General features: G+C 67.0%; 94 protein-coding genes and 1 pseudogene (2 of these 95 running past the window's edge). 51 read left to right on the forward strand and 44 right to left on the reverse strand.

Annotation, left to right across the window (positions count from 1 at the left end; all coding sequences use genetic code 11):
- A protein-coding gene (locus HWX87_RS18245; RefSeq protein ID WP_176048415.1) for an MG2 domain-containing protein crosses the window boundary here: on the reverse strand, positions 1-4,536 show its 5' portion. The gene continues 1,464 nt to the left of window position 1, outside the view; only the first 4,536 of its 6,000 coding nucleotides appear in the window; the start codon lies at positions 4,534-4,536; its stop codon lies off the left edge, out of view.
- 282 nt (positions 4,537-4,818) lie between these two features.
- Here HWX87_RS18245 and HWX87_RS18250 point away from each other — a divergent pair, with 282 nt between their 5' ends.
- On the forward strand, positions 4,819-6,099 hold the full coding sequence (locus HWX87_RS18250; RefSeq protein ID WP_176048416.1) for a lipoprotein-releasing ABC transporter permease subunit: 1,281 nt from the start codon (positions 4,819-4,821) through the stop codon (positions 6,097-6,099).
- Positions 6,100-6,107: 8 nt separating this feature from the next.
- On the opposite strand, the gene HWX87_RS18255 is transcribed toward HWX87_RS18250, so the two are convergent.
- On the reverse strand, positions 6,108-6,917 hold the full coding sequence (locus tag HWX87_RS18255; protein WP_176048417.1) for a hypothetical protein: 810 nt from the start codon (positions 6,915-6,917) through the stop codon (positions 6,108-6,110).
- A gap of 496 nt (positions 6,918-7,413) precedes the next feature.
- Here HWX87_RS18255 and HWX87_RS18260 point away from each other — a divergent pair, with 496 nt between their 5' ends.
- Together HWX87_RS18260 and HWX87_RS18265 are read left to right on the forward strand one after the other, a co-directional pair.
- Positions 7,414-9,378, forward strand: a complete 1,965-nt coding sequence (locus tag HWX87_RS18260; protein ID WP_176048418.1) for a Xaa-Pro dipeptidyl-peptidase — start codon at positions 7,414-7,416, stop codon at positions 9,376-9,378.
- A 444-nt stretch (positions 9,379-9,822) separates the two neighbouring features.
- Positions 9,823-10,191, forward strand: coding sequence for an NUDIX hydrolase (locus HWX87_RS18265; RefSeq protein WP_176048419.1), 369 nt, complete (start codon positions 9,823-9,825; stop codon positions 10,189-10,191).
- Between the two features lie 21 nt (positions 10,192-10,212).
- Here the strand turns inward: HWX87_RS18265 and HWX87_RS18270 are convergent, their stop codons facing one another.
- The gene (locus HWX87_RS18270) at positions 10,213-11,142 is read right to left on the reverse strand and encodes a 2-hydroxyacid dehydrogenase (RefSeq protein WP_176048420.1); all 930 of its coding nucleotides are present in this window, start codon (positions 11,140-11,142) and stop codon (positions 10,213-10,215) included.
- Positions 11,143-11,308: 166 nt separating this feature from the next.
- On the opposite strand from HWX87_RS18270, the gene HWX87_RS18275 reads away from it, so the two are divergent.
- The 6 genes from HWX87_RS18275 to HWX87_RS18300 all read left to right on the forward strand — a co-directional run bounded on the left by HWX87_RS18275 (position 11,309) and on the right by HWX87_RS18300 (position 16,426).
- Entirely contained in the window at positions 11,309-12,232 is a 924-nt protein-coding gene (locus HWX87_RS18275) for an ABC transporter substrate-binding protein (protein WP_176048421.1), read from the forward strand.
- The gene (locus tag HWX87_RS18280; protein ID WP_176048422.1) at positions 12,229-13,407 is read left to right on the forward strand and encodes an ABC transporter permease; all 1,179 of its coding nucleotides are present in this window, start codon (positions 12,229-12,231) and stop codon (positions 13,405-13,407) included. The genes HWX87_RS18275 and HWX87_RS18280 overlap by 4 nt, the downstream gene beginning before the upstream one ends.
- Positions 13,404-14,351 (forward strand): ABC transporter ATP-binding protein, encoded by a 948-nt coding sequence (locus HWX87_RS18285; protein ID WP_176048423.1) that lies wholly within the window; start codon positions 13,404-13,406, stop codon positions 14,349-14,351. Before HWX87_RS18280 ends, HWX87_RS18285 begins: the two co-directional genes overlap by 4 nt.
- A complete protein-coding gene (locus HWX87_RS18290; RefSeq protein ID WP_176048424.1) occupies positions 14,348-15,115 on the forward strand; it encodes an ABC transporter permease in 768 nt (255 codons plus the stop codon). The genes HWX87_RS18285 and HWX87_RS18290 overlap by 4 nt, the downstream gene beginning before the upstream one ends.
- A gap of 219 nt (positions 15,116-15,334) precedes the next feature.
- Positions 15,335-16,006, forward strand: a complete 672-nt coding sequence (locus HWX87_RS18295) for a lytic transglycosylase domain-containing protein (protein ID WP_176048425.1) — start codon at positions 15,335-15,337, stop codon at positions 16,004-16,006.
- A 39-nt stretch (positions 16,007-16,045) separates the two neighbouring features.
- Positions 16,046-16,426 (forward strand): urocanate hydratase, encoded by a 381-nt coding sequence (locus HWX87_RS18300; protein ID WP_244137701.1) that lies wholly within the window; start codon positions 16,046-16,048, stop codon positions 16,424-16,426.
- 18 nt (positions 16,427-16,444) lie between these two features.
- Here the strand turns inward: HWX87_RS18300 and HWX87_RS18305 are convergent, their stop codons facing one another.
- Positions 16,445-17,320 (reverse strand): LysR family transcriptional regulator, encoded by an 876-nt coding sequence (locus HWX87_RS18305; RefSeq protein WP_176048427.1) that lies wholly within the window; start codon positions 17,318-17,320, stop codon positions 16,445-16,447.
- A 170-nt stretch (positions 17,321-17,490) separates the two neighbouring features.
- Between HWX87_RS18305 and HWX87_RS18310 the strand changes: the two genes are divergently transcribed.
- Entirely contained in the window at positions 17,491-18,603 is a 1,113-nt protein-coding gene (locus HWX87_RS18310) for an alkene reductase (protein WP_176048428.1), read from the forward strand.
- Positions 18,604-18,675: 72 nt separating this feature from the next.
- Here HWX87_RS18310 and HWX87_RS18315 read toward each other — a convergent pair whose 3' ends face one another.
- From HWX87_RS18315 to HWX87_RS18350, 8 genes are all read right to left on the reverse strand, one after another.
- Positions 18,676-20,028 (reverse strand): HipA domain-containing protein, encoded by a 1,353-nt coding sequence (locus tag HWX87_RS18315; protein ID WP_176048429.1) that lies wholly within the window; start codon positions 20,026-20,028, stop codon positions 18,676-18,678.
- Complete coding sequence (locus HWX87_RS18320; protein WP_104766704.1) at positions 20,028-20,354, reverse strand: helix-turn-helix transcriptional regulator; 327 nt, start codon at positions 20,352-20,354, stop codon at positions 20,028-20,030. Before HWX87_RS18320 ends, HWX87_RS18315 begins: the two co-directional genes overlap by 1 nt.
- A 255-nt stretch (positions 20,355-20,609) precedes the next feature.
- Entirely contained in the window at positions 20,610-21,050 is a 441-nt protein-coding gene (locus tag HWX87_RS18325) for a dihydroneopterin aldolase (protein WP_176048430.1), read from the reverse strand.
- Positions 21,047-21,679, reverse strand: a complete 633-nt coding sequence (locus HWX87_RS18330; protein ID WP_176048431.1) for a sarcosine oxidase subunit gamma — start codon at positions 21,677-21,679, stop codon at positions 21,047-21,049. Before HWX87_RS18330 ends, HWX87_RS18325 begins: the two co-directional genes overlap by 4 nt.
- Complete coding sequence (locus HWX87_RS18335; RefSeq protein WP_176048432.1) at positions 21,669-24,680, reverse strand: sarcosine oxidase subunit alpha family protein; 3,012 nt, start codon at positions 24,678-24,680, stop codon at positions 21,669-21,671. The genes HWX87_RS18330 and HWX87_RS18335 overlap by 11 nt, the downstream gene beginning before the upstream one ends.
- Positions 24,677-24,991, reverse strand: coding sequence for a sarcosine oxidase subunit delta (locus HWX87_RS18340; protein ID WP_176048433.1), 315 nt, complete (start codon positions 24,989-24,991; stop codon positions 24,677-24,679). Before HWX87_RS18340 ends, HWX87_RS18335 begins: the two co-directional genes overlap by 4 nt.
- A 15-nt stretch (positions 24,992-25,006) precedes the next feature.
- Positions 25,007-26,251 (reverse strand): sarcosine oxidase subunit beta family protein, encoded by a 1,245-nt coding sequence (locus tag HWX87_RS18345; RefSeq protein ID WP_006480591.1) that lies wholly within the window; start codon positions 26,249-26,251, stop codon positions 25,007-25,009.
- 14 nt (positions 26,252-26,265) lie between these two features.
- Positions 26,266-27,651: an L-serine ammonia-lyase gene (locus tag HWX87_RS18350; protein ID WP_059239100.1), complete on the reverse strand. Its 1,386-nt coding sequence runs from the start codon at positions 27,649-27,651 to the stop codon at positions 26,266-26,268.
- 289 nt (positions 27,652-27,940) lie between these two features.
- Between HWX87_RS18350 and HWX87_RS18355 the strand changes: the two genes are divergently transcribed.
- From HWX87_RS18355 to denD, 8 genes are all read left to right on the forward strand, one after another.
- The gene (locus HWX87_RS18355) at positions 27,941-29,008 is read left to right on the forward strand and encodes a GlxA family transcriptional regulator (protein WP_176048434.1); all 1,068 of its coding nucleotides are present in this window, start codon (positions 27,941-27,943) and stop codon (positions 29,006-29,008) included.
- Positions 29,009-29,197: 189 nt separating this feature from the next.
- Entirely contained in the window at positions 29,198-29,902 is a 705-nt protein-coding gene (locus HWX87_RS18360) for a FadR/GntR family transcriptional regulator (protein ID WP_176048435.1), read from the forward strand.
- Between the two features lie 70 nt (positions 29,903-29,972).
- On the forward strand, positions 29,973-30,863 hold the full coding sequence (gene ltnD, locus HWX87_RS18365; protein WP_176048436.1) for an L-threonate dehydrogenase: 891 nt from the start codon (positions 29,973-29,975) through the stop codon (positions 30,861-30,863).
- Between the two features lie 19 nt (positions 30,864-30,882).
- The gene (gene otnK, locus HWX87_RS18370; protein WP_176048437.1) at positions 30,883-32,184 is read left to right on the forward strand and encodes a 3-oxo-tetronate kinase; all 1,302 of its coding nucleotides are present in this window, start codon (positions 30,883-30,885) and stop codon (positions 32,182-32,184) included.
- Positions 32,181-32,819 (forward strand): aldolase, encoded by a 639-nt coding sequence (locus HWX87_RS18375; protein ID WP_176048438.1) that lies wholly within the window; start codon positions 32,181-32,183, stop codon positions 32,817-32,819. Before otnK ends, HWX87_RS18375 begins: the two co-directional genes overlap by 4 nt.
- A 121-nt stretch (positions 32,820-32,940) precedes the next feature.
- Positions 32,941-34,266: an MFS transporter gene (locus HWX87_RS18380; RefSeq protein ID WP_176048439.1), complete on the forward strand. Its 1,326-nt coding sequence runs from the start codon at positions 32,941-32,943 to the stop codon at positions 34,264-34,266.
- A gap of 69 nt (positions 34,267-34,335) precedes the next feature.
- Positions 34,336-35,112, forward strand: coding sequence for a 2-oxo-tetronate isomerase (gene otnI / locus HWX87_RS18385; protein ID WP_176048440.1), 777 nt, complete (start codon positions 34,336-34,338; stop codon positions 35,110-35,112).
- Positions 35,113-35,140: 28 nt separating this feature from the next.
- Positions 35,141-36,112 (forward strand): D-erythronate dehydrogenase, encoded by a 972-nt coding sequence (gene denD, locus HWX87_RS18390; protein WP_176048441.1) that lies wholly within the window; start codon positions 35,141-35,143, stop codon positions 36,110-36,112.
- A gap of 28 nt (positions 36,113-36,140) precedes the next feature.
- On the opposite strand, the gene HWX87_RS18395 is transcribed toward denD, so the two are convergent.
- From HWX87_RS18395 to HWX87_RS18405, 3 genes are all read right to left on the reverse strand, one after another.
- Positions 36,141-37,229 carry a lysylphosphatidylglycerol synthase domain-containing protein gene (locus HWX87_RS18395; protein ID WP_176048442.1) on the reverse strand — a complete coding sequence of 363 codons (1,089 nt, stop codon included), beginning with the start codon at positions 37,227-37,229 and terminating at the stop codon, positions 36,141-36,143.
- A complete protein-coding gene (gene hpnI / locus HWX87_RS18400; RefSeq protein ID WP_176048443.1) occupies positions 37,226-38,395 on the reverse strand; it encodes a bacteriohopanetetrol glucosamine biosynthesis glycosyltransferase HpnI in 1,170 nt (389 codons plus the stop codon). The genes HWX87_RS18395 and hpnI overlap by 4 nt, the downstream gene beginning before the upstream one ends.
- Positions 38,396-38,457: 62 nt before the next feature.
- Entirely contained in the window at positions 38,458-38,841 is a 384-nt protein-coding gene (locus HWX87_RS18405; protein ID WP_176048444.1) for a hypothetical protein, read from the reverse strand.
- A gap of 262 nt (positions 38,842-39,103) precedes the next feature.
- Between HWX87_RS18405 and HWX87_RS18410 the strand changes: the two genes are divergently transcribed.
- The 3 genes from HWX87_RS18410 (at position 39,104) to HWX87_RS18420 (ending at position 41,775) form a co-directional block, all read left to right on the forward strand.
- A complete protein-coding gene (locus HWX87_RS18410; RefSeq protein ID WP_176048445.1) occupies positions 39,104-39,763 on the forward strand; it encodes a response regulator in 660 nt (219 codons plus the stop codon).
- Positions 39,760-41,175, forward strand: a complete 1,416-nt coding sequence (locus HWX87_RS18415) for an ATP-binding protein (protein WP_176048446.1) — start codon at positions 39,760-39,762, stop codon at positions 41,173-41,175. The genes HWX87_RS18410 and HWX87_RS18415 overlap by 4 nt, the downstream gene beginning before the upstream one ends.
- 72 nt (positions 41,176-41,247) lie before the next feature.
- A complete protein-coding gene (locus tag HWX87_RS18420; RefSeq protein WP_176048447.1) occupies positions 41,248-41,775 on the forward strand; it encodes a cytochrome b/b6 domain-containing protein in 528 nt (175 codons plus the stop codon).
- Positions 41,776-41,952: 177 nt separating this feature from the next.
- On the opposite strand, the gene HWX87_RS18425 is transcribed toward HWX87_RS18420, so the two are convergent.
- Together HWX87_RS18425 and HWX87_RS18430 are read right to left on the reverse strand one after the other, a co-directional pair.
- The gene (locus tag HWX87_RS18425; protein ID WP_176048448.1) at positions 41,953-42,228 is read right to left on the reverse strand and encodes a DUF4148 domain-containing protein; all 276 of its coding nucleotides are present in this window, start codon (positions 42,226-42,228) and stop codon (positions 41,953-41,955) included.
- A 71-nt stretch (positions 42,229-42,299) separates the two neighbouring features.
- Positions 42,300-42,644 (reverse strand): DUF4148 domain-containing protein, encoded by a 345-nt coding sequence (locus HWX87_RS18430; protein ID WP_059585791.1) that lies wholly within the window; start codon positions 42,642-42,644, stop codon positions 42,300-42,302.
- A 210-nt stretch (positions 42,645-42,854) separates the two neighbouring features.
- Between HWX87_RS18430 and HWX87_RS18435 the strand changes: the two genes are divergently transcribed.
- The 3 genes from HWX87_RS18435 (at position 42,855) to HWX87_RS18445 (ending at position 45,139) form a co-directional block, all read left to right on the forward strand.
- A complete protein-coding gene (locus HWX87_RS18435; RefSeq protein WP_176048449.1) occupies positions 42,855-43,544 on the forward strand; it encodes an aspartyl/asparaginyl beta-hydroxylase domain-containing protein in 690 nt (229 codons plus the stop codon).
- A 109-nt stretch (positions 43,545-43,653) separates the two neighbouring features.
- A complete protein-coding gene (locus HWX87_RS18440; protein WP_059859798.1) occupies positions 43,654-43,923 on the forward strand; it encodes a MoaD/ThiS family protein in 270 nt (89 codons plus the stop codon).
- 67 nt (positions 43,924-43,990) lie between these two features.
- Positions 43,991-45,139 (forward strand): exo-alpha-sialidase, encoded by a 1,149-nt coding sequence (locus tag HWX87_RS18445; RefSeq protein ID WP_176048450.1) that lies wholly within the window; start codon positions 43,991-43,993, stop codon positions 45,137-45,139.
- 46 nt (positions 45,140-45,185) lie between these two features.
- Here HWX87_RS18445 and HWX87_RS18450 read toward each other — a convergent pair whose 3' ends face one another.
- A complete protein-coding gene (locus HWX87_RS18450; RefSeq protein ID WP_176048451.1) occupies positions 45,186-46,148 on the reverse strand; it encodes a LysR substrate-binding domain-containing protein in 963 nt (320 codons plus the stop codon).
- Positions 46,149-46,294: 146 nt separating this feature from the next.
- Between HWX87_RS18450 and HWX87_RS18455 the strand changes: the two genes are divergently transcribed.
- Positions 46,295-46,720, forward strand: coding sequence for a PACE efflux transporter (locus HWX87_RS18455; protein WP_176048452.1), 426 nt, complete (start codon positions 46,295-46,297; stop codon positions 46,718-46,720).
- A 38-nt stretch (positions 46,721-46,758) separates the two neighbouring features.
- On the opposite strand, the gene HWX87_RS18460 is transcribed toward HWX87_RS18455, so the two are convergent.
- The 6 genes and pseudogenes from HWX87_RS18460 to HWX87_RS18485 all read right to left on the reverse strand — a co-directional run.
- A complete protein-coding gene (locus HWX87_RS18460; RefSeq protein ID WP_176048453.1) occupies positions 46,759-47,517 on the reverse strand; it encodes a hypothetical protein in 759 nt (252 codons plus the stop codon).
- A gap of 134 nt (positions 47,518-47,651) precedes the next feature.
- Positions 47,652-48,278 carry a trimeric intracellular cation channel family protein gene (locus tag HWX87_RS18465; protein ID WP_176048454.1) on the reverse strand — a complete coding sequence of 209 codons (627 nt, stop codon included), beginning with the start codon at positions 48,276-48,278 and terminating at the stop codon, positions 47,652-47,654.
- 306 nt (positions 48,279-48,584) lie between these two features.
- Positions 48,585-49,532, reverse strand: coding sequence for a choline ABC transporter substrate-binding protein (locus tag HWX87_RS18470; protein WP_176048455.1), 948 nt, complete (start codon positions 49,530-49,532; stop codon positions 48,585-48,587).
- 101 nt (positions 49,533-49,633) lie between these two features.
- Positions 49,634-50,632: a GlxA family transcriptional regulator gene (locus HWX87_RS18475; protein WP_176048456.1), complete on the reverse strand. Its 999-nt coding sequence runs from the start codon at positions 50,630-50,632 to the stop codon at positions 49,634-49,636.
- A gap of 106 nt (positions 50,633-50,738) precedes the next feature.
- Positions 50,739-51,635 carry a choline ABC transporter permease subunit gene (gene choW, locus HWX87_RS18480; protein ID WP_176048457.1) on the reverse strand — a complete coding sequence of 299 codons (897 nt, stop codon included), beginning with the start codon at positions 51,633-51,635 and terminating at the stop codon, positions 50,739-50,741.
- A pseudogene (locus HWX87_RS18485) lies at positions 51,628-52,919 on the reverse strand (glycine betaine/L-proline ABC transporter ATP-binding protein); the annotation flags it as partial. The gene choW and the pseudogene HWX87_RS18485, both read right to left, overlap by 8 nt.
- 495 nt (positions 52,920-53,414) lie before the next feature.
- Here HWX87_RS18485 and HWX87_RS18490 point away from each other — a divergent pair.
- Both HWX87_RS18490 and HWX87_RS18495 read left to right on the forward strand, forming a co-directional pair.
- Positions 53,415-56,789, forward strand: coding sequence for a DUF2339 domain-containing protein (locus HWX87_RS18490; RefSeq protein WP_176048458.1), 3,375 nt, complete (start codon positions 53,415-53,417; stop codon positions 56,787-56,789).
- Complete coding sequence (locus tag HWX87_RS18495) at positions 56,786-58,144, forward strand: DUF3999 domain-containing protein (RefSeq protein ID WP_176048459.1); 1,359 nt, start codon at positions 56,786-56,788, stop codon at positions 58,142-58,144. Before HWX87_RS18490 ends, HWX87_RS18495 begins: the two co-directional genes overlap by 4 nt.
- Positions 58,145-58,372: 228 nt before the next feature.
- Here HWX87_RS18495 and HWX87_RS18500 read toward each other — a convergent pair whose 3' ends face one another.
- Positions 58,373-59,161 (reverse strand): GNAT family N-acetyltransferase, encoded by a 789-nt coding sequence (locus tag HWX87_RS18500; protein ID WP_176048460.1) that lies wholly within the window; start codon positions 59,159-59,161, stop codon positions 58,373-58,375.
- Positions 59,162-59,442: 281 nt separating this feature from the next.
- On the opposite strand from HWX87_RS18500, the gene HWX87_RS18505 reads away from it, so the two are divergent.
- From HWX87_RS18505 to HWX87_RS18550, 10 genes are all read left to right on the forward strand, one after another.
- Positions 59,443-59,748, forward strand: coding sequence for an NIPSNAP family protein (locus tag HWX87_RS18505; protein ID WP_176048461.1), 306 nt, complete (start codon positions 59,443-59,445; stop codon positions 59,746-59,748).
- 310 nt (positions 59,749-60,058) lie between these two features.
- On the forward strand, positions 60,059-60,709 hold the full coding sequence (locus tag HWX87_RS18510; protein ID WP_176048462.1) for an NAD(P)H-dependent oxidoreductase: 651 nt from the start codon (positions 60,059-60,061) through the stop codon (positions 60,707-60,709).
- 238 nt (positions 60,710-60,947) lie between these two features.
- Complete coding sequence (locus HWX87_RS18515; RefSeq protein WP_124457124.1) at positions 60,948-61,166, forward strand: transcriptional regulator; 219 nt, start codon at positions 60,948-60,950, stop codon at positions 61,164-61,166.
- Between the two features lie 95 nt (positions 61,167-61,261).
- Positions 61,262-62,164: a ferritin-like domain-containing protein gene (locus tag HWX87_RS18520; RefSeq protein WP_176048463.1), complete on the forward strand. Its 903-nt coding sequence runs from the start codon at positions 61,262-61,264 to the stop codon at positions 62,162-62,164.
- 985 nt (positions 62,165-63,149) lie between these two features.
- Entirely contained in the window at positions 63,150-71,114 is a 7,965-nt protein-coding gene (locus tag HWX87_RS18525; RefSeq protein WP_176048539.1) for a YadA-like family protein, read from the forward strand.
- 124 nt (positions 71,115-71,238) lie between these two features.
- The gene (locus HWX87_RS18530; RefSeq protein ID WP_176048464.1) at positions 71,239-71,901 is read left to right on the forward strand and encodes an OmpA family protein; all 663 of its coding nucleotides are present in this window, start codon (positions 71,239-71,241) and stop codon (positions 71,899-71,901) included.
- 382 nt (positions 71,902-72,283) lie between these two features.
- Positions 72,284-73,429, forward strand: a complete 1,146-nt coding sequence (locus HWX87_RS18535) for a DUF2827 domain-containing protein (protein ID WP_176048465.1) — start codon at positions 72,284-72,286, stop codon at positions 73,427-73,429.
- A 14-nt stretch (positions 73,430-73,443) separates the two neighbouring features.
- Complete coding sequence (locus tag HWX87_RS18540; protein WP_176048466.1) at positions 73,444-74,598, forward strand: DUF2827 domain-containing protein; 1,155 nt, start codon at positions 73,444-73,446, stop codon at positions 74,596-74,598.
- A gap of 26 nt (positions 74,599-74,624) precedes the next feature.
- Positions 74,625-75,092 (forward strand): DUF4019 domain-containing protein, encoded by a 468-nt coding sequence (locus HWX87_RS18545; protein ID WP_176048467.1) that lies wholly within the window; start codon positions 74,625-74,627, stop codon positions 75,090-75,092.
- A 31-nt stretch (positions 75,093-75,123) separates the two neighbouring features.
- Positions 75,124-76,260, forward strand: coding sequence for a DUF2827 family protein (locus HWX87_RS18550; protein WP_176048468.1), 1,137 nt, complete (start codon positions 75,124-75,126; stop codon positions 76,258-76,260).
- Positions 76,261-76,286: 26 nt separating this feature from the next.
- Here HWX87_RS18550 and HWX87_RS18555 read toward each other — a convergent pair whose 3' ends face one another.
- The 3 genes from HWX87_RS18555 to HWX87_RS18565 all read right to left on the reverse strand — a co-directional run bounded on the left by HWX87_RS18555 (position 76,287) and on the right by HWX87_RS18565 (position 79,479).
- Positions 76,287-76,703, reverse strand: a complete 417-nt coding sequence (locus HWX87_RS18555; RefSeq protein ID WP_176048469.1) for a hypothetical protein — start codon at positions 76,701-76,703, stop codon at positions 76,287-76,289.
- Between the two features lie 46 nt (positions 76,704-76,749).
- Positions 76,750-77,553, reverse strand: a complete 804-nt coding sequence (locus tag HWX87_RS18560; RefSeq protein WP_176048470.1) for an EAL domain-containing protein — start codon at positions 77,551-77,553, stop codon at positions 76,750-76,752.
- A 783-nt stretch (positions 77,554-78,336) separates the two neighbouring features.
- Positions 78,337-79,479 carry a DUF2827 domain-containing protein gene (locus HWX87_RS18565; protein WP_176048471.1) on the reverse strand — a complete coding sequence of 381 codons (1,143 nt, stop codon included), beginning with the start codon at positions 79,477-79,479 and terminating at the stop codon, positions 78,337-78,339.
- A gap of 441 nt (positions 79,480-79,920) precedes the next feature.
- Here HWX87_RS18565 and HWX87_RS18570 point away from each other — a divergent pair, with 441 nt between their 5' ends.
- A complete protein-coding gene (locus HWX87_RS18570; protein ID WP_176048472.1) occupies positions 79,921-81,237 on the forward strand; it encodes a galactosyl transferase GMA12/MNN10 domain protein in 1,317 nt (438 codons plus the stop codon).
- Positions 81,238-81,319: 82 nt separating this feature from the next.
- Here HWX87_RS18570 and HWX87_RS18575 read toward each other — a convergent pair whose 3' ends face one another.
- The 6 genes from HWX87_RS18575 to HWX87_RS18600 form a co-directional block, all read right to left on the reverse strand.
- On the reverse strand, positions 81,320-83,434 hold the full coding sequence (locus tag HWX87_RS18575; protein WP_176048473.1) for a phospholipase C, phosphocholine-specific: 2,115 nt from the start codon (positions 83,432-83,434) through the stop codon (positions 81,320-81,322).
- A 42-nt stretch (positions 83,435-83,476) separates the two neighbouring features.
- On the reverse strand, positions 83,477-83,680 hold the full coding sequence (locus HWX87_RS18580; RefSeq protein ID WP_176048474.1) for a hypothetical protein: 204 nt from the start codon (positions 83,678-83,680) through the stop codon (positions 83,477-83,479).
- Positions 83,681-84,023: 343 nt separating this feature from the next.
- Entirely contained in the window at positions 84,024-86,021 is a 1,998-nt protein-coding gene (locus tag HWX87_RS18585; RefSeq protein ID WP_176048475.1) for an acetyl/propionyl/methylcrotonyl-CoA carboxylase subunit alpha, read from the reverse strand.
- A gap of 36 nt (positions 86,022-86,057) precedes the next feature.
- On the reverse strand, positions 86,058-86,843 hold the full coding sequence (locus HWX87_RS18590; RefSeq protein ID WP_034190576.1) for an enoyl-CoA hydratase/isomerase family protein: 786 nt from the start codon (positions 86,841-86,843) through the stop codon (positions 86,058-86,060).
- 19 nt (positions 86,844-86,862) lie between these two features.
- Positions 86,863-88,470, reverse strand: a complete 1,608-nt coding sequence (locus tag HWX87_RS18595) for a carboxyl transferase domain-containing protein (protein WP_176048476.1) — start codon at positions 88,468-88,470, stop codon at positions 86,863-86,865.
- 31 nt (positions 88,471-88,501) lie between these two features.
- Positions 88,502-89,683 carry an isovaleryl-CoA dehydrogenase gene (locus HWX87_RS18600; RefSeq protein ID WP_176048477.1) on the reverse strand — a complete coding sequence of 394 codons (1,182 nt, stop codon included), beginning with the start codon at positions 89,681-89,683 and terminating at the stop codon, positions 88,502-88,504.
- 170 nt (positions 89,684-89,853) lie between these two features.
- On the opposite strand from HWX87_RS18600, the gene HWX87_RS18605 reads away from it, so the two are divergent.
- Positions 89,854-90,600: a TetR/AcrR family transcriptional regulator gene (locus tag HWX87_RS18605; RefSeq protein WP_176048478.1), complete on the forward strand. Its 747-nt coding sequence runs from the start codon at positions 89,854-89,856 to the stop codon at positions 90,598-90,600.
- A 66-nt stretch (positions 90,601-90,666) separates the two neighbouring features.
- Here the strand turns inward: HWX87_RS18605 and HWX87_RS18610 are convergent, their stop codons facing one another.
- Positions 90,667-91,155, reverse strand: coding sequence for a MarR family winged helix-turn-helix transcriptional regulator (locus tag HWX87_RS18610; protein WP_176048479.1), 489 nt, complete (start codon positions 91,153-91,155; stop codon positions 90,667-90,669).
- A gap of 200 nt (positions 91,156-91,355) precedes the next feature.
- Between HWX87_RS18610 and HWX87_RS18615 the strand changes: the two genes are divergently transcribed.
- The 5 genes from HWX87_RS18615 (at position 91,356) to HWX87_RS18635 (ending at position 97,181) form a co-directional block, all read left to right on the forward strand.
- Positions 91,356-92,435 carry an aromatic ring-hydroxylating dioxygenase subunit alpha gene (locus HWX87_RS18615; RefSeq protein WP_176048540.1) on the forward strand — a complete coding sequence of 360 codons (1,080 nt, stop codon included), beginning with the start codon at positions 91,356-91,358 and terminating at the stop codon, positions 92,433-92,435.
- Positions 92,432-93,397, forward strand: coding sequence for a PDR/VanB family oxidoreductase (locus HWX87_RS18620; RefSeq protein ID WP_176048480.1), 966 nt, complete (start codon positions 92,432-92,434; stop codon positions 93,395-93,397). The genes HWX87_RS18615 and HWX87_RS18620 overlap by 4 nt, the downstream gene beginning before the upstream one ends.
- 56 nt (positions 93,398-93,453) lie before the next feature.
- The gene (locus HWX87_RS18625) at positions 93,454-94,515 is read left to right on the forward strand and encodes a Rieske 2Fe-2S domain-containing protein (RefSeq protein ID WP_176048481.1); all 1,062 of its coding nucleotides are present in this window, start codon (positions 93,454-93,456) and stop codon (positions 94,513-94,515) included.
- A gap of 132 nt (positions 94,516-94,647) precedes the next feature.
- Positions 94,648-95,985: an MFS transporter gene (locus tag HWX87_RS18630; protein ID WP_176048482.1), complete on the forward strand. Its 1,338-nt coding sequence runs from the start codon at positions 94,648-94,650 to the stop codon at positions 95,983-95,985.
- 101 nt (positions 95,986-96,086) lie between these two features.
- Positions 96,087-97,181 (forward strand): porin, encoded by a 1,095-nt coding sequence (locus tag HWX87_RS18635; RefSeq protein WP_176048483.1) that lies wholly within the window; start codon positions 96,087-96,089, stop codon positions 97,179-97,181.
- Positions 97,182-97,207: 26 nt separating this feature from the next.
- Here the strand turns inward: HWX87_RS18635 and HWX87_RS18640 are convergent, their stop codons facing one another.
- Positions 97,208-97,654, reverse strand: coding sequence for a hypothetical protein (locus HWX87_RS18640; RefSeq protein WP_176048484.1), 447 nt, complete (start codon positions 97,652-97,654; stop codon positions 97,208-97,210).
- Positions 97,655-98,052: 398 nt separating this feature from the next.
- On the opposite strand from HWX87_RS18640, the gene HWX87_RS18645 reads away from it, so the two are divergent.
- Positions 98,053-100,221: a TonB-dependent siderophore receptor gene (locus HWX87_RS18645; protein WP_176048485.1), complete on the forward strand. Its 2,169-nt coding sequence runs from the start codon at positions 98,053-98,055 to the stop codon at positions 100,219-100,221.
- Positions 100,222-100,255: 34 nt separating this feature from the next.
- Here the strand turns inward: HWX87_RS18645 and HWX87_RS18650 are convergent, their stop codons facing one another.
- The 5 genes from HWX87_RS18650 to HWX87_RS18670 form a co-directional block, all read right to left on the reverse strand.
- Positions 100,256-101,545, reverse strand: a complete 1,290-nt coding sequence (locus tag HWX87_RS18650) for an MFS transporter (RefSeq protein WP_176048486.1) — start codon at positions 101,543-101,545, stop codon at positions 100,256-100,258.
- A gap of 84 nt (positions 101,546-101,629) precedes the next feature.
- A complete protein-coding gene (gene yiaK / locus HWX87_RS18655; RefSeq protein ID WP_176048487.1) occupies positions 101,630-102,664 on the reverse strand; it encodes a 3-dehydro-L-gulonate 2-dehydrogenase in 1,035 nt (344 codons plus the stop codon).
- Positions 102,665-102,768: 104 nt separating this feature from the next.
- Complete coding sequence (locus tag HWX87_RS18660) at positions 102,769-103,800, reverse strand: Zn-dependent oxidoreductase (protein WP_176048488.1); 1,032 nt, start codon at positions 103,798-103,800, stop codon at positions 102,769-102,771.
- A gap of 29 nt (positions 103,801-103,829) precedes the next feature.
- Positions 103,830-105,038, reverse strand: coding sequence for a D-mannonate dehydratase ManD (manD, locus tag HWX87_RS18665; protein ID WP_176048489.1), 1,209 nt, complete (start codon positions 105,036-105,038; stop codon positions 103,830-103,832).
- A 21-nt stretch (positions 105,039-105,059) separates the two neighbouring features.
- Positions 105,060-105,791, reverse strand: coding sequence for a GntR family transcriptional regulator (locus HWX87_RS18670; protein WP_176048490.1), 732 nt, complete (start codon positions 105,789-105,791; stop codon positions 105,060-105,062).
- A 157-nt stretch (positions 105,792-105,948) separates the two neighbouring features.
- On the opposite strand from HWX87_RS18670, the gene HWX87_RS18675 reads away from it, so the two are divergent.
- The 6 genes from HWX87_RS18675 to HWX87_RS18700 all read left to right on the forward strand — a co-directional run bounded on the left by HWX87_RS18675 (position 105,949) and on the right by HWX87_RS18700 (position 112,582).
- Positions 105,949-107,412, forward strand: a complete 1,464-nt coding sequence (locus tag HWX87_RS18675; protein ID WP_176048491.1) for a mannitol dehydrogenase family protein — start codon at positions 105,949-105,951, stop codon at positions 107,410-107,412.
- A gap of 135 nt (positions 107,413-107,547) precedes the next feature.
- Entirely contained in the window at positions 107,548-108,828 is a 1,281-nt protein-coding gene (locus HWX87_RS18680) for an MFS transporter (protein WP_176048492.1), read from the forward strand.
- A gap of 205 nt (positions 108,829-109,033) precedes the next feature.
- A complete protein-coding gene (locus HWX87_RS18685) occupies positions 109,034-109,825 on the forward strand; it encodes a transcriptional initiation protein Tat (protein WP_176048493.1) in 792 nt (263 codons plus the stop codon).
- An 8-nt stretch (positions 109,826-109,833) separates the two neighbouring features.
- Positions 109,834-110,889 (forward strand): substrate-binding domain-containing protein, encoded by a 1,056-nt coding sequence (locus HWX87_RS18690; protein ID WP_176048494.1) that lies wholly within the window; start codon positions 109,834-109,836, stop codon positions 110,887-110,889.
- A gap of 56 nt (positions 110,890-110,945) precedes the next feature.
- Positions 110,946-111,644 carry a c-type cytochrome gene (locus tag HWX87_RS18695; RefSeq protein ID WP_176048495.1) on the forward strand — a complete coding sequence of 233 codons (699 nt, stop codon included), beginning with the start codon at positions 110,946-110,948 and terminating at the stop codon, positions 111,642-111,644.
- Positions 111,645-111,691: 47 nt separating this feature from the next.
- The gene (locus HWX87_RS18700; protein ID WP_347880179.1) at positions 111,692-112,582 is read left to right on the forward strand and encodes a c-type cytochrome; all 891 of its coding nucleotides are present in this window, start codon (positions 111,692-111,694) and stop codon (positions 112,580-112,582) included.
- A gap of 43 nt (positions 112,583-112,625) precedes the next feature.
- On the opposite strand, the gene HWX87_RS18705 is transcribed toward HWX87_RS18700, so the two are convergent.
- The 3 genes from HWX87_RS18705 to HWX87_RS18715 all read right to left on the reverse strand — a co-directional run.
- Positions 112,626-114,551, reverse strand: a complete 1,926-nt coding sequence (locus tag HWX87_RS18705; RefSeq protein ID WP_176048497.1) for an SMP-30/gluconolaconase/LRE-like region family protein — start codon at positions 114,549-114,551, stop codon at positions 112,626-112,628.
- Between the two features lie 100 nt (positions 114,552-114,651).
- Complete coding sequence (locus HWX87_RS18710; protein WP_176048498.1) at positions 114,652-114,825, reverse strand: hypothetical protein; 174 nt, start codon at positions 114,823-114,825, stop codon at positions 114,652-114,654.
- Positions 114,826-114,994: 169 nt separating this feature from the next.
- Positions 114,995-115,343, reverse strand: partial view of a GFA family protein gene (locus HWX87_RS18715; RefSeq protein WP_176048499.1) — the 3' portion only. It continues 83 nt past the right edge of the window; 349 of the gene's 432 nt are visible here — the last part of the coding sequence; its start codon lies beyond the right edge, outside the window — the gene reads right to left on this strand; the stop codon is at positions 114,995-114,997.

The following is a 115,343-nucleotide window of genomic DNA, read 5'->3' on the forward strand; positions in this document are numbered from 1 at the left end:
GACCGCGCTCACCATCTGCTCGCTGCAGTAGTGGTCGAAGTTGACGAGATACGACGACAGCCCCTCGGACAGCACGAGCGGCGCGGTCGAGATGCTCGCGTCGCGCGACGCATACGCGTCGTACATCGACCGCAGGTTCGGCACGCTCGCCTTCTTGCCCGGATCGACGCGCGCGATGTCGAGCTGCGTGCGGAACGCGGCGGCCGGCCGCACCGACACGTCGACGCGCTGCTGCGCGCCCTTCGCGCCGTAGCGCGCGCCGAACGACAGCGCGCCCGAACCGAGCGTATCGGTGGCCTTCACGCGGAACATCGCGACGCCTTCATGCTGCGGCGCGAGCGCGACGTTCTGCGTCGCCGGTCCGATCACCTGCAGCTGCGGGCCCGTCTTCAGCGTGACCGCCACCGGCACCGGCTGGTTGCCGACGCCCGTCAGATTGTTCGCGACACCGACGCTGACGTCGGCCTCGTCGCCCGGCGCGAGCGTCGTCGGCACGTTCGGCGACAGCACGAAATCGCCACGCACCGTCGTCGCGCCTTCGAACGTGCCGACCAGGTCCGGCGACACCGACACGGCCATCACGCGCAGCTTCCCGTTGAAATAGTCGGGCACCGTGTAGCTCAACCGCGACTCGCCGTTCACGTCGACGATCCCCGACCAGTAGACGACCGGCTTGTCGCGCTTGCGCTTGAACGGGTTCAGCTGGCGGCCGATCGCGTCGTCGGCGTCGCCGCCGGGCGCGGCCATCGCCATCAGCTTCTCGAAGTCCGGCAGGATCAGGTCGAGAATCTGCGACGTGCCGACCTCGAGCATCCGCTTGCGGAAGAAGAACTTCAGCGGATCGCCGAACTTGTAGCGCGCGACCTGCAGGATGCCCTCGTCGACCGCGAACACGACGACCTTCGCGGGCTTCGCCGAATGCACGGTGAAATTCACCGTATCGCCCGGCTTCACGAGCGCCGGCACATCGACGCTCACCGCGTTGCGGCGCGCGTCGAGGTTCACCGAGAACGGCACGACGCCGTAGCTCAGCGGGCTCATGAAGATTTCGTCGGACGACGGATCGCGGATGTATTGCACGTTGATGTAGCCGTTGCCTTCGAAGCCGGCCGGCACCGTGATGTGCTGGATCGAGCTCGTCGTGTCCGCATGGAACCACGCATGCGCATACACCTTGTCGCGTTCGATCGTGATCAGGCCGCTGCCCGCGTAAGGCGCGCGGATCGCGATCTCCACCTGCTCACCCGGCTTGAAGTCGTGCTTTGCGAGGCTCACCTGCAGCTCGGCGTTGCGGTCGAGCGAGCGCGTGACGTTCGCGGCGCCGGTGACCGAATACTCGATCCGGTTCACCGCGGTGCCGTCCGCGCGGCGGATCACGAGCGCATAGCTGCCCGGCTTGTCGGTGCGCAGCGCGAAGTCGAGCCCTGCGGCCGGAATCGCCAGCGGCTTCTCGTCGACCGGCACTTCCTTCAGCCGCGAATCGTATTTGTACGCGCCGGAATCCTGCTTGGTCAGCACCGACACGTAGCGCTCCTCGACGAGCTGCGCGCGCAGGTCCTTCACGTCGATCGCCTTCGCGCCCGGATCGATCGCGACGAGCCGCACCGTGCGCGGGCTGCCGCGCTTCACGTAGCCGAGATCGTCGACCGACTTGTAGCCGACCAGCCAGTCGTTGTTCGACACGAGCGTCTGCGCGTTTGCGGCGACGTTGCGCCCGCCTTCCGCTTCATAGGCCTTCGCCTGGAAGTACAGCTGGTAGGTTGCGTCCGCGTACTTGTCGAGATCGAGGTCGAACTCGGCATGGCCGTGGTCGTCGGTCGTGCCGTCCTGCAGCGTCGTCGTATAGCCCTCCTTCGCACGCCGGGCGTCGAAGAAGTGATAGCCCTGCCAGCTGCGGAACGACGGCCACACCGGGCGCAGCGTCAGCGTCGCCGCGACGCGGCGTTGCTCGGCCGGCGTGCCGAACAGGTTCTGCGCATCGACGATGCCCTTCAGCCCCTTCGGCTTCACCCATCCTTCGACGACCTGCTGCGACAGCTTCGCGTCGACCTTCATCCGGTCGGGCAGGAACTCCTTCACCTGCACGGTCGTGCTGCCGATCGGCTCGGCGCCCGGCTGGCCGTCCTTCACGATATACAGGTTGACCGTCCACGTGCCGGTCGGCGCCGTTTCGGCGGTCGTGTAGCCGAGCTCGGTGAAGCCCGTCGCGTCGACGGTCACCGGCTTGCGCTCGACGGTGATGCCGCGCGGATCGACGATTTCCGCCTGCAGCGGCACGCCGGCCGGGCTGCGCGCCCAGCTGGCCGCGCGCACGATCAGGCCGATGTGGAACGGGTCGCCGGGCCGGTACAGGCCGCGATCCGAGAACAGGTACGCGGAGAGCTGCCCCTGGCCGGTCGCGTTGCGCTCGCCGTCGACGTCGAAACGCGAGAAATCGAGCTGGCGGTCGCGGCCGGCCACCGGCAGGAACGACAGGTCGGTGTCCTTCTTCACGACATACAGCTGCGGACGTTTCTCGCGGTCGAGCCCCTTGAACGCGGGGAAATGCACCACGCCGTCGGCGCTGGTCGTCTGCGTGAACAGCGCCTGGCCGTTCACCGCGAGCACCGACACCGTTGCGCCCGCAACCGGCTTGCCCGTGCGGATCGACTGGATGAACACGTCCTGGCTGCCGTCGAGCGAACGCTTGACCAGCATCCCGAGATCGGTCACGACGATCAGGCGTGTATCGCCGAGCGCGCTGTCGCTGTCGTCGCCGTTACCGCTGCTGTCGCCCGAATCGGCGTTGTCGGACTGATCCTGGCTGCCGTCGCCCGACGATGCATCGCTATCCTTCGCATCGTCGGCTTTCTTCTTCCCGGCCGCCGGATCGTACTTCGACAGGTGCAGCAGGAACACGCCGCGCTTGCCGCCCTTCAGGTACTGGCCAAGATCGATGCCTTCGTAATGCGCCTTGCCGGGCTCGCCGGCCGGGAACGCACGCGTCTGCACGAAGCGCTCGACGATGTGGTCCTCGCTGAACGAATAGGACAGCTCGGGCCGCGCGTACGTACCGTTGTTGAAGCTCACGAGATGCTGGATCTGGTCGGGCAGCACGCGGCCGATCTCGACCTTCATCCCCGGCAGGTTGCGCGACACGACCGACAGCCGCTTGCTGCCGCTCATCGACAGCAGCGAGCCGTCGGCCATGAAGCGCAGCAGCTTCGGATAATCGGGCACCGTGAACGCGCTCGTCACGGGCTTGCCGAGCAGGTAGCCGCCGGCCGATTTCAGGTCGCCCTCGAACCGCACGACGACGCGCTCGCCCGGCGTCGCGTGGTACTTGAAGCTTTGCAGCGTCGCGAAATCGTTCTCGGTCGGCACCGCTTCGAGCGGCAGCGGCTTCGACTGCTTCAGCACCGCGTCGCTGATGTCGGCCACGTTCCATTCGTACGGCGGATCGTCGTCGGACTGATCGACGCCCGGCTTGCGCTTCGGCAGCACCCACGCCTTCGCGCGCGCGGCGAGATCCGCACTGCGCACGCCGTCGGACGTTTCGGCGACAAGCACCTGCTCGGGCTCATAGCGCTCGTTGTCGACGAGCGTCGGCGCGACGTTGTCGATCGACAGGCTGTACAGCCCCGGCACGCCGACCGATGCGTGCAGCACGTCCGGCGTGCCGTTGCCGCCGCGCACGCTCTTCACGCCCTTGTCGACGTCGAGCCGCACCGACAGCGGATCGCGCGGGATCTCGAGCGGCTGCGAGTAGACCCACGCGCTCGTCTTCATCTTGTCGTAGTTGACCGTGTAGCGCAGCGGCGATCCGGTCTTGCCGTCGCGGCCGACCAGCACGAGGCCGATGCGCTTCTCGAATTCGGCCGGATCGACCGGGTAGTTGAAGCGCAACTGCAGCAGCGCCTGCTTCTCCGCCGGATTGTCGGGGTTCTGGTAGAACTCGTTGTTGCCGAATGTTGCGGCGAACGCCGGCAGGTCGAACGAGAATCGGTCGTCATGCATCATCACCTGCGGCGCGAACACGCGGTGCACCGCGAAACGCACCTCGACGTGCGCGCCGACCGGCCAGTCGGCCGCCGGCGTGAAGCGCAGCGTCTTGTCGTCGACCCACTCCCACGCGCCCTTCAGCGCGGGCGTCATCTCGATGCCGTCGCCGGCCGGCTTGCCGACCTGCTCGATCGGCGCGGCCGATTGCGCGAACGCGACTTCGAGCGGATGCACGGTGATCTTCGGCTTGTCGGTGTCGTCGACCTCGTAGGTCGTGATCGCCGGCGCCTTCACGGTGAAGCTGACGGTTTCGGGCTCGGGCGGCTTCGGGCGGTGCTTGAACCAGTAGCCGCCGTAGCCGAGCGCGGCCGCGAGCAGCACGAGGCCGCCGGCATGCCACGGGCGGCGGCGCACGGCCGCGACGGTGATGCCCATCCACGCGGGCGCCGTCCACGACACGTCGCCGACCAGCGGCCGCAGCGCGCAGCCGAGCAGCCACCACACGAAACCTGCGACGCGAATCGGCAGGAGCAGCAGGAAGCGCAGCAAATCCATTTGTTATTTCCTTGTCAAGGACATGCTGCCGACGCGGCAACCTTCCCCGAATTGTTATGGGTCTGTGACGGCGCGGCCCGGTTGCGCCGTATTGCTTGGTATGTTCGACCGGATGCTGGCCGCCATTATCGATCAGACCCGAAACGATGGAAATATCGGTGTGCCGGCGCGCAACGCCGCCCGGCGACCGGACGGCCGGGCGGATTTCGGTCCATGGCGCGACCTCTGCACACGGCCGCGCCGCGTTCGCTAGAATGCGCGGCTCGGCAGGATCGAATCGAAATGAAAGGAAACCGCTTGAAACTCCCGTTCGAATGGCAGATCGGGCTGCGCTACGCGCGCGGCGGCCGGCGCTCGGCCGGCGACGGCTTCGTGTCGTTCATCGCCGGCGCCGCAATGGCCGGCATCGCGCTCGGCGTCGCCGCGCTGATCGTCGTGCTGTCGGTGATGAACGGTTTTCGCACCGAAGTGCGCGACCGGATGCTGTCGGTGCTCGCGCACGTGGAAATCTTCTCGCCGTCCGGCTCGATGCCCGACTGGCGGCTCACCGCGCACGAAACGCTGCAGAACCCGGCCGTGCGCGCGGTCGCGCCGTACGTCGACGCGCAGGCGCTGCTGACGAACGCGGGCAGCGTGACGGGCGTCGCGCTGCGCGGCATCGATCCCGTGCTCGAGCCGCGCGTGTCCGAGATCGCGCGCAAGCTGAAGACCGGCCGCCTCGACGCGCTCGTGCCGGACGGGATGGGCATCGTGCTCGGCTCGGCGCTGGCCGATGCGCTGCACGTGAAGATCGGCGACCGCATCACGTTCTTCGCGCCCGGCAACACCGCACGCATCGGCGAGGCGCTGCCGCAGTTCCGCCAGTTCAACGTGGTCGGCACGTTCGAGTCGGGCCACTACCAGTACGACAGCGGGCTCGCGTACATCCACATCCGCGACGCGCAGAAGCTGTCCAACGTACCCGCGCCGACCGGCGTCCGGCTGCGCCTCGACGATCTGCAGCGCGCGCCGGAGATCGCGCTCGCGCTGTCGCGCACGCTGTCGCGCACGCTGTCGGGCGACCTGTACATCCGCGACTGGACGCGGCAGAACCGCACGTGGTTCGAAGCCGAACGGCTGCAAAAGCGGATGCTGTCGCTGATCCTGATGCTGATCGTCGCGGTCGCCGCGTTCAACCTCGTGTCGTCGCTCGTGATGACCGTCACGCAGAAACAGGGCGACATCGCGATCCTGCGCACGCTCGGCGCGCCGCCCCGTTCGATCATGAAGATCTTCGCGATCCAGGGAATGACGATCGGCCTCGCCGGCACGCTCGCGGGCGTCGCCTTCGGCTGCGCGATCGCGGTCAGCATCCCGTGGGTGCTGCCGGCGATCGAACGGTTGCTCGGCATCCACTTCCTGACGCCGTCCGTGTACTTCCTCAGTTCGCTGCCGTCGAAACTCGCGGCGCTCGACGTGATCGAGATCGCCGCGGCCGCGTTCCTGATGTCGTGCGTCGCGACGCTGTACCCGAGCTGGCGCGCCGCCCGCGTGCGGCCGGCCGAGGCCTTGCGCGACGAATAGGCCGTGCGTTACGCCGTCTCGTGGAAACCGACGCTGCTGCTGCCGCCCGGCGTGTAGCCGGCAAGCACGTCGAGGCCGACGTTGACGAGTTCGGCACGCATGCCGGCTGTCTCGTGACCTGACCGGTCGACCAGGATCGCCGTGCCTGACGACAGTTGGCGTGCCGTATTCAGCAACGCGAGCGTGCCGCGCGCGGTGCCGGCCGACTGCCCGACCGTCAGCGGCGTGCCGTCTTGCGCAACGAGGCGCTCGCCGGAAGCCAGCGGCTGGTTGCGCGCGACGGACGCGTTGAGCAGGCTCATGAAGTGAAAGCGCGCATCGGCGTTCCGGCCAGCCGCCGCGCGGTCGCTGTCGGTGAACGTGTCGCCACGCACGGCCGCACCCTGCGCGGCGAGGTCGACCGCCTGCTCGTGAAACGCATTCGTCGCGAGCACGAGGCCGGCATTCGCGTTCAGCGTCGACTCGATCCAGGCGCGATCGGTTTCCGCAAGACTCGTCGATTCGACCTTGATCTGGCCGTTGTCGGTCGTGAAGTCGAACGACGCGTCGGCCAGGTCCGGGCGCTTCGCGATGATCTCCTGCATGCTCGCCGCGAGCGGATCGGTCACGCCGCGCAGCTTCATCGTCAGGTCGCCGACCATTGACAACTGTTTCGTCAGCGCCGCCTGCATCGCTTCAGGATCCAGCGCCCTGACGGTGAGCGGCTGGCCTGGCGGATTCCCCGAACCCGTCGCATCCGTGTCCTGGCGCCCGTCGAGCGCCGCCTGTGCCATCTGCGCGAGCGACAGGCCGCCCGCTGCCGTGACCGAAATCGTCATTGCCCTCTCTCTCTTCTTTAAGACCGTTTTTCATGGTTTACGGTCGGATTCCATGGAAGTTGAGAAGACATGCCGCAGCCACGCTGAAACTTTGTTTGACGGAAGCTAAAAAAGTTTGACACGGACATTTCACTGAGATAACTTTTGCGCAAGCTTCCGGAAAGCAATCCGGACAGCCATGCCGACTCGCGTCGCGCTTTCCTGCCGTTGCTGCACCGCCGTTCGCAACATTCCCGCCTCATCGCATCGTGCCGTTCCGTTTCATCTGAAACCTGAAGGAAGCTCGGGCATGCCCACATTTGATTCGCACTCCTGCATTCACTCCGTGGTGCCGCCGCGCTGACGCGTTCCGTTCGGGGCGAGCCGCCCGTGCGTCCCGCCCGCCGTTTTTGATGGTGCAGTTCCGCTTCATCCGACGCAGTACCCGGCCAGGCCGCAGGGGGTGTATCGCGAGCCGCGCCGGTTCCAGACAATCACAAGAGACGAGGTCGATTCAATGAACATTCATCGAACCGGATTCCGGCGCGCGTGGCTTCCCGCGCTCGTGGCTGCCACGACGCTCGCCGCGTGCGGCGGCGACGACGGCAGCGTGGCGGGTGTATCCGCACTCGCGCAGGGCCAACAGGAGGGGGCCGCCGCAGCAGCGGCAGCCGATGCGCAGTCGCTTGCGTCGCACGTGTCGCCGTCCGGCGTCCCGTACGCGAATCCGGCCAGCAACGGACGCTACAAGCCGGTGATCAGCAACGGCCAGGTGCAGCCGTCGCTGTCGGGCGGCACGATCGAGGAAAACGCGTGGGTCGACACGCCGGTCGATTCCGACGGCGACGGCACGCGCGACCGCATCCATGTGCGCATCGTGCGGCCGTCCGAAACCGCGAACGGCGCACGCACGCCCGTCATCGTGCTCGCGAGCCCGTACTACGCAGGGCTCGCCGACAGCCCCGACCACAACGTCGACGTCGAACTCGACGGCACGCCGCATCCGGCCGCGACCGCCGGCGCACCGGCGTCGGCGTCCACGCGCATCCTGGCCGCCGCACCGCAGTCGCGGATGCTGCAACAGGTCGAAGCGGCCGCCGCCGGCCGCTCGTGGATCGAGAGCTACTTCGTGCCGCGCGGCTTCACGATCGTCTACGCGGATTCGCTCGGCACCGCCGGCTCGGACGGCTGCCCGACGATCCTGACGCGCGACGAATCGGTCGCGATGGCGTCGGTGATCCGCTGGCTCGGCCGCGACGCGACCGCGAAGGACGCGAACGGCAAGACGGTCGTCGCGAACTGGTCGACGGGCCACGTCGGCATGTACGGCGTGTCGTACGACGGCACGCTGCCGAAGATGGTCGCAAGCCTGCGCACGCGCGGGCTCGACGCGATCGTGCCGATCGCCGGGCTGACGAACATGTACGGCTACTACCGCTCGGGCGGGCTCGTGCGCGCGCCGGAAGGTTATCAGGGCGAAGACGTCGACGTGTACATCAAGGCGCTGCTGACGAACGCGCATCCGGAGCGCTGCACGCACCTGATCGACGAAGCGTTGCAGCAGGAAGACCGCAAGACCGGCGACTACTCGCCGTTCTGGGCCGCGCGCGACATCCCGACCGCGTTCGCGGTGGCACCGGCACTCGTCGCGCAGGGGCTGACCGACGACAACGTGCGCGTCGACCAGTCGACATCGTGGTATCTCGCGATGCGGCGCCAGGGCGTGCCGACGCAGCTGTGGCTGCACCGCCTGAAGCACACCGACCCGACGCGCGTGCCGGCGATGGGCGAAGCGTGGACCGCGGAGGTGAACCGCTGGTTCACGCGCTACCTGATCGGCTACAACAACGGCGTCGAAAGCGATCCGCGCGCGGTGATCGAGCAGGCCGACGGCACGCTGCTGAAGGAAGCGGACTGGGCCGCACGCCGTGCGACGCCGGTCACGTACTTCGCGGGCGGCGACGGCGCAGGCACCGGCACGCTGCTGCGGCTGCCGTCCGGCGGCCCGCTCACGCGCTTCACCGACGATGCGCGCATTCCGGCGCTCACGCTGGCGAACACGCCGACGGGTGAAAACCGCAGCCGCTTCGAAACCGCGCCGCTGACGGCCGCGACACGACTCTCCGGCGCCGCGACCGCCCGCGTCAGGCTGACCTTCACGGGCGTCGCCAACGTGACGGCACTGCTGGTCGATCGCGCGCCGGACGGCACGGCCACGATCGTCACGCGTGCCTGGACCGACCCGCGCAACCGGCTGTCCGAGTGGCTGTCGGAACCCGTGCTGCCCGGCTTGCCGTACGACCTGAAGCTGACGTTCATGCCGCGCGACTACAAGCTGGAAGCCGGCCACCGGCTCGGGCTCGTCGTCCTCTCCAGCGACTACGAAGCAACGCTGCGGCCGACGCCGGGCACCGGCCTGACGCTCGATCCGGCCGGCACGTCGGTGACGGTGCCGCTGGCTTCGTCGTCGGCCGGCGTGTAGCCGCACGCCGGCTGCCGGCGTAACGACGCCGCTTTCCCCGTCTGCGCGCTCGTTGGCGCAGGCGGGGGATCGCTGCAAGAAGGGAGCACCCAGGGCCTGTTCCCGCTAATAACGGGCTTGCGAACGTGCCTTGCCGGCGGCAGTGCAAGACGCAAGGAGCGCCGTTTGGCCTTGCCAAACGCCCCGAAGGAAGTCCCCTTGGGGGACAAGCGACGCGCGACGCCGCAATGTGGCCGGCAAGGCACGTTCCCCTATCTGGAAAAATTCATTCGTGGGGCTGGCCCCCAGAAGGGCCGATCGCCGCGTCATGCTCCTCGCGAATACGTCGAGTATTCGCTTCGTCGCAATCCTTGCGCTCGGCCCTTCTGGGGGCCAGCGCAAGCCCGTTATTAGCGGGAACAGGCCCTATAGGCTGCGACAGTCGAACGCCAACGGTGAACCCACATGATCCCCCTCAGCGCGAAAGCCATCGTCCGTGACGGACGCTCGGTCCTGTTCCTGCGCAATCCACGCGACGAATGGGAGTTGCCGGGCGGCTGGCCCGAAGCGGGCGAATCGCTCGAAGAAACCGTCACGCGCGAAGTGCGGGAAGAATGCGGGATCGTCGCCTCGGCGATCCGCTACGTGGCGAGCCGCTCGTGCGAGGTCGTGCCGGGCAAGCGCGTGCTGATCGTGTGCTTCGAGTGCCGGGTCGATCGTCATGAAATCGTGCTGAGCGACGAGCACGACCAGTTCGGCTGGATCGACCTCGATGCCGACAAGCCGGCGAACCTGCCGGATTTCTATTGGGAATTCTGCAGGCAGGCGGGCTGATTCGCGCCCGCCCCGCGGCCATCACACCGGCGTCAACACCGGCTGCCCCGCGAAATGCCGCGCCGCGTTGTCGAGAAACTGCTGCACCGACCGATCGAGCGCCTCGGGCGACCAGCCGCCCATGTGCGGCGTCAGCACGACATTGTCGAGATCCGTCAGCGCGCGTGGCCGCTCGGGTTCGCCTTCGTACACGTCGAGCCCCGCGCCCGCGATGCGCCGTTCGCGCAGCGCATCTGCCAAAGCAGCGGTATCGACAACGCTGCCGCGCGACACGTTGACGAGAAAACCGCCGGGGCCGAGCGCGTCGAGCACGGTGCGGTCGATCAGGTGTCGTGTGCCCGCGCCGCCCGGCGTCGCGACGATCAGGAAATCGGCCCACCGCGCGAGCGTATCGACTCGATCGAAATAGCGGTAAGGAACGGGCTTCTCCGACCGGTTGTGATACCCGATCTCGATGTCGAAGCCGGCCGCGCGACGCGCGCACTTCTCGCCGATCTTGCCGAGCCCGACGATACCGAGCTTCCTGCCCGACACGTTCGGCGGCATCGGCAGCCCTTCGCGCCACACGCCGGCACGGGTTTTCGCATCGAGCTGCACGACGTTGCGCACCGCCGCGAGCAGCAGCGCGAACGCGTGATCGGCCACGCAATCGTCATTGGTGCCCGCGCCCGTGACCACCGTGACGCCGCGCGCCTTCGCATGCGCGACGTCGATGTGCTCGTAGCCCGCGCCGAGCGCGCTGACGAACGTGAGTTGCGGCAGCCGGTCGATCTCGGCGGCGGTGAGCCCCGTGCTGCCGTTGGTCAACACCGCGCGTATCGTGCCACCGTGTTCGGCGATCGCGCGTTCGCGTTCTTCGGCAGTCGGGGCGTAGCGCACGTCGAACGACGCGGCGATCTCGCGGTGCGCGTCGCCACGCAATGCGATGAGGACCAGCAGCTCGGGCTTCATGTCAGCAAGTGTCCGCAGGCAGGAACGAATTTCAGTGTAACAAGCGCACGTGACGGATGCGGGTTATCCCCACACGGGCTGTGGACACGCCGCCGCACGCGGTTTGCCAAAGCCCGCTCAGTCAAGTAACTTTCGGCGTACGCCCCCGTCCTGGAGATTGGCCCTGATGAAGCTCGCCCTGCCCGCCCGGATCCTGGGCCTCGCGTTCGCCGCCGCCCTCGTCGCGCCCGGCGCGCACGCCGACACGCCCGTCGTGGTGTCGTCGAAGATCGACACCGAAGGCAACCTGCTCGGCAACCTCATCGCGCAGGTGCTGAAGGCCCACGGCATCCCCGTCACCGAAAAGATCGCACTCGGCACCACGCCGATCGTGCGCAAGGCGCTCACGAGCGGCGAGATCGACGTCTACCCCGAATACACGGGCAACGCCGCGTTCTTCTTCAACAAGGCCGACGATCCTCTGTGGAAGAACGCGAGCCAGGGCTACGACGCCGCGAAGAAACTCGACTACGCGGCGAACCATCTCGTGTGGCTCGCGCCGGCGCCCGCGAACAACACATGGGGCGTCGCGCTGCTCGCGCCCGTCGCGCAATCGCAGCACCTGAAGACCTTCTCCGATTTCGGCAAGTGGGTCGCCGGCGGCGGCAAGGTGAAACTCGCGGCATCGGCCGAATTCGTGAACAGCGCGTCCGCGCTGCCGTCGTTCGAGAAGGCGTACGGCTTCAAGCTGAAGCCCGAGCAGCTCGTCGTGCTGTCCGGCGGCGACACGGCCGCGACGATCAAGGCCGCCGCCAACCAGACCGACGGCGTGAATGCCGCGATGGTCTACGGCACCGACGGCGGCATCGCATCGAGCGGCCTCGCGGTGCTCGACGACGACAAGCACGTGCAGCCCGTCTACGCGCCGGCGCCCGTGATCCGCGAAGCCGTGCTGAAAGCGCACCCGCAGATCGCCGACTACCTGAAGCCGGTATTCGCGAGCCTCGACCTGAAGACGCTGCAGTCGTTGAACGCGCGCATCCAGATCAACGGCGAGCCGGCCGCCGGCGTCGCGAAAAGCTACCTGAAAGCGAAGGGCTTCGTGAAATGACGGGTCGCGCGGCGGCGTCCGCGCGGCGCGTCACGCTCGACAAGGTCGGTATCCTGATCGGGGTACTGACGATCGTCGCCGTGTTCGGCCTCTCGTTCGCCGTGCTGCGGCCGAACCGGATCGCGGCCGGCACCGGGCTGTCGGTGTTCGCCGCGCTGCCGCCGATGCAGGGTGCCGCGCTCGCCACACTGTGGACCGCCGGCGCGCTGTGGGTGATGACGGCGAGCCGTCCCGCCTGGCGGCTCGCGGCCGGCTGCGCGGGGCTCGCGACGCTCGCGTATGCGATCGGCGCGGCCGCGACGCACGTCGTCGCGCCCGACGACATGCTCGCGCGCGTCTCGCCCGACGCAGGCGTCTGGCTGCTGCTGTTCGCATGGGCCGTGCTGATCGCCGACGCGCTCGCACGCCTCGCGTTCGGCCCGTGGCGGCGGCTCGTCGCACTCGTCGTCGCGATAGCGGCGATTTCGGCGCCGCTCGCAAGCGGCTGGTGGGACAGCCTCTCGGTGATGCGCGAATACGCGGTGCGCAGCGACGATTTCTGGCGCGAGGCGATCCGTCACGTGTCGCTTGCAGGCGGCTCGGTGGCCGCCGCGCTCGTCGCGGGCTTGCCGCTCGGCATCGCGTGCGCGCGCGTCGCGGCCGTGCGCACCGTCGCGATGCCCGTGCTCAATGTCGTGCAAACGATCCCCAGCATCGCGATGTACGGGCTGATGATGGCGCCGCTCGGCCTGCTCGCCGCGCACGTGCCGCTCGCGGCCGCGCTCGGCATCCGCGGGATCGGCGTGGCGCCGGCCGTGCTCGCGCTGTTCCTGTATTCGCTGCTGCCGATCGCATCGAGTGTCGTGGTCGGGCTCGGGCAGGTGCCGCCGCACGTGACCGAAGCGGCGCGCGCGATGGGCATGACGCGTGCGCAGCGGCTGCTGCGTGTCGATCTCGTGCTCGCACTGCCGGTGATCCTGAGCGGCGTGCGCATCGTGCTCGTGCAGAACATCGGCCTGACCGCGGTCGCCGCGCTGATCGGCGGCGGCGGGTTCGGCACCTTCATCTTCCAGGGGATCGGGCAATCGGCCGCCGATCTCGTGCTGCTCGGCGCGATCCCGACGATCGCGCTCGCACTGGCGGCCGCCGTCGTGTTCGAAGCCGCGACGTCGCTCGCGAAGGGACGTGCAGGATGATCGAGATCGAACACGCCGGCAAACGCTTCGGCGATGTCATCGCCGTCGACGACGTGTCGCTGACGATGCAGCGCGGCACGATCACCGCGCTCGTCGGCGCATCGGGCAGCGGCAAGTCGACGCTCCTGCGCATGATCAACCGGCTGATCGCGCCGACCAGCGGCACGATCCGCATCGACGGCGTCGATACGGCGACCGTCGCACCCGAGCAGCTGCGGCGCGGCATCGGCTATGCGATCCAGGGGCACGGGCTGTTCCCGCACTGGAGCGTCGCGCGCAACATCGCGACCGTGCCGCGCCTGCTCGGCTGGCCGTCCGATCGCATCGACGCGCGCGTGAACGAACTGCTCGACCTGTTCCATCTCGCGCCGGCCGAGTTCGCGGACAAGCTGCCGCACGAACTGTCGGGCGGCCAGCAGCAGCGTGTCGGCGTCGCGCGTGCACTCGCGGCCGAGCCCGCGATGCTGCTGATGGACGAACCGTTCGGCGCGCTCGACCCGATCATTCGCGGCAAGGCGCAGGACGACCTGTTCGCACTGCAGCGCCGCCTCGGCATCACGGTCGTGATCGTCACGCACGACATCGAGGAAGCGCTGAAGCTCGGCGACACGATCGCGGTGATGGACAACGGCAAGCTGCTGCAGGTCGCGCCGCCGGCCGAGATTCTCGGCAAGCCGGCCGCCGGCGTCGTCGAACAACTCGTCGCGGGCGTCGACCGGCCGCTGCGCCTGCTTGCGCTCACGCCGATCGATACGGTGGCCGAACCCGGCCATGCCGACGGCGAACCGATCGCCGCGACGCGCACGCTGCGCGATGCGGTGTCCGAATTACTGTGGCGCGGTGTCGATGCATTGCCCGTCGACGACGGCGACGCGCGCAACAAGCACGGCGCGCGCCGCATCACGCTCGACGCGATCCGCGCGCACGCGAGGCAGCCCGCATGACGGCGCCGGGCAGCATGCGGCCGACGCGTTCGGCGCTTCCCGCGTACGTCGCCCGCGCGGCCGCGCTCGCGCTGCTGCTCGTGCTGCTGTTGCGCCCCGCGTGGTTGCAGGGTGTGTTCGCGCCGTTCGCGGACAACGGTGCACCCGTGATCTACGATCGCGCGAGCCTGCTCGATCTCACGCTCGCGCACCTCGGCACGGTGGCGCTGTCGAGCCTGATCGGCACGATCGTCGCGGTCGCGGCCGGGATCTTCGTCACGCGGCCGGCCGGCGCGGATTTCCTGCCGGTCGCGCGCAGCGTCGTCGATATCGGCCAGACCTTCCCGCCGGTCGCGGTGCTCGCGCTGGCCGTGCCGGCCGTCGGCTTCGGCTTGAAGCCGGTGCTGATCGCGCTCGTGCTGTACGGGCTCCTGCCGATTTTCGAGAGCACGATCGCAGGGCTCGAAGACGTGCCGCGCGACGTCGTCGATGCCGCGCGCGGGATGGGGATGAGCGGCTGGCAGCAACTGGTGTCGGTCGAGCTGCCGCTCGCGTTTCCGGTGATCGTCAACGGCATCCGGCTCGCGGTCGTGATCAATCTCGGCACCGCGACGATCGGCTCGACAGTCGCCGCGCGCGGGCTCGGCGACGTGATCATCGCGGGCCTGCAGACGTCGAACACCGCGTTCGTGCTGCAGGGCGGCGTGATCGTCGGGCTGCTCGCGGTGCTCGTCAGCGATGCGATCGGCGCGATTGCGCGGATGGCGACCGCGCGGCGCGCGTAAGGTTTGCGGCGCAGCACACCTTGCGCGCGTGTTAAATAACGTCAGCGCGAGATTGAGCGGCGTTTATCCGGACTACGATGCGTGTCCGCGCAACGATCGCCCCACCGCATCGCTGCGCGCCGAAACAAGCCTACATGCTGCTTTCATTCGAGCCGACGTTCGACAACCCGCTTTGATTGGCCGATATACTATGTGCCTCCCATTTCCCCGCACTTCACCATGCGACGGTTTCTCTCGCTGATCGTGCTTTCGCTCGGCATCGCGCATCAGGCATCGGCGCAGCAAGCGCCCGCGCTGCCTGCATCCGCGCCCGACGCACCGGCATCGGCGCCGTCCGTCGCCTCCGCGCCGCTCGCGAACGCCAACGATCAGCCGAACGAAGAAAACCGCCGCATCACGACCTACCTGACGAAGAAATTCGGCGTCGCGAAGGAACGGGCCGCGAAGCTCGCTGACATCGTGAGCGTCACTGCGACGAAATATTCGCTTCCTCCCGCACTCGTTTACGCCATCATCTCGATCGAATCGCGCTTCCAGGAAAAGGCGCGCGGCCAGCATGGCGCGACCGGGCTGATGCAGGTCGTGCCGGCCGCACACCGCGGCCTGCTGCGCAACGTGAAGGATCTGACCGAGCCAAACGCGAACGTCGAAGCCGGTTCCGCGATCCTGTCGGGCTACGTGAAGGCGGCCGGCGGCAACGTGCAGGCCGGGCTGAAGAGCTATGGCGGTTCGAACGCGTATGCGGCAAAAGTGTTGCAGCGGGTCGATTCGTTCCGGTTCGTGCTCGAACCCGACGACGACGCGAAAGCCGCCAAAGCGCCGGGCGACACGAAGGGCCGCCTGATACCGGTCAGCGATACGTCGAGCCCGGCGTCGGCCCGCGGCAACTAAGTCTCCCTTCGTCCGACACGCATGCGCCACGCCCCACGCTTGCTTGCCGTCGCCGCGCTGGCTATCGGTCATACCCCAGCGTTCGCCGCCGTCGATTGCGAAAAGCACGCCCTGACGATGAACGACGTGCGAACCTGCGTACTCGGCCAGAACAATCAGGCCGTCGAGCGCGCTTACCGTTCGCTCGAGCGCAAGCTCAAACTGCGCAACCCCGACACGGCCAGCGCGCTCGCGAAGTCGCAGACCAGCTGGGCCCGCTTCGCCGGCGACACCTGCGACTACGTAAAAGCCGCCAATCCCGAGCAGATGATCCCGGACGACGCGTGGATGAACTGCTGGGTCGACTTCAGCCAGGCGCGCGTGCGCATCCTGAAGAAATGGGAAGCGCAAGCGGACGCGCCGCCACCGGCGCAACCGTGACCGTCGGACGAAAACCCCTCACGCCTGCGCGAAATGCGCGCGCAGATACTCGATGAAAACCTGCGTTTTCGCGGGCAGCAAACGCGTTTCGGTCATCGCGAAGATGGGCACGAGCGCGCCCTCCCATTCAGGCAGCACGCGCCGCAGCCGGCCGGCGGCGACATCGTCGGCCACCACGGCCTCCGGCAGCTGGATGATCCCCGCATCATGCACGGCCAGTTGCCGGTTCATGCCCACGCTGTTCACGACGAACCGCCCGCCCACCGCCACGTCGACCGCCTGCTCGCCGCGACGCAGCGTCCAAGCGGTGAGGCGCTGCACGCTCATGCACTGGTGCTGCGCCAGGTCGCCCGGTTCGAGCGGCTCGCCCGCGCGTTCGAGATAACGCGGCGACGCATACAGGTAGTTGCGGAACGTCGCGAGCCGCCGCGCGACGAGCTGCGAATCCGCCGATTCGCCGATCCGGATCGCGACGTCGAACGGCTCGCTCACGAGGTCGACGCGCCGTGACGTCAGCTCGAAATCAAAGGTCAGCTTCGGGTAGCAGTTCGCGAATTCGACGATCAGCGGCGTCAGGTAGATCACCGCGAAATCGACCGGAAACGACGCGCGCAGCACGCCCGCCGGTTCGGCCAGCAGCCCGCCGAGCTGCTCGTGCGCGAGCCGCGCCTCGTCGACGATGCGCTTGCATCGCTCGAAATACAGCTGCCCGGCTTCCGTCAGCTCGATACGGCGCGTCGTGCGGTGCAGCAGCCGCAAGCCGATCGCCTTTTCCAGCGCGCCGATCCGCCGCGACAGCGTCGAGTTCGGCATCCCCAGCGTGTCGGCCGCGCTGCGAAAACCCTTCGCCTTCACGACCTCCACGAACAGCGCCATGTCGTTCAACAGTTCCATATCGATTGCTCCGCCAACGGATCAATGTTCTCCATGACACCCACTTTATCTCGAAAAAGGAGCAATGGATGATGCGGGTATGGCGTCACGGCCGGCGCGACCCGCGCGACCCTCGCCCGATACGGCACCGCCCCGGTGCCGTCACCTGAACTTCGATGAGGAAATACGCGATGAAACAGCTTTTCGTTCCCGCTCAAGCCGGCCAGGAAGCGCCGCGACTGTTCGCCCCGGTGCGCGTCGGCCGCTACGACCTGCAGAACCGCCTGGTCATGGCGCCGATGACGCGCAGCCGCGCCGCACTCGACGGCACGCCCGGCGCATTGGCCGCCGAGTACTACGCGCAGCGCGCGGACCTCGGCCTGATCGTCAGCGAAGGCACGCAGCCGTCGGACGACGGCCAGGGCTACCTGATGACGCCCGGCATCTACACCGATGCGCACGTCGCCGGCTGGAAGGCGGTCAGCGAGCGCGTGCACGCACGCGGCAGCCGCCTGTTCATCCAGTTGATGCACGTGGGGCGCATGTCGCACCCCGACAATACGCCGCATCATCGCCAGGGCGTCGCGCCTTCCGCGATCGCGCCGGGCGTGCCGATGTTCACGATGAAAGGGATGCAGGAGATTCCGGCGCCGCGCGCGCTGACGACGGACGAAGTGCGCGACACCGTGAACGACTTCCGCATCGCCGCGCGCCGCGCGATCGAGGCCGGCGCCGACGGCGTCGAGATCCACGGTGCGAACGGGTATCTGGTCCAGCAGTTCTTCGCGCCGAACGCCAACACGCGCACCGACGCGTACGGCGGCTCGATCGAGAACCGCGCGCGCTTCGCGATCGAGGTGGCCGAGGCGATCGCCGACGAGATCGGCGCGGATCGCACGGCGATCCGGCTGTCGCCCGGCACCACGCTGTGGGGCATCGACGAAGGTCCGGAAAGCGCCGACCTGTATCGCTACCTGGCCGCGCAGCTCGACCGCCTTGGCCTCGCCTACCTGCACGTGATGCACGTGGGCGACGAGCCGCTCATCGCGGACCTGCGCACACGCTGGAACGGCACGCTGATCGTGAACCGGCCGGGCCGCACGCGCGATGCGATCGGCACGGATGTCGCGACGGGCCTCGCCGATCTCGAGGCGTACGGCCAGATGGTGCTCGCTAATCCGGATTTCGTGACGCGCCTGAAGACGGGCGCGCCGATGAACGACGCGCAGCGCGATACGTTCTTCGGCGGCGATGCGCGCGGGTATGTGGATTATCCGGCGCTGGATGGGGCGGCTGCGGCCTGACGCATCCGCATAGGGTAGTCGCTGCGACGCGCTGAATCGGCCATCGCAGCGTCGCCCGTTAATCGCCCGATATCAAAGAAGATCGACGTCTACCTTGGAAATCATGGGCGCAATACGCAACGTACGGTCGGCCTGGGCACACACGTACTCCGAAATATTGCGCACCCATGCACGCTCCTCGCCTGCATACACCGCTGACTCCGCCAACTCGGGAGCCAGCTTCCTCGCCAGCGTCGCCATCTTTGTCAATTCACGTGCGACGAACGACGGCCGGATTTGCGCGCGATGCGCAAAATCCGCCATGGCAAAAGCGGTCAGTTCCTCCGTTCGGAAAACATCCCCGAAGGCCATCGCCATGTCCTGGACATACGCGTCACCGTACACGTTGACGCAAACCAGATCGTAGAGCGGCGCTGGATCCAGACCGCCGCTGCTGACGAAAAACGAAATATTCTTGCCGTGCGCATCGCTGTTGCCGATCAGCAATTGCAGCAGCGCCCAGCGAAGCATTGCCGAGCGGGCAACCAACGGATTCTCGAAACTCGGTGTCAACGAAAACAACTTCTCGAAGCTCACGCCTTCGCGAACGTTACGCACGTCCGCATTGTTGCCGAGATTGCGTTCGTACTTGAGCGTCGCCGGCAAATCCAGCGCCTGACATCCGTCGATGATATGGAGACGCCGCACCGCGCGGACGCGTTGCGGATCGTCCGGTTCGGTCGTCACGATCCGGTCGAATCGTTCGAAGAGCAGAATGGGTTCCGGGATGCGCCGAATCTCGACATGTGCCACCGGCAATCCCATTTGGGCGGCCAGTGTCATACAGAAATGCTCGTTGGCGACCATGAACGGAGCATGCGGGTTTTGGGACTCGGGCTTCAGGATATGCGTGCTGCTGAGCGCTCCCTCGACGAACGCGAATTGCTCGCCCTCGACCAGTATCTGCAGCTTGTCCTGGTGGCCTGCAATCGACAGCCGGACCTGATCGTCCCAGACGGGAAACGGAATCGCATCACGCTTGCGAATGCGATCGGTCAACTCTTCCGCGGATATCACGCGCCGCACGGATTCGAGGGCCTCCGGCGCCTGTGCATCGGCATCGTCGTCCGGGAAGAAACTCAACGCACCGACAGGCTCCTTCCCGAGCATTCGGATCAAACCGAACACATTGTCCTTCGATATCCGATACATCGCCGCGGCCACTTCGAGCGCGCGGCCCTCGGGCAGCAGGTTGCCGATGAAGCGCTGGACCGCGCCGGCAGGTAGCGGGCCGCCGTCGAGCGGAATGCACGGCGACAACGCAAACGCGTCGGCGCGCGCCTGCCACGCCGGATCGTACGAAAAGCCGTAATCGTCCCGGCGGGCATCGTAAGTCAACTGACCGACAGGCGAGGCGTTGGTCGAAATGCCCAGGCGATGAACCATCAGACGCCCTCCCCCGGCTCCGCCGACACGGCCTGCGCCGCCATGTGCTCGTGCAACGCCTTACGGGCCACCGGCACTTCGCGTTTCGGTACGACGAGCAGATTGAGACCGAAGCCGTCGAGCACCTTGAACAATTTGTCGAGGCTCACCGCCCGGCCGTTTTCCAGCCGCGACAGCACGTCTTTGGAGACACCGAGCATATCGGCCGCGTCGTCGATGCGCATTCGGCTCTGCGCCCGCCGATTGCGGACGAGCGCTCCCAGCGTTGCCAGATCCAGTGCAAGCGGGTCAGGAGTCGCGATCGGATGCGGTAAGGTGCGGGCCATAATTCCGTGATTTCAGGAACAAAGTGCTGTCAGCCAGGCTCGACAACATAGTTACGGGAATATCGGAATTATACTCACGCGAACACAAAGCAGCGAATTATTCTGATATTTCAGGAATAATCGAATGCATGATCGCTATCAGCACATTGTTCTCATATTTCAGGAATTAATTCGGGCGGCAAGCTGCACCGCCCGATTGCGACCGACCGGAATCCCTCCGCCGTTTCCGTCAATCGATTCTCCGAGCCGCCCCCTTCAAAACTGCCCCGCCGCCCCCGTCCACCGCAAATAATCCCCACGCGTCCAGTCGAGCGACACGCCGACGCGCTTCGTCCCGGGCCGGATCTTCGGCTTGTACACCGACAGCGTCAACGATTCCAGCGCCGGCCATTCTCGGAACGACAGCACCGCGATATCGGCGACGAGCGTCTCCAGCAGCCGCGTATGCGGCTTGTGCGACAGGAACGACGCGACGCGCGCGCAATAGCCGTCGTAATCGATCCACTCGCCCTGCTCGCTCGGCTCGCAGCGATACCCGAGCCGCGCATCGATCACGATCGGCTGCGGCGCTTCATGCTCGTGCGCATGAATGCCGATCCGCGCGGGCACCTTCAGTTCGTCGACGAACACGCTCCAGCCGCACCCGCGCAGGCGCGGCGCGTCGATCGCCACGAACGGTTCGTCGAACGGCTTCATGATGCGAGCGGCGCCGCGGCGTCGAGCATGATGCGCACGAAATAATCCGCGAAACTGCGACGCAGGACGATCTCGAACGTGTCGTCGCCGGTCGGGATCAGCGTGATCGGCGACTTGAAGTAGTGCGACTGCGCGCACTGGCCCGGCTTGAACACGCGCGGATGCAGATCGAGCGGGCAGCCGCGCGCGATCACGTCGCGCACGCGTTCGCCGCTGATCTCGACGACCGTATAGCCGCTGCCGACATCGACGGCCGCCGCATACGAACCCTGCACGGCTTCCGCGAGCTTCGCTTCGAGCACGCCGGCCTGAACGGGCCCGTTCGAGCGCACGAGCCACTCGTCGGGGCCGAGCCACAGCACGTCGTACTCGGCGCCGCGCGCAACCGTGTTCGGCGCCGCGGGCGGACGGCAGCCGACCACGCGCTCGAACGCGGCGACGAATGCCGGATCGCTCAACTCGCCGCGCACGTTGACGAGATCGAGGAACGGCCGCTCGCGCAGCGTGAACTTCTTCGATGCGCGCGCCTGGTGCGGCTTCAGCACGTCGGCCGCGCCGACGAACGGCGATTCAAGCGTCACGCCGCCCGCGCCCGCCACCTGCGTCTGGTTTCTGGTTTCATTCCACATGCTGGCGCACCCCTTCGGTATCGTAGAAAACCGGGCTCGAGATCTTCGCGGTGATGCGCTTGCCGTTGGCCAGCGGAATCACGACGCTCTCGCCCATCTTGTTCAGGCCGCCCTTCACCACCGCGAGCGCGATCGAGCGCTTCAGGATCGGGCTGTAGTAGCTCGACGTCACGTGGCCGATCATCGGCGTGGGATCGACCGCCGACACCTGCGTGTCCTTCGCGATGATCTGCGCGCCTTCCGGCAGCACGAACTGTTCGTCTTCGGTCAGCAGGCCGACGAACTGCTTGCGGCCTTCCTTCGCGGTGTCCGACCGCGCGAGCGAGCGCTTGCCGAGGAAGTCCTTCGACTTCGCGACGACCCCGCCCATCCCGAGGTCGTACGGCGTGATCGAGCCGTCGGTATCCTGGCCGACGATGATGTAGCCCTTCTCCGCACGCAGCACGTGCATCGTCTCGGTGCCGTACGGCGTGATGTCGAACTCGGCGCCGGCGGCCATCAGCGCTTCCCACACCGCGCGGCCCGCGTTCGCCGGCACGTTCACTTCATAGGCCAGCTCGCCCGAGAAGCTGATCCGCATCACGCGCGCCTTCGCGCCGGCAACGGTGCCGTTCCGGTAGCTCATGAACGGGAACGCCTCGTTGCCGAAGTCGATGTCCTGGCACACCTTCTGCACGACCTTGCGGCTCTTCGGGCCAACCACCGCGAACGTCGCCCAGTGATCGGTGACCGACGACAGCCGCACCTTCATGTCGGGCCATTCGGTCTGCAGCCAGCGTTCGAGCCACGTGAGCACGCGCGCCGCGCCGCCCGTCGTGGTCGTCATCATGAAATGCTGGTCGGCGAGGCGCACGGTCACGCCGTCGTCGAACACCATCCCGTTTTCGTCGAGCATCAGCCCGTAGCGGCACTTGCCCACTTCGAGCTTGTTCCACGGGTTCGTGTACATCCAGTTCAGCAGCTTCACCGCATCGGGGCCCTGGATGTCGATCTTGCCGAGCGTCGATGCATCGAGGATGCCGACGCTGTTGCGCACCGCCAGGCATTCGCGCTTCACGGCCGCATGCAGGTCCTCGCCGTTCTTCGGGAAATACCACGGCCGCTTCCAGTTGCCGACGTCCTCGAACAGCGCGCCGTGCTCGACGTGCCATTCGTGCACGCAGGTCTTGCGGATCGGGTCGAGGAAATCGCCCGTCTCGCGACCCGCGAACGTACCGAACGACACCGGCGTGTAGTTCGGGCGGAACGTCGTCGTGCCCGTTTCGGGAATCGTCTTGCCGAGCGCGCCCGCGAGGATCGCCATCCCGTTGATGTTGCCGAGCTTGCCCTGGTCGGTGCCGAAGCCCATCGCCGTGTAGCGCTTCACGTGCTCGACCGATTCGAAGCCTTCGCGCGCGGCGAGCAGGATGTCGGCGGCCGCCACGTCGTTCTGGAAATCGACGAACTGCTTCGGTCCGCGTGCCGCGGCCTCGCGACTGCCGACGAGCCACAACGGCTGCAGTGCGCCTTCGACGGCTTCGGCCACCTGCGGAGCGACCGGGCGCTGCGCGGCCGTGAAGCCCGCGGCCTTCGCGGCTTCCGCGCCGGCATCGACCGCGAGCCGCAGCGCACGCGCCAGGCCGAATTCGCCGGCCGCCGCGCCGATGCTCGCTTCCGCCTGCACGGGCTTGCCCGGCAGGAAACATGCCTTCTCGTCGTTCCAGCACGCCTTGCCGCCCGACTGCGCGAACAGGTGCAGCACGGGGCTGAAGCCGCCCGACATCGCGACGAGGTCGCACGGCAGCGTCTGCAGCTTGCCGCCCACCTGGCCGTTCGTGAGGGACGCGACGTCGACCGACGATACGCGCCACTTGCCCGATGCAGCCGTCACGACCGCGCCGCTCATCACCGTCACACCCTGCCGCTTCGCAGCGGCCGGCAGCGCACCGTTCGACGACGCACGCGAATCGACGACCGTCACCTTCGCGCCGCACGCCTTCAGGTCGATCGCGGTCTGGTACGCGCGGTCGTTGTTCGTGAACACGACCGCGTTGCGGCCCGGCAGCACGCCGAAGCGATGCACGTAAGTGGATACCGCGCCTGCCAGCATCACGCCCGGCAGGTCGTTGTTGCCGAACACGATCGGACGCTCGTGCGCGCCGGTCGCGAGGATCACGCGCTTCGCACGGACCTTCCACAGCAGCTCGCGCGTGCCCTTGCGCATCGATACCGGCAGGTGATCGGTCAGGCGCTGCGTGACCGTCACGAGGTTGTGGTCCTGATAACCGAACGCGGTGCTGCGCGACAGGATCGTCACGTCGGGCAGCTTGCGCAGTTCGGCCTCGATCTTCTCGACCCACTGCAGCGCGGGCTTCGCGTCGATCTCCGCGCGGCACGACAGCAGGCTGCCGCCGAGTTCGCGCTGGTCGTCGACGAGGATCACGCGCGCGCCGGCCGTCGCGGCCGCATGCGCGGCGGCGAGGCCCGACGGGCCACCGCCGACCACGAGCACGTCGCAATGCGCATAGCACTTGTCGTAGCGATCGGCGTCGAGTACTTCGGGCGCCTTGCCGAGGCCGGCCGCTTCGCGGATCTTCTCTTCGTACTTCGGCCACATGTTGCGCGGCCACATGAACGTCTTGTAGTAGAACCCGGCCGGCATGAAGCGCGAGAACTTCTGGTTGATCGCGTACTTGTCGTTCTCGAGCGTCGGCTCGGCGTTCACGCTCGTCGCGACGAGCCCCTGGTACAGCTCGATCTCGGTCGCGCGTGCGTTCGGCACCGTGTACGGGCCCGATTCGAGCTGCACGACGGCATTCGGTTCGGCCACGTCCGCCGTCACGATCCCGCGCGGACGGTGGTACTTGAAGCTGCGCGCGACGAAGTGCACGCCGTTCGCGAGCAGCGCGGACGCGAGCGTGTCGCCCTGGAAGCCCTGATACGTGCGGCCGTTGAACGTGAACGTCAACGGAATCGCGCGATTGATGCGGCCACCGGTGCCGAGGCGGTCTTTCTGGCTCATTTGCTCGTGCCCTCTTCGTGTGCGTTGCCGGCAGCCGCGCCACTGATGGCGGCCCCGCCGAACTTTTCGTAGCCCTTGATATCGTAGGTCACCGTGTCGCGCGTGACCTTGAACCAGCGGCGGCAACCCTGCGCGTGGAGCCATTGCTCCTTGTGCAGCCCGCGCTTGTTCTCGCGCATGAACACGTACTCGCCCCATTCACGGTCGGTCATGTTCTCGTTGTTGGTGGGGCGCACGATGTCGGCTTCACCGCCGCACGAGAACTCGGATTCGGCGCGCGGCCCGCACCACGGACATTCGATCAGCAACATGTTGTTTCTCCTCGTTCAGTGCGCGACGGCGGCAGCGCCGTGCTCGTCGATCAGGTGGCCCGTGTAGAAGCGGTCGAGCGCGAACGGCGCGTTCAGCGGATGCGGCTCGTCGCGCGCGATCGTGTGCGCGAACACCCAGCCCGAGCCGGGCGTCGCCTTGAAGCCGCCGGTACCCCAGCCGCAGTTGAAATAGAGGCCCTTCACGTCGGTCTTGGTGATGATCGGGCACGCGTCAGGCGACACGTCGACGATGCCGCCCCACTGGCGGTTCATCCGCACGCGCGAGAACACCGGGAACATCTCGACGATCGCCTGCAGCGTGCTCTCGATGATGTGGAAGCTGCCGCGCTGGCCGAAGCCCGTGTACTGGTCGATGCCCGCGCCGATCACGAGGTCGCCCTTGTCGGACTGGCTGATGTAGGCGTGCACCGCGTTCGACATGATCACCGAGTTGACGACCGGCTTGATCGGCTCGGACACCAGCGCCTGCAGCGGGTGGCTTTCGATCGGCAAGCGCACGCCGGCCATGTCGGCGAGCGTCGTCGTGTTGCCGGCCGCGACTACCGCGACCTTCTTCGCCTTGATGAAACCCTTCACCGTATCGACGCCGACCACCGCGCCGCCTTCACGGCGAATGCCCGTCACCTGGCAGTTCTGGATGATGTCGACGCCGGCGCGATCCGCGCCGCGCGCGAAGCCCCAGGCCACCGCGTCGTGACGCGCGACGCCGGCGCGGCGCTGGATCGATGCGCCGAGCACCGGGTAGCGGCTGTTCAGGTTGATCGTCGGCTCGATTTCCTTGATCTGCGCGGGCGTCAGGAATTCCGCGTCGACGCCGTTCAGCCGGTTCGCGTTCACGCGGCGCTCGGTGTCGCGCACGTCCTGCAGCGTGTGGGCCAGGTTCATCACGCCGCGCTGGCTGAACATCACGTTGTAGTTCAGGTCCTGCGACAGCCCTTCCCACAGCTTCATCGCCTTCTCGTACAGCGCGGCCGATTCGTCCCACAGATAGTTCGAACGCACGATCGTCGTGTTGCGCGCGGTATTGCCGCCGCCGATCCAGCCCTTCTCGAGGATCGCGACGTTCGTGATGCCGTGCTCCTTCGCGAGGTAGTACGCGGTCGCAAGGCCGTGGCCGCCGCCGCCGACGATCACGACGTCGTATTCCTTCTTCGGCTCCGGGCTCTTCCACTGCTTTTCCCAGTTCTCGTGATACGAGAGACCGTTGCGGAACAGGCTGAATATCGAGTAGCGGCTCATGTTGTGGTCCTTCGTTAGCATTCGATGACGTTCACGGCGAGACCGCCGCGCGACGTTTCCTTGTATTTCGTCTTCATGTCGGCGCCGGTTTCGCGCATCGTCTTGATCACGGAATCGAGCGATACGTAGTGCTGGCCGTTGCCCTTGAGCGCCATGCGCGACGCGTTCAACGCCTTGATCGCGCCCATCGCGTTGCGCTCGATGCACGGGATCTGCACGAGCCCGCCGACGGGATCGCAGGTCATCCCGAGGTTGTGCTCCATGCCGATCTCGGCCGCGTTCTCGACCTGGTCGGGCGTACCGCCCATCACGGCGGCGAGCGCGGCGGCGGCCATCGAGCATGCAACGCCCACTTCGCCCTGGCACCCGACTTCCGCGCCGGAGATCGATGCCGTTTCCTTGTAGATGATCCCGATCGCCGCGGCCGTCAGCAGGAATTCGACGATGCCGGCTTCGTTCGAGCCCGGCACGAATTTCACGTAGTAGTGCAGCACCGCGGGAATCACGCCGGCCGCGCCGTTGGTCGGCGCGGTGACCACGCGACCGCCGGCCGCGTTCTCTTCGTTCACGGCCATCGCATACAGGTTGACCCAGTCGAGCATCGACAGCGGGTCGCGCAGCGATTCTTCCGAACGGGCGCGCAGGTGGCCATTCATCTCGGCCGCGCGGCGCTTCACGCGCATCGGGCCCGGCAGGTCGCCCTCGACCTTGCAGCCGCGCTCGACGCAGGCGGCCATGGTGCGCCAGATCGCGAGCAGCCCGGCGCGCACTTCGTCGGCGGAGCGCAGCGCGCATTCGTTGCGCATCATCAGTTCGGCGATCGACAGCCCGTGTTCGCGGCACTGGCGCATCAGGTCGTCGCCGGTGCGGAACGGGTACGGCACCTCGACCGCCGCGCGCACGCCGTTCACGCGATCGCCGTCGCGGTTCACGACGAAGCCGCCGCCGACCGAGTAATACTCTTTCTCGACGAGCAGCTGGCCGTGCTCGTCGAAGGCCTGGAAGCGCATCCCGTTCGGGTGCACGATGCTCGTGCCGCTCATCAGCTTGCGATAGAAGCCGATGTGTTCCTTTTCCTCGAAGCGCACCGTCTGCTTGCCGAGCAGCGACAGCGACTTCTCCGCGCGGATCGCGGCGAGGCGCGGCTCGATCAGGTCGGGATCGATCGTGTCGGGCAGGTGCCCCTCGAGGCCGAGCAGCACGGCCTTGTCGGTGCCGTGGCCCTTGCCGGTGGCGCCGAGCGAGCCGTACAGCTCGACCCGCACGCGGCGCACGAAGCCGAGCAGGTTCGCGTCCTCGACGTGCGACGCGAAGCGGCACGCGGCGATCATCGGGCCGACCGTATGCGAGCTGGACGGGCCGATACCGATCTTGAACAGGTCGAACGCGCTGACGTTCATCTGGCTGCCTTTGCGCTTTCACGCGTTGAGTGACGTTGATTGGACGCCAGTACACCAAAGCGTAAAATCGGCAGATAGAACAAAAACGGCATCGGCGTGGGATACCGCCGCCAAGCACCGCGCCGGCCGGCCCGAAAGTGCGTTTTGGCGATGGTTCGCGACGGAAAACCACAAGTCCGGCCGGGGCCGATCGGCGACGCTGGCTTCATCCGCGCCGCCCCGGCAGCCGTACCCGCAACCAGAGTGAAACGAGTGAGACCGCCTGCCCGGCGTGACGAGATTGGCCGCGATGACACCCGACGTACCCGCTTCCCCCCTCGCAGAACCCGCGCCGCGGCGCATCCGCTTCGGCATCGTGCTGCTGCCGAACTTCACGCTGACGGCCTTCTCCGGCTTCGTCGACATGCTGCGGCTGTCGGCCGACGACGGCGACTACAGCAAGCCCGTGCGCTGCGCATGGAGCGTGATCGGCGAAACGCTCGCGCCGGTGCGCGCGAGCTGCGGGATCCAGATCACGCCCTGGGAGACGTTCGACGCGGCCGAGCCGTTCGACTATGTGGTGGTGGTCGGCGGGCTGCTGCATTCGGGGCCGCAGGCCGGCCCTCAAACGCTCGACTTCATCCGCCGCGCGGCGGCGGGCGGCGCGACGGTCGTCGGCATCTGCACCGGCGTGTTCACGCTGATGCGCGCCGGCGTGCTCGACGGCTACCGCACCTGCGTGAGCTGGTTCCATTACTGGGATTTCATCGAGCGCTTTCCGTCTGCCGATCCCGACCTGCTGATCGCCGACCGGCTGTTCGTGATCGACCGGCGCCGGATCACCTGTTCGGGCGGCCGCGCGTCGATCGACGTCGCGGCGGCCATCCTGCTGCGCCATTTCGATCACGCGACGGTACAGAAGGCGCTGCGCATCCTGCTCGTCGGCGAGATGCAGAAAGGCAACGCGCCGCAGCCGCATCCGCCGGGCCTCGAACCGGCGACGCACCCGAAGGTCAAGCGCGCGATTCTCCTGATGGAACAGCATGTCGGGCGCGCGCTGTCGCTCGACGAGCTCGCGAACAAGCTCGACCTGTCGACGCGGCAGCTCGAGCGGCTGTTCAAGGCCGAGACGGGCAGGAGCCCGCAGGCGTTCGCGAAGCAGGTGCGGCTGCGCACGGCCGCGTGGCTGCTGACGAGTTCGGATCGCACGGTGGCCGATATCGCGTCGAGCTGCGGATTCGCCGACGCATCGCACCTCGGACGCGAGTTCCGCAAGCAGTTCGGCGTGCCGCCGGCGACGTATCGCGAGCGTGGGGGCGAAGTGGCCGAAGCCGGCGAACTGGCGGCGGCCGATCCCGTCGAGGACATCGCCGACTGACGGCCACGGGGCCCCGCCCCCTCCCTGACCGATCGCAGAACCACACACGTACGCATCTGTTTCGTTACTTTTGGAACCGGTTCCAGTCAATTTGACCGACGTTGGCGGTCGTAGATCGAGGGTTATCCCGGATGCTTCACTGCGCTCAAATTTGTATGATGACCACATCACCTTACAAACCAGAGCATCATGTTCGAGAAAATTCCCGCCCGTGCGATGAGCGACCATGTCGCGCAGCAACTGCTCAAGCAGATCGAAGCCGGCAGTTTCTCGGCCAGCGGCAAGCTGCCGACGGAAGCCGTGCTCGCGCAGGAATTCGGCGTGAGCCGCACCGTGATCCGCGAGGCGATCTCGCGGCTGAAGAACGAAGGCGTGGTCGAGCCGCGCCAGGGCAGCGGCGTGTTCGTGAACCAGCACGGCGCGATCCGGCCGCTGCGGATCGACTATGCGGAAGCGGTCGAGGCCACTTCGCTGCCGCACCTGCTCGCGGTGCGCCGCGCGATCGAGGCCGAGGTCGCGGCCGAAGCGGCCCTGCATCACACCGATGAAGACATGGCCGACATCGACGATGCGCTGCGCAAGATCGACGATGCCGTGGCCGAAGGGCGCGACGGCGTCGCGGAAGACGTCGCGTTCCACCGCACGATCGCGGCCGTCACGGGCAACCCGTATTTCCTGAAGACGCTGCAGTTCCTGAACCAGTACCTCGAAGCCGGCGTGAAGGTCACGCGTCGCAACGAAGCGACGCGCGAGGACTTCTCGCGCCAGGTGCGCGAGGAACATGCGGCGATCGCCGACGCGATCCGCTCACGCGACCCGATGGCCGCGCGCAACGCGGCGCGCACGCACATGTACAACGCCGCCCGCCGTCTCGCGGAAGCCGGCATCTGCTGAAGCCGGCGGCCACTGCCCGATCGGGCGCCGCCGCCATCACGAACCTCTCCCGAATCGATCAAGGTTGACCATGTCACGAAATGTTGGAGTCATCGGCCTCGGCGCGATGGGCCTCGGCGTCGCACGCTCGCTGCTGCGCGCCGGCCTGCGCGTCCACGCATGCGACGTGCGCGACACCGTGCTGCAGGCGTTCGCCGCCGAAGGCGGCGTGGCCTGCGCGACGCCGGCCGAACTCGGCGCGCAGTGCGACGTCGTCGTCACGCTCGTCGTCAATGCCGCGCAAACGGAAACGGTGCTGTTCGGCGAACATGGCGCGGTCGCGGCGATGAAGCCGGGCGGCGTCGTGATCGCGAGCGCGACCGTCGCGCCCGAATTCGCGGTCGCGCTCGGCGCGCGCATCGAGGCCGCCGGCCTGCAGATGCTCGATGCGCCCGTGTCGGGCGGCGCCGCGCGTGCGGCCGCCGGCGAGATGACGATGATGACGTCGGGCCCGGCCGCCGCGTACGCGGGTTGCGAAGACGTGCTCGCCGCGATCGCCGGCAAGGTCTATCGCCTCGGCGACGCGCACGGCATCGGCTCGAAAGTGAAGATCATCAACCAGCTGCTGGCCGGCGTGCACATCGCCGCGGCGGCCGAAGCAATGGCGCTGGGTTTGCGCGAAGGCGTGGACGCCGACGCGCTGTACGACGTGATCACGCACAGCGCCGGCAATTCGTGGATGTTCGAGAACCGCGTGCCGCACATCCTGAACGGCGACTACACGCCGCTGTCGGCCGTCGACATCTTCGTGAAGGATCTCGGCCTCGTACTCGATACCGCGCGCCGCAGCAAGTTTCCGCTGCCGCTGTCGGCCACCGCGCACCAGATGTTCATGAGCGCGTCGAGCGCCGGCCACGGCGGCGAGGACGATTCCGCCGTGATCAAGACCTTCCCCGGCATCACGCTGCCGCCCGCCCGCTGATTCGAACGACGTTCCTGCCATGACCGCTTCCGCTTCCCGTCCCCTGCTCGGCTGCATCGCCGACGATTTCACCGGCGCGACCGATCTCGCGAACATGCTCGTCAAGAGCGGCATGCGCACCGTGCAGACGATCGGCGTGCCCGCCGACGGCGCCGCAGCCGACACGCCAATCGATGCCGACGCGATCGTCGTCGCGCTGAAGTCGCGCACGATCCCCGCGGCCGACGCCGTCGCGCAATCGCTCGCCGCGTACGAATGGCTGCGCGCGCAAGGCTGTCGCCAGTTTTTCTTCAAGTACTGCTCGACGTTCGACTCGACCGACGCGGGCAACATCGGGCCGGTGGCCGACGCGCTGCTCGACGCGGCCGGCGGCGGCTTCACGATCGCGTGCCCGGCGTTCCCGGAGAACGGCCGCACGATCTATCGCGGCCACCTGTTCGTCGGCGACGTGCTGCTGAACGAATCGGGAATGGAGAACCACCCGCTCACGCCGATGAAGGACGCGAACCTCGTGCGCGTGCTGCAGCAGCAGACGAAGTCGGCGGTCGGCCTGATTCGCTACGACACGATCGCGCTGGGCGCGGCCGCCGTGCGCACGCGGATCGAGCAGCTGCGCGCGGAAGGCGCGCGCTTCGCGATCGCCGACGCGCTGTCGGACCGCGACCTCTACGTGCTCGGCGAAGCGTGCGCGGGCCTGCCGCTCGTCACCGGCGGCTCGGGCATCGCGCTCGGCCTGCCCGCGAATTTCCGCCGCGCGGAGCAACTGCCCGAGCGTGACAACGCGGCATCGCTGCCGCGCCTCGACGGGCTGTCTGCCGTGCTCGCCGGCAGCGCGTCGAAAGCCACCAACGCGCAGGTCGCCGCGTGGCGCGCGACGCGGCCGAGCTTCCGCATCGATCCGCTCGCGGCGTCGCGTGGCGAACCCGTCGTCGACCAGGCGCTCGCCTTCGCGCGCTCGCACCTGCCGCAACCCGTGCTGATCTACGCGACCGCGACGCCCGACGAAGTCAAGGCCGTGCAGCAAACGCTCGGCGTCGCAGCGGCCGGCCATCTCGTCGAAAGCACGCTCGCGGCGATCGCACGCGGCCTGCGCGAACTCGGCGTGCGCAAGTTCGTCGTCGCCGGCGGCGAGACGTCCGGTGCGGTCGTACAGGCGCTCGACGTGAAGTCGCTGCAGATCGGCGCGCAGATCGATCCGGGCGTGCCGGCCACGGCCACCATCGACGCGCGGCCGCTCGGCCTTGCGCTGAAATCCGGCAACTTCGGCACGACCGACTTTTTCGACAAGGCGCTGCGCGCGCTGGACGGAGCCGCACGATGAGCGACGAAGCGAAACTGCGCGAAGAGATTTGCGTGGTCGGCGCGAGCCTGTATGCGCGCGGCCATGCGGTCGGCAGCGCCGGCAACATCAGTGCGCGCCTGGCTGACGGCTGGCTCATCACGCCGACCGACGCGTGCCTCGGCCGGCTCGACCCGAACGACATCGCGAAAGTCGGCACGGACGGCCAGCCGGTATCCGGCGGCAAGCCGTCGAAGACACTCGCGCTGCATCGCGGCATCTATGCGCGCAACGCGGAAGCGAACGGCGTCGTCCACACGCATTCGACGCACCTCGTCGCGCTGACGCTGGCGGGCGTGTGGCGCGACACCGACGTGCTGCCGCCGATCACGCCGTACTACGTGATGAAGGTCGGCCACATTCCGCTGATCCGCTACCGCCGCCCCGGCGATCCGGCCGTCGCGGCCGAAGTCGCGGCGCTGGCCGACCAGGTGCGCGGCGTGCTGCTCGATCGCCTCGGCCCCGTGATGTGGGGGCCGTCGGTATCACACGCGTCGTATGCGCTCGAGGAACTCGAGGAAACCGCGCGGCTGTGGCTGATGACGCAGCCGAAGCCCGAGCCGCTGTCCGAAGCCGCGCTCGACGAACTGCGCGAGACCTTCGGCGCGCGCTGGTAACCCGACGCGCGCGTCACGCACCGATTCCCATGCCCGCCGTGTGCGCGGGCCCTTCCGTCAGCACACACACACGATCCGGCGGCGTACGCGCCGCCGGCACACGATATTCATGGAGACGACGATGACTGCTCTCGACGCGGCCGCAGGCCGCTCGCCCGCCGCGCCCGCCCATGCGGCCGAACTCGACCGCACCTACAAGAAAGTGTTCTGGCGCATCGTGCCGTTCCTGATGCTCTGCTACGTGGTCGCGTATCTCGACCGCGTCAACGTCGGCTTCGCCAAGCTGCAGATGTCGCAGGATCTCGCGTTCAGCGAAACCGTGTTCGGGCTCGGCGCGGGCATTTTCTTCCTCGGCTATTTCCTGTTCGAGCTGCCGAGCAACATGCTGATGCACCGCCTCGGCGCACGCATCTGGATCGCGCGGATCATGATCACGTGGGGCCTGCTGTCCGCGCTGTTCGCGTTCGTGAAGACGCCGACGCAGTTCTACGTGCTGCGCTTCCTGCTCGGCCTCGCGGAAGCCGGCTTCTATCCGGGCGTGATCCTGTACCTCACGTACTGGTTCCCGTCGCATCGCCGCGCGAAGATCATCGCGGTGTTCATGTCCGCGATTCCCGTGTCGGGCATCTTCGGCAACCCGCTGTCGGGCTGGATCATGGAGCGCTTCCACGGCGGCTCGGGCTTCCACGGCTGGCAATGGATGTTCATGATCGAAGCCGTGCCGGCCGTGCTCGTCGGCATCGCGACGATCCTGTATCTCGACAACAGCATCCGCAGCGCGAAGTGGCTCGACGAGCGCGAGAAGCAGCTCCTCGAGGACGAGATCGCCGCGCAACCGCAGGAACAGCAGAAGCACGGCCATTCGCTGAAGGCCGTGTTCTCGGACCCGCGCATGTGGTGGATGTCGCTGATCTACTTCGCATTCGTCACGGGCCAGTACGGCCTCACGTTCTGGATGCCGACGCTCGTGAAATCGACCGGCATCACCGATACGCTCCAGATCGGCCTGCTGTCGGCGATTCCGTTCGTCGTCGCGATCGTCGTGATGAACCTGTTCGGCCACAGCGCGGACAAGCGCCGCGAACGCCGCTGGCACCTGATCGTGCCGGCGCTGATGGGCGCGGTCGGGTTTGCGGTCGCCGCGTCGTACTCGCACAATACGGCGGTGTCGATCGTGTTCCTGTCGCTCGCGGCAGGCGGCGTGCTGACCTGCGCGCCGCTGTTCTGGTCGCTGCCGACCGCGTTCCTCGCGGGTTCCGCGGCCGCCGCCGGGATCGCGATCATCAACTCGGTCGGCAACCTCGCCGGGTTCGCGAGCCCGTACGTGATCGGCTACCTGAAGGACGTCACGCACAGCACGTCGTCCGGCATGTACGTGCTGGCCGCGATGCTCGTGATCGGCGCGATCGCCGTGTGGCTCACGCCCGCGAAACTCGTGAACCGCTGATCCGGCGAACTGCAGGATTCGACGCGGGGCGCCGTGCGCCCCGCCCCACTCATTCACAGGACCGCTGCCATGCCACGCTTCGCTGCCAACCTCTCGATGATGTACACCGAGCATGCGTTCCTCGAACGCTTCGCCGCTGCCTCGTACGACGGCTTCAAGGCCGTCGAGTACCTGTTCCCGTACGACTTCGCCGCCGAGGACATCCGCGCGCGCCTCGACGCGCACAACCTCGAACAGGCGCTGTTCAACGCGCCGCCGGGCGACTGGGCCGCGGGCGAACGCGGCATCGCGTCGCTGCCGGGCCGCGAGGACGAGTTCCGCCGCGGCATCGACCAGGCGCTCGACTATGCACGCGTGCTCGGCAACAAGAAGCTGCACGTGATGGCCGGCATGGTGCCGCCGGGCGCCGACCGCGCGCGCCATCGCGACACCTACCTCGCGAACCTGCGCCATGCGACGCAGGCCGCCGCCGCGCACGGCATCACGATCCTGATCGAGCCGATCAACCAGCGCGACATGCCCGGTTACTTCCTGAGCCGCCAGGACGACGCGCAGGCGATCTGCGCGGAAGTCGGCGCGCCGAACCTGAAGGTGCAGTTCGACTGCTACCACTGCCAGATCGTCGAAGGCGATCTCGCAATGAAGCTCAAGCGCGATTTCGCGGGCATCGGCCACATCCAGATCGCCGGCGTGCCCGAACGCCACGAGCCGGATCTCGGCGAACTCAACTACCCGTACCTGTTCGCGTTGATCGACACGCTCGGCTACGACGGCTGGATCGGCTGCGAATACCGCCCGAAGGCCGGCACGTCGGAAGGGCTCGGCTGGGTCAAACCCTACCTGTAATTCAAGCATTCCCAAGAGGGCAACGAACATGAAAGTACTGATCACCGGCGGCGCCGGCTTTCTCGGCCAGCGTCTCGCGCGCAAGCTGCTCGAGCGCGGCGAACTGACCGGCCCCGACGGCCGGACCGGCAAGATCGACGAGCTGGTGCTGCTCGACGTCGTCAAGGGCAGCGACTTCGGCGATGCGCGCGTGACGTCGATCGTCGGCGACATCGCCGATCGCGCGGTACTCGAAAGCGCGATCGACACGCAGACGGGCGCGATCTTCCACCTCGCGGCGATCGTCAGCGGGCAGGCCGAAGCCGATTTCGATCTCGGCATGCGGATCAACCTCGACGCATCGCGCACGCTGCTCGAAGTGTGCCGTGCACGCGGCCACCAGCCGCGCGTCGTGTTCACGAGCTCCGTCGCGGTTTATGGCGGCGCGCTGCCCGACGTCGTGCAGGACGACACCGCGCTGAATCCGCAATCGTCGTACGGCGCCGAGAAGGCGATCGCCGAGCTGCTGCTGTGCGACTACGCGCGGCGCGGCTTCGTCGACGGCCGCGTGTTGCGGCTGCCGACGATCAGCGTGCGGCCGGGCCGGCCGAACGCCGCGGCATCGTCGTTCGCGAGCGGCATCATCCGCGAGCCGCTGAACGGCGAGGAAAGCGTATGCCCGGTGCCCGGTTCGACGCGGCTGTGGCTGCTGTCGCCGCGCGGCGCGATCGAAGCGCTCGTCGCCGGTTGCGAGATCGACGGCGCGAAGCTCGGCAACAAGCGCGTCATCAACCTGCCGGGCCTGTCGGTCTCGGTCGACGAGATGATCGAAGCGCTGCGCGAAGTCGCGGGCGACGACGTCGTGAAGCGGATCCGTCATGCGCCCGACGAGCGTGTCGAGAAGATCGTCGGCAGCTGGCCGGGCCGCTGGGACACGTCGCGTGCGGAAGCACTCGGGCTGAAGGGCGATACGTCGTTCGCCGACGTGATCCGCAGCCATATCGCCGACGCACAGCGCTGAATCGCGCGCCGCGTCGCACCCGGCTGCGTCAGCGCGGCCGGGGGGATTCCCCGATCGGTAACGACGCGGGTTTCGTGCCGCCCGGCCGGTTCGACGAACCGGCCGCCCACTGCCACGCGAGCAGGCCCGGCAGATAGAACAGCAGGTCGCGCACGCGGCGGGCGCCCGCCAGTGCCAGGCAGGTCGGCGGGTCGAACCCGAGCAGCCCGCCGATCAGCACGAACCCGCCCTCCTGCACGCCCAGGCCGCCCGGCATCAGGAACGCGATGCTGCTCACGAGCTGGATCAGCGCCTCGATCGCCAGCGCCTGCGCAAAGGTCGGATCGGCGCCGAGAAAATACAGCGCCAGCCAGATTTCCAGCGCGTAGCCCGCGAACTGCAGCGTCTGCCAGATCCCCAGGTAGCGCACGACGACACCCGTCTTTCTCCAGATCAACCGGATCGACTGATCGGTACGCGCCGATTCGCCGACCAGCGCCACCACCTTGCCGCTCGTGACGCGGTTGAGCACGCGCATCGCGCGCTCGAATGGCCGCGCATGCTGCACCAGCGCGAACAGCAGCAGCACCGGCACCAGCGCGGCCATGCCGATCGCGAGGTTCCCGGCCACCCGCGCGGCATCGGACGATACGCGCTCGAGCACATAGCCGATCGCGACCAGCGCGAAGATCAACTGGCTGATCAGCGTCAGCTGCATGTCGGCGACGAGGCTCGCCACGGCGGTCGCCGGGCGCACGCCGGCCTGCCGCAGCAAGCCGAACGACACGATCTCGCCGCCGATGCGCGCGACCGGCAGCAACCCGTTGATCGATTCACGGATCCACACGAGCTTCAGCATCGTCATGAACGACGGCCGGCGCGGGCCGCGAATCAGCATCCGCCAGTCCCACGCATTCGCGAGCATCGGCAGGATGTGCGCGAGCGCGGCGACCAGCAGCCCCGCGCCGGCGATCTGCAAGCGATGGAGGATATCCAGCGGATGCTCGCGCCAGATCAGCCACACCGCGAGCGCCAGCCCGCCGAGCGCCGCGGCGCGCCCTACATGCCGAAGCCGTGCGTCGCCGCGCGAGGCGCGCGGGTCCGCATGGGCGGCGTCGGGGTTCGTCCCGGTGGTCATGATTCACCTGCCGGCGACAGCAGGCCTTCCCGGTCGACGCGAAAACGCGTGCCGCGCCACACGACGTGCGACGAGAAGAAGCTCGATACGAACACCAGGAACTGCAGGAGATCGACGAACGGCAGCCAGAATGCGCCGCGCAGGCCGGCGCCGGTCGCGCGGCTCGTTTTCACCATCAGCAGCGCCCGCGCGAAAAGCGCCGCGACCGCCAGCGCGCACGCGGCGGGCGCGCCGCCGGAGAACAGCAGCGCCAGCAACGCGAGCGGCAGCGGGTGCATCAGCACCGACCCCGCATGACCGAGCCGGTCCGCCGCGCGAATCGTGCAGCTCCAGCGCAATTCGTGTGCGTACAACCGGGCGAACGTCTCTTCGACACACGCATGTCCGACGACGAACGGCGGAATGACGACCTGTGCGCCCGCCTGCCGCACCGCTTCGCCGAGCGCGTGATCTTCCGCCAGGTGATGCGCGAAACGCGCCAGCCCGCCGATGCGTTCGAGCGTCTCGCGCGTGATCGCAATCGTCTGCCCGAAGCACGGCCGCGCGCGCCCGATGAAGAGCCCGGTGATCACGCCCGGCAGGAAATGGTAGTTCGTCATCGCGACGGCGACTCCGGGCCAGAAACCCGGCGATGCGACGCCGCGATACACGCTCGTCACGATGCCGACATCCGGCTGCTGTAACGCGCCGACGACGGCGCGCAGATAATCGCGCTCGACCACCACGTCGCTGTCGGCGAGGCAGAGCACCGAATGCTCCGCGTGTTCGAGCATGTTCACGAGATTGGCGATCTTGCGGTTCGGCCCGTACAGCCGCGCATCGGCCACGACCTTGATGTTTGCGTCCGGGTAGCGTGCGCGCAGCGTCTCGACGGCCGCCAGTGCGGCGTCGCACGCATCGTGCACGCCGAACAGGTGCTGGACCGGCCCGGGATAATCTTGCACGAAGTAGCTTTCGAGATGCTGTACGAGATCCCATTCGTCGCCGTGCAGCGGCTTCGCGACGGTGACGCCCGGAAACGCGCGCGGCTCCGCCGCCGCCCGCGAAAAGAACCGGCCGACCAGCACGCTGGCCGTGATCGTGTAAGCAATGCCCAGCAACACGCCCAGCCCGCAGACGATCGACATAGCGCCGGCCAGCGCGTGCAGCACATGCAGCAAAACCATGCTTCTCCCCAGTGGTGACCCGTACGACCGCGACGCCCGGGAACGGCCGCGCGCACGCGGGCTCACCCGTGCGCGCCGCCGTACCGGTTCCCGTTGAGCCGGATATGAAGGACGACCAAGCGACGATACGCGCAATCAGATGACACAACTACCGTGCGGCGATCGATTCCGGTCACGCGCACGTAGCCGCATGCCACCGCGGCCTTGAACGCCGCGCCGGCAAGCTTACGGGCTGACAGGATCGCGGTGGCGACCGCCACGACGATCCAGATGCGAAACGTCATCGTGGTGAAAAATGCTTCGGGTACGCGCCATGCAAGCAGCGAAACCAGCACGAAACACTGGATGAACATGCCGGCCAGTGCGGCGATCAGCAGGTGGGCGCGCCATCGCTCGATCGTCGAGGGTGCCATCAGGAATGAACCTCCCGTACGGGCGACACGCATCGACCGTAGGTCGATCGAAAGGGTCGCGGATTGGCGGGCGGGCCCATCCGGCTCGTGCCGGAGGCGCCCGACCCGGTTCGGGATCAGGGAATGCGGAGAATCACCCGAGAAATGTTGTGGCCGATGGTAGCGGGATTGCCGGCGCCAAACCTTAAGCGTTCTTCAGAATCGCGCGGCATTCGAACGGGGCCCGATTACATTCCGTTGCACGGCGCGCGCGGTCGGGCTCGTACAATCGCGGATGCCTGCACACGAATCGACCATGCGACTCCTCCTTGTTGAAGACGACGACCTGATCGGCAGCGGCCTCGAGATCAGCCTCGGCCAGGCCGGCTATCACGTCGACTGGTTGCGCGACGGTCACGCGGCCGCCGCCGCGCTCGCGACGACGCGCTTCGCGCTCGTCGTGCTCGATCTCGGCCTGCCCGGGAAATCGGGAACGGAACTGCTGCGCGCGCTGCGCGATGCGGGCGATACGGTCCCCGTGCTGGTGCTGACCGCGCGTGGCACCGTGGCCGACCGCGTCCGCGGCCTCGACGACGGCGCGGACGACTATCTCGCGAAACCGTTCGAGCTGTCCGAGGTGCTCGCCCGCTGTCGCGCGCTCGTGCGACGCTCGCAGGGCCGGGCCGGCGATGAAATCGTGTGGCGTGACATCACGATCGACCTGACCGCGCATACGGTGACGCGCGATGCGTCGCGCATCGCACTCACGTCGCGCGAGTGGGCGATCCTCGTTCAGCTCGTCGGCCACCCGGGCGTGCCGCAGTCGCGCGCACGCCTCGAGGACAGCCTGTACGGCTGGCAGGAAGGTATCGAAAGCAACGCGATCGAGGTCCATGTTTCGAACCTGCGCAAGAAGCTCGGCGCGGAACTGATCCGCACCGTCCGCGGCATCGGCTACGTCGTCGATCTCCAATGATCGCCCGCTCGATACGACGCCGCGTGTCGCTGATGGCGATCGGCTGCGTGAGCCTCGTCTGGCTCGTCGCCGTGTTCGGCAGCATCCACTACGCGACACGCGAGATCGGCGAATGGGAAGATGCCCGCCTCGCCGAATACGCGTCGCTGCTGGTCAATCTCTCACCGGCCGATCTCGACCGCCTTGCCCGCGTGCCGCCCGACGCGCGGGTCGAACTGTCGTTCGGCGCATCGGGATCCGGGCCTGACAGCGACGGCGACCGCTTGCCGCGCGACGTGCTGTTCGACGTGCGCGACGCACAAGGCAACGTCGTTGCGTCGAGCCTTCCCGCCGCCGCGGCAGGGTTGCCCGATGCGCGTGACGCGCGCGGCGCCCCGCAGACGATCGTGATCGGCGATGCGCAGTGGCGCACGTATACGCTGCGCGAGAACACGTCGGGGCGCCGCGTGCGCGTGATGGAGACCGTCAATACGCGCAGCGATCTGGCGACCGGCATCGCACGCGGCATCGTCCTGCCGCTGATCGTCGCGCTGCCGGTGCTCGCGCTGCTGCTGTGGGTCACGATCGGACGCAGTCTCGCGCCGTTGAAGACGCTGTCCACGCTGATCGGCGCGCGCGATGCACGATCGCTCGAACCGCTCGCCATCGCGACCGTCCCGGACGAGGTGCGCACGCTGGTCGACGCGATCGACCGGCTGCTCGCGCGGCTGCGGCAATCGATCGTGCGCGAGCGCGCGTTCACGTCCGATGCCGCGCACGAACTCAAGACACCGCTCGCCGCGATCAAGGTGCAGGCGCAGGTGGCGATCGCGACCGACGATCCGGCACGCAAGCAGCTGGCGATGCAGCGCGTCGTGCAAGGCGTCGACCGCAGTGCGCGGCTCGCCGAACAGTTGCTGCTGCTCGCGCGGCTCGACGAATACGAACGCATTCCGACGCGCGCGGTCGTCGTGCGCGAACTCGTCGACGCGGCCATCGACCGCCATCTGGCGAAGGCTGCCGACAAGGCCATCGCCATCGTGGCCGGTCACCTCTCCATGCGCGCGATCGACGCCGATCCGATCCTGATCGGCATCCTGCTCGACAATCTCGTCGACAACGCCGTCAAGTACGGCCGCCAGGGCGGGCGCATCGAGCTCGGCGTGCACGACGACGGCGCACTGCAACGCATCGTCGTGCGCGACGACGGGCCCGGTGTCGCGCCCGGCGAGCACGAACGGCTCGGCGACCGCTTCTATCGCGGCAGCGGTACGCAGTCGCCCGGCAGCGGGCTCGGGCTGTCGATCGTCACACGCATCGCGCAATATTTCGGCGGCACCGTGCAGTTCGAGTCAGGTATCGGCGGCCAGGGCCTCGGCGTGGCGATCACGCTGCCGTCGGCGGATGCAGGTGGATCGATGCCGCGCGCTTAACGTTTCGTTAAGGATTCAACCGTAGAATCCGCCCGAACCCTGCCCCCCCCCTGTCACCCGTCAGGAGTCTCCATGTCCGCACCCGCTCGTTATGACGCCGTTGCCCGCTTTCTTCACTGGCTGATCGTAGCGCTGGTCGTCGCGCAATACGCGATCGGCTGGACGATGCCCGACGTGCATCGCGACACGCAACCGGTCGGCCTGATCGCCGCGCACCTGATCGTCGGCACGGCGCTGCTCGCGGCGATGGCGTGCCGCGTGCTGTGGCGCGCGACGCATCGCCCGCCTGCCAGCGACCTGTCGCCCGCGATGCGCGCGCTGTCGGGCGTCACGCACGGCGCGCTCTACCTGCTGCTGATCGCGGTGCCGCTGCTCGGCTGGATCAACGCGTCGTCGCGCGCATGGGCCGTGACGCTCGTCGGTGTCGTTCCGCTGCCGGCGCTGTCGGCGGCGGGCTCCGGATTCGGACACGCGATGGGCGACGTGCACGGCATCCTCGCGTGGGTCCTGTTCGCCGGCATCTGCCTGCATGTGGCGGCCGCCCTGTTGCACCGCTTCGTGCTGCGCGACCAGATCGTGCAGCGCATGATGCCGTGGTGATCGACCTGCCGGCTCATCGCGACCGGTTGACGAGCTGATCGCGGCGCCGCGCGAAGCGGCGTGCAATGAGCGGCATCGCAGCCGGCGCCCTTCGGCCACGTCGCGTGGCGCGAAGGGCATGCGGTTTGCCGTCCCGCGCACACGACGGCCAGACTTCACACACGATCATGGCGGCACCTAGTTGCTGGTTTGCGCCGGCGTGCCGGGAGCCGGCGCATGCGCGGGCGACGCCGCCATCCGCGCACGGTCCTGCTCGGCGAGCCGCGCTTCCGCGGCCTGGATGTCCGCCGGATACTCGCCGTCATCGCCCTTCGCCGGGTCATACCCGGCCGCTTCCAGACGCATCAGTTCGTCGCGAACCTGTGCGCGCGTCAGCGGTGCAGCCGATTGCGCGAATGCAGACTGACCGGCGATCGCGCCGATCATCATCAGTAGTGCGATATATGTTTTCATCATGAACTCCGTCAATGTTGGATCTCGATCAAGCTTGGGAAATGCGTGACCTGCGGATGCAGGCGGGTACGTCAGCTGCCGAAATAGATCGTGCAGAAACTCGCGGGGCCGACGCATGCGGCAGCGCGCGGACGGGGCGACATCGTCGCCGGCTTGCCGGCTTCGGATGAAACGGCCGGATCGCTGCCGACCGCCGTGCTCGCCTGGCGCTGCGGCATCTGTTCGGCCTGTTGCCGGAACAGCGGGCTCACGTCCGGATACGACGTATCGGTCACGAAGCGCAACCCGTTGTTTTCCGCGTCGATCAGTTGTTGCGTGACCTGCGCGCGCGTCAGCGCCTGTGCCGACGCTTGCGTCGCGACACCCGCGACGGACATCGCCACCACCGTGGCGGCCACCAGCCAATGCGTGTTCATGTTTCACTCCTTCAGAAGTCAACGAGACGACGTGCTACACCCGTATGACGACGGAGGGGCTGCGTTTATTCCCGGCCTTTCGATCCGCGAGCGCCGGGTGTTCATCAAGCTGTCATTCATTCGTCAGCGGGCGTAACCTGACGTAACGCAGCGCCCGTTGCGGTTCGGGCAGACTGACGTCACCTCATACGGATCGCGTTCCGATCGACCATGTCCGTCGCTTACGACTATGCAGCCGGCCTGCTTCGCAAGCTGTACGACCGCCATATCGATGGCGGCGCGGTGCTCGACACGGCCGCGTTCCCGGACGCCGAGCGTTTCGTGCGCGCCTGGCCCGCGATCCAGGCCGAAGCGCTCGCCGTCGCGCGCGACATGCCGCGCATCCCGCGCTTCCACGAAATCATGCGCGAGCAGTACGACATCTCGGCCAACGATGCGCGCGACTGGCGGATGTTCATCATGCAGGCGTACGGCCAGCGATTCCCGCGCAACCTGTCGCGCTGCCCGACCGTCGCATCGATCGTCGCGGCATCGCCGGACGTGCTGTCCGCGTCGCTGTCGTTCCTCGCGCCCGGCAAGCACATCCCGCCGCATCGCGGGCCGTTTCGCGGCATCCTGCGCGGCTATCTCGTGCTGTCGATGCCAACCCGCGCCGACGGCACGCCAGCCGCCGTGCTGAAGGTCGACGGCCGCGAATACCGGCTCGACGAAGGCCGCTTCCTGCTGTGGGACGACACGTTCATGCACGAGGTGTGGAACGACAGCGACGCAGTGCGGATCGTGCTGCTGCTCGATATCCGCCGGCGCGGCATGCCGCGTTTGCTCACGTGGCTGTCGAATGCGGTGATCGGCGTCGTGCGGCTCGGGATCCGGATCCGCGGGCGATCGATTCCGGTTTAGCGCGCGACGCATCGCGCATGCCGGCGCAGCGCCATCCTGGCTTTCGGCTTCCGGCGGATCGCCTACACTACAGACCGTCCCTTCCGCGCGGCTCCTGCCAGCCACCGCCATGGCGCACCTCTTCTTCGCCGCCTCGATCCAGCGGCATATCGAAACGCCCGAGCGCGATATCGACGCGCACACGGTCGGCGAAGCATTCGACACCGTTTTCGGCGAGCAGCCACGGCTGCGCGGCTACATCCTTGACGACCAGGGCGCGCTGCGAAAGCATCTGTCGGTGTTCATCGACGGCCAGCCGATACGCGACCGGCAACGCCTGTCCGATGCGCTCGGCGACGCCAGCCGCGTGTATGTCGTCCAGGCGCTGACAGGCGGATAAAGGGACGGATGTATCGGGCCGGACCCGGCGCGAGAACGCCCGGACGGCCGCTCAGGAGACATCGCATATGAACGATCGACTGCTCGTCGGCACCCGCAAGGGCCTGTTCATCCTGCAGCCCGACGGCCAGGGCGGCTGGACGCCCGGCGAACCGCATTTCATCGGCGAGCCCGTCAGCATGGTGCTCGCCGACCCACGCGACGGCACGCTGTATGCGGCGCTCAACCTCGGCCATTTCGGCGTGAAACTGCATCGCCAGCGAGCCGGCGCCACCGGCTGGGAAGAATGCGCGGTCCCCGTCTACCCGCCGCAACCGGCCGACGCGGCGCCCGCCGGCACCCGTGCGCATGCCGGCACCGGCGACGCGGACGACGAGCCGCCCGGCACGCCGCAGCCGCCGTGGACGCTTCAGCAAATCTGGTCGCTCGAAGCCGGCGGCGCCGACGAGCCGGGCGTGCTGTGGGCCGGCACGATCCCCGGCGGGCTGTTTCGCTCCGACGATCACGGCGATTCGTGGGTGCTCAACCGCGCGCTGTGGGATCGCCCCGAACGCGCCGAATGGGGCGGCGGCGGGTACGACGCGCCGGGCATCCATTCGGTGATGGTCGATCCGCGCGACAGCCGGCACGTGACGGTCGGCATCTCGTGCGGCGGCGTCTGGCAGACCGCCGACGGCGGCACGACCTGGCGTGTGACCGCGGAAGGCATGGAAGCCGACTACATGCCGCCCGAGCGGCGCGGCGAACCCAACGCGCAAGACCCGCACCGCGTCGTGCAGTGCGCGGCCGATCCGGACGTGCTGTGGACGCAGCATCACTGCGCGATCTTCCGCTCGACCGACGGCGCCGAGCACTGGCGGCGGATCGAGGCACAGCCTTCGAGCTTCGGCTTCGCGGTTGTCGTGCATCCGCACGAACCGGACACCGCGTGGTTCGTGCCGGCCGTGAAGGATGCGTGCCGGATTCCGGTGAACGGCCGTTTCGTCGTCACGCGCACACGCGACGGCGGGCGCAGCTTCGAGAGTTTGTCGAACGGGTTGCCGTCCGCGCCCGCGTACGACCTCGTGTATCGGCACGGGCTCGCGGTGGACGATTCCGGCACGCGCCTCGCGATGGCATCGACGACCGGCGGGTTGTGGACGTCCGGCGACGGCGGTGACAACTGGCAGATGGTGTCGGCGCATTTGCCACCGGTCTATTGCGTCAGTTTCGGGTGACGGTGCGGCGGTGGACAACCGGAACCCGATACGTTCGGGTTCCCGCTCACTCGGCGCTTCTCACCTCAATGTGCTCGTCCGCTCGTCGGTCGCCTGGCGTCATCCGCGCCACCGCCGCACGCGTCTGCGCGATTTCCGCTTCGAGCCAGTCGAGAAACCGCCTGACCTGCGGCTCGCGCTCGCGCCCGGGCCGGCACAGCGCGACGAAACGCGCGCCCTCGATTCGCACCGAAGGCTCGATCGGCATCAGCGCACCGCGCTCGACGTGCTCGGCGGCCAGCACCGAACTCAACAACGCGACGCCCTGCCCGTGCAGCACGGCCTGCAGCGCGTAATGCTCGTCGTCGTAATGGCGAAACACCGCGCGTTCGAGCCACGCTTCGCGGCCGGCCGCACGACACCACGACGCCCAGTCGACCGACACGGGCAGCGGCGTATCCCACACGGTCTCGATCAGGTCGAGCGGCTCGTCCCTGCGATGCGCGTCGAAGCCGGTTGCCGCATACGCGCCGAAATACTCGTCGATCAGCGCGATCTCGTGTAGCGCGGGAAACGTGCGCGACGTCGCGCGAATCGCGAGATCGATCCGCGCATCGCGTTCGAGATCGACGAGCGTGTTGCCGGTTTCGACCTTGATGTGCAGGTGCGGATCGACGCGGCGAAACGCGCCGAGACGCGGGATCAGCCACATCGCGGCGAAGGCGGGCGTGGTGGTCAGCACGAGCGGGCGCTCGCCGGAGGCTTCCGGCCGCACCGCATCCAGCCCGCGACTGAGCGCGAGCAACGCATCGTGGCTCGTGCGAAACAGTTGCTCCCCCTCCTCCGTCAGCCGCACGCCGCTCGCGCCGCGCTCGAACAGCAGCACGCCGAGCCGGCTTTCGAGCGACTTGATCTGGTGCGATACGGCGGCCGGCGTCACGGACAGTTCGTCCGCGGCGGCCTTGAACGTGCCGAGCCGCGCCGACGACTCGAATACACGCAATGCGGTCAGGGGGATTTTCGAGAACACGGGGCCTCGCGGGCCGGATCCGGCCGGGTTGAATTCGATTCAATCGGGGTGAGATTAGGTGAATTGAAGCAGGCGTGCAACGCGGGTAGCCTTGCGGGACGTCGCGGCACGCGCCTCGACGATTGCCGTCGAACCGGAGGAACAACGTGCAAGGCCTACCGCGCAGGATCACGCAGGCGGTGCTCTACGAAGCGATCGCCATATCCTGCATCTCGCCGGCGATCGCGGCGATCTTCAAGCAGGATCTCGTCTATTCGGGTGCGTTGTCGGCGACGATGTCGGCGATCGCGCTGCTGTGGAACATGATCTTCAACGCGCTGTTCGAGCGCTGGGAAGCGTCGCGCCGGCAGCCGGCGCGTACGCTCGGGCGGCGGATCCTGCATGCGACCGGATTCGAAGGCGGGCTGATCTTCATGCTCGTGCCGGTCGTGTCGTGGTGGCTCGACATCTCGTGGTTCGACGCGTTCGTCGTCGATATCGGGTTGTTCGCGTTTTTCTTCTGCTACGCGTTCGTGTTCCAGTGGGCGTTCGATCGCGTGTTCGACGTGCCGGCGGCGACGAAGGGGTCGTGAAGCGGGTGCCCGGCGCTCGCCGGGCGCAGCGGGCATGGTCAGATCCGGTCGAAATTGAACGGCGTCACATCAGGCAAACCGTCGACCCGCTGGACTTCGACGCCGCACCAGGCGCCGATCATGCCGGCCATGCGGCGCGCGCCGTCGCCGTCGTTGATGCGGCCCATCAAGTCGATCGGCCGGCGATCACGAAAAACGAGCACGAGCTGCACCAGATCGCTCTGGATCTTCACCAGCGAACCACCCACGACCGCGCCGTCGATACTTCTCCGACCACCGACCAGCACGCGCTCCAGATCGCGGCACGCGCAGGTATTCAGCATCGGCTTGCGCAGCAGGCGCGTGGTGCGGATATCGATCCAGCGTTCTTCGTCGCGCCAGCAGAACCGCGTTTCACGCAGCGGACCGGCGAACCAGCGCGCGCGCATCAGCTTGCGGCCGATCCAGATCAACAGCCCACCCGCGCCGATGACCAACACGCCGGTGGCACCAAGTCCGAGCCATTCGTACCACGTGTGCAACTCGTCTCCGGTCATGGCCCCGGCGAACGCGGGTATGCCGGTCATGCAGGCCAGTCCGAAGGCAGTCAGACCAAAACCCAACGACCACCACACGAAGTGGCCGAAGCGCAGACGCCGCGGCGACAGGATCAGGTCCCGGCCGTCGGGCGCACACGCATAGCCGGCGTCGAACACCCACCGGTCCGGCGTCAACGGCCAGATCATCATGCAAAGCAGGCCGAGTGCGCCAAGCGCGGCTGTGGCCCAGCCAAGGATTGCTTCGACGAGAGGAGGCATAGGCGCACCCGATTGCGATCCACTGCGCTGTGCGAAACGGACGGTCGCCCGGTTCAGTCGTCGCGATTCTGTCTCATCCTCTGCCGGGCAGCAAGCCGGTGCAGCCGCGCAAGACATCCTTCCGAAACCGACGCTTACGCCCCGGCGGCAATTTTCGGCAGTTGCCAGCCGAAGCGCACGGCCGCCATCCGCAGCGCAAAGCAGGCGATGCCGCCGAGCACGGCCGCGACGACGGGCGGACAACCGAGCCGCCGGCACGACACAACGACGACCGCACCGAGCAGCGCCGCGCTCGCATAGATATCGGTGACCAGTACGACCGGTATCCGCGCGAGCAGCACGTCGCGCACGACGCCGCCACCGCACCCGGTCACGGCGCCCATCAGCGTCGCGATGAACGGATGAACGCGGAATTCGAGCGCCTTCACCGCGCCCGCGACCGCGAACAACGCGAGGCCGGCCGCATCGAGCGTCGTGAGCAGCGACGGCGAGAACTCGGCCACCCGCGCATGAAAGACGAACGCGAACAGCCCGGACACGAATGCGAGCGCCGGATAGCGCCAGTCGCTGACGGCGCTGGGCGGCCGGGCGCCGAGCAGCAGATCGCGGATCACGCCGCCGCCGAGCGCGACGACGAGCGACAGCACCATCACGCCGAACAGGTCGAGTCCGGCGCCGATCGCCGCATTCGCGCCCTCGACCGCGAACACCGCCGTGCCCGCGAGATCGGCGGCAAGCACGACTTGCTCGATACGCTTCATGCGAGCGAATGGCCGCGATGCGGCATCGTCCGGCCGCAGCCTGCGTCGATACCCGCTGACGTCACATGCAGCCGCTTGCCGGCTTCCTGCCGCCATCCGGATACCTCACGTACCTCAAGCGCACTGCGGATCATTGCCGTCTCCTCGATCGGGATCGAGCAGTCTAGCGCATCGTCCGTTCACCGACGGGCCCGACATGAAGCGGACAGCAAAAAGCCGGCGAAAGCAGGATGTGCGTCCTGCTTTCGCCGGCCCGGAAAACACGTCGGGCTTCCGGCCGAAGCCGCGAAACCGGACGCTTCAGACTCAATGCACGCCGAGATACGCCTTCACCGCCGGCAGGCCCGGCTTGCCGTCGATCGTCGTCACGCCGGCGAGCCACTTGTCGAGCGCTTGCGGGTTTGCCTTCAGGTATTCGGCCGCCGCCTTGTTCGGGTCTTCCTTGTTCATGATCGGCACCATCACGTGGTTTTCGATCGTCGTCGTGAACTGCAGGTTCGACACGAACTTCGCGACGTTCGGGCAACGCTGCGCGTAGTCGGGCGGCGTCGCCGTCAACACCTTCGCTTCGCCGTAGTTCGGGCCGAACACGTCGTCGCCGCCGCTCAGGTAATCGATCTTCATCTGCACGTTCATCGGATGCGGTTCCCAGCCGAGGAACACGATCCACTGCTTGTCGCGGATCGCGCGATTCACCTCGATCAGCATCCCGGCCTCGCTCGACTCGACCATCTTGAACTTGCCGAGGCCGAACTGGTTGCCGTCGATCATCTTCTTGATCAGCAGGTTGCCGTCGTTGCCCGGCTCGATCCCGTAGATCTTGCCGTTGAGCTTGTCCGCGTATTTCTGGATGTCCGCGAACGACTTCAGGCCGCCCTGATAGACGTAGTCGGGCACCGCGAGCGTGTATTTCGCGCCGGTCAGGTTCGGCGTCGAGAGCACCTTGATCGTGCCGGCCTTCGTGAACGGCTGGATGATCGGATCCATCGTCGGCGACCAGTAGCCGAGGAACACGTCGATCTGCTTGCTCTTGATCCCCGCGAACGTGATCGGCACCGATGCGATCGTCTTCGTCGGGCTGTAGCCGAGGCCCTGCAGCATCGTCGACGCGAGGCCCGTGGTCGCCGCGATGTCGGACCAGCCGACATCCGCGAAGCGCACGTTCTTGCATACGGGCGGATCGGCCGCATAAACGGCCGACATCGGCGCGGTTATCCCGATCCCGCATACCGCTGCGATCAATAGGCGCTTCATCTTGCTTCTCCTCAAAGTGATGTCGTTTGCATGAATGCGGGATCGTTTATTGAAGCCGCGCGCCGCGATCCCGGCGACGTCGCGACTGGATGATTCTCGAGTCAGCGCCCCGGCAACCGGCGCTCGTAGCTCGGTGCATGACCGAACTGCGCGCGGTATGCCTTGCTGAAATGACATGGCGAATGAAAACCGCAGACCGTCGTCACGCGTGCGATCGACGCATCGGTCGTGCGCAGCAGGTCGCGCGCGCGTTTCAGGCGCATCGTCAGGTAATAGTGGGTCGGCGACACGTTCAGGTACACCTTGAACATTCGCTGCAGGTGCCGCTGCGACAGCCGCACGAGCCGCGCAAGTTCCTCGAGCGACAGCGGCTCCTCGATGTTCGCCTCCATCAGCCGCACGACCTCGATCAGCTCGGCGCGTGAGAAGCCGACGCGCGCATCGACCGGAATCGGCTGCGTGTCGGTCGAGCTGCGGATCCGCTCCAGGATGAACTGCTCGGACACCTGCGCGGCCAGCTGCTGGCCGAAGCGCATGCCGACGAGATTCAGCATCAGGTCGAGCGGCGCGGTGCCGCCCGTGCAGGTCAGCCGGTCGCGGTCGACGACGAACAGCTCGTCGGCGAAGCCGACCTGCGGAAACTCGGAATGCAGCGCGGACAGGTTTTCCCAGTGCACGGTGCAGCGATAGCCGTCGAGCAGCCCGCTCGACATCAGCGCGTACGCGCCCGTGCAGATGCCGCCGAGCGGCAGTCCGCGTTCGGCGAGCGCCGCGAGCGTATCGCGCGCGCCCTCGTCGACCACGTCGCGGATGCGGATGCCGCCGCACACGATTATCACATCCGGCAGGTTCGTGTAGTCGAGCGCCTGCGTGGGCCGCACCGCGATGCCGTTGCTGGCATGTGCGGGCGCGCCGTCGAGCGAGTAGATCGACCACTTGTAGTGATCGGCACGCCCGACGTAGTTCGCCATCCGAAGGACCTCGACCGCGCTCGAGAACGCAATCATCGAGAAATTCGGCAGCGTCAGGAAGCCGAAATGGGCGAGGGACGAAACCGGTGAAACGCAGGCGGCGGGCGCGACAGCGACGGCGGACGTCACATCGGTCTCCTGGCGAGGAGGTTGCAGGGAGCTAACCCCGCGGCACTGGCCGCGGAGGCAGTCATTCAGTCAGGGTGAGCGGCCGGGGGTTCCGGCCGCCAGTCGTTCAGGCCTGTGCGGGTGCGGCCTTCACGCGAAACAGCTGCTTGAGGCCCGAGAACAGCGGCGCCTTCACGGTGCCCGGCGCACGGCCGAAGCTTTCGGTGATGCGGTCGAGAATGATCGCGAGCAGCACGACCGACAGGCCGCTTTCGAAACCGAGGCCGATGTCGAGGCGCTGGATACTCGCGAGCACGTCGTTGCCGAGGCCGCCCGCGCCGACCATCGACGCGATGATCACCATCGACAGCGCCATCATGATCGTCTGGTTCACGCCCTGCATGATCGACGGCAGCGCGTTCGGGAACTGCACCTTGTACAGCAGCTGCCAAGGCGTGCAACCGAAGGCCTGGCCGGCTTCGACGATCTCGCGGTTCACGTGGCGGATACCGAGGCTCGTCAGGCGCACCGCCGGCGGCATCGCGAAGATCACCGTCGACAGGATCCCCGGCACGCGGCCGAGACCGAACAGCATCGCGGCCGGAATCAGGTAGACGAAGGCCGGCATCGTCTGCATCAGGTCGAGGATCGGGCGCACGATCGCGGCGACCCACTTGCTCTTCGCGGCCCAGATGCCGAGCGGAATGCCGAGCACGAGGCTGATGATCGTCGACGACAGCGTGAGGCCGAGCGTGATGACGGTCTGATCCCAGAAGCCCGTCGCGAAGATCAGCAGCAACGACGCGGTGGTGAACAGCGCGAAGCGCCAGCCCACCCGCCACAGTCCGACGCCGATGAAGATCGCCATCATCAGCCACATCGGAATCGCCTGCAGGCCGTGCTCGACGAATGCCGCGAGCCCCTCGATCGCCTGACCGATCGCGTCGAACGTCTTCGCGTCATGGTCGAGCAGGTAGTGAACGCCCTGGTCGACCCAGGTACCGAGCGGAATCATTTCAGACATGGGAGCCTCGCGAACGCGTGATGGCCTTCAGGATGAGCGCACGATCGACCGAGCCGCAGTAGCAGCCGTCGTCGTCGACGACGGGCAATGCATTCGGGCTCGCAACCACACGCGCGACGACATGTTCGAGCGACGCATCGTGCCGGATGCTTTCGATCGGCCGCACCGACGGCGTGTCCTGACCGATCGCGTCGCGCGTGACGAAGCCGCGGATCTTGCGTTGGGCGTCGAGCACGAACGCGTATTCGGCGCTGCCGTTCAGCGTCGCCGCGACGTTCGCGGCATCGCACTTCGACACGATCGGCACGGCGCCCGTCTGCATCAGGTCACCGGCAGTGAGGTAGCGGCTGGTGTCGATACCGTCGAAGAACGCACGCACGTAATCGTCGGCCGGGTTCGCGATGATGTCCTGCGGCGTACCGACCTGCACGAGGCGGCCGCCTTCCATGATCGCGATGCGGTTGCCGATGCGCAGCGCTTCCTCCAGATCGTGCGACACGAACATGATCGTGCGGCGCTGTTCCTTCTGCAGTTGCAGCAGCACGTCCTGCATTTCGCGGCGCTTGAGCGGATCGAGCGCGGAGAACGCCTCGTCCATGATCATCAGCGACGGGTTCACGGCCAGCGCGCGGGCAAGGCCGACGCGCTGCTGCATGCCGCCCGACAGCTCCGACGGCAGCTTGTGCGAGAACGGCGCGAGGCCGACCTGCTCGAGCACTTCCATCGCGCGGCGCTCGCGTTCCTTCTTGCCCATGCCCGCGACTTCGAGGCCGAACGCGGCATTCGACACGACGCTGCGATGCGGCATCAGCGCGAACGACTGGAACACCATGCTCATGTCCTTGCGGCGCAGCGCGGTCAACGCCGAGCGGCGCGCCGACGCGACGTCGAGCCCGTCGATCATCACCTTGCCGGCGCTCGGATCGACCAGCCGGTTCACGAGGCGAATCAGTGTGGACTTGCCGGAGCCGGACAGGCCCATCAGCACGAAAATTTCGCCTTCCTGCACTTCGAAGGAGACGTTGTGCACGCCGACGACCTGACCGGTGCGCTTGAGCACATCGTCTTTCGTCGCGCCGGCGGCGAGCATGTCGAGCGCCTGCTGCGGGTTACTTCCAAACACCTTGCACAGACCTTCGACCACGACCTTGGGGGCATCCATCGAAACCTTCTCCTCGTGTAGCGGGGACTCGCGCTTGTCATAGCGTGCCTACATAGTTGCCAGAAAAAACCCCGACCTGCCGACGAATTACGACAAACGCTTGCGCAAATACGACACGCCCTCCAGCCCCGCCTGGCGGGCCGCGCCGCGCGGCGGCACCCGATTGCGGCAGCGCAATACGCGCACACCCAACACCGGCGGGCATCGCCCGTCTGACTTGTGCGCAGCAGCGCGGCGCGCATCGCATGAGGTTTTGCGCCGATGCGCATCGGCGGTGCGTCGCTTTGCGACAAATTCACGTCCGATCCGGCGGACGTCTGTTCAGACGAAAACACCCAGCGCATTCACCGGTAAAAAGCATGACCGTGCAAAAAGCCGTTCGACGACACCGGACGGCGCACGCCGCGATACCGCGCCAACCCCGGAAATCCGCGACGGGCCGCTGTGATACATTCCCCGCAAACACGCTGATCGCGACGTTGCCGCAGGCCTTTCGCACGAGGGTCCACCCACGCGGCACGCGCATGCCGGTTCGCCTGCCGGCCGTGCTGAAACCGCCTCGATCCGGTGCAATCCGCGATCGATGGACGATAACGATAGTGAGAGGGAGCAAGGCGTTGAACTGGGCATTCGCCGTAATCGGTTTCGTCGTGGGCGGCATCGCCGCCCTGATCGGGGATTTCTCGGCCGCGAACGGCTCGCTGCTCGGGGCCGCCGTCGGGTTCTGTATCGGTCACGCGCTGCAGCAACACAGGCTCAAGAGCAAGCGCGCCGCGCCCGATGCGTTCGCGATGTCCGCGACAACACCTTCCACGCCGTTGCCGCTCGCCGATCGCGTCGCGCGCCTCGAAGCGACCGTCGACACGCTCACGCGCGAACTCGACTCGCTGCGCGCCCAGCTGGCCGGCGCGAAGACCGGTGCAGCGACAGCCGGCAGCGTCGCGCAAACGGCGTCGGCCGGTGCGGCATCCGCGCTGTCGTCGACACCCGTCCCGATACCGCCTGTACAACCCGCACAACCTGCCGCCGCACGAACCGGCACGCCGGCCTCCACCTCGATACCGGCACCGACGCCCGCGCCCGCAACCGCAGCGCGCCCGGCCGCACCCACGCCGGCTCCCGTCGGCACCACGGCAAGCCCCGCCGCCGCACCGGCCCGCCCTGCCCCGCCCGCGCCGCGCGAACCCGGCATCGTCGACCGTGCATTCGGCGCCGCGCGCGACTGGCTGCTCGGCGGCAACACGGTCGTGCGCGTCGGGGTCATCGTGCTGTTCTTCGGCGTTGCGTTCCTGCTCAAGTACGCAGCCGACAACAACATGCTGCCGATCGAATTCCGCCTCGCGGGCACGGCGCTCGCCGCGGCCGCGCTGCTCGCGATCGGCTGGCGCGTGCGGGCGCGCCGCGCGGCGTACGGCCTCGTCCTGCAAGGCGGCGGCATCGGCATCCTGTACCTGACGATCTTCGCCGCCACCAAGCTTTACGCGCTGCTGCCCGTCGGCGCGGCGTTCCCGCTGATGGTCGCGGTCTGCGCGTTGAGCGCGTTCCTCGCGGTGCGGCAGAACGCGCTGCCGCTCGCGTTCATGGGCAGCGCGGGCGGCTTCCTCGCGCCGGTGCTGCTGTCGACCGGCCAGGGCAACCACGTCGCGCTGTTCAGCTACTACGCGCTGCTGAACGCGGGCATCTTCGCGATCGCGTGGTTCAAGGCGTGGCGCCCGCTGAACCTGCTCGGCTTCGTATTCACGTTCACGATCGGCTCGGCGTGGGGCGTGACGGCCTATCGTCCCGCGCTGTTCGCGAGCACCGAGCCGTTCCTGATCCTGTTCTTCCTGATGTACGTCGGTATCGCACTGCTGTATGCGGTGAAACGCGAACTCGCGCTGCGGCACTACGTGGACGGCACGCTCGTGTTCGGCACGCCGATCGTCGCGACCGCGCTGCAGGCATCGCTCGTGAAGGGCATGCCATTCGGGCTCGCGTGGAGCGCCGTCGCGCTGTCCGCGTTCTATGTCGCCATCGCTGCGTGGCTCGCGCGGCGCCGCGATCGCCTCGGGCTGCTGTTCGAATCGATGCTCGCGCTCGCGGTCATCTTCGCGACGCTGGCCGTGCCGCTCGCCTTCTCGGGCCCGACGACCAGCGCCGCGTGGGCGATCGAAGGCGCGGCCATCGTGTGGCTCGGCGTGCGCCAGAAGCGCCTGCTGCCGTTCGGCTTCGGGCTGCTGATGCAGGTCGCCGCGGCCGGCGCGTTCTTCACGAGCCTGCTCGGGCCGGCCGACGCCACCGCGCTGCCCGTGCTCAACAGCCCGTACATCGCGATGCTGCTGATCGCGCTTGCCGGCCTGTTCACCGGCTGGTGGCTGCACGGGCGCGACGAAGCGCGCGCGTGGCATGCATGGATGCCCGAGAACGGCGCCGCGGCCGCTGCGTGGGGGCTGCTGTGGTGGGTCAGCGGCGGGCTGCACGAGATCCTCGTCTATGCGAGCCGTCACGTCGACCTGCATGTCGATCGCTTCGTCGTCGATACGACCGCGCTGTTTGCGGCCGGCACCGCGTGGCTCGCGCATGTCGCACGCCGCCGGCTCACGTGGCCGCTCGCCGAATGGCCCGCGCTTGCGCTGACGCCGGTGCTGGCCCTGCTCGCGCTGCGCGCGTTCGACGCACACGAAGCGCCGCTGTCGGGGATGGGCGCGTTCGCGTGGCCCGTCGCCGTCGGCGCGGGCCTTGCCCTGCTGTGGCGCCAGTCGCGCGGCACGGCCGGCACCGATGCCGCGAACGGCACGGTGCCATCGATCGCCGCCGGCATCGTCGCGCCGCTGCATACGCTGACGTTCTGGACCCTGTGCGGGCTGCTGTCGCTCGAAGGCTTCTGGCGCCTGCGCGCGTTCGTCCCCGAAGGCGCATGGAGCTGGAGCGCGTGGGCATACGGTTTCGGCGCGCTGCTCCTGCTCGTGTCGGGCCCCGGCTCGCGCCTGCGCTGGCCCGTCGCGGCGTTCCCGCGCGCGTACCAGGTATGGGGCGCCGCGCCGCTCGCCGCGCTGCTGTGGCTGTGGAGCCTCGCCAGCACGATCAGCGACGGCGATGCCGCACCGCTCTTCTGGCTGCCGCTGCTCAATCCGCTCGACATCGCGCAGTTCCTGATCTTCGTCGCGTTCGCCGTTTGGCTGCGCCGCCTGAAGACGCTCGGCATCGCATGGCATCCGCGCACCGTCGATTACGTTGCGGTCGCAACCGTATTCCTGTGGTTCAACGCGCTGATGCTGCGCACCTTGCATCACCGTTTCCACTTGGGTTACGACATCGACACCGTGCTGTCGTCGTTCGACATTCAGCAGGTATTCATGGTCGGCTGGAGCCTGTTCGCGTTCGCCGGGATGTGGCTGACGCGCCGCGACGGCATCGCGCGCGTATGCGCGTTCGCGTCGTTGCCGCTGATCGTCGTGATGTGGGTGTGGACCTTCTACGCGAACTTCACGCAGGACGGCGGAAACTGGGCGCGCGTGCCGCTCTTCAACCCGCTCGATCTCGTGCTCGCGGTCGTCTATGCGCTCGCTGCGTCGTGGTTCATCCGCGCGCGCAAGCTCGGCTGGTCGTTCGGCAAGTATCGCGTCGAGCTGCTGAGCGCGGCCGGCGCCACCGCGTTCCTGTGGCTGAACGCGATCCTGCTGCGCACGCTGCATCACTGGGCCGGCGTGCCGTACGAATTCGGCGCGATGGCCGAATCGACGCTCGTGCAGGCATCGGTGTCCGTGTACTGGACGCTCTGCGCGCTCGCGATCACGATCTGGGCCACGCGCCGCGGGCTGCGTCCGCTGTGGTTCGTCGGCGCAGCGCTGCTCGCGCTGACGGTCGTCAAGCTGTTCCTGTTCGACCTGTCGCATGTGACCGGTATCGAGCGCATCGTGTCGTTCATCGGCATCGGCGTGCTGCTGCTGTTGATCGGGTATTTCTCGCCGCTGCCGCCGAAGGCCGCCGCGCAACAGGACGACCAGCCATGAAGCGACTCGCCGCCCTGCTCGGACTGAGCCTGCTCGCGTCGTTCGCGGCGGCCGACGGCGCACCTGGCGCCGGACGCGTCACGCAACGCTTCGCGCTCGACCTCGACGGCAGCGCCGCGTATTACCAGCTCACCGTGCCGCAGCCCGTGTATGCGGCGAGCCGGCGCGACGATCTCGGCGACGTGCGCATCTTCAACGGCGCGGGCGAACCGGTGCCGTATTCGCTCGACGCACCCGTCGCGGCCACGCCCGCGGTACCGCCGACGCGCACGCCGGTGCACTGGTTTCCGCTGCCGCCGGCCCGCACCGACAACGGCAGCGCGCCGCTCGGCGTGACGGTCGGCCCGGACGGCGCGCTGCGCGCGGCGACCGCCGCACCGGCGCGCACGAAGCACGGCGCCGATCTCGTCGACCTGTCGCATACGGACGGCACCATCGACGCGCTGCTCGTGCATGTGGGCGACGACAGCTACCAGGGGCGTGTCGCGATCGAAGCGAGCGACGACCTGCGCAACTGGCGGTCGCTCGGCAGCACGCAGTTGCTGAAGGTCGGCCACGGCGACGACATGCTGGTGCAGGAACGCATCGCGCTCGAAGGCGCGGCACCTCGCTATCTGCGGCTGGACTGGCTCGACGGCGCGCCCGCGATCGCGTCGATCGACGTCGACACGCATCCGCGCGACGCGCGCGGGACTGACACCGCGTCCGTGCCGCGCCAGTGGCGCGACGCGGTGCGCGTGCGCGCCGGCAGTACGCCGGGCGAGTATCTGTTCGACACCGACGGCGCGTATCCGGTCGATCGCGTGCGCGTCGACCTGCCGCAGCCGAACACCGTCGCGCGCGCGACGCTGCAGAGCCGCACCGACGCGCAAGCGCCGTGGCGCGACGTCGCGGGCGCCGTGCTGTTCCGGCTGCAGGGCAAGGCCGGCGAGCAGCGCAATCCGCCGCTCGAGTTCGCGGCGGATACGGATCGCGCATGGCGGATCGTCGTCGACATGCGCAACGGCGGGTTCGGCGGCGGCCAGCCGGCCGTCGCGATCGGCTGGCATCCGGCCGCGCTGACCTTCGTCGCGCGCGGCACACCGCCGTTTACGCTCGGCGTCGGCGACGCTTCGCTGGTGTCGTCGGCGGTGAGCCGCGATGCGCTGCTGGTCGGCATGGCGCCCGAAGTGCGGCCCGCACGGGTCGGCGCGGCGCTGCCGGTATCGGCGGTCGCGCCGGTGCCGGCCGCAGATACCGACGCGACACGCCGCTACGTGCTGTGGGGCGCGCTGGTCGTCGCGGTCGGCGTGCTCGGCACGATCGCATGGCGACTCGCGAAAGGCGGCGACGACACGCGCGGCCGCGACGAGTGACGCGAAGCGCGTCGTCGCGCATGGGGCTTCCGTTTCCACGCAACCATCTTATGAAGGTTCGCGTGACGATCGCGGCAAAGAATCGCGTCAGGGCATAAAAAGCGCGTAAACGTCCGTTCGCCGCGACGCGGCGGGGGTGTCTCGAGGGCCGTAGACGAGCGGGAGCGCCACACTCCGCTCACGTGACGCTTACGCGGCAAAAGCAGGAAAGCGACCGGGGCGCGGCGCTCAGCCGAACGTGTAGCGCCCGTGCTGGCGCTGCCGCCACGGCGACGAGCGGCAGCTCGCGGCGCCGGCCGCACGACGCGCGGCCCAGCCGGCGCCGCGGCGCACGTGCGGGTCGCGCCGGGCCACCGCGGCCACGCGCGACGGCAACGCATGCGCAAGACGCCGCACGGCCGCGACACGTGCCGCCAGCCGCGACGCCGGCGATACGCGGCGCGCAACGTGTGCGACGGGCCGCTTGCAGAGGATTGCGCTGTCGTAGCGCTTACCGGTGAAACGCATCACGTCGACGACCTCGAAGCCCTGCATGCCGTAGAACGCCAGCAGGTGCGCTGCGGGATGCGGCGTATCGAGCGCGAGCAGCGTATAGCCGCGCAACGCGGCCCACTGCTCGGCGAACGCCAGCAGCAACGCGCCGATCCCGCGGCTCTGGCAATCGGGGTCCACGGCCACCTGGCGCACGCTCGCGACGCCTTCGCGCCGGTATAGCGAGCAGGCGGAAGACGGATCGGTCGCATACAGCGTGGCCGTGCCGACGACACGCCCGCCACGAACGGCGACGTAGCACTCGCCGGCTTCCGCACGGCGACGCGTGACGTCTTCGTCCTGATCGACGCACGTGCAGTTGAGCCCCATCGCGCCGAGCCGCGCGAAGGCGCGATGCAGCATCGGCGTGAGTTGTGCGTAGCTGTCGAATGCCGGATCGAAACGCCGTACGACCACCCGGTCGGCGCTCACGGAAGGCAGCGCGGCGGAGGGACGTTCGGCGATCGCGTTCCAGGGTATCGACATTGCAATGCTCCGTGGTTGGGATGCCCGAAGTCTATGAGCACGCCAGCCGCTGTCGCAAGAAAAAATGTCGTAAAAGTTCGGGGAAACGGGCGTGATAGACGCGTTGAAGGCAGTGCGCACCGGTGTGCCGCCCGCGTCGTTGCGAGCGCATGAAAGCGCACCGATCGTTGTTCGCGCAAGCAACTCGTCACGCGTCGGGATCGACGCCCGGCACGCACGCCGTTGACACCTGCGGCAACGCAATCCAGACTCGCTGCTCCCTCACCGCAACGCGAGCGTTCATGGTCACCTGCTTCCTTCGCTACGTCATCGATCCGTACAAGCTCGCCGAGTTTGAAACCTACGGCAAGATGTGGATTCCGCTCGTCGAGAAATTCGGCGGCACGCATCACGGCTACTTCCTGCCGTCCGAAGGCGCGAGCAACATCGCGCTCGCGATGTTCTCGTTCCCGAGCCTCGCCGAATACGAGCGCTACCGCGAACGCTCGAAGGAAGATCCGGCCTGCCAGGCCGCGTTCGGCTACGCCGAGGAAACGCGCTGCATCGTCAGCTACGAACGCAGCTTCTTCCGGCCGGTGTTCGAGTAACGGGAAACGTCAGCGACGCATCGCACCCCGTTTCCTGACCGGGCAAAAAAAAGCCCCGCCTGCATCCGCGCGGCGGGGCCAACCCATGTCAGTAGAGACATCATGGAGGAGACGGGCCCATCTTATCGACCGTGGCGCCCCCTCCCAACCAAGCATTTCTGCTATCGATCTGCGCGGCCGCGCACGCGACTGCCCCCGCCGCGCGGCATATCGATAGAACGAAAAGTCGTTTTCAGAGTGGCGACGGGGTCGTTACCATCTGGTTTTAAGCCTGTGCTTAGCCGGGCAAGCCATCCCCGAGGAGCGCCCCTTGACTGCATTCGATCAACACCGCCGCCCGTTCGTCGTCGGCATCGGCGGTACCACCCGAGCCGCGTCGTCGACCGAACGCGCGCTGTCGTTCGCGCTGCGCGGCGCGCAAGCCGCCGGCGCCCGGACGCGCCTGTTCGACGGCCCGTTCCTGCATACGCTGCCGCATTACGCTCCCGAACACAAAACGCTGACCGACGCGCAGCGCGAGCTGATCGACGCCGTGCGCCAGGCCGACGCGATCATCATCGCGACGCCCGGTTATCACGGCGGCGTCTCCGGTCTCGTCAAGAACGCGCTCGATACCCTCGAGGAACTGCGCGCCGACGAGCGCCCCTATCTCGACGGCCGCGCGGTCGGCCTGATCGTCACAGCGTACGGCTGGCAGGCGGCCGGCACCGTGCTGACGTCGGTGCGTTCGATCGTCCATGCACTGCGCGGCTGGCCGACACCGTTCGGCGCGACCGTCAACACGCTCGAAACGCGCTTCGACAGCGCCGACAGCTGCTCGGATCCGAAGGTCGCCGCGCAGCTCGAGACGGTCGGCGCGCAAGCGGCCGAATTCGCGCTCGCCTTCGCATCGCATCGTGCGGCGTCGCATGCCGCATCGGTCGACGCGCTCGCACCCGTGCTGAAGATCGCCAACCAGTAATCTCTGCTGCATTGCGCCGCGCGCCCCTCGGTCGATGAAACCCGACCGGCGCGCGCCGCGCGTCTTCGGATGCGTGGCGACACGCCATGCACGCTGTCGCCTCCCCCGCGCTGCACCTCCCCTGCGTACCCCCCGATAACGATTCGGCCTGCCGCGTGATTAGCATTGGCCGAAAGATTGGTTCACGGCGCCGACAGGTTTTCGTACGCTGAAAGTCCGAACTTTTTCCGCGCACGCCATGAACCGTACGATCCGCTACAAGGGCTATGAAGTCGCCCCCGCTGCCGCCCGGTTGCCGAACGGGCTGTTCGCCGCCAACCTGACGATCGAGAAGGCGAGCAGCGGCCCGTCGCCGCGCTCCGTGTCGTTCGACGCGATCGATTTCTTCTTCGAGGAAGAGCACGCGCTCGCCTACGCGTCGCGCTGGGGCCGCCTCTGGGTCGACACGAACGCGTGACGCGCGCCTGGCCGGCGCACGCATGGCCGCTCGAAAATACGCGATTACGAAAGCTATGCAAGAATCTTTCGACCCGTAATCGAATAACAACAGCCATGAGTGACACGCTGCAGGAAGAGCATGCAGCCGCAGATCACGCAATGCGCAACTGGACCTTCGAGAGGCAAGGTCCGGTCCGGATCGGTTCCGATGCGCACATGCAGATGTTCTGCCGCATGCTGCTCGACACACACAACCCGTACAAGCCGGCCGTGATCGACTGGCCGGCGCTCAAACCGGATGAACTCAGGCGGCTCACGTCGCTGCCGATCTGGGACATCGCGGTACAGACCGAAGGCCGCGCGTCGATCCGCGTGGCGACCTACGCGGCGACGGTCGACGATCCGCTGCTGCGCCGCGCGCTCGAGATGGACGGCGGCGAAGAAGCGCGCCACAAGGTCGTGCTGTCGAAGCTCGTCGAGGCATACGGCATCCGGCTCGCGCCCGAGCCGGCCTACCCGGCGCCGAAGGATCCCGAATGGTCGTGGATGATGACGGGCTTCAGCGAATGCATCGACAGCTTCTTCGCATTCGGCCTGTTCCGCTCCGCGCAGCGCTCCGGTTATTTCCCGCCCGAACTCGTCGACACCTTCGAGCCCGTGATCCAGGAAGAAGGCCGCCACATCCTGTTCTTCGCGAACTGGTACGCGTGGTACTGGCGCACGATGCCGTGGTGGCGCCGGCCCTGGTTCTTCGCGCGTGTTGCCGCCGTGTGGGTGCAACTGATCCGCGACCGGATCGGTATCGCGCGCGGCATCGATGCCGATGGCGCCGCGCGTGACGCGAACTTTCCGGCCACCGGCACGGCCGACATCGGCGACGCGTTGAACCCGCGCGAGCTGATCGAACTGTGTCTGGCCGAGAACGACCGGCGCATGGCCGGTTACGACAGGCGCCTGCTGCGCCCGATGTTCGTGCCGCGCATGGCGCGCTTCGCGCTGCGGTTTCTCAAGAAGTAACGTCGAAACGGTTGCCGAAGGTCATGGAGGCCGCCGCGCCTTCGTGGCCGGCGGCGAGCGACCGGTTCGGCCCGCGTTCGCCGATCGGGTGTTGCGCGCCCGATACACTCACTCCATCCCCGTTTTTCCTGTGACGCTTCAGTCCTTCCAGCGGGCCGGACACATTGCCGCACCCGGAACCTGACATTCGGGGCGTCGTCCCGGCGCTCATCGGCGGTCTTTTACGACCTGTCGACGCCGCGGGGGAAGCCGCCGTGGGGCCGCCTCCTTTGGCTGCCCCGCATGCTCCCCCAATTCCGCTCAAGCACCGATATGACCGATATCGTCAATAGGACAAATCCGATAGTTGAATGCTGACGACACAATCCACCGCTTTGTAGCAATTTTTTACAAATTCGACGAGCCCGCCTGCCGGGAACGCCCGCCACACGGGCAACTGCGCCGGACGGGATGCGCAAATCAGCATAGCCGGATATTCACGATTTCCAGTTAAATTGATTTTCAGACAACAACTTAAAATAAAAACAAATTCTCAATAAATCTCGAATTAACAGGTTAACAAGATTTCCCCCACATTATCCGCCGGCTCCGGAATTAACATTACATGATTGAAAGAATTTGTCGGCGCGCAAACGTTTGCTATTTCATTTGTCTTACTTTTCGAGCTCAGCCTTGTGTAACCCACCCCACATAACAGCCGTAACCATCTGATTTTTATACAGAAACATGACGTCACCCAGAAAAATTCAAACCCTACACGTCACATTCTTACATCTTTCAAAATCATTCTCCCCCAATACATCAAAACGCGATGCATTAACCATCCTTTAACTTTCAAAACCTCTCATTTATCACTGTTTGTCAATCTACAAAAATCACCTCCAATAAACTCCGCCCATCAATTTTGAGATTCGCGCGAGCGCACGGAATATTCCTCTAACGAAAGAGACCGGTGTGTGGCGTGCATATTTGGAGGTAGCAGGACATGAACCGCACATACCGCTCGATCTGGAACGAAGCCCTTGGCGCCTGGGTCGCGGCATCGGAACACGATTCGGCACGGGGCAAGCCGAACAAGTCGGCCGTCGTGAAGGCCGTTGCAGCAGCCGTTCTCGTCGTGGGGGCGACGGCGGGCAATGTCGCGCACGCGCAGTACTCGGCAGGCGGTGGCACCGTCACGGGAAGCGCCACCCAGGGGATCGCAATCGGCGGCAACGGCGGGAGCACGACGACGGCCAGCGGTTCGACGTCGATCGCGATCGGTGCGAACGCGACAGCGTCGGGCAACTATTCGCAGGCGTTCGGCCAAGCCACGACGGCGACCGGCGCAAGCGGGATCGCGATCGGCTCCGGTGCGAAGGCGCTGAACACGGGCGCAACAGCAGTCGGCAACGACTCCACGGCATCGGGCTCCAGCTCGATCGCGATCGGCGGCGGCAACAGTTCGGGCGCGGGCGGCGCCGTTGCGGCCGGTAGCAACGCAATCGCGTTGGGCCGCTTCTCCAACGTCAACGCGGCAACGACGTCGGGTATCGCGATCGGCGCGAACGCAACCGTGACGTCGGCGGGCACCAACGGCACGGCACTCGGTTCGGCAGCCACCGCGGCCGGCTCCGGCGCATCCGCCATCGGCAACGCCGCGACGGCAACCGGCACCAACGCCCTGGCACTCGGCGGCACGGCCAATTACGCATCCAGCGTCGCGATCGGCGCGGGCAGCGTGACCGGCACTGCGGCACCGAGCGGGACGGGTTACCTGACTGGCAGCAGCGCACCGACGTCGGAAGTGTCGGTCGGCAGTTCGACTGCACTGCGCCGCATCACCAACGTCGCCGACGGCTCGGCACCGCAGGACGCCGTCACCGTCGCCCAGCTCAGCACCGGCATGAGCACGACCACGAGCGCGATCGGCAGCCTGTCGACCTCGGCGTCGACCGGCCTCTCGTCGGCTAACAGCTCGATCGGGTCGCTGTCGACCTCGACCTCGACTGGCATCAACTCGCTGTCCACCGGCCTCAGCTCGGCCAATAGCTCGGTTGCGTCGCTGTCGACCTCCACGTCGACCGGCCTCTCGTCGGCCAACAGCTCGATTGGCTCGCTGTCGACGTCGACTTCGACCGGCATCAACTCGCTGTCCACCGGCTTGAGCTCGGCCAATAGCTCGGTTGCGTCGCTGTCATCGTCCACGTCGACGGGCCTGTCGTCGGCCACCAGCTCGATCGGTTCGCTGTCGACTTCGACTTCGACCAGCATCAACTCGCTGTCCACCGGCTTGAGCTCGGCTAATAGCTCGGTTGCGTCGCTGTCGACCTCCACGTCGACGGGCCTGTCGTCGGCTAATAGCTCGATCGGTTCGCTCTCGACGTCGACTTCGACCGGCATCAACTCGCTGTCCACGGGCCTCAGCTCGGCTAATAGCTCGGTTGCGTCGCTGTCGACCTCCACGTCGACGGGTCTGTCGTCGGCCAACAGCTCGATCACTTCGCTGTCGACCTCGACATCGACAGGTCTGTCGTCCGCCACCAGCTCGATCGGCTCGCTCTCGACTGGCCTCTCGTCGACCAATAGCTCGGTCACTTCGCTGTCGACCTCCACGTCGACGGGTCTGTCGTCCGCCACCAGCTCGATCGGCTCGCTGTCGACTGGCCTCTCGTCGACCAATAGCTCGGTCACTTCGCTGTCGACTTCCACGTCGACGGGTCTGTCGTCCGCCACCAGCTCGATCGGCTCGCTGTCGACCGGCCTCTCGTCGACCAATAGTTCGGTCACTTCGCTGTCGACCTCCACGTCGACGGGCCTGTCGTCGGCCACCAGCTCGATCACCTCGCTGTCGACCGGCCTCTCGTCGACCAATAGCTCTGTCACCTCGCTGTCGACTTCCACATCGACGGGCCTGTCGTCGGCCACCAGCTCGATCGGCTCGCTGTCGACCTCGACCTCGACGGGCATCAATTCGCTGTCCACCGGCCTGAGCTCGGCTAATAGCTCGGTTACCTCGCTGTCGACCTCCACGTCGACGGGCCTCTCGTCGGCCAACAGCTCGATCGGTTCGCTGTCGACGTCGACTTCGACCGGCATCAACTCGCTGTCCACCGGCCTCAGCACGGCTAATAGTTCGGTTGCCTCGCTGTCGACCTCCACGTCGACCGGCCTCTCGTCGGCCAACAGCTCGATCGGTTCGCTGTCGACGTCGACTTCGACCGGTATCAACTCGCTGTCCACCGGCCTGAGCACGGTCTCGACGAAGACAGACAACCTCGGTAGCAGCACGGCCTCGGCACTTGGCGGTGGCTCGACGTATGACCCGACGACCGGCAAGGTCTCGGCCCCGTCGTACACCACGTACAACGCGAACGGCACGACGTCGACAGCCAACAGCGTCGGCTCGGCAATCGACAGCATCAACAGCCAGGGCATCAAGTACTTCCACGCGAACTCGACCGGCGCCGACAGTCAGGCGCTCGGCACCGATTCGGTCGCGATCGGCCCGAGCGCGGTCGCCAACAATGCCGGCGACGTCGCGCTTGGCAGCGGCTCTGTTACGGCGGCGCCGGTCAAGACGCCGACCGGCACCATCGGTGGCGTAACCGCGACGTTCGCGGGCGGCAATCCGACCAGCGTGGTCAGCGTCGGCAAGTCTGGCGCCGAGCGTCAGATCACCAACGTTGCAGCCGGTCAGATCACCGCGACCAGCACCGATGCGATCAATGGCTCGCAGCTGTTCGCAACCAATTCGATCGTCGACTCACTGTCGACCACGGTGTCGACGTCCGGCAGCGCCATCGCGTCGCTGTCGACCGGCATCACGTCGCTGTCAACGGGCCTCAGCTCGACCAACAGCTCGGTGACATCGCTGTCGACTTCCACGTCGACCGGCCTGTCGTCGGCAAATAGCTCGATCACGTCCCTGTCGACTTCGACCTCGACGGGTCTGTCGTCGGCGAATAGCTCGATCACCTCGCTGTCCACGTCGACCTCGACGGGTCTGTCGTCCGCTAACAGCTCGATCACTTCGCTGTCGACTTCGACCTCGACGGGTCTGTCGTCGGCCAACAGCTCGATCACCTCGCTGTCGACTTCGACGTCGACGGGTCTGTCGTCGGCGAATAGCTCCATCACCTCGCTGTCCACGTCGACCTCGACGGGTCTGTCGTCGGCCAACAGCTCGATCACGTCCCTGTCGACCTCGACCTCGACCGGCTTGTCGTCGGCCAACAGCTCGATCACTTCGCTGTCGACCTCGACCTCCACGGGTCTGTCGTCGGCTGACAGCTCCATCACCTCGCTGTCGACCTCGACGTCGACGGGTCTGTCGTCGGCGAATAGCTCGATCACGTCCCTGTCGACTTCGACCTCGACGGGTCTGTCGTCCGCTAACAGCTCGATCACTTCGCTGTCGACTTCGACCTCGACGGGTCTGTCGTCGGCAAATAGCTCGATCACTTCGCTGTCGACCTCGACGTCGACCGGCCTCTCGTCGGCTGACAGCTCGATCACTTCGCTGTCCACGTCGACCTCGACCGGCCTGTCGTCGGCTAACAGCTCGATCACGTCGCTGTCCACTTCCACGTCGACGGGTCTGTCGTCGGCTGACAGCTCGATCACGTCCCTGTCGACTTCCACGTCGACCGGCCTGTCGTCGGCTAACAGCTCGATCACTTCGCTGTCGACCTCGACCTCGACGGGTCTGTCGTCGGCCAATAGCTCGATCGACTCGCTCTCGACTTCGACGTCGACCGGCCTGTCGTCGGCTAACAGCTCGATCACTTCGCTGTCGACCTCCACCTCGACGGGTCTGTCGTCGGCCAATAGCTCGATCGACTCGCTCTCGACTTCGACGTCGACCGGCCTGTCGTCGGCTAACAGCTCGATCACTTCGCTGTCGACTTCCACGTCGACGGGTCTGTCGTCGGCGAATAGCTCGATCACCTCGCTGTCCACTTCCACGTCGACGGGCCTGTCGTCGGCCAACAGCTCGATCACTTCGCTGTCGACTTCGACCTCGACGGGTCTGTCGTCGGCCAATAGCTCGATCACGTCGCTGTCTACCTCGACCTCCACGGGTCTGTCGTCCGCGAACAGCTCGATCGATTCGCTGTCGACCTCGACCTCGACCGGTCTGTCGTCGGCGAACAGCTCGATCACCTCCCTGTCCACGTCGACCTCGACGGGTCTGTCGTCGGCCAATAGCTCGATCGACTCGCTGTCCACGTCGACCTCGACGGGCCTGTCGTCGGCGAATAGCTCGATTACCTCGCTGTCGACTTCCACGTCGACGGGCCTCTCGTCGGCAAACAGCTCGATCACTTCGCTGTCCACGTCGACCTCGACGGGCTTGTCGTCGGCGAATAGCTCGATCGACTCGCTGTCGACCTCGACCTCGACGGGCCTGTCGTCGGCCAACAGCTCGATCACCTCGCTGTCGACCTCGACCTCCACGGGCCTGTCGTCGGCTAACAGCTCGATCACTTCGCTGTCGACCTCGACGTCGACCGGCCTCTCGTCGGCCAACAGCTCGATCACGTCGCTGTCGACTTCCACGTCGACGGGCCTGTCGTCGGCCAATAGCTCGATCGACTCGCTCTCGACTTCGACGTCGACCGGCCTCTCGTCGGCTAACAGCTCGATCACCTCGCTGTCGACTTCCACGTCGACGGGCCTCTCGTCGGCAAACAGCTCGATCACTTCGCTGTCGACCTCGACCTCGACCGGCTTGTCGTCGGCTAACAGCTCGATCACTTCGCTGTCGACCTCGACCTCGACGGGCTTGTCGTCCGCGAACAGCTCGATCGATTCGCTGTCCACGTCGACGTCGACCGGCCTGTCGTCGGCCAACAGCTCGATCACCTCGCTGTCGACCTCCACCTCGACCGGCCTGTCGTCGGCGAATAGCTCGATCACGTCGCTGTCGACCTCGACCTCGACCGGTCTGTCGTCCGCGAACAGCTCGATCACTTCGCTGTCCACGTCGACTTCGACGGGTCTGTCGTCGGCTAACAGCTCGATCGATTCGCTGTCGACCTCGACCTCGACCGGCCTCTCGTCGGCTAACAGCTCGATCACTTCGCTGTCGACCTCCACGTCGACCGGTCTGTCGTCGGCAAACAGCTCGATCGATTCGCTGTCGACTTCGACGTCGACGGGCCTCTCGTCGGCCAATAGCTCGATCACGTCGCTGTCGACCTCCACCTCGACCGGCCTGTCGTCCGCGAACAGCTCGATCACTTCGCTGTCGACCTCGACGTCGACCGGCCTGTCGTCGGCCAACAGCTCGATCACCTCGCTGTCGACCTCGACCTCCACGGGTCTGTCGTCCGCGAACAGCTCGATCGATTCGCTGTCGACCTCGACCTCCACCGGTCTGTCGTCGGCCAACAGCTCGATCACCTCGCTGTCCACGTCGACCTCGACGGGTCTGTCGTCGGCTAACAGCTCGATCACGTCCCTGTCGACCTCGACCTCCACGGGGCTGTCGTCGGCTAACAGCTCGATCGATTCGCTGTCGACTTCGACGTCGACGGGTTTGTCGTCCGCCAATAGCTCGATCACTTCGCTGTCGACTTCCACGTCGACCGGCCTGTCTTCGGCTAACAGCTCGATCACGTCGCTGTCGACCTCGACCTCGACGGGCCTCTCGTCCGCCAACAGCTCGATCACGTCCCTGTCGACCTCGACCTCGACGGGCCTGTCGTCGGCAAATAGCTCGATCACTTCGCTGTCGACCTCGACGTCGACGGGTCTGTCGTCCGCCAATAGCTCGATCACCTCGCTGTCGACTTCGACCTCGACGGGCCTGTCGTCCGCGAACAGCTCGATCACGTCCCTGTCGACCTCGACCTCGACTGGCATCAACTCGTTGTCGACCGGTCTGAGCACGACCAACAGCACGGTCACCTCGCTGTCGACCTCCACGTCGACCGGCCTGTCGTCCGCGAACAGCTCGATCACGTCCCTGTCGACCTCGACCTCGACCGGCATCAACTCGCTGTCGACCGGTCTGAGCACGACCAACAGCACGGTCACGTCGCTGTCGACCTCCACGTCGACCGGCCTGTCCTCGGCCACCAGCTCGATCTCGTCCCTGTCGACCTCGACCTCGACGGGCCTGTCGTCGGCCGCCAGCTCGATCACGTCCTTGTCGACCTCGACTTCGACCGGCATCAGCTCGCTGTCCACCGGCCTGAGCAGCACCGACAGCACGATCCTGTCGCTGTCGACCTCGACGTCGACCGGCATCGGCTCGCTGTCCACCGGCCTGAGCAGCACGAACAGCTCGGTGACGTCGCTGTCGACCTCGACCTCGACCGCGATCAACGCCGCGAAGACGCACTACTACAGCGTCAACGACAACGGCACGCAGCAAGCCAACTACGACAACACGGGCGCAACGGGCACCAACGCCATCGCCGCCGGCGTGAACTCCAGCGCGGCAGGCGCCAGCAGCGTGGCAGTCGGCGACGGCTCGAACGCACAGTCGGCAGGTGCGGTCGCCATCGGCCAGAACGCATCGGCAACGGGCGGCAAGGCCGTGTCGATCGGCTCCGGCAACACGGCATCCGGCGACGGCGCGGTCGCGATCGGCGACCCGAGCATCGCGACGGGCACCGGCGCGGTGGCGATGGGCGCGAACGACACGGCGACCGGCAACGGCGCAGTGGCGCTCGGCAACGCGAACACGGCAACCGGCGCCAGCGCGCTCGCCCTCGGCAGCTCGAACCAGGCCACCGCGGACAACACGATCGCGCTGGGCAGCCAGGCCACGGCCAGCGCCACCGGCGCACAGGCCTACGGCTCGGCCGCCAAGGCCACGGCCGCCGACGCACTCGCCTTCGGCACGAACGCGCAAGCGAACGTCGCCAACTCGGTCGCACTCGGCGCGAACTCGGTCACGGCTGCGGCCGTCGGCACCTCGAGCGCCACGATCGGCGGCGTCACGTACTTCTTCGCGGGCAGTTCGCCGGTTGGCGTGGTCAGCGTCGGTGCGCCGGGCCAGGAACGCCAGATCACGAACGTCGCCGCGGGCCAGATCTCGGCCACGAGCACGGACGCGATCAACGGCAGCCAGCTGAACGCGACGAACAACGCGGTCAATGCACTGTCGACGTCCACCGCGTCGAATGTCGCGTCGCTGTCGACCGGCATCAACTCGCTGTCCACGGGCCTGAGTGCGACCAACAGCAACGTGGCTTCGCTGTCCACGTCGACCTCGACCGCGATCAACTCGCTGTCGACCGGCCTGAGCTCGACGAACAGCAACGTCAACTCGCTGTCGACGTCGACTTCGACGGGCATCGGTTCGCTGTCCACCGGCCTGAGCACGACGAACAGCAACGTGGCCTCGCTGTCGACTGGCGTGACGAACATCAACAACACGCTGAACTCGCTGTCGACGTCGATCAACAACAACACGACGCGTGCGGCGAACAACAACGGCGTCGCGGCCGACATGAACGGCAAGGGCACGGACGTCCCGACCGTCACCGCCGGCTCGAACTCGGTGGCGATCGGTGCGAATTCGACGGACGGCGGCCGCTCGAACGTGGTGTCGGTCGGTAGCGACACGCAGCAGCGCCAGATCACGAACGTCGCGCCGGGTACGCAAGGCACCGACGCGGTGAACGTGAACCAGCTGACGCAGGTGCAGACGACGCTGTCGACGGCGCTGTCGAGCCAGCAGACGCAGATCAACTCGCTGGGTTCGCAACTGCAGCAGACCGACCAGATGGCGAAGCAGGGTATCGCGGCCGTCGGCGCGATGGCGTCGATCCCGCAGCTCGATCGCGACGCCAACTTCGGGATGGGCGTGGGCACGTCGACCTTCCTCGGCCAGAAGGCGATGGCGGTCAACATGCAGGCGCGCATCACGGAGAACCTGAAGGCGTCGATCAACGGCGGTTTCAGCGGCGGTCAGAAGGTGATCGGCGCCGGCATGCTGTACCAGTGGAAGTAACGCGTCGCGCCGCCAGGCCGCCCGGCTCGCCAGCCGGACGGCCCGCGGCGGCCCCGACGGCCAGACGAGCCCGCCGCGCAACCCGCGGCGGGCTTCAGTCAACCCAAGCATTGAGGATGTAACCGTGAACAAACTCGCTCTTGCGCTCGCGCTTTCCGCAACGGCCCTCGCCGCGTGCTCGACCGCATCCGGCCCGACCTACAGCGCTTCCGAACTGCAGCCGCGCGACGGCGTGCGCACGTTCCAGGTGGATTGCCACGGCCTGCTGTCGGGCCCGCAGACGTGCATGAAGGCCGCCCGAAAGATCTGCGGCGACCAGCCCGTGCGCGCCGTCGACTCGGCCCGCGCGCTGCGCGACAAATCCGATCCGGCCACGCTGGTCTTCCAGTGCGGCGCCGCGCCGGCCGAAGCGGCCTCGGCCGCCGAACCGGCGACCGCCGTCGTCGAACAGGTGAACCTGTCGGGCGACGCGCTGTTCGCGACCGACCACGCGACGCTCGCGCCGACCGCGCGCGAATCGCTCGACCGCCTGCTGAGCGAGCGCAAGGACCACACGTACTCGCAGGTGAGCGTCACCGGCTTTACCGATTCGGTAGGCAGCGACGACTACAACCTCGCGCTGTCGAAGCGCCGCGCCGAATCGGTCGCCGCCTATCTGAAAGCACACGGCCTGAAGACCGACGCGCTGACGGTGTCGGGCCGCGGCAAGGCCGATCCGGTCGCATCGAACGCGACGCCCGAAGGCCGCGCGAGCAACCGCCGCGTCGAAATCCGGCTGCAGCACTGAGCAGCCGGCCGCCGCCGGTGCGGCGGCCGATCCGGCAGGCCGCCAGCGCCGCGCCGGACAACGCGGGCGCCGCTTCGCCGGCGCCCCGCTCCCGTCGGCCGGCGGGTATGTCAAAGTTCGTCACGTCCTGCCAAAAACGGCGGTTTCCATGCCACAATCGCCGCAGACAGTCGCCGGGGCAGCCTGCCCGAATCGCGCGCCGTGCCAGGCGCGCCCGACGACACGCCGGAATCCGGCTGCCGCCCTCGCGAACCACGTCGCCCGATTCGCCTGCCGCGACGCACCGGCGCGAATCCAACCATGACAACCCACGGCACGCCGCTTCCGGGTCAGACGCTCGACGCGATGCCCGGACGCACGACGCCGCAGAGGAAACCAACCGGTGACGGACATCAATGAAGCCGCCGCGGGCGGCACCCGCAAGCAACGGCCGGCGGTCGGCATCTCGCTGTTTGCGCGCGACGGCCAGGCGATCTGGGAAAACGGCATTCACCAGAACATCGCGTTCCTCGCGATGATGCTCAAGCGCTCGGATCGCGTCGGCCCCGTCTATTTCCTGAACGGCGGCGATGCGAACGCACTGCCGGCCGGCCTCGAACTCGACGGCCTCGACATCCCGCTGGTAAAACCCTCCGACGTCACGCACGAACTCGACGTCGTGATCGAAATGGGCGCGCAGCTGCCCGTCGAATGGCTCCGGCACATGAAGGCGCTCGGCAAGAAGATCGCCGCGTTCTTCTGCGGACACGTCTATGCGGGCCTGTGCGAAACGCCGATCTTCGGGAAACCGTCCGGGCACGTGTTCAACGGCGCGCCGTTCGACGAAGTGTGGCTGCTGCCGCAATACGACAAGACCGCGGCGCCGATGCTGCAGACCATCCTGCGCGCGCCCGTCCACCTGATGCCGCACATCTGGTCGCCGTACTTCCTCGAGCGCCGCGTGGCTGCGCTCGCAGGCGAAGGCGCGACGTTCGGCTATCGGCCAGGCCAGCGTCCGTGGCGCCTCGCGATGCTCGAACCGAACATCTCGGTCGCCAAGTCCTGCCACTACCCGATGCTGGCATGCGACGAGTTCTACCGCGCGCGGCCGGACGCGGTGCAGCACATGTTCGTCGTCAACGCGATGCACATGAAGGAGCATTCGACCTTCGTGCACTTCGCGAACAGCCTCGATCTCGTCCGCCAGCACAAGGCGACGTTCGAACCGCGACTCGACCTGCCCGGCTTCATGGCGCGCCACGCGGATGCAGTCGTGTCGCACCACTGGGAAAACGGCCAGAACTATCTGTATTACGACGTGCTGTACGGCGGCTATCCGCTGATCCACAACTCGACGCTGATCGGCGACGCCGGCTATTACTACCCGGACTTCGACTCCGCCGCGGGCGGCCGCGCACTGCTCGACGCGTGGCTGCATCACGACGAACGCCTCGACGATTACCGCGCGAAAGCCGGCCGGCTGCTGCAGTCGGTCTCGATCGACAACCCCGCGAACCTCGACGCGTTCGTCTCGCGTCTGGTCGCCTGAACCGGAGCATACGCATGTCGGACTCCAATGCCCGTCAAGCGCCCGGCGAGGGCAAGCGTCTCGTCGTCGGCGTGTCGCTGTTCGTGCGCGGCGCCGGCCAGTCGCTGTGGGAAAACGGCATTTTCCAGAACTGCCTGCTGCTGATCCTGCTGCTGCGCCAGTCGCCGCTCGTCGCGGAAGCCGTGATGGTGAACGGCGGCGAACAGGTCGCCGATCCGCAGATGATGCTCGGCGAGTGGAACGTGCCGCTGCTGTCGATGGACGAAGCGCTGGAACGCTGCGACGTGCTGATCGAAATGAGTGCGCAGTTCGGCGCGGACTACCTGCGCGCGTTCCGCGACCGCGGCGGCAAGGTCGTCACGATGCGGGTCGGCAACGACTACGTGATCGACATCGAACGCGCGATGTTCAACAAGCCGTCGGGCTTCCTGTTCTCGGGCGCGCCGTATGACGCCGTGTGGACGATTCCCGAGTTCGAGCGCTCGTGCCTGCACTATTACCAGACCGGCCTGCGCGCACCCGTCACGATCGTTCCGCACATCTGGCACCCGATGCTGTTCGACAAGGCGCGCGCGACGCTCGGCGCGGGCCTGACGTTCGGCTATCAGCCCGGCAAGCCGCGCTGGCGTGTGACGATGTTCGAGCCGAACATCTGCATGGTGAAGACGAGCATCATCCCGATGCTGGTCACGGAAGAGGCGTACCGCGCCGATCCGAAATTCCTCGAATTCGTGCGCGTGTGCAACACGATCCACCTGAAGGAACATGCGACGTTCGTCCAGTTCGCGAAGAGCCTCGACATCGTGAACCACGGCATCACGACGTTCGAAAGCCGTTATGCGGTGTACGAGTTCATGGCTGCGTACGGTGATGCGGTGGTGTCGCACACGTGGGAAAACGCGCAGAACTACCTGTACTACGAGTTGCTGTACGGCGACTATCCGCTGATCCACAACTCGCCGTTCCTCGGCAAGGCCGGGTATTTCTATCCGGACTTCGACTGCCAGGCCGGCGGCCGCGCGCTGCTGCAGGCGTTCACCGAGCACGACGCGAACCTGGAGGCGTACCGCGAGCAGTCGAAGCACGTGCTCAGCTCCGTCAGCATCTACAACCCAGCGAACGTCGCCGCCTATACGGACGCGATCGCCACCCTCTATCGCGACGCGTGACGCGCCGCCTTCTTCCGGACTCCGACATGACCGCACGCACGACCCTCACCCGCGCCAAATGGCTGATCGGCTGCGCCGTCGCTTCGATCGCGATCGGCGCGCATGCGCAAGCCGACGGCGAATCGGCCGACGCGCTGCTCCGCGACTCGGACGCCGTGTTCAAGCAGCTCGACGCCGGCCAGTACGGCGCGGTGTGGACCGACGCTGCCGCATTCGTGAAGGCGCGCATCAAGCAGGACCAGTTCGCATCGGACATGCAGCGTGCGCGCCAGTCGGTCGGCACGGTCCGCCATCGCGGCTGGGCGCAGATCACGCGGATCCGCTATACCAACGCGTCGACGACACCCGATGGGCTCTACGCGAACGTCGACTACGTCACCACGCTGACGAGCGGCGCAACGGCCTACGAGAAGCTGAGCTTCCGCCTCGAGGACGATGGCCGCTGGCACGTGACCGGCTATGTGCCGCGCCAGTCGCAAAACTACACGCCGTAACCCGCGCAACGCCCCGCACCACGGAGTCGTCATGAAACTCAATGTCGCGATAACGATGAACGTGCAGCGCGACGCGACGCAGTCGATCTGGTACAACGGCGCGAACCAGCACTGCGTGTACCTGTATATGCTGCTGAAGCAGTCGCCGCTGATCGGCGAAGTCTGGCTCGCGCACGACAACGGCATCACCGAGTATCCGCAGGCGCTGATGATGGACGCGTTCGGCGACGCGCTGCGGCCGCTGTCGGACGTCGTCCACCAGACCGACCTGCTGATCGAGATGAATGCGTTCATCGATCCGTCGCACACGGACGTCGTGCGCCAGCGCGGCGGCAAGTGCGTGTCGTATCGCTTCGGCAACGACTACGTGATCGCGGTCGAGACGATCAACTTCGAGAAGAACGACTGGCGGCCGAACCCGCACCGCGTGCAGTTCGACGAGATCTGGACCAACCCGCAGCACATGCACACGTGCGCGGCGTATTTCCAGGCCGTGTATCGCGCGCCGGTGATCGAACTGCCGCACATCTGGTCGCCGTATTTCATCGAGCGCAGCCTCGACGCCGATCCCGAACTGAAGGCGCGCTTCGGCTACCGCAACCACGGCCCGGCCAAGCGCATCGCGTTCTTCGAGCCGAACCTGAACGTCGTGAAAAGCTCGATCGTGCCGATGCTCGCCGCGAACGCGTGCTACGTCGAGCACCCGGAGCTCGTCGAGCACGTGTATATGACCAACACGTTCGACAAGAAGGAAAACGTCGCCTTCAAGCATCTCGCGCTCGGGCTCGAGATGGTGCGCGACGGCAAGGCGACCGCCGACGTGCGCGCGCCGTTCGTCGCGTGGGCCGCGCATCACACCGACATCGTCGTGTCGCACCACTGGGAAAACGGCCTCAACTACCTGCTGTACGACGCGCTGTACGGCAACTATCCGCTCGTACACAATTCGCCGTTCCTGCGCGACGTCGGCTACTACTACCCCGACTTCGAGATCTTCGAAGCGGCACGTGCGATCGCGACCGCCGCGCAAACGCACGACGCGCGGCTCGACGACTACGCGGCCGCGGCCCGCCGCTGCCTGCACCAGGTCGACACGCTCGCCGAACACAACGTTCGCGCTTACTCCGAGCAGATCCAGCAGTTGTTCGCCGGCCGCGCGCTCGGCTGATCTGCTTCGTTCGCGCGTCGACCGCGCTACACCAGCACGCGATCGCCGCTTTGCGCGGCGAACACGCGGCCATGCCGCCGTCCCATGCGAGCAAGCACGGCAAAACAACGCGCCGCTTGCCCGCTTGCCCGGCCGGCTGGCTTGACGAGACTATCGGACACGCCGCGTGCGATCGCCGAATCGTTGCCGCACGCGCCGGCAATGACGCCCGCGTAGTAGTGCCGCGCCGCCAGTTCGCGGCCGTTGGCATCGAGCGGTTTCATCCGCTGAATGCGACGCGCGACGGCCTTCAGGCCGTCGAGGTACGGCGCGACGTCGATCGGCACATCGGTCGACTCGGCGCCCAGTTGCCACAGCATGTCGGCCAGCTCGGCGATCGCGACCAGGTCGCGCGCATCGGTTGCCTGCGTGCCCGTTCCGACTCCGGCCTTCGTCCCCGCCATGCGACACCCCTTTGCGATTCGTCCCGCTCCACCTGCTCTCGCGCCGTCACGCGGCGGCCGGCGACCGCCATGAAAACCGGATGCCCTGTGCCCATGCGACACCGGCATCCAGGATGATCTGCCGGTCGATCTCGCTCTCCACGCCTTCGACGACGACGTGCCGCGCCCCTTCATGCGCGAACGCGATCAACCTGCGGAACTGGTAGCGCCCGATCGCGTTGCGCTTGATCATCGACAGGATCGACCGGTCGAGCTTCACGATGTCGGGATTGCCGACCACCAGATTGTTCAATGCGCTGAAACCGACGCCGAAATCGTCGATCGCGATCCGGCAACCGGCCTGCCGGAAGCGGTTGACGAACGACCGGCCCGCGACAGGGTTCAGCGGCCCCGTCTCCGTGATCTCGACCACCAGCCGCGCCGCCACCGACGGCTCGCGCTCGAGCCGCCTGAAGATCGCCAGCCACGCGTCGTCGACGACCGCGCTCACCGCCGCGACGTTGCACCCATAAACCGCGGCCGGATCGGCGCGCAGCGCGTCGATCGTCCGGCCGACCACGAGCCGGTCGAACCAGCGCATCAGCCCGAGCGCCTCGAGGCGCGGCAGGAACGCGAGCGGCGGCAGCGCATCGCGCTCGCCCCACCGCAACCGCGCCAGGCGCTCCTGGTACAGCACACCGCCCGACAGGTCGGCCCGGCACACCGGCTCATGTGCGAACCCGAGCCGGCTTTCCACGAAACTGCGTACCGACGCGAGGTCGGCATGATGGTCGGGGGCGCCGAACACGAGATCGATTTCGTCTCGATTCGCTTCCCGATTCGCCTCCAGGCGAGCTTCGACCGCATTCATCCGGCGCTCCGGCAAATGGCGAGCCGCCGATCGCGGCTCGACCTCAACGAACATGCGGAGCAAACCGACCCTGACGCGCTCCGCCGCCTACCCGGCCCATCCTGTTATGTCGATTTTTTCCGGGAGCGTACTTTTCGCTTCGGCGCGCCGTCAAATTCGATATTTTCAACGATATTCAGTGACTGCCAATACACCATGTACGAACCATGCCGACAGTGCGACAGGTTACACAACACAAAGTACGAAACCCCGAATCCAGATCGTTTATTTTCGCTGCCAGACAACTTTATCCGAATCCATTTCTTTCACGATATTGCAGCACCGCAAATCGGAAAATCATTAATTGATCAGACAAATACAGACCCGAGAAATGCCGCGGGCCCTTGATGAACGGGCCTGCGACAACGGCTTCCAGCTCGGGCCGCGATCCAGCGAAAACCGGCCGCCGCACATCATTCGATCATCGCAGCATTCAATTTTCACGTTTCAAACGATATTACTAAACCTCAAAACAGAATCGACTGCGTTGAATCAATAATATCAAGTTTTATTTATATGATGATTATGGATTGAAACATGTTTAACAATCTTAAAGACTTGTTAACCTATAAAATTATTTCTGACGGACTTCCCTCGGAGCCGTCAATTTCGTGCCTTCAAAACCGTCGAACCGATCGGGTTCGGCGGTTTCTTTTTTTAACGGCATTATTTCGTCAGACATTAGGGTGGGACAACCCCGATGGCGGCCGGCAGCGCAATGAATGCGCGCCATGAAAACCGGCGTTATACGGCCGGCGCGCCGATCAGGTTCGCAAGCAGCCCGTCGTATTCGGCGACGAGCGCCGGATTCGCCGACGTATAGCGGCCGAGGATCTCGCGCTGGCGCCGCGTGTACGCTTCCCAGTCGTCGTCGTGCGTATGCAGCGCACGCAGCAGCGCGTCGGCGCCCTGCTGCACGTCGTTGTCCGGATAGTAGTAGCCGAGATCGGGCGCGAGGCTCGCGTTGTGCACAAGCGGATAGCCCTGCCAGCACACGTCGAAATAGAAGTAGTTCAGCGGGTTCGACCATTGGTGCGACACGACGATGTCGGTCAGGTCGGCCAGGAACAGCGGCGTGTCGAAGCGGCCGACGAAGCTCGCCTTGCCCGCGCGCACGATGTCCAGGTAATTCATCAGCATCACGAAGTCGGGGCTGTCGTGCGCGAGGCGGTCGGCGTTCGTCACGTGCGCGAAGCAGATCGCGTCGGGGTCGCGCCGATACGCTTCGTCGATGATCAGCATCGGATACACGCAGAACTTCACGACGTTGTGGTTCGGCTCCATCACCGTCAGCCGCTTGCCGGGCTCGCTGCGCGGCCGGTATTCGCCGTGCTCGGGCAACGACTGCGCGCGTGCGCTCAGGAACATCGGATCCCACACGAACGGCACGACGCGCCCCGGGCAGCGGCGCAGCGACTGCAGGAACGGCAGCGACGACGGCGCGATCTGCGGAATCGCCCACACCTCGTCGTAGCCGCGGTTGATGAACAGCGACTCCCACAGCCGGCGGCCGAACAGCATCGCCTCCATCGCGTTGACGTACTCGACGCCGCAGCAGTAACTGACGAGCTTCGCGCCGCGCGCTTTCAGGTAGGCCGTCTGCTCGGCGTTGATCTGCCCGCCGAGCTCGATCACCACGTCGAGCGCATCCTTCATGTCGGCGAACGCGCGCGTGTCGTATACGTTGCGATCCCACGGCAGCGCATCGGTGAGCGGCACGTCGGTGGTGTTGACCAGCGTCACGCGGTAGCCGTGGGGCGACGCCATCAGCAGCTTCGCGAGAAACAGCGCGTTCTGCTTGATGCCGTTGATCCACATGCTTTCGTCGGGGGCACGCAGTCCGATCGTGATACCGATGCGCAGGCCGTTCAGGACAGGAGACGTCATCGTCGGCAGGATGGAAGGTTGGATGGGAGTGGAATGGTGCAGTGTAGCGCGCGAAGCGCCGCCCGCGTCAAGCGGCGGCGGCCAACCCGGCATTCTAGCGGAGCGCCGGCCGCACACTGTCAGGGATGGTCAGCGCCCGCCCCGGCCGTGCCAATCCGCCGGATCGTTATGCGATACTCGGGCCACCCGCCGCGCCGCCAGCCGGCCGGCTTTTCCGGGGTATTCGAGCGGGCGACACACACGACGCCGACGCACCACGATTACAAGAAAGGCTGACAGAATGGACCACGATGCCGCGCAAGTCTCCCGGAAGATCCACGACGAACAGGGGTGGCACTCGCAGGAAAGCGGGGCCGGGTGGGGTTCGGAGTTGAACAATACCGCGCGGGTCACTCGCGAGCTGCCGAAATTGCTGCGCCGCTTCGGCCTGCGGAGCACCCGATGATCGTCCTCAGCCATTTCAGCCAGCCCGCACCCGCCAGCCTCGAGAATCACCGCTGGTACGCGCAGGTGCACGGCTATCGTCACGAGATCGTCGACGCGTCCGCGATGCCGCAGACACTGCCGTTGCGGCCGCTGTATCGCTACGAATCGCTGCTCCATGTGCTGCGCAACGCGCAGCCCGACGAACTCGTGCTGCTGCTCGGCGAAGATGCGGCGATCATCGAGCCCGTCGCGCTCGAGCGCCTGATGGCCGGGCGCGACATGCTGCTGGTCGACTCGTTCGCGCCGCCGCTGCCGCAGGTCGACGTGCAGATCTGGCGCAACACGGCGGACGTGCGCGCGATCGTGATGCGGCTCGTGCAGCGCTGCAAGCTTGGCAGCGAGCCAAGGCTGACATCGGAGGCCGCGCTGTTCGCCGGGCTCGGCACACATCGCTACGTGGCATTGATCGACGGGTTGCATGCCGTCATGCCGTGCGGCCCCCACCTCGATCCGATGTGGAGCCGCGAACCGACATTCGCGATCAGCATCGACGACACGCCTCACGATCCCGCACGCAAAGGCGCGACGCCGCGTTTCCGCGACATGCTCGTCGCGTACGTCAATCGGTGCCGCGCCGCCGGCCAGCCGATGTTCTCGTTCGATCACGCCGCCGCACCGGACGAAGCCGCCGAGCGCTGCACATACAACCCCGGCCGGCCGATCGGGCTGATGATGCTGTACACGCCGAACATCGGCAGCTACGCACGCGTCGCCGAGCGCAATTTCCGGCGCTACTGCGATGCGCACGGCTACACGCTCTACGTGCATCGCGACATTCCCGCCGAGATCGGACTGAACGCGACGGGCAACTGGTTCAAGCCGTGGCTGCTGCATGCATACCTTCAGCATCATGACTGGGTCGTGTGGCTCGATGCCGACGTGCTGATCGCGGACCAGCACCAACCGCTCGAGCCGCTGCTCGAAGGGCGCGACTGGCTGCTCGCGCAGGATATCGGCCAGTGGGCGTTCAACTCCGGCGTGATGGCATTCCGCCGCACCGAACGCAACGACGCGATGCTGCGCGACCTGATGACGACGATCGCCGCGCTGCACGACCGCTCGAGCGTCTATGCGAGCGACGGCGACCAGCTGCATTTCATACGCGCGATGGAGCACGACGGGCAGCTGCACGGCGAAAGCGTGGCCGACCTCGTCAGCTTCAACACGCCCTGGCTGTTCCGTCGTGCGGACAGCTACATCGTGCATTACTACGGGATGTGGTCCGCGATGCGCGCGCTGATGATGGCGCATGACGACGGGCTGCTGCGCTGACGCCACTCCGTCGGCATCGATAGCTCAAAAACGACGCGCCGGCCGGATTCACCCGGCCGGCGCGTCGTCGTACCGGTTGCCGTCAGATCGCCGTGATCGTCGGCGCCACGGCCGCCGGATCGGTAATGCTGGCCTTGCCGGTTTCGACGTGCCCCGCGATGCGGCGCGTCCAGCCGGCATTGCCCGCCACCGCGAACTGCAGGTCGTACCACTGGCTGCTGCACGACAGGTCCCAGTGCGCTTCGATGCGCTGCCCGGCCGGGATCGTCAGCGTGCGCGCCGCGCCGCCGTACGCGACATCGGTCGCCGTGACCGTGAGCGTGCCGCTGCCCGCATTGGCGATCGTCACGTAGACATCGCCGTTCACCACGTCGTAGCACGGCGTGATTTCAGGCTTCGCGGCGGCATCCGCGGCGGCCGAACCCGCAAAGCGCCGGAAATAGCCGTTCGGCCCCCACACGCTCACCACGTAGTTGCCGTTCGCATCGAGCGCCCACGTGTCGGTCAACTGCTTGCCGGCCTCGACCGTGTAACGGCGCGGCATCGCGGTCGGATCGCCCGTATAGACCCAGAAGTGCGCGCCCTGCGTGCCCGAATTGGCAAACGTCACCGCATAGCCTTGCGCCTGGAGCTGGCCCGTCACGTGCAGTTCGTACGGCAGCGCACGAGCCGGCCGCGTGCCGGATTCCTGCGCCGTCACGACCTGCTGCGCGGTGCTGGCCGGCGCGGTCTGCGACGACGCGCGCGAGCATTGCAGGTCCGCCTGCGCGACGTATGCCTGCGTACTCGGCAGCGACGGCAGCGTGACATCCGATTTCGAGAAGTCGAGCGCCGACGTCAGGTCGCCGCAGATCGCCCGGCGCCACGGCGAGATGTTGGTTTCCATCACGCCGAAGCGCTTCTCGATGAATTGCAGCACCGACGTGTGATCGAACACCTGCGAGCAGACGAAACCGCCCTTCGACCACGGCGACACGACGAACATCGGCACGCGCGGGCCGAGGCCGTACGGCAGGTTGTCGGCCGTATACGTGCCGGTCTGCGTCGACGTCACGACGTTGTGCCGCTCGAGCGACACGTCCACGGTGCTCATGCCCGAGCCCGGCAGCGTCGGGGCCGACGGCGGCACGACGTGGTCGAAGAAGCCGTCGTTCTCGTCGTACATGATCAGCAGGACGGTCTTGCTCCAAACCTCCGGGTTCGACGTCAGCGCATCGAGGATCGTCGACAGGTAGTACGCGCCGTACAGCGGCGTGAACTTCGGATGCTCCGAATACGCGGCGGGCGGCAGCAGCCACGAGACCTGCGGCAGCGCATTGGCCTGCACGTCGGCCTTCAACTGCGTGATCGGGCGCGTGCTCATCCCGCGCGTCTGCAGCGACGAACCGGCCGGCGCATTCACGAAGTTGTTGAAGCACGCCAGCATGTTCGTGCCGTAGTTGCCGGTGAAGTTGTCGAACCCGGTGCCCTGCTGGTAGACCTGCCACGAGACGCCGGCCTTTTCGAGCCGTTCCGGGTAGGTCGTCCAGCTGAAGGGCGGCAACTGGATCTTGTCGAACTGGTTGTCGATGTAGTCGGTATTGTCGAGCAGCGGGCCGCCGCCCGTGCCGAGCGGATCGACCATGCCCGTCATCAGGTACATGCGGTTCGGGTGCGTGTTGCCCGGAATCGAGCAGAAGTAGTTGTCGCACACCGTGAACGCATCCGCGAGCGCGTAATGGAACGGGATGTCGTCGCGAACGTGATAGCCCATCGTCATGTTCGACTTCTGCACGGCCCACTGGTCCGCGCGGCCGTTGTCGATCGCGCCGTGCGTCGTCGCCCACGTATGCGGCAGGCCGCCGATGCATTGCGCGTTGACGCCCGGGTTGGTCGTGTCGTAGCGGAACGGCGCGATCACGCTCGTCTTGTCCTCCTGCCGCGGCTGGAACCACACCGGCTTGCCGTTCGGCAGCGTGACCGGGAAGCGGTCGTTATAGCCGCGCACACCGCTCAGGTGACCGAGGTAGTGGTCGAACGAGCGGTTCTCCTGCATGAACACGACGATGTGCTGCACATCCTGGATCGTGCCCGTCACGGAATTCGGCTCGATCGCCAGCGCCTTGCGGATCGACTCGGGAAGCAGTGCGGTGGCGGCGGTCGCGCCGGCGAGGCCGGCGGAGAACTTCAGAAAATCGCGTCGCGAATGGATGGCCATGCTGGTTGCTCTTGATTGGATTTCTGGTGGAAACGGCCGGGATCAGGAAGCGGGCGAGGATGCCGGTGCAGTGAAACCCGGCGGGCAGTGCATCTGCGCGGTGGCGACGACGGCGCCGCCGCACGCGGCCTTCTGCTGCGCGACGGGCGCGGCGGGTGCAGTCAGGTCGTCGTTGCAGGCGCCGAGGAGTGCTGTCAGCGCGATCAGGCAAGCGACCGCGAAAGGCCGCAGGGCCGACTTTCGCATAACGGTTCTCCGTGGGGGTGATGACGTGACACGGGCACGGGTGCGCACCGGTCATATCGACGGCGAGATGCTAAGTTCGACTTGTTACACGACGGTGTCGCGTGAAAGCGCAGCGTGATGTGCGCGCGAGCGGTGACGCGCGTGGAGGTGGCTGGAGCGTAATGCGATCGAAAGATTCGCACTGCTTCGGCATGTCGACGTTGACGCCGACGCCGATGTCGATGTCGATGTCGATGCGATCGAAGCCGGTCCGATTCGGCAGCGGTCGCGCGGGGAAGCGCGACGCGGTTTTTTCGGGCCGGCAGCCAAGGCAGCCGGCCCGTTCACAGCGAGAAGGCGCGGTTCAGCCTTCCGCCATCATCAGCAACTGCGCGCCATCCGCGACCTGGTCGCCGACGCCGTACAGCACTTCCGCGACGACGCCCGCGCTCGGCGCGCCGATCGTGTGCTCCATCTTCATCGCTTCCATCACGATCAGCGGCGTGCCCGCTTCGACCTTCTGGCCCGGCTCGACCAGCACCGCGATCACCTTGCCGGGCATCGGCGCGGTCAGGCGGCCGCCGCCCTGCTCCGCATCGCCCGCATGCGCGAGCAGGTTGCGCCATTCGAACGTCTCGGACGTGCCCTGCGTGAACACATGGAACGTGTCGCCGTCCGCATACACGCGGCCGCTGCTGCGCACACCGCCGAGCGTCACGTCGAAATCGAGCGGCGTGGCGCCGCGCGTCCATGCGAACGGCTGCGCGGCTTCGTCGCCGGTCGCGATACGTGCGCCGGCGCCATCGTCTTCGTACGTGACCGTCAGGTCCGCTTCGCGATCGGCCGCATGCCATTCGAGCGTGCGGCGATAGCCGCCGTTCAGCCGCCAGTCCGGCAATGCGCCCCACGGCGATGCCCCCTGAGCGGCCGCGCCGCGTTCACGCGCGAGCAGCGCAGCGCATGCGAGCGCGAGCGTCGCCCGCGGCGGTTGTTGCGGCGCGAACAGCGCATCGTGGTTGCGCTCGATCAGCCCGGTGTCGAGATCGGCCGACGCGAACGGTTCGCACGCGACGATCCGCTGCAGGAACGCGGCGTTCGTATGCAGGCCGACCACCTCGCACGCACGCAGCGCCCGCAGCATCAGGCCCAGCGCTTCCGCGCGGTCCGCGCCGTGAACGATCAGCTTCGCGATCATCGGATCGTAAAACGGCGTGATCGCATCGCCCTCGCGCACGCCGCTGTCGACGCGCACCGCTGCGCCGATCGAGAACTCGACGCCAGCCGGCAGCCGCAAGTGTTTCAGCGTGCCCGTCGACGGCAAGAAGCCGCGCGCCGGGTTCTCCGCATAGAGACGCGCCTCGAGCGCATGGCCCTGCACGCGCAGCTCGTCCTGCTTCAGCGGCAGCGGCTCGCCGGACGCGACGCGCAGTTGCCATTCGACGAGATCGAGCCCGGTGACCATTTCGGTGACCGGATGCTCGACCTGCAGGCGCGTGTTCATTTCCATGAAGTAGAACGCGTCGCCCGTCATGATGAATTCGACGGTGCCCGCGCCGACATAGCCGACCGCACGCGCCGCCGCGACGGCCGCCTCGCCCATCGCACGGCGCAGGTCGTCGGGCAGGCCCGGCGCCGGCGCTTCCTCGAGCACCTTCTGGTGACGGCGCTGCACCGAGCAGTCGCGGTCGAACAGGTACACGGCATTGCCGAGCATGTCGCCGAATACCTGCACTTCGACGTGGCGCGGGCGCGTCAGGTATTTCTCGATCAGCACGCGGTCGTTGCCGAAGCTGCTCGCGGCTTCGCGCTGGCACGACGCGAGCGCCGCCGGGAATTCGTCGGAGCGCTCGACCACGCGCATCCCCTTGCCGCCACCGCCCGCGCTCGCCTTCAGCAGAACCGGATAGCCGATTTCGTCGGCTTCGCGATGCAGGTTGCCGGCATCCTGGTCGTCGCCGTGATAACCCGGCACGAGCGGCACGGCAGCCGCATGCATCAGCGCCTTCGCGGCGGCCTTCGAGCCCATCGCCGCGATCGCGTCGACCGGCGGCCCGATGAACACGATGCCCGCCGCCTCGCACGCATGCGCGAAATCCTCGTTCTCCGACAGAAAGCCGTAGCCGGGGTGGATCGCCTGCGCGCCGGTCGCGCGTGCGGCTTCGATGATGCGCTCGATGCGCAGGTAGCTGTCCGCGGCGGCCGAACCGCCGATGTGCACGGCTTCGTCGCATGCGGCCACGTGTTTCGCGTTCGCGTCCGCGTCGGAATAGACGGCGACGCTCGCGATCCCGAGACGTTTGCACGTCGCGGCGACTCGGCACGCGATTTCGCCGCGGTTGGCGATCAGAATCTTGTCGAACATGGCTTCGATGTCGTCCGGAGAGTGGGGGTCACGCGATCATTCACGCCACGACGGCGTGCGCTTTTCTAGGAAGGACGCGATCCCTTCGCGCGCTTCCGCGCCGGCGCGCGTCCGCGCGATCCAGTCGGCGGTCTGCTCGATCAGCGTCGCATCGAGCGGGCGGCCGGCCACGTCGGCGACGAGCCGCTTGCACGCCTTCACCGCGTCGGGGCCGTTCGCGACGAGCGTCGCGGCCAGCTTCGCGACCGTTTCGTCGAGCGCATCGGCCGGCACCGCATCGTGAATGAAGCCAAGCGACGCCGCACGCGCGCTGTCGAACACCTCGGCCGTCGTGAAGTAACGGCGCGCCGCGCGTTCGCCCATCGCGCGCACGACGTACGGCGCGATCGTCGCGGGGATCAGCCCGAGCCGCGCTTCCGACAGGCAGAACTTCACGCCGTCGGCGGCAATCGCGATATCGGCCGCGGCCACCAGGCCCACCCCGCCCGCGTAGGCGTCGCCATGCACGCGGGCGATCACCGGCTTGCCGCAGCGATGAATCGCCTCGAGCATCCGTGCGAGCTTGCGCGCATCGGCACGGTTCTCGTCGTCCGAGTAACCGGCCATCTTCTTCATCCAGTTCAGGTCCGCGCCCGCGCAGAACGCGGCGCCTTCCGCCGCGAGCACGATCGCGCGCACGCCTTCGTGCGCATCGAGCCATTCGAACGCCGTGGTCAGCTCGGCGATCGTCGTCTCGTTGAACGCGTTGCGCACGTCGGGACGCGCGAGCGTGACGGTCGCCACACGGCCGGCTTCGCTTACCTTGATCGTTTCGTATCGCATCGGTCAGTCCTCCCGGGCGTTACATGCGGAACACGCCGAAGCGCGTGTCGTCGATCGGCGCGTTCATCGATGCGGCAAGGCCGAGGCCGAGCACGTCGCGCGTCTGCGCGGGATCGATCACGCCGTCGTCCCACAGCCGCGCGCTCGCGTAATACGGATGGCCCTGGCGCTCGTACTGGTCGCGAATCGGCTGCTTGAACGCTTCTTCTTCGTCGGTCGACCACGCACCGCCCTTCGCTTCGATGCCGTCGCGACGCACCGTCGCGAGCACCGACGCGGCCTGCTCGCCGCCCATCACCGAGATGCGCGCGTTCGGCCACATCCACAGGAAACGCGGGCCGAACGCGCGACCGCACATCCCGTAGTTGCCGGCGCCGAACGAGCCGCCGATGATCACCGTGAACTTCGGCACCTTCGCGTTCGACACGGCCGTCACCATCTTCGCGCCATGCCGCGCGATGCCTTCGTTCTCGTACTTGCGCCCGACCATGAATCCCGTGATGTTCTGCAGGAACACGAGCGGAATCTTGCGCTGGCAGCACAGCTCGATGAAATGCGCGCCCTTCACGGCCGACTCGGAGAACAGGATGCCGTTGTTCGCGACGATCCCGACCGGATGGCCCCAGATGTGCGCGAAGCCCGTGACGAGCGTCGTGCCGTAGCGCGCCTTGAATTCGTCGAACTCCGAATCGTCGACGATGCGTGCGATCACCTCGCGCACGTCGAACGGCTTGCGCGTATCGACCGGAATCACGCCGTACAGGCTTTTCGCGTCGTAGCGCGGCAGTTTCGGCTCGCGCAGCGCGACCGGCGACGCGATCTTCGGCGCGAGATGATCGACGATGTTGCGCGCGATCGACAGCGCATGCGCGTCGTTCTGCGCGAGATGGTCGGCCACGCCCGACAGGCGCGTGTGCACGTCGCCGCCGCCGAGATCCTCGGCGCTCACTTCCTCGCCGGTCGCGGCCTTCACGAGCGGCGGCCCGCCGAGGAAAATCGTGCCCTGCTCCTTCACGATGATCGACTCGTCGCTCATCGCCGGCACGTACGCGCCGCCGGCCGTGCACGAGCCCATCACGACGGCGATCTGCGCGATCCCCGCCGCCGACATCGTCGCCTGGTTGAAGAAGATGCGGCCGAAGTGGTCGCGATCGGGAAACACGTCGTCCTGGTTCGGCAGGTTCGCGCCGCCCGAATCGACGAGGTACACGCACGGCAGCCGGTTTTCCGCGGCGATTTCCTGCGCGCGCACGTGCTTCTTCACTGTGACCGGGTAGTACGTGCCGCCCTTGACGGTCGCGTCGTTGCACACGATCACGCACTCGCGGCCGGCGATCCGGCCGATCCCGGTGATGACGCCCGCGCCCGGCGCGTCGTCGTTGTACATGCCGTTCGCGGCGAGCTGCGAGAACTCGAGGAACGGCGCGCCCGGATCGAGCAGTTGCGCGATGCGGTCGCGCGGCAGCAGCTTGCCGCGCGACAGGTGCTTGTCGCGCGCGGCCTGGCCGCCACCCTGCGCAAGCTGTTCGATCTTCGCGCGCAGATCGGCGACGACCGCCTCGAGCGCGGCGGCATTCGTGCGGAAGTCTTCCGAACGCGGGTTCAGTTTCGATTCGATGATCGGCATCGACGGGGCTCCGTTCGCGTGACGTGGGGCGTTACATCGTTTCCGCGAACAGCTCGCGGCCGATCAGCATCCGGCGGATTTCACTCGTGCCGGCGCCGATCTCGTACAGCTTCGCATCGCGCCACAGGCGCCCGACCGGGTATTCGTTGATGTAGCCGTTGCCGCCGAGGATCTGGATCGCCTCGCCGGCCATCCACGTCGCCTTCTCGGCCGTGTAGAGGATCACGCCCGCGCAATCCTTGCGCACCTGGCGGATGTGGTCGCTGCCGGCGGAATCGAGATGGCGGCCGACCGCGTACAGGTAGGCGCGGCATGCCTGGAACGTGGTGTACATGTCGGCGACCTTGCCCTGGATCAGCTGGAATTCGCCGATCGACTGGCCGAACTGCTTGCGGTCGTGGATATACGGCACCACGGCGTCGAGGCACGCGGCCATGATGCCCGTCGGGCCGCCCGACAGCACCGCGCGCTCGTAGTCGAGGCCGCTCATCAGCACCTTCACGCCGCCGTTCAACTGGCCGAGGATGTTCTCTTCCGGCACTTCGACGTCCTGGAACACCAGCTCGCCCGTGTGCGAGCCGCGCATGCCGAGCTTGTCGAGCTTCTGCGCGACCGAGAAGCCCTTCATCCCCTTCTCGACGATGAACGCGGTGATGCCGCGCGAGTTGGCTTCGATGTCGGTCTTCGCGTAGACGACGAGCGTGTCGCAATCGGGGCCGTTGGTGATCCACATCTTCGTGCCGTTCAGCACGTAGCGGTCGCCACGCTTGTCGGCGCGCAGCTTCATGCTGACGACGTCGGAGCCTGCGTTCGGCTCGCTCATCGCGAGCGCGCCGATGTGTTCGCCCGACACGAGCTTCGGCAGGTATTTCTGTTTCTGCGCTTCGGTGCCGTTGCGGTGGATCTGGTTCACGCACAGGTTCGAGTGCGCGCCGTACGACAGGCCGATCGACGCCGATGCACGCGAGATCTCTTCCATCGCGACCATGTGCGCGGTGTAGCCCATGTTCGCGCCGCCGTACTCCTCGGCCACCGTCATGCCGAGCACGCCGAGATCGCCGAACTTCTTCCACAGATCCATCGGAAACTGGTCGGTGCGGTCGACCTCCGCCGCGCGCGGCGTGATTTCCTTCGCCGTAAACGTCGCGACGGCGTCGCGCAGCATCTCGATGTCTTCACCGAGCATGAATTGCACGCCGGGCAGGTTGATCATGTCTCCTCCGTCTCCAGAAAGTGTGTCGCACTCACCGATTTCTGAGTTTCGCTCAAATCGAATGAATGCACCTATTCATTAACCAATGCAGCGGAAATTTTGCACAGTTTCGCGCCTCGTCGGGTGCGGCGTCAATAGTTTTTTGAGTGACACTCAGATATCATGCGCTCATGACAGCCGCTACCGCCGACACCATGACCGACACCGTCAAAGCCGACCGCGCCGACGCGCCGCGCGCGCCCGCCGGGCGCAAATCCCAGCAGCGCGTGCAGGACATTCTGCGCGCCGGTCGTGAAGTGTTCGCCGAAAAAGGTTACGAGCATGCGACGGCCGCCGAGATCGCGCAGCGTGTGGGCGTGTCGGAGGCGACGGTGTTCAGCTACTTCCGCGGCAAGCGCGAGCTGTGCGCCCGCGTGATCGCCGACTGGTACGACGAAATCATCGCCGCGTTCGAGCATGGGATGCCGCAGGATGCGTCGGTGCAGCAGCAGTTCGCGTTCATCGTGCGCACCCACCTGCGGCTGATGCTGGTGAACGGCACGGGGCTGTGCGCGCTGGTGCTGTCGGAAGGCCGCGCGAAGCAGCACGCGCTGAGCGACGAGCTCACCGCGCTGCAGCGCCGCTACACGGCGCCGCTGATGGACGTGCTCGCGCGCGGCCAGGCGGCCGGGCAGGTGCGCGCGGACCTGCCGCTGAGCCTGCTGCGCTCGATGGTGTTCGGGCCGATCGAGCACGTGCTGTGGGATGCGATCCTCGGGCACCGCAAGCTCGATACGGAAACGACGGCCGCGCAGCTGGTCGACATGCTGTGGGCCGCCGTGCAGCCGCCGGCGCCGGAACAGGCGGCGCTCGTGCGCTTCAGGAACGAAGTCGCGGAAGCCGTGCGGCGGCTGGAAGGCGAAAGCACGCGCGCGTGACGCGCGGCAGGCAGCGCGCCCGCCGCCCGGTCACCGCCTCCCGCTGTCGCGCGGGGCTCGGGGCCGCTACGACTCCTCGCTGACGCGCAGCGGCGCGCGGCTTTGCTCGTTGTTCAAATGGACGAACTTGCGCAACAGGCGCACCAGTTCCTGCGAATCGTCCTCTCCCATCCCGTCGAACAGGCCGGCGCGCAGCTCCTTCACCGACGGAATCAGGTGCGTGAGCAGTTCGACGCCAGCCGGCGTCAGCAACAAGCGGCGCTGACGTCGCGGCAGCACTTCGCGCACGATCAATCCTTTCGCTTCGAGCCGCACCGCGAGATCCGCGGTCGTCGACGTGTCGAGCGCCACCCGCTGCGCGAGCGTCACCTGATCGAGCCCCGGGCACTCGTAGAGCATCCGCAGGACCGCGTACTGCACCGGTGTCACGTCCCGGCCCAGCTTCTCGTAGAACATCGCAACCGCGATCTGGTGTGCGCGCCGGATCAGGTGCCCGGGTTCGTCGTACAGATCGAGCGGGAAAGCCGGCGCGTCGGCGGGATTCGTTTTTTCCATGAATGAGTCGATGACATAGGCGACGCGCGCCGGTTGCGCGCGCCGACGGCATGGCGCTGCCTCGCACCATTTCCCGGGGAAAACCAGTATACCGCTCGCCTTGCTCCAGCCAATCTCAATGAGTACACTGAATCTCATTCAGTACACGGAATGAAGAGATGCCGCGTACCGGCGGCATCGACCTGAAGGAGACGACGAACGTGTTTCTCAAGAATGCTTGGTACGTGGCGTGCACACCCGATGAAATCGACGGCAAGCCGCTGGGCCGCAAGATCTGCAACGAGTCGATGGTGTTTTACCGCGCGGCGGACGGCCAGGTCGCCGCGCTCGAGGACTTCTGCCCGCACCGTGGCGCGCCGCTGTCGCTGGGATTCGTGCGCGACGGCGTACTGGTGTGCGGCTATCACGGGCTGGAAATGGGTTGCAACGGCAAGGCGGCCGGCATGCCGGGCCAGCGGGTCGGCGGCTTCCCGTCGATTCGCAGCTTTCCGGTGGTCGAGCGGTACGGATTCATCTGGGTCTGGCCGGGCGATGCGTCGGAAGCCGATCCGGCCAGGCTGCCCGCGCTGGCGTGGGCCGAGGATCCGGCCTGGGCGCACGGCGGCGGCCTGTATCACATCCGTTGCGACTACCGGCTGATGATCGACAACCTGATGGACCTCACGCACGAAACCTACGTGCATGCGACGAGCATCGGCCAGAAGGAAATCGACGAAGCGCCGCCGAAGACGACCAGCCACGGCGACGAAGTCGTCACGAGCCGCTTCATGGAGAACGTGATGCCGCCGCCGTTCTGGCAGATGGGGTTGCGCGGCAACGGCCTGGCCGACGACGTGCCGGTCGATCGCTGGCAGATCTGCCGCTTCACGCCGCCGAGCCACGTGATGATCGAGGTCGGCGTCGCGCATGCGGGCCACGGCGGCTACGACGCGCCGGCCGACCTGAAGGCATCGTCGATCGTGGTCGATTTCATCACGCCCGAGACGGATACCTCGATCTGGTACTTCTGGGGCATGGCGCGCAACTTCCGGCCCGACGATCACGCGTTGACCGCCGAGATCCGCGAAGGCCAGGGCAAGATCTTCGCCGAGGATCTCGAGATGCTCGAGCGCCAGCAGCTCAACCTGGAAAAGTGGCCCGACCGCAAGCTGCTCAAGCTCAACATCGACGCCGGCGGCGTGCTGTCGCGCAAGGTGATCGAGCGGCTGCTCGCCGACGAGAACGCATCGAGTCCGCAGCGGCCCGTGATCCCGGTTGCGCCTGTCAGGGAGGCGTCATGAGCGCCGCCACCCTGACGGTGCGGGTGGCCCGCAAATGGCAGGAAGCGCGCGACATCTGCGGCTTCGAATTCGTCAGCGATGACGGTTCGCCGTTGCCGCGCTTCGACGCCGGCGCCCATATCGACGTGCATCTGCCCGGCGGCTTCGTGCGCCAGTATTCGCTGTGCAACCACCCGGAGCGAGGGAATCGCTATCAGATCGCCGTGCTGCGCGATGCCGACGGCCGCGGCGGGTCGCGCGCCATTCACGACGAAGTCCGGCAAGGCGATACCGTGCGGATCGGCGTGCCGCGCAATCAATTTCCGCTCGCCCCCGATGCCCCGCACCACCTGTTGCTCGCGGGCGGAATCGGCGTCACGCCGATCCTCAGCATGGCGGAACGGTTGTTCTCGTCGGGCATGCCGTTCGACCTGCACTACTGCGCGCGCTCGACCGATCGCATGGCATTCGTCGAGCGCATCAACACAGCCGGGTTTCGCGATCGCACCCGCTTCCACGTCGACGACGGCGCCCCCGAGCAACGCTTCGACCTGGCCGCCGTGCTCGCCGCCGCGCCGGAAGGCACGCACCTGTACGTATGCGGCCCGCGCGGCTTCATGGACGCAGTGCTGAACGCCGCGCGCACGCGCAGCTGGGCCGAAGCGCGGCTGCACTACGAATTCTTCGGCGGCGCCGTGGCGTCGTCCGGCGCGGACCGTGCGTTCCAGGTCCGGATCGCGAGCAGCGGCAAGGTCATCGACGTGCCGGCCGAATGCACGGTCATCGCGGCGCTGGCGGCGAACGGCGTCGACGTGCTGACGTCGTGCGAGCAAGGCGTATGCGGCACCTGCGTGACGCGCGTGCTCGAAGGCGAGCCCGATCATCGCGATTCGTACCTCACCGAAGCGGAACAGGCGGCCGGCGACCAGTTCATGCCGTGCTGTTCGCGATCGCGAAGCGACCTGCTGGTACTCGATCTGTAGATCTGCAGACGGACCGCCCGACCCGCGGCGGCCAACCACAATACTGGAGACGATCAATGGAGCAACATGCCCGACCACCGATCAATACGACTCATTTCCCGATGGACCGCTGGTGGGTTGCCGCGCTGTCGTCCGAACTGACGGACAAACCCGTCGCCCGCACGCTGCTCGGCCGCCCGGTCGTCCTGTTCCGGTTGCCGTCCGGGGAAGTCGGCGCGCTGGAGGATCGCTGCTGCCACAAGTCGCTGCCGCTGTCGTGCGGCTCGCTCGAGGCGCGCGGCCTGCGCTGCGGCTATCACGGCCTGCTGTTCGACCGCGGCGGCGCATGCGTGGAGATTCCCGGCCAGGAGCGGATTCCGGCGAAAGCGTGCGTGTCGTCGTATCCGGTGCAGGAACAGGACGAGATCGTGTGGATCTGGATCGGCGCCGATGCGCACGCTCAACCGACAAGCGCGCCGCCGCGCTACGCGTTCCACACTGATCCGCAGTACCGGTTCGGCGGCGGCAACTACCATTACGACGCGCCGTATCAACTGATCCACGACAACCTGATGGACCTCAGCCACCTCGGCTACGTCCATCTGAAAACGATCGGCGGCAACGCGCAGCTGCACATGGGCGCGGAAACCCGCGTCGGCAGCGACGGCGACACGGTGACGCTGGTTCGCCTGATGCCGGATTCCGACCCGCCGCCGACCTACACCGCCGCATGGCCGTTCGCGGGCCGCGTCGATCGCTGGCAGGAAATCGAGTTTCACGTGTCGCACATCCGGATCTGGACCGGCGCGATGGACGCCGGCACCGGCGACCTGCACGATCCGGCGCGCGGCGGCTTTCACATGCGCGGCTTCCACGGCATCACGCCCGAGACGGAAACGACGACGCATTACTTCTGGACCGTCGCGACCAATCCGCAACACGACGTGGAACGCGTCGCGCAAACGGTCATCGAGCAATCCGCGGCGACGTTCGACGAGGACAAGACCGTGATCGAAGCGCAATACCGGAATCAGCTGCGCTTTCCGGCCGGCCGCCAGATCGACATTCACGTCGACGCGGGCCCCAATCGCGCGCGGCGCGTGATCGAGCGGCTGCTGCTGCAACCCGAACCCGCGTAAGCATCGCGCGGGCTGGCGGGCCCTGGGGTGGCGGCCGGCCCGCGCATTCGCATTCGCTTTCGTCCCCTTCTTTACCGTGGCTTCGATTCCATCCAATTTGATTAGTCATACTATTTTTCAAGGATCTTTGACGTGAGCGCAAGTATCCGCAATACGATCGACGAATCCCCGATGAGCGTGTTCCAGACGATGGCGGTCACGGCCTGCGTCGTGCTGAACATGCTCGACGGCTTCGACGTGCTGGCCATCGCGTTTGCCGCGCCGCATCTGGCGGCCGAATGGAAACTGAGCGGCAAGGAAATCGGCCTGCTGCTGAGTGCCGGGCTGGCCGGCATGGGTATCGGCTCGGTGCTGATCGCGCCGCTGGCCGACCGCGTCGGCCGCCGCCGCATCATCCTGCTCTGCCTCGCCGTGATCTCGACCGGGATGCTCGCCTGCGCGGCCACGCACAGCACGCTGCAACTCGCCATCGCGCGTGCGTACACGGGGCTCGGCATCGGCGGCATGCTGGCGAGCCTGACCGTCATCAGCGGCGAGTACGCGTCGAACAAATGGCGCAGCGCCGCGATCGGCATGCAGTCGACCGGCTATGCGATCGGCGCCACCGCCGGCGGCGTCATCGCCGGCTACCTGCTGTCGACGTGGGGATGGCGCAGCGTGTTCGCGTTCGGCGGCATCCTGACCTTGCTGTCGATCCCGATGGTGCTCGCGCTGTTGCCGGAATCGCTCGACTTCCTGCTGGCGCGGCGTCCGGACAACGCGCTGCAGAAAATCAACCGCATCCTCGCGAGAATGAAGCGCGCGCCGATCGACACGCTGCCGTCCTCCTTCATCGACTCGGCGAACCCCGCGTCGAGCTGGACAGCCGTGCTGCGCGCACCGCTTGCGCGCCGCACGATCGCATTGTGGATCGCGTTCTTCCTCGTGATGGGCAGCTTCTACTTCGTCGTGAGCTGGACGCCGAAGCTGCTGGTCCAGGCCGGGCTGTCGGCATCGCAGGGCGTAACCGGCGGCGTACTGCTCAACCTCGGCGGCATTGCGGGCGCGTCGCTCTTCAGCCTGCTGTCGACGTGGTTCGGCCTGCGCAACCTGCTCGGCGCGACGCTGCTGCTCGGCGGCGTACTGATGGTCGTGTTCGGCGCGAACACGGGCTCGCTCGGCATCGGAATGACCGTCGGCGTGTTCCTCGGCGCCGTGATCAATGCGTGCGTGGCCGGCATGTATGCGCTGTCGCCGACGCCGTACCCCGCCGAAATCCGCACGACCGGCATCGGCCTCGCGGTCGGCATCGGCCGCCTCGGCGCCATCCTGTCGCCGATGACGGTCGGTGCGCTGCTGGACGACGGCTGGTCCGTTTCCCACCTCTACCTCGCGTTCCTCGTGCCGATGGCCGGCGCGGCGATCGCCGTCGCCGTGGCGGGCACGCGTGCCGCGGCGCCGCGCAGGCAACGCGACCCGGCGATGTCGTAACACGCGACGCCCGCAGTCTTGCCGATACCCGTCGGCATCCCGGATACGTCCGGGCATTACAAAAATCAATAAGCATATCTACATACTGTTTGGAGACAGCCATGAAAACGAAACTGGGCGTCGCATTCGCGACGGCGATGGCGCTGGCCGGACCGGCTTGCGCACAAAGCAGCGTCACGCTGTACGGGATCATCGATACCGGCGTGTCCTACTACAACAACGCAGCGCACGGTGGATCGTTCACGGGCGTGCCGACGCTGACCGGCGAGGTGCCGTCACGGTGGGGGTTGAGAGGCACCGAGGATCTCGGCGGCGGCTACCAGGCCTTCTTCGTGCTCGAGAACGGCTTCCAGCCCGGCACCGGCGCGCTGAACTACGGCGGGCGCCTGTTCGGGCGACAGGCGAACGTCGGCGTGAACAGTCCGTTCGGCGCGCTGACCCTCGGCCGCCAGATGAACATGTCGATGATCGTGCTGACCAATGCCGACGTGATCGGCCCGTCGATTCACTCCATGGCGGATTTCGACTCCTATCTGCCGAACGCGCGCAGCGACAACGCGATCGGCTACAAGGGTACGTTCCACGGCGTGACGCTCGGCGCCACCTACAGCTTCGGCCGCGACGCAGCCGGGCCGGCGGGGCCATCAGCGACCGGCTGCGCCGGACAGGTGCCCGGCGACATCGTCGCTTGCCGCCAGTACACGGCGATGCTCGCGTACGACGCGAGCAATTTCGGGCTTGCCGCGTCGCACGACGTGATGCGCGGCGGCGGCGGTGCACTCGCGCCGCTGAACAATCCGGCGTACACCGACACGCGCGACATCGTCGCCGCCTACGTGAAGATCGGCCCCGCGAAACTGGGCGCCGGGTGGATCCGCCGCAACCTCGCGGCGGCCGAACACCTGCAGGCCGATATCGTGTTCGCCGGCGGCACGTACTATGCGACGCCCTACCTCGCGCTCGATCTCCAGGGCGTCCGCTACCTGCAACGCCGCGAGAACGGCGAAGGCGGCACGAATGCCACGCTGCTCGTCGGACGCGCGAACTATTTCCTGTCGAAGCGGACGACCGTCTATACGTCGGCGGGCTACATGTTCAACAGCAGGCTGGCCGCGAACGCGGTCGCCGCCGGCGGAACGGTCGGTACCGGGATGAACCAGCTCGGCGTGATGGCCGGCATCCAGCAGAAGTTCTGAACGCCGGACACCGCAGCAACGCATCCTCAATCGGCGAGCCGGCAATGCGAGAGCTTCAACCCCGGCAGCACCGGCGCGTCGATATAACCCTCGTTCACGCAACTGAAGCGGAAAGCAGCCGACGTGACGAACGGCTTGATCTCGCCGCCGGGGAATTTCGGCTTCAGCGCATCCTGGTCGGCCACGTCGAAATGCGTATCGAACTGCTCGCCGTCGGCCGTCAGCGCGCCGAAGTAGGTGCCGCCCGGGTCGCCGCCCATCCGGATCACGGCGCCGACGAACGCGAGGCGCTTGCCGTCGTACTTCGCCTTCGCGGCGGCCATGTCCTGCGTATAAGCCTCGATCACGGCGCCGTAATGCGCGGCGATCGCGGGTTCGGCGTCCGAAGCCGCGCAAGCGGCCTGGTGAACGCCCGCCAGCAGCGTGCATGCCGCAAGCGCGGCCGCCGCGAACGGCGCGGATATCTTTTTCAAGGTTGGTCTCCCGTCCAGCGTGGTGGTTGAAGTGATTGAAGCCCGGCGCAACGCCGGATGAATTCGCTTCCGTTGCTTTAATCGTTCGAATGGCGGAATACGGCTGCGATCACTTCGTCACCCGCATGGTCGTGCGCGATGCGTAGCGCCGCGCGGAACGCGACGTGACAGGAAGATGACATGGTGCGGCCCCCGGTTCTCTCATTGAATTTCACTGCGTCTGATTTTGGCCGCTACGGTAGCAGACGGCCGGCGGCCCGGCAACCGAAGCCCGTGCGCCGCTGGATATCGCTTTACAATTGCAAATGATTCTCATTACATATATCATGCGCAACCTGGCCGCAACAAAACGCCGCGGCCCGCGACACGATCCTTAGTACTCCATCCTGCCTCGATTCATGCCATCCCGTCGAACGCCCCGCCGCGCCCGGACCCTGCGTCCGTGGCACGCAAGCCTGCCTGCCCTGATCACCCTGTGCGCCGCGAGCGGCGCGCATGCGGCCAGCGCCGAACCCGTCACGCCCGCATCGACTCCCACGACGTCCGCCGGGCAAGAACTCCCGGCGATCAGCGTCAACGCATCGTCGGCCGTCGACCCGACGGTCGGTTACCAGCCGCGCACCACCAGCATCGCGGGCGGCGACGACCGTTCGCTGAAGGAGATTCCGCAATCGGTCGCGGTGGTCAGCAGCAGCGTGATGCAGGATCAGCAGGCGCGCTCGCTCGACGACGTGCTCGGCAACATCAGCGGCGTCACGCAGACGAACACGCTCGGCGGCACGCGCGACGCGTTCATCAAGCGCGGCTTCGGATCGAACAACGACGGCTCGGTGCTCGTCGACGGCGTGCGCACGCCGGTGCTGCACAGCTATCTCGCGACGATCGACCGCGTCGAGGTGCTGAAGGGCCCGGCCTCGCTGCTGTACGGGATGCAGGATCCCGGCGGCGTGATCAACCTCGTCACGCGCAAGCCGGAAGACACGTTCGGCGGCTCGATCTCCGCGTCGCGCACGAGCCACGGCGGCAGCAGCGCGCAGTTCGATCTCACGGGCCCGCTCGGCAAGCCGGGCCAGGTCGCGGGCGGCACGCTCGCGTTCCGGCTGACCGGCGAATACGACACGAGCCGCTACTGGCGCAGCTTCGGCCGCGAACGCAACGCGCTGATCGCGCCCGCGCTGTCCTGGCACGACGCGAACACGTCGATCGACGTCAGCTACCAGTACGTCGACTACACGATGCCGTTCGATCGCGGCACCGTGCTCGTGAACGGCCAGCTCGACGACGCGTTGCGCTATCGCCGCTACGAGGAAGCGTGGTCGCAGAGCAGCGGCATCCAGGAAACGCTGCGTACGCGCATCGAGCACCGCTTCTCCGATGCGTGGCGCGTGCGTGCGACCTACGGCTGGGGCCGCGATCGCTACGACCAGTACATCACCCGCGCGACCGCGTTCAACAGCAGGACCGGCGCGATGACGCGCTCGTCCGATGCGAACCTCGGACGCAACGATTCCGACCAGATCGCGACGCTCGGCCTGCTCGGCAACGTGACGCTCGCGGGGATGAACCACGCGATCTACATCGGCGGCGAATACGAGCGGCAGCGCAGCTTTCGCGGCGACACGATCCGCGGCAAGGCGACGACCGGCTTCAATCTCTACGATCCCGTATACGGCCTGCTCGCGGCGGGCGGCATACCCAACGCGAAGCAAAGCGATTCGCGCTCGGTCGTGCATGCGTACTCGACGATCGTGCAGGACTCGGTGAAGATCACCGAGCGCCTCACCGCGGTGGGCGGGCTGCGCTGGGAAAACTGGCAGCAGGAATCGGGAATGGGGCGGCCGTTCGTGTTCGCCGACCGCTCGCGCGGCAGCGTCTGGCTGCCGCAGTTCGGGCTTGCGTATGCGCTCACGCCGGCGCTGACCGCCTACGCGAACGTGAGCCGCTCGTTCAAGCCGAACGTCGCATCGAACGTCACCGCGCCGCTCGCGCCGGAATACGGCCGCGTGCTCGAAGCCGGCCTGAAGTTCAACCTGAAGCCCGGCATCACCGGCACGCTCGCGGCCTACCAGATCGACAAGCGCAACGTCGCGGTCACGGTCGGCGACATCACGTCGACCATCGGCACCGCGCGCTCGCGCGGGATCGAGCTAGACGTCGCCGGGCAGATCACGCGCCACCTGAGCGTGATCGGCAGCTATGCCTATACGAACGCGACCGATCGCGACAGCAACACGCCGCTCGTCAACGTCGCGCGCCACACGGGCAGCCTGTTCGCCGTGTACGACACGGCCATCGCAAACCTGCCCGGCCGCTGGCGCTTCGGCGGCGGTGCGCGCCTCGTCGGCGCACGCCCCGGCGACACGGGAAACAGCTTCACGCTGCCCGGCTACGTGACCGTCGACGCGTTCGCGGCGTACGAAACGACGATCGGCAAGTTCCCGACGCGCTTTCAGCTCAACGTGAAGAACCTGCTCGACAAGACCTACTACCCGTCGAGCAACAACAACCTGATCGTCGCGGTCGGTGAGCCGCGGCTCGTTACGCTGACGACGACGGTGTCGTTCTGATGGCCGCGACGCGCGACGACGTTCCGGTTCGGCACTATTCCGCCGTCGGCGGGCAGACCCGGTAAAACACGACGCTGCACAGCAAGAGGAAGCCCGCCAGGATGGTCATGCCGACCCGGAGGCCCGCGTAGCCGATGATCGTCGCGCCCAGGATGCCGGACAGGCTCCCGCACGCGTTGATCAGCGCGAAGCCGGCCGCCGCGGCCGGGCCGGACAGCACGCGCCCCGGCAGCGTCCAGTAGATCGGCATCAGCGACAGGATGCCGGACGTCGCGACCGTCAGCATCACCAGCGCGAGCCAGAAGCTGTCGTGCGCAACCGTCGCGACGAACAGGCCGATTGCGGCCAGCGCGACGGGCACCACACCGTGCCGGCGCAGCCGCCCGGATTGCTCTGCACGCTTCGCGTTCGCATACATGCAGATCGCGGCGACGCCGAACGGGATGGCCGTCAGCAGCCCGACGTTCAGGCTGTTCGCGACGCCGGCATCGTGAAACAGCGTCGGCATCCAGAACGTCAGGCCGTAGAACGCGGTGTTGAACAGGATCATCACGACGATCAGCGCGTAGATCTTCGGCGACCGGAACGCATCGGCCACGCGATGCGACTTGAAAGCCGCCTCCGTCGCGACGTTCGCCTCGATGATCTGCTTCTCGCGTGATGTGAGCCAGTCCACGTCGGCCGGCCGATTTCGCAGCAGCATCAGGATGACGACACCCAGCACCACCGACGGCAGCCCTTCCAGCAGGAACAGCCACTGCCATCCGCGGATGCCCGCCACACCGTTCATCGTCTCCATGATCGCGCCGGACAGCGGCGCACCGAACACGACGGCGATCGGCAACGCCATCAGGAACAGCGAGTACATGCCGCTTTGGCGCCGGGCCGGCAGCCACGTGTTCGTGTAGTACATCACGCCCGGCACGAAACCGGCCTCGCATACGCCCAGCAGGAATCGCAGCGAGTAGAACGCAGCCTCGTTCCGCGAGAAGACCATCAGGATCGACACGATCCCCCAGGTAACCATGATCCGGGCAATCCATGCCCGCGCGCCGACGCGCCGCAGGATCAGGTTGCTCGGAATCTCGAACAGCATGTAGCCCCAGAAGAACACGCTCGCCCCGAGTGCGAACGACGCATTCGTCAGCCCGAAGTCGGCCGCCATCTGCAATTTCGCGAAACCGATGTTGACGCGGTCGAGGTAGGACATGATGAAGCCGAGGAAGAACAGCGGAACGATCCTCAGTATCACCTTCCGGTACAGCGCATCTTCGTTGTGTGCCTCGATGCCTGCGTCCGGCGCAAGCGCGATATCCGCCCTCATGATCAGTTCTCCCGATGAAAACCAGCGTCCTTGCAGCGATGCGTTCGGTCCGTCAGTCCGTTCCGGTGTGCCGCCGTCGTCGCGTCAGGGGCGCGACGACGCCCGCCGCTCCGCGAGCGCGAGCACGTCGGCCCAGATCCCGTCGTCGACGGCGATGCCGTGCTGCCGCTGCGCGATCCGCGTGCGCAGTGCGCTCTGCCCCGGATAGAGCACTTCGTCGCTGTCTTCCGCGAGCGTGGACGTGTTCACGTAGTCCGCCACGCCGTCGGCCACGTGGTTCGTGAAGGCTTCGCCGCCGAGCTTGCGCGGGTCGATCACGATGAAGACCTGCGAGCACCCCGTACAGCTGCCCTGCTGAACTTCATCGATCCGGTTCGTCGCGAGCCCTTCGGACAGCACCGCCGCCAGCACGTCGAGCATGATCGCGAATCCCGATCCCTTCCAGTAGCCCATCGGCAGGATCCGCATCGACGCCTCGATCGGGCCGGGCTCGGCCGTCAATTTCCCGTCGCTGTCGAAGCCGGCGGGAAACGGCATGTGCTTCCCCTTGAGGCGGGTCGCCTGCAGCTTTCCGTACGAGTACTGCGACATCGCCATGTCGAGCACGATATGACCGCGCTCGCGCGGCACCGCCATCACGAACGGGTTGTTGCCGACGCGTGTGTTCTTGCCGCCCCAGCCGGGCATGCAGGATTCGGTGTTGGTCCAGCAGATCGCGATGTAGCCGCGCTCGGCCGCATGCCAGCCATAGGTGCCGCCCCGCATCCAGTGGGTCGCGTTGCGCATCGCCACGATGCCGACCCCTTGCGCGTCGGCGATCTCGATGGCCCGGTCGGTCGCGGAAAGCGCGTTGAGAATACCCGGGCCGCGGTTGCCGTCGCAGACTTCGATCGCACCGAATTGCTTGACGCGCGTGCGGGCTCCGTCAGGATTCACCCACCCCTTGCCGAGGTAGTCGACGAATCGCGCGACGCGATTGATACCGTGCGAATTGACGCCGTCGCAAGTCGATTCGGTATGTATCCGCGCGCAAATGTCGGCGTCGCGTTCGCGCATGCCGGCGTTCACGAGCGCCGCATGAATCGCACGCTGCATTTCCTCGAAGGCAATCCGGGTCACGATGCATGTCTCCTGATGTTGGATATCGATGTGTCCGATCCCGATCCTGCACTCGAAGCGGCCCGCGGGATTCGCGCCGCCCCGGCCATCGGCATGAACCGGTGTCAGCCGCCCGCGAAGTCGAGCAGGATCTTGCAGCTCTCCGCCGGATTGTGCTCGGCCATCTCGAACGCGTGCGCGACGTCGCGGAACCCTACCTTGTGCGTGACGATGTGCTCGGGCTGGATCAAGCCGCGGCCGATCCAGTCGATCACCTGCGGGAACATCGCGCAGTTGAGCCGCGACGCGGCCAGCGTCAGTTCCTTCTTCGTCAGCTCCGCCTGCACGATCGCGGACGGCTCCGACGAAAAACCGAGCACGCCGATCCGGCCGGCCGGCGCGGCGATCCTCACGGCCTCTTCCAGAATCGACGGATGGCAGACCGCATCGAAGATCAGCGTCGGGCCGCCGTCGACGCCGCGCTGTTCCAGCGCTTCAGGCAGCGACTCGACACTCGTGTTGATGATCTCGTCCTCCGCCGCACCGCATTTGCGCGCGAGCTGCAGCCGCGCATCGAGCCGGTCGGTGATGAATGCACGAATGCCGTACACGCGCTTGAGTACCTGCAGGATCGTCAGGCCGACCGTGCCCGCGCCGTAGATCAGCGCGACATCGCCCGGCAGCACGCCGGTCCGCGACGTCGCGTTCGCCGCCACCGCGAACGGCTCGACGATCGCCGCGCAGGTATCGGCGATCTCCGCCGGAATCCGGTAGGCATTGCCGGCCGGCACGCAGGTGTACTGACTGAACCCGCCGTCGCGATGCACGCCGAGCACGGTCAGGTGCCGGCACACGTTGCGCCGGCCGATCGTGCACGCATGACAGTGGCCGCAACTGATCACCGGATCGACCGCGACGGTCTCGCCGAGCCGCGCGGCGTCGACGCCCGCGCCGACCGACTCGATCGTCCCGACGAATTCGTGGCCGATGATGCGCGGGTACGACACGAACGGATTCTTGCCGTGAAAGATGTGCAGGTCCGAGCCGCAGATGCCCGCATAGCGGACCTTCACGCGCACTTCGCCGGCGGCGGGCACGGGCAGCGGCACCTCGCACACGCCCATGCTGTTCGGACGATCGACAACGACGCTCAACATTTCGGTTCTCTCCTTCGGATCTTCGTCGCTCACCAGTTCCACATCGAGCCGTCGCGCAACCGCGCGACCGGCAGGTATGCGCGTTCGTACGGATATTTCGCGGCCAGCGTCTCGTCGATGTCGACGCCGAGGCCCGGCACGTCGTCCATCACGAGATAGCCGTCGTCGAAGCGGTAGCTGTGCGGAAACACTTCATCGGTCAGCGCGCTGTGCGGCATCAGTTCCTGGATGCCGAAATTCGGCGCCCACAACCCGAAGTTCACGGCCGCCGCCATGCAGACCGGCGACAGGTCGGTCGCGCCATGAAAGCCGGTGCGCACCTGGTACATCGCCGCGTAGTCGGCAATGCGCCGCACGTGCGTGATCCCGCCCGCATGCACGATCGTCGCGCGGATGTAGTCGATCAGCTGGTCGCGGATCAGGTCCTTGCAGTCCCAGATCGAATTGAACACCTCGCCGACCGCGAGCGGCGTCGTCGTGTGCTGGCGGATCAGACGGAAGGCGTCCTGGTTCTCGGCGGGCGTCGCGTCTTCCAGCCAGAACAGGCGATGCGGCTCGAGATCGCGGCCGAGCCGCGCGGCCTCGATCGGCGTGAGCCGGTGATGCGCATCGTGCAGCAGGTGCGGCGCATCGCCGACCGCGTCGCGCACCTTGCGGAACAGTTCCGGCGTGTGGCGCAGATAGAGCGCGGTATCCCACGGCTCTTCAGGCGGCAGGCCCTTTTCGGCAGGTTCGTAGGCGCCCGCGGTCTTGCCGACGCCGTACACCTTGTCGAGCCCCGGCACGCCCGACTGCACGCGGATCGCGCGAAAGCCTTCCTCGATATGCGCGCGCACCGCGTCGACCGCTTCCTCGTGATCGCGCCCGTTCGCATGGCCGTACACCATCAGGCCGTCGCGGCTCTTGCCGCCGAGCAGCTGGTACACGGGCATGCCCGCGAGCTTGCCCTTGATGTCCCACAACGCCATGTCGATCGCGGCGATCGCCGTCATCGTCACGGGCCCGCGCCGCCAGTACGCGCCGCGATACAGGTACTGCCAGATGTCCTCGATGTTGCGCGGATCGCGGCCGACGAGGCACGGAAACACGTGGTCTTCCAGGTACGCGCGCACCGCGAGCTCGCGGCCGTTCAGCGTCGCGTCGCCGAGGCCATGGACGCCTTCGTCGGTCACGATCTTCACCGTCACGAAGTTCCGGCCCGGACACGTGACGATGGTCTGCAAGCGTTCGATTTTCACTGCGCTCCTCCAGCGGGCGTTTCAGTCGACAAAGTAATGGGGCGCGCGGCTGCGCACTTCCGGCAGATGCGAGCCGATCCGGTCGACGTGCGACGCGACCGATGCACCGAGCAGCGCCATGTTGCGCGACGCGATGTGCGCGAGGATCTGCTCGTGTTCCTGCAGCGCGCGGCGCGCGTGATCCTCGACACGATCGAGCAGCAGCCAGCGCACACGGTCGAACTGGCGCTTCATCGGCTGCAGCATTTCCCACACGTGCGGCCGGCCCGCGAACGCGAACATCCGACCGTGCATCGCCTCGTCGAGATCGAAGAACGCTTCGACGTCGCCCGCGGCCACCGCGTCGCGCTGCGCGTCGATGATCCGCGACAGCTCCGCGAGCTGCGCCGGCGTGATCTTTTGCGCGAGCTCGACGTGATTCGCGCATTCAAGCGTGCTGCGCGCGAAACGCCCTTCCTCGAGGATCGACACCGGAATCGGCGCGACCAGCGTGCCGACCTTCCGGATGATCTGCACGAGCCGCTCGTCGGCGAGCTGCGCGAACGCTTCGCGCACCGGCGTGCGGCTGACCTTGATCGTCGTGGAGATCACCGCCTCCGACAGCGCAGTGCGCGGCGGCAGCGCGCCGCGCACGATCGCGTGGCGCAGCAGCGCATGCACCTGCTCCGTATAGGACCGGCTCTCGTCCAGCGAGAACCCCTGTAACGCCGTGACCACGACGTCCGCTTCTTCCAGTGCTGCCGTTTCGCTCATGGTTGCGATTGATCCGACTCGATATCGATAACTACCATGGTACAGAAGCGATCGAATTCCAGCGATCTAGCGTTTACACCGATAACTTCGCCGATTAACTCGAAATAACCTGCATGCACTCCGCCATCTACCATGGTACAAACCGCAACCTATCGTCATGTCATCCGCCCCCGATTTCCTGCGCACCGCGCCGCCCGGCACGCGCCGCCCCGGTTATGACCGGCAGGCGGTCCGCACCGGCATCGTCCATCTCGGCCTCGGTGCATTCCATCGCGCCCACCAGGCGCTGCATACGGAAACGGTGCTCGAACAGGGCGACCTGCGCTGGGGGATCGTCGGCGTCGAGCTGCGGCGGCGTCATACCGTCGACCTGCTGGCCGCCCAGGATCACCTGTACACGGTGACGGAACGCGACGGCGACGGCGCGCGCACGCGAATCGTCGGCGCGGTGCACGGCGCGCTGTTCGCGCCCGACTCCCTGCCTGCGCTGCTTGCGCTGATCGCCGATCCGGCCGTGTCGATCGTCAGCCTGACCGTGACCGAGAAAGGTTATTGCCGCCGTCCCGGCGGCGGTCTCGATGCCGACGACCCCGCGATTCGCGAGGATCTCGCGACGCCCGCCGCCCCGCGCACCGCGCTCGGCGTGATCGCCGCCGGCCTGCGTCTGCGGCCGGCGAACGCGCCGCTCACCGTCGTCTGCTGCGACAACATGACGTCGAACGGCGACACGCTGCGCGCGCTGCTGATCGACTACGCGGAACGCATCGACGGCACGCTCGCACGCCGCATCCGCGACGACGTCGCATTTCCGAACAGCATGGTCGACCGGATCGTGCCGGCCGCAACACCCGAATCGCTCGATTGGGCGCACGCGCATCTCGGTGCGCACGACGCGGCCGCGATCGTCTGCGAGCCGTTCTCGCAATGGGTGATCGAGGATCGCTTCGCCGGCCCGCGCCCGCGCTGGGAAGATGCCGGCGCGCACCTCGTCGGCGACGTGAAGCCATACGAAACGATGAAGCTGCGGCTACTGAACGGGTCGCATTCGGCCATCGCGTACGCGGGGCAGTTGCGCGGACGCGCGACCGTGTCCGACGCGATGGCCGATCCTGCGATCGCGGCGCTCGTCGACGGCGTGATGACGCGCGACCTGCTCGCGACCGTCGACGTGCCGTCCGGTTACGACGCGCACGGTTATTGCGCGACGCTCGTGCGGCGCTTCCGCAATCCGACGCTCGCGCATCGCACCGAACAGATCGCGATGGACGGCACGCAGAAAGTGCCGCTGCGCTGGCTGCCGGCGCTTCGCGAAAGCGCGGCGGCCGGCGTCGAACGTCCGTATCTGGAACGCGCGCTGGCGCTCTGGTTGCACTCCCTCGCCAGCGCGCGCGACGAATCGGGCCGGCCGCTGACGATCAGCGATCCTGGCGCGGCCGCGCTCGGCGCTGCGCTGTCGGCGGCCGGCACTGCGGCCGGCGCGGTTCGGGCCGCGCTCGGCAGCCCCGCGCTCGCCGGTTCGGCCGCGTGGCCCGACGCATTGATCGTGCGCGTCGGTACGCATCTGTCGACGCTGCGCGAGCACGGCACCGATGCGTTGCTCGCACCGTTGTACGCGCGCTGAACGACCGCGCGCCCCGGTTCGCAGCCGCCCGACGCGAACCGCGCAACACCCCTGCCCGCCGGCGCGGATACCGCCGCGGCGAACGATCGGCAAGACAACCATGACGGCCGGCCCACCGGCACGAAGGAGACAGACATGAAGCAGAAGTCGCAGGCATGGTTCACGGTATTCCTGCTGTTCCTGGTGTATGGCATCAACTACCTCGACCGCGTCGCGCTGTCGATCGTCGCACCGATCGTGCAGACCGATCTCGGTATCGACGCCGCCCAGATGGGGCTCGTGTTCAGCACGTTCTTCATCGGCTACGCGCTGTTCAATTTCATCGGCGGACTCGCGTCCGACCGGCTCGGGCCGAAGCTCGTGTACGTGCTGTCGGTCGGGTTGTGGTCGGTGTTCTGCGGGATGACCGCGCTCACCGTCGGCTTCGTGAGCCTGCTGATCGTGCGACTGCTGTTCGGCATGGCCGAAGGGCCGCTGTGCTCGGCCGCGAACAAGATGGTCAACAACTGGCTGCCGCGTGATGCCGCCGCAACCGCGATGGGCCTGCTCAGCGCCGGCTCGCCGCTCGGCGGCGCGATCGCCGGGCCGATCGTCGGCCTGCTGGCCGCGCAGTTCGGCTGGCGGCCGGCCTTCTGGATCGTGTGCGCGATCGGGCTCGCCTGGGTCGTCGTGTGGATGATGTCGACGTCGGATCGTCCGGCCACGCCGGTGAGCGACGCGTCGCGCGCGCCCACCGCAACGCTCGCCACATCGATCGCGGCAGACGCGGCAACGCCCGCGCACACGCTGTCGCACTACGTGCGCCAGCCGCGCATCCTCGCGACCGCGGCCGCGTTCTTCAGCTACAACTACGTGCTGTTCTTCTTCCTGAGCTGGTTCCCGAGTTACCTCGTGCGTGCGCATCACCTGAACATCAAGGAGATGAGCGTGGCCACCGTCGTACCCTGGCTCGTCGGTACGGTCGGCCTCGCGTGCGGCGGCGCGATCTCGGATGCGCTCTACCGGCTCACCGGCAACCTGCTGCTGTCGCGCCGGATCGTGCTCGTCACCTGCCTGCTCGGCGCCGGCACGTGCGTGGCCGTCGCGGGCGCCGTGCAGTCGACGCAAGGCGCGGTCGCGCTGATGTCCGTGTCGCTGTTCTTCCTGTACGTGACGGGCGCGATCTACTGGGCCATCGTGCAGGACGTCGTGCATCCGGGCCGCGTCGGCGGCGTCAGCGGTTTTCTGCATTGCATGGGCAGCCTGTCGGGCGTGATCGGCCCGGCCGTGACGGGTTTCATCGTCGAACGCAGCGGTTCGTTCACATCGGCGTTCGTGCTGGCCGGTGCGATCGCACTCGCGGGCGCGGTGCTGGCCGGCGTGTTCGTGCGCGATGCCCGGCCGTCGGAAGTCCTGCGCGAACGCCCCGCGCATTGACGTCGTACCGGGGCGGTCAGCATCGCGACGCCGCGCCGCCCGGCGTCGCGCCCGCCCCGTCAATCATCAGACCTTCGAATATCTCCCATCCGATATCGCGATTTCCGGGATCGATCGCGCGCCTCTAGACTGGCTACGCGATAGTGAAGCCGCGCCGCCGCAGGCAACGCGCGCCCCCCACAAAAACGATTCCGGGAGATAAGCCATGTCCGACCGGCAGGCGCGCCGAGGCGCGCTCAAGACACTCGGCCTCGCGGCCGGCACCGCGCTGCTCGCCGCCACGCGCCGGGCTCACGCCGCGGTGCCCGACACCGCCACGCTGCTGCCCGGCGGCGCCGAGCACCTCGCCGACCTCACGCGCCGCCTCGCGGCCGCACCGAGACGACGCGATTTCAAGACGGTGCCGATGATCCTCGAGCACCCCGACCAGTGGGATCACGCGGCACTCGCCGAAGTGATCGGCTATCGCGGCGGCCCGAAGCAGGTGTGGGACAACACCGAACTCGGCGGCCCGTGGCTGAACCTGATGCGCAACTCACTGAACGCGCAGATCTGGTCGTACCGCCATCCGGATTTCCTCGTCGTGTCGGCCACGCACGGCAGCGCGCATCTCGCGCTGTTCGACCAGGCCGCGTGGGACAAATACGGTCTCGCGAAATTCGCCGGCGCCGCGTTCCCGGCCAACACGCTGCTCGACGCAAAGCCCGCGCAATCGAAAGGCGTGCAAGACCATGAAGCGCCCGACGGCGCATTCTCGTCGCATGACAACAGCCTCGCCGCGCTGCAGCAGCGCGGCGTCGTGTTCCTGTCGTGCCACAACGCGATCTGGGAACTCGCGGAACGGCTCGACGGCGCGAACGCGAACCCCGACAAGCTGCCGCTCGACGCGCTCGCGGCCGACCTGACCAACCACGTGATCCCGTCGGCAATCGTCACGCCGGGCGCGGTCGGCACGCTGCCCGAGTTGCAGCAGGCCGGTTTCACGTACGCGAAATGAGCGCCGCGATGACACCGATCCACACCAAACCGAAATTGCAATCGCCTTTGCGCCGCCGCCGGCGCGCGCTGCGGGCCGCGCTGGCGGCCTGGCTGTGCGGCGTGTCGGCGCTCGCGCTCGCCGCCACCGACGCGACCGTCTTTCCGCCCTGGCAGGACGGCCGCAACAACGATGCGATCCATCGCGGCCTCGAATTCACGGTGCCGCAGGTCGACGTGCTCGCCGATTTCCACGGCGACCTCACCGCACCGAAGCTCGTGCTGTACGTCGGCGGCAACTACTTCTTCGCGATGGCGCCGCTCGTCGCGAAGTTCGAGGAAGACCATCCCGAGTACCGCGGCCGCATCTACTGGGAAACGATCCCGCCCGGGCTGCTCGTGAAGCAGATCCAGGCGGGCGGCACGATCACCGTCGGCAACATGACGTGGACGGTCAAGCCCGACGCGTATTTCGCGGGGCTCGGCAAGATCAACGGCCTGATCGCGGACGGCACGCTCGCGGGCCCGGCCGTGCCGTACGTGACGAACCAGCTGACGATCATGGTGCGCGCCGGCAACCCGAAGCGCATCGCGTCGCTGAACGATCTCGCGCGGGCCGACGTGAAGCTCGCGATGCCGAACCCGGCATTCGAAGGCGTCGCGCGACAGATCCGCGCGTCGCTCGTGAAGGCCGGCGGCGACCCGCTCGCACGCGCCGTCTACGACGACAAGGTGCATGCCGGCACGACCGAACTCACGCACATCCATCATCGGGAAACCGCGCTGTTCCTGATGCAGGGGCGCGCGGACGCGGGCGTGCTGTGGCAATCCGAAGCGGCGTTCCAGGAACAGGTCGGGCATCCGCTGATGCACATCGACATTCCGGCCGCGCAGAATACGACGGCGATCTATGCCGGCGCGATGGTGAAGGACGCGCCGCATCCGGAAGCCGCGCGCGCGTGGCTGGCGTTCATCCGGTCGCCGGAAGCGTTCCGGATCTTCGAGCGCTACGGGTTCGGCCGATACGATGCGACGCGGCCGACGCAGCACCTCGCGCCGCAGCAGGACGGGCCCGCCGCCGGCTGACGGCCGGTCGCGCCACCGCACGGGGCGTACACCACATACAACAAGGAGGGGGACACGTGAACGATACGGTCGAGACACCGCGAGAACCATCGCGACGCCGGTTCGCGCCGCTGCTGCTCGCCGCGGCCGCGCTGTTCGCCGGCCACGCGCACGCGGAGGACGCAACGTCCGGCAAGACGATCGCGACTCAGGGCACGGCGACGGGCGTCGCCGCCTGCATCGGCTGCCACGGCAGTCAGGGCGAAGGCAACGCGGCGGCCGGCTTCCCGCGCCTCGCGGGCACGAATGCAGCGTACCTGTCCGCGCAGCTTGCCGCGTTCGCGGACGGCAGCCGCCAGAACCCGGTCATGCAGCCGCTCTCGAAACTGCTGTCGCCGCACGAGCGCGACGCCGTCTCCGCGTACTTCGCGAGCCTGCCCGCGCCGGCCGGCGTCTTCACGCCCGACGATGCGTCGATCGATCCGACGAACACCGGCGCGTGGCTCGCCACGCGCGGGCGCTGGTCGCAGGGCCTGCCCGCGTGCGCCCAATGTCACGGCCCCGGCGGCCTCGGCGTCGGCACCGCGTTTCCGCCGCTCGCGGGCCAGCCGGCCGCGTATGTCGCCGGCCAGTTGAACGGCTGGAAACACGGCACGCGTCCGCCCGGGCCAATGGGATTGATGCCGATGATCGCCGGCAAGCTGTCCGACGCCGACATCGACGCGGTGGCCGCCTACTATGCGCGCGGCGGCACCGCACAAGGAGACAAGCGATGATCGACCGCACGACGCTGATCCGCCACGCCCGCGCGACGCTGCTCGGCATGGCCTGGTTGCCCGCGCTCGCGTTCGCGGCGACCCCGCAGGACGCACCGGCCGCCGCATCCTCACCCGCGACCGCCCCCGCCGCCGCCGCGCCGGCACCCAGGCCGTTCACGCCGCCGCCCGAATCGGCGATCCCTGCCGACGACTTCGGCAAGACCGTGAAACTCGGCGAGCAGATCTTCCTGCACACGCCCGAGTTCGCGGGCAAGTACGTCGGCAACAAGCTGACCTGTGCGAGCTGTCACCTCGACGCGGGCCGCCGGCCCGATTCGAGCCCGATGTGGGCCGCGTACCTGCTGTATCCGGCGTACCGCAGCAAGAACGGCCACGTGAACACGTTCGCCGAACGCCTGCAGGGATGCTTCCGCTACAGCATGAACGGCAAGGCGCCGCCGGCCGGCGACCCGGTCCTCGTCGCGCTCGAGACGTATTCGTACTGGCTTGCAAAGGGCGCGCCGGTCGGCACGAAGCTGCCGGGCCAGGGATTCCCGAAACTGCCGCCGCCCGCGCAGACAGCCGACTACGCACGCGGTGCAGCCGTCTACACGCAGCACTGCGCGCTGTGTCACGGCGCGGACGGTCAGGGTCAGTCGAGCGGCGGCAAGCCGGCGTTCCCGGCACTGTGGGGCGCACGCTCGTTCAACTGGGGCGCGGGGATGGGCGACATCCGCAATGCAGCCGGCTTCATCAAGGCCAACATGCCGCTCGGGCTCGGCGGAACGTTGACCGATCAGGAAGCGTGGGACGTCGCGACTTTCATGGACAGCCACGAACGCCCGCAGGACCCGCGCTTCACGGGCTCCGTGCAGGACACACGCGCGAAGTTCCACGATTCGCCCGACTCGATGTACGGGCGCAACGTGAACGGCCGCGTGCTCGGCGCGCCCTGACGACCGGCCGCGCCGGTCGAGCCGGCCGGCGCGGCCGACGCGGTCACGGATGCCAGCGATACACGACGATGCTCGACCCGTTGTAGTTGTCCTTCGTGATCACGTACTCGCCGGTCGAGCGCAGGTACGCGCGCACGCCGTACATCGAGTCGACGTCGTTGCCGACATCCATCGTCGACGTGTTCGAATTCGTCAGCGTCGTGACGAGCGCACCGGTGTTCAGGTCGAACACATCGATGTTCGGCACCGTGTGCACGTAGCCGACGAACAGGTAGTGGCCGGCCGCCGCGATCGACTTCGGGTTCGCGCTCGTCAGGTTGATCACCGGGTTCGGCGCATTCGTGTTGCCGTTCTTCCAGCCGTGATAGACCTCGATGTGCCCGTTCATCGCGGTCCAGTCCCAATTGCCCGCAAGGCCCTGCGCGAGAATCATCGTGTCGCTGTCGGCCTGGTAGATGATGCGCGTGACCGGCGCGACGCTGGTCGGCACGGGCGTCGTCGTCGCCTTGCCCCACGACGGCTTGCCGGTCGCGTCGAAGCCCGTCATCGGGTAGCGCGCAATCACGTTCGATCCGTTCAACCCGGCCCACACGTCGCCGTTGCCGTCGATGTCGAAACCGGCCGTCACCTGCAGCGTCGTGTTGAACGGCTTGCCCGGCAGCGAACCGGCCGGAATCGCGATGTAGCCGCTCGCGGTGTTGAAGTAATAGAAGTTGAAGTTGCCGGGGTTCTGGCCCGACGCGACGAGGATCCGGTTGCCGCCGACGTTCACGACCTGGCCGAAATGCTGGCCGCGCTGGTAGTCGTTCATGTCGAGGCGCGGGTCCTTCGGATAGGTGAACGGGTCGACCGTGTTCGCGACGAAGGTGCCGCCCGCCGAGCCCGTATACACGTTGTTGCCGCTGTAGAACAACGTGCCGTCCGTCACCGGATCGGGCGCGGCGATCCCCTCGAAGTTCAGCGCCTGCAGCTTCCACTGCAGCGCGCCCGTCGGGCTGTACGAATGGAGGTCGGTGCTGCCGTTGCGGCCGAGGTCCCAGCCGCCGCCCCATGCATTGTTCAGCACGTACAGGTTGCCGGCCGAATCCTTGCCGAGCGCGGCGACGCGCGTGAAGCGCTTGTCGCCGACCTGCCCCTTGATGCCCGTCGTCGTGTCGAGATAGCCGCCCTGCACGCCGAACGTGCCGACCTGTACGGGCAAACCGAGCAGCCCGGTGTAGACCTTGATGTTCATGTCGGGCCCTTCGTCGCCCACCATCAACCGGCCCAGCGACGCATCGAAGAACAGCGACGCCGGCCGCGCGCCGGCCGCCATCTGGATCGTGCTCATCGCGGTGCCGGTCGCGCTGAACTGCGCGACGACGCCCGCACTCTTGCGCGCGACCCACAGGTTGCCGGCCGCGTCGAGCGCCAGCGCGCCCGGTCCCGATACGCCGATGTCGCGCTGCCATACGCCGTCGGTCGTATAGACGCGCACGCGATTGCCGTAGAAGTCGCTCACGTACAGCAGGTTGCCGCCCGTCGCGAGGCCCGTGATCACGTCCGCGTACTGGATGCCCGTCCACGTGCTGACCGGGATGCGCAGGTCGCGCTGGTTCGAGCTTCGGTTGTAGCGGCCCACCGAACCGCTGCCGAACGTGCGGTTGTAGCCGAGCGCGACGAACAGCGACGTCGAATTGCCGGTGATCGCCCCGCCCTGGAATTCGTCGTGGATACCGATCGTGCCGAGCGACTGGCCGTTCTGGTAGAGCGCGACGCCGCCCGCGTTCTCGTCCCAGCGCGACGCCGTGTAGATCACGCCTTCGGGCGCGACCCACATCGAGCGCGCGCCGTTGCCGACGTGCGAGACCAGCGTGCCGTACGTGTTCGCGAGCCAGTCCGTCGAGTACTGCACCTGCGCGTGACTCGCCGGCGCCAGCATCGCCATGCACATTCCAAGCAACGCCGCGCGAATTTGTTTCATTGACATGAATAATGCTCCCAGACGATCAATGGTCGACACTGTAAATCGCGGCGCATGAAATATTGGTGATTCCGGCAAAAGCGCATTCGCCGTTATCCCGAATTATTCACTCCGCGCCTTTTGCCGTCCGGCGCTTTTTCGTCAACGAAGGTAAAACCCGCGAAACCACGCCGCAACGGCTTGCCGGCCGCACGATTTCGGTGCTTTCCCCGGCATTTTCTTCCGGGTCGATCAATGCGAATACGTCATTTTTTCTGACATGCCCGCATTGCTTTTTCATTCCCCGGAATTCGTTTCAATGATTACAAATCGAAATTGAAATGAAAGAGAAAAAATAATATTCGGCCCGATCGATTTTTCGCGATCTGGCGCACCGGGGGAGCGGGAGGGGAAAGAGGAATGCGGCGGGCAAACCGCGCACCGGCGATGCCGGCACGCGCAGCGATCGTTCAGGCCGCCGGGTCGAGCGTCGGGCCGTCCCAGCCGTCGAGGTATTTCGGCAGCGCATCGACGACGTCGATCACGCGTTGCCGGTAGAACAGGTGCATCGTCGGCCGCAGGTCGCCGGGCAATTGCCCGCCGTGCGCACGCGCGGCCAGGCTGTTCGGCACGACGCGCATGTCGAGCCGGTTCGTCCCGAACACGATCTCGCCGCACGACGCACACCACGTGCGCGACATCGACTTCTGCGGATGCGGAAACGTCGCGTGGCTGCCGTCGATGCTTACCTGCTCCGGCGACCATGCGGTTGCGGACAGCATCGGCGTGCCGTAGAAGTCGCGGCACGTCGTGCAGTGG

Source organism: Burkholderia sp. BCC1644, assembly GCF_902833225.1.
Classification (GTDB): domain Bacteria; phylum Pseudomonadota; class Gammaproteobacteria; order Burkholderiales; family Burkholderiaceae; genus Burkholderia.

Coding starts and splice junctions, on each gene's coding strand:
- HWX87_RS18710 (WP_176048498.1), bottom strand. CDS start 114,825: ATGAAAAAGCAATGCGGGCATGTCAGAAAAAATGACGTATTCGCATTG.
- HWX87_RS18270 (WP_176048420.1), bottom strand. CDS start 11,142: ATGAAGCCCGAGCTGCTGGTCCTCATCGCATTGCGTGGCGACGCGCAC.
- HWX87_RS18445 (WP_176048450.1), top strand. CDS start 43,991: ATGAACGATCGACTGCTCGTCGGCACCCGCAAGGGCCTGTTCATCCTG.
- HWX87_RS18310 (WP_176048428.1), top strand. CDS start 17,491: ATGAAACAGCTTTTCGTTCCCGCTCAAGCCGGCCAGGAAGCGCCGCGA.
- HWX87_RS18680 (WP_176048492.1), top strand. CDS start 107,548: ATGAAGCAGAAGTCGCAGGCATGGTTCACGGTATTCCTGCTGTTCCTG.
- HWX87_RS18635 (WP_176048483.1), top strand. CDS start 96,087: ATGAAAACGAAACTGGGCGTCGCATTCGCGACGGCGATGGCGCTGGCC.
- HWX87_RS18525 (WP_176048539.1), top strand. CDS start 63,150: ATGAACCGCACATACCGCTCGATCTGGAACGAAGCCCTTGGCGCCTGG.
- HWX87_RS18645 (WP_176048485.1), top strand. CDS start 98,053: ATGCCATCCCGTCGAACGCCCCGCCGCGCCCGGACCCTGCGTCCGTGG.
- otnK (WP_176048437.1), top strand. CDS start 30,883: ATGACCGCTTCCGCTTCCCGTCCCCTGCTCGGCTGCATCGCCGACGAT.
- HWX87_RS18520 (WP_176048463.1), top strand. CDS start 61,262: ATGAGTGACACGCTGCAGGAAGAGCATGCAGCCGCAGATCACGCAATG.
- HWX87_RS18660 (WP_176048488.1), bottom strand. CDS start 103,800: ATGTTGAGCGTCGTTGTCGATCGTCCGAACAGCATGGGCGTGTGCGAG.
- HWX87_RS18705 (WP_176048497.1), bottom strand. CDS start 114,551: ATGTCAATGAAACAAATTCGCGCGGCGTTGCTTGGAATGTGCATGGCG.
- HWX87_RS18440 (WP_059859798.1), top strand. CDS start 43,654: ATGGCGCACCTCTTCTTCGCCGCCTCGATCCAGCGGCATATCGAAACG.
- hpnI (WP_176048443.1), bottom strand. CDS start 38,395: ATGGTTTTGCTGCATGTGCTGCACGCGCTGGCCGGCGCTATGTCGATC.
- HWX87_RS18515 (WP_124457124.1), top strand. CDS start 60,948: ATGAACCGTACGATCCGCTACAAGGGCTATGAAGTCGCCCCCGCTGCC.
- HWX87_RS18355 (WP_176048434.1), top strand. CDS start 27,941: ATGACACCCGACGTACCCGCTTCCCCCCTCGCAGAACCCGCGCCGCGG.
- HWX87_RS18265 (WP_176048419.1), top strand. CDS start 9,823: ATGATCCCCCTCAGCGCGAAAGCCATCGTCCGTGACGGACGCTCGGTC.
- HWX87_RS18375 (WP_176048438.1), top strand. CDS start 32,181: ATGAGCGACGAAGCGAAACTGCGCGAAGAGATTTGCGTGGTCGGCGCG.
- HWX87_RS18335 (WP_176048432.1), bottom strand. CDS start 24,680: ATGAGCCAGAAAGACCGCCTCGGCACCGGTGGCCGCATCAATCGCGCG.
- HWX87_RS18470 (WP_176048455.1), bottom strand. CDS start 49,532: ATGAAGCGCCTATTGATCGCAGCGGTATGCGGGATCGGGATAACCGCG.
- HWX87_RS18250 (WP_176048416.1), top strand. CDS start 4,819: ATGAAAGGAAACCGCTTGAAACTCCCGTTCGAATGGCAGATCGGGCTG.
- HWX87_RS18255 (WP_176048417.1), bottom strand. CDS start 6,917: ATGACGATTTCGGTCACGGCAGCGGGCGGCCTGTCGCTCGCGCAGATG.
- HWX87_RS18590 (WP_034190576.1), bottom strand. CDS start 86,843: ATGCGATACGAAACGATCAAGGTAAGCGAAGCCGGCCGTGTGGCGACC.
- HWX87_RS18290 (WP_176048424.1), top strand. CDS start 14,348: ATGACGGCGCCGGGCAGCATGCGGCCGACGCGTTCGGCGCTTCCCGCG.
- HWX87_RS18625 (WP_176048481.1), top strand. CDS start 93,454: ATGGAGCAACATGCCCGACCACCGATCAATACGACTCATTTCCCGATG.
- HWX87_RS18505 (WP_176048461.1), top strand. CDS start 59,443: ATGGTCACCTGCTTCCTTCGCTACGTCATCGATCCGTACAAGCTCGCC.
- HWX87_RS18495 (WP_176048459.1), top strand. CDS start 56,786: ATGAAGCGACTCGCCGCCCTGCTCGGACTGAGCCTGCTCGCGTCGTTC.
- HWX87_RS18650 (WP_176048486.1), bottom strand. CDS start 101,545: ATGAGGGCGGATATCGCGCTTGCGCCGGACGCAGGCATCGAGGCACAC.
- HWX87_RS18690 (WP_176048494.1), top strand. CDS start 109,834: ATGACACCGATCCACACCAAACCGAAATTGCAATCGCCTTTGCGCCGC.
- HWX87_RS18330 (WP_176048431.1), bottom strand. CDS start 21,679: ATGTGGAATGAAACCAGAAACCAGACGCAGGTGGCGGGCGCGGGCGGC.
- HWX87_RS18595 (WP_176048476.1), bottom strand. CDS start 88,470: ATGCCGATCATCGAATCGAAACTGAACCCGCGTTCGGAAGACTTCCGC.
- HWX87_RS18580 (WP_176048474.1), bottom strand. CDS start 83,680: ATGCGAAAGTCGGCCCTGCGGCCTTTCGCGGTCGCTTGCCTGATCGCG.
- HWX87_RS18410 (WP_176048445.1), top strand. CDS start 39,104: ATGCGACTCCTCCTTGTTGAAGACGACGACCTGATCGGCAGCGGCCTC.
- HWX87_RS18555 (WP_176048469.1), bottom strand. CDS start 76,703: ATGGCGGGGACGAAGGCCGGAGTCGGAACGGGCACGCAGGCAACCGAT.
- denD (WP_176048441.1), top strand. CDS start 35,141: ATGAAAGTACTGATCACCGGCGGCGCCGGCTTTCTCGGCCAGCGTCTC.
- HWX87_RS18295 (WP_176048425.1), top strand. CDS start 15,335: ATGCGACGGTTTCTCTCGCTGATCGTGCTTTCGCTCGGCATCGCGCAT.
- HWX87_RS18605 (WP_176048478.1), top strand. CDS start 89,854: ATGACAGCCGCTACCGCCGACACCATGACCGACACCGTCAAAGCCGAC.
- HWX87_RS18305 (WP_176048427.1), bottom strand. CDS start 17,320: ATGGAACTGTTGAACGACATGGCGCTGTTCGTGGAGGTCGTGAAGGCG.
- HWX87_RS18435 (WP_176048449.1), top strand. CDS start 42,855: ATGTCCGTCGCTTACGACTATGCAGCCGGCCTGCTTCGCAAGCTGTAC.
- HWX87_RS18670 (WP_176048490.1), bottom strand. CDS start 105,791: ATGAGCGAAACGGCAGCACTGGAAGAAGCGGACGTCGTGGTCACGGCG.
- HWX87_RS18545 (WP_176048467.1), top strand. CDS start 74,625: ATGACCGCACGCACGACCCTCACCCGCGCCAAATGGCTGATCGGCTGC.
- HWX87_RS18415 (WP_176048446.1), top strand. CDS start 39,760: ATGATCGCCCGCTCGATACGACGCCGCGTGTCGCTGATGGCGATCGGC.
- HWX87_RS18405 (WP_176048444.1), bottom strand. CDS start 38,841: ATGCGTGTCGCCCGTACGGGAGGTTCATTCCTGATGGCACCCTCGACG.
- HWX87_RS18430 (WP_059585791.1), bottom strand. CDS start 42,644: ATGAACACGCATTGGCTGGTGGCCGCCACGGTGGTGGCGATGTCCGTC.
- choW (WP_176048457.1), bottom strand. CDS start 51,635: ATGTCTGAAATGATTCCGCTCGGTACCTGGGTCGACCAGGGCGTTCAC.
- HWX87_RS18685 (WP_176048493.1), top strand. CDS start 109,034: ATGTCCGACCGGCAGGCGCGCCGAGGCGCGCTCAAGACACTCGGCCTC.
- HWX87_RS18610 (WP_176048479.1), bottom strand. CDS start 91,155: ATGGAAAAAACGAATCCCGCCGACGCGCCGGCTTTCCCGCTCGATCTG.
- HWX87_RS18395 (WP_176048442.1), bottom strand. CDS start 37,229: ATGACCACCGGGACGAACCCCGACGCCGCCCATGCGGACCCGCGCGCC.
- HWX87_RS18465 (WP_176048454.1), bottom strand. CDS start 48,278: ATGAAGCGTATCGAGCAAGTCGTGCTTGCCGCCGATCTCGCGGGCACG.
- otnI (WP_176048440.1), top strand. CDS start 34,336: ATGCCACGCTTCGCTGCCAACCTCTCGATGATGTACACCGAGCATGCG.
- HWX87_RS18425 (WP_176048448.1), bottom strand. CDS start 42,228: ATGAAAACATATATCGCACTACTGATGATGATCGGCGCGATCGCCGGT.
- HWX87_RS18550 (WP_176048468.1), top strand. CDS start 75,124: ATGAAACTCAATGTCGCGATAACGATGAACGTGCAGCGCGACGCGACG.
- HWX87_RS18260 (WP_176048418.1), top strand. CDS start 7,414: ATGAACATTCATCGAACCGGATTCCGGCGCGCGTGGCTTCCCGCGCTC.
- HWX87_RS18585 (WP_176048475.1), bottom strand. CDS start 86,021: ATGTTCGACAAGATTCTGATCGCCAACCGCGGCGAAATCGCGTGCCGA.
- HWX87_RS18315 (WP_176048429.1), bottom strand. CDS start 20,028: ATGGTTCATCGCCTGGGCATTTCGACCAACGCCTCGCCTGTCGGTCAG.
- HWX87_RS18560 (WP_176048470.1), bottom strand. CDS start 77,553: ATGAATGCGGTCGAAGCTCGCCTGGAGGCGAATCGGGAAGCGAATCGA.
- HWX87_RS18565 (WP_176048471.1), bottom strand. CDS start 79,479: ATGACGTCTCCTGTCCTGAACGGCCTGCGCATCGGTATCACGATCGGA.
- HWX87_RS18380 (WP_176048439.1), top strand. CDS start 32,941: ATGACTGCTCTCGACGCGGCCGCAGGCCGCTCGCCCGCCGCGCCCGCC.
- HWX87_RS18420 (WP_176048447.1), top strand. CDS start 41,248: ATGTCCGCACCCGCTCGTTATGACGCCGTTGCCCGCTTTCTTCACTGG.
- HWX87_RS18320 (WP_104766704.1), bottom strand. CDS start 20,354: ATGGCCCGCACCTTACCGCATCCGATCGCGACTCCTGACCCGCTTGCA.
- HWX87_RS18600 (WP_176048477.1), bottom strand. CDS start 89,683: ATGATCAACCTGCCCGGCGTGCAATTCATGCTCGGTGAAGACATCGAG.
- HWX87_RS18360 (WP_176048435.1), top strand. CDS start 29,198: ATGTTCGAGAAAATTCCCGCCCGTGCGATGAGCGACCATGTCGCGCAG.
- HWX87_RS18325 (WP_176048430.1), bottom strand. CDS start 21,050: ATGAAGCCGTTCGACGAACCGTTCGTGGCGATCGACGCGCCGCGCCTG.
- HWX87_RS18675 (WP_176048491.1), top strand. CDS start 105,949: ATGTCATCCGCCCCCGATTTCCTGCGCACCGCGCCGCCCGGCACGCGC.
- HWX87_RS18500 (WP_176048460.1), bottom strand. CDS start 59,161: ATGTCGATACCCTGGAACGCGATCGCCGAACGTCCCTCCGCCGCGCTG.
- HWX87_RS18280 (WP_176048422.1), top strand. CDS start 12,229: ATGACGGGTCGCGCGGCGGCGTCCGCGCGGCGCGTCACGCTCGACAAG.
- HWX87_RS18340 (WP_176048433.1), bottom strand. CDS start 24,991: ATGTTGCTGATCGAATGTCCGTGGTGCGGGCCGCGCGCCGAATCCGAG.
- HWX87_RS18345 (WP_006480591.1), bottom strand. CDS start 26,251: ATGAGCCGCTACTCGATATTCAGCCTGTTCCGCAACGGTCTCTCGTAT.
- HWX87_RS18700 (WP_347880179.1), top strand. CDS start 111,692: ATGGCCTGGTTGCCCGCGCTCGCGTTCGCGGCGACCCCGCAGGACGCA.
- HWX87_RS18620 (WP_176048480.1), top strand. CDS start 92,432: ATGAGCGCCGCCACCCTGACGGTGCGGGTGGCCCGCAAATGGCAGGAA.
- HWX87_RS18275 (WP_176048421.1), top strand. CDS start 11,309: ATGAAGCTCGCCCTGCCCGCCCGGATCCTGGGCCTCGCGTTCGCCGCC.
- HWX87_RS18575 (WP_176048473.1), bottom strand. CDS start 83,434: ATGGCCATCCATTCGCGACGCGATTTTCTGAAGTTCTCCGCCGGCCTC.
- HWX87_RS18285 (WP_176048423.1), top strand. CDS start 13,404: ATGATCGAGATCGAACACGCCGGCAAACGCTTCGGCGATGTCATCGCC.
- HWX87_RS18460 (WP_176048453.1), bottom strand. CDS start 47,517: ATGCCTCCTCTCGTCGAAGCAATCCTTGGCTGGGCCACAGCCGCGCTT.
- HWX87_RS18350 (WP_059239100.1), bottom strand. CDS start 27,651: ATGAACGTCAGCGCGTTCGACCTGTTCAAGATCGGTATCGGCCCGTCC.
- HWX87_RS18570 (WP_176048472.1), top strand. CDS start 79,921: ATGATCGTCCTCAGCCATTTCAGCCAGCCCGCACCCGCCAGCCTCGAG.
- HWX87_RS18540 (WP_176048466.1), top strand. CDS start 73,444: ATGTCGGACTCCAATGCCCGTCAAGCGCCCGGCGAGGGCAAGCGTCTC.
- ltnD (WP_176048436.1), top strand. CDS start 29,973: ATGTCACGAAATGTTGGAGTCATCGGCCTCGGCGCGATGGGCCTCGGC.